This window comes from Rhizobium sp. CB3090 (genome assembly GCF_029714285.1).
Taxonomy (GTDB): Bacteria; Pseudomonadota; Alphaproteobacteria; order Rhizobiales; family Rhizobiaceae; genus Rhizobium.
On the sequence record NZ_CP121662.1, the window covers coordinates 2,499,324 to 2,613,556 of the forward strand.

Here is a 114,233-nt window from a genome sequence, read left to right on the forward strand (position 1 = left end):
ACGGCATTTCGGACGAGTTCGGCATCGCCCGCCATCTCGTCAACCTCGAAGTCGTCAACACCTACGAAGGCACCCACGATATTCACGCCCTCATCCTCGGCCGCGCCATCACCGGCATCGCCGCTTTTGCGAACTGAGGCCGGCCTTGGCGTTCAAAACCACCAGACCCCTGCGCTTCGGAGACTGCGATCCCTCGGGGATCGCCTATTTTCCGTCGTATCTGAACATCCTCGTCGGGGTGCTGGAGGATTATTTCGCCCATCTCGGCTTCCCCTGGAAGACACTGATCGACGACCGCCGCATTGGTGCGCCGACCGTGCGCCTCGACGTGACATTCGTTCGACCCGGCTTTCAGGGCAATGAACTTGATTTCGTGGTGGCGGTGCGCGGCATCGGCCGCTCCTCGCTGGATCTGGAATATCAGGTCTCGGCGAACGGCCAGGTCCTGTGGACTGCTTGGCAGCGCGTCGTTTGCACCTTTCTCGACACCCATCAATCGCTTGCGTGGCCGGACGATATCCGCGCCGCACTGACCCCTCATCTGGAGATGACCGATGCACACCATCCTGCAACCTGAAGGCTGGGCCAAGCCGATCGGATATGCCAACGGCATGGCGGCGACCGGTCGCATGGTGTTCGTCGGCGGTCAGGTCGGCTGGAACGCCGCCTGCCAATTCGAAAGCGACGATTTCGTCGAGCAGGTGCGCCAGACGCTGAGGAATGTCGTCGACATCCTCGCCGAAGGCGGCGCCGAACCAAAGCATATCACTTCGATGACCTGGTATTTCACCAACAAGAGCGAATATCTCGCCAATCTCAAAGGCATAGGCCAGGTTTACCGCGAGATCATCGGCCGGCATTTCCCGGCCATGGCCGCCGTACAGGTCGTCGCCCTCGTCGAGGACCGCGCCAAGATCGAGATCCAGGCGACCGCGGTCATTCCGGAATAGGACGGCCCAGAATAGGATAGGCCAACCATGTCGGCATTGCGCTTTTCGGACACTATTTCGGCGACGCTGACCGGTGGCGTTCTTGTTGTCACCATCGACAATCCACCCGTCAATGCGCTCTCGGCCAATGTCCGTGCCGGTCTGATGGCGGCGCTAGATTACGCGGAAAAGGACAGCGCGGTCGTTGCCGTCATATTGATGGGGGCTGGCAACACCTTCATCGGCGGCGCCGACATCAAGGAATTCGGCAAGCCGCCTGTCGGACCGCTGCTGCCGCAAGTTATTGCCCACATCGAAGATTTCTCCAAACCCGTCCTTGCTGCCATGAACGGTGCCGCGCTCGGCGGCGGCCTAGAAGTGGCGCTTGCCTGCCATAAGCGCTATGCCGCTCCCTCCGCGAAAATCGGCCTGCCGGAGGTCAAACTCGGCATCGTTCCCGGCGCCGGCGGCACACAACGCCTGCCGCGCCTGATCGGTACGGCCGCCGCCATCGAACTTATCGCCAATGGACGCGTTGTCTCGGCCAGTGAAGCACACAAACTCGGTATCATTGATACACTGTTCGAACGCTCGCTGATCGATGCAGCCGTTACCGCCGCCAAGAGCGCAGTCGATCTTCCCTTGCGACGCACCGGCAAATTGCCGATCCCGATAGAGTCTGAGGAAACCATCGACAAAGCAGCCGCGGAAGCTCTTCGCAAGGCCCGTGATCAGCACGCGCCCGCCGAAGCCGTCCGACTTGTTCGCCTTGCTGCAACGACATCGCTAGACGAAGGACTTACCGAGGAACGCCGCACCTTCATCGAGCTCCGCGACAGCCAAGAGGCCGCAGCCATGCGCCACGTCTTCTTCGCGGAGCGCTCCGCCGGCAAGGTCGATGGCCTGGAAAAAGTCGCCCCGCGCAAGATCGAAACCGTCGGAATCGTCGGCACCGGCCTGATGGGCTCCGGCATTGCAGTGGCTGCATTGAACGCCGGCTATCGCGTCACCGGCATCGAGCAGACCCAGGAAGCGGGCGACAAGGGCCGAGAGCGCATTACCGGCATCCTCGACAAAGCCGTGCAATCAGGTCGCATCGATGCAGCAGGACGGGAGGATCGCCTGAACCGGCTGAGGGTCGCCGCCGATGCTCAGGAGCTTGCGCAAGCCGATCTCGTCATCGAAGCCGTCTTCGATGATCTGACCGTCAAGACCGAACTGTTCCAACACCTCGACAGTATCGTCCGCACTGAGGCCATCCTTGCGACCAACACCAGCTACCTCGATCCAAATGCCATCGCCGCCGCAACCGCTCATCCCGAGCGAGTCGTCGGTCTGCACTTTTTCTCGCCTGCCAATATCATGCGGCTGCTGGAAGTCGTGAATTGCGAAAAGACCGCGCCGGATGTGCTGGCGAGCGTCCTCGCCTTGGCCAAGCGCCTCGGAAAACTACCTATCGTCTGCGGCGTCACCGAGGGCTTCATCGGCAATCGCATTTTTTCCGCCTATCGCCGTGAGGCCGAATTCATGGTCGAGGACGGCGCCCTACCGCATGAGATCGATGCCGCGCTGGAGGCCTATGGTTTTCCGATGGGGCTCTTCGCCGTCTACGACATGGCGGGCCTCGAGATCGCCTGGGCGCGGCGCAAACGCCAGGCGGCAACGCGCTATCCCGCCGCCCGCTACGTCGCCATCGCCGATCGCCTCTGCGAAGCCGGCCGCTTCGGTCAGAAGGCCGGGCGCGGCTGGTATGCCTATCCGGATGGCAAGCGCACGGTGGACCCAGAAGTCACGGCGCTGATCGAAGCCGCACGCGCCGAAAAAGGCATTGTGCCGAAGAGCTTTACCGCAGACGAGATCGTCATTCGGCTGCTGAAGGCCATGGCCGATGAGGGCGATGCGCTCTTGGCCGAGGGCATCGCCGCTCGCGCCGGCGATATCGATCTGGTGATGATCAACGGCTATGGTTTTCCGCCGCACAAGGGCGGTCCGATGTTCGCGGCTGGGCGCCGGTGAAAACCGTCACGCCGCCGAAGACAGCAGCGTGAACAGCTCCTGCGGCCGGTTGACGCCGCGCAGCGCGTAGCGACCGACCGAGACGAGATCGTTGCTCTGGCTGGACGCCAGCGCAGAGACGAAATTCGACGACATCAGGATATTGCGGTCGGCCGAACGGCACATGGAGGCAATGCGGCTGACCTCGTTGACGGCCGGGCCGATGACGGTGAAATCCAGCCTGTCCATGCTGCCGATATTGCCGTAGAAGACATCACCGATATGCAGGCCGAGATAGACGTCCGTCACCGGCCTGCCCTCGATCTGCCGTTGGGAATTGAGATCGCGCAACCGCTGGCGCAGCAGCGATTCCGCCATCAGCGCCGCAGCACAGGCATCACCCGCATCGCGCGCCTTGAAGATCGCCAACGTGCCGTCGCCGATCAGCTTCAACACATTGCCGCCGGCCTCGTGGATCGAGGAAATCACCGCGTCGGCGTAAGCATTCAGCATCGGAATGATTTCATCAGGCTCTGCCGTGTCCGAAATGCGGGTATAGTTGGCGAGGTCGGAGAACCACAGCGCCGCCGAGATGCGCTCTGCCTTGCCGCGCGTGATCTTGCCTTCGAGAACATGCCGGGCGGCATCCTCCCCCAGATACACCTCCGCGATGGTGCGGGCGATGCGCCCCATGGCGGTGCATTTGATCGCCAGTGCTAAGGCCGGCGTGAGCTTGCGCAGCACGCGCAGTTCCTCGTCGATGAAACCCGCTCCGGCGGTGGTGGCGAAATGAGAATAGAAACAATCCATCTCGCCGATGGTGCCGCCTTCCTCGAACCGGTGCACCATGGCGAGGTAATCGGTGTGACCGTCGGTCTTCAGCGTATCGAGCCCGAAGAAATCGATCGGATCGCCGAAGCCGATGCGGCGACGCACCTCGTTCCCGCCGGTCGTCAGCAAATGATAGAAGGAGGAACGCAGCCAGTTCTCGGCGGCGATTCCCTGCTGCGTCGGACCATATTCGAACTCGCGTTCGACCACCTGGTTGCCGTCCCAGCGGAAGGCGCGGCCCTCATAGACGGGATGCAGCGTATCCATCAGCGCCATGGCGCGATCGACGTTCAGCCCGCGTTCTCGGCATGCCTCGCAGAACCCTGCCAACAGATCGGCCTCTCCCATGCCCTTGAGGCCGCTCTGCATGAGCCAGGAGGCGATTTCGCCAATGTCCTTGTCGTTCATGGATATCTCCCGACCCTGAAAGGATTCGCTTTAATACCAAATAGGCAGGCTTGGAATGTTGCACAACGCAAAATAGTCCACCCAAAAACAAATGATCGACCGGCTCGTGAAAGCGGCGCTGGATGAATATTCCATCGGACCGATCAAATAAATGAAATCGGCTCTTTGAATGCGCCGACAAGGCTCCTACGTCGAGAGAGACATTTTCGCTAGCGCCTACCCGCGCGTGTCGCCATGAACCAGCGATGTTCGAGAGGGATAGACCCATGACTGAACAGAAGCAACTGAAGCTTGGGGCGTTCATGCGCCCTGTCAGCCTGCACACCGGCGCATGGCGCTATCCCGGCGCCTATCCGGACGCGAATTTCAATTTCAAGCACATCAAAAGTTTTGCGCAGGCGCTGGAACAGGCGAAATTCGATACCCTCTTCATGGCCGATCATCTCGCGGTGCTGAACATGCCCGTCGGAGCGCTAAAGCGCAGCCATACCGAAACGTCCTTCGAGCCCTTCACGCTGCTCTCGGCAAACCGCTTCTTCACACGGGCCTCCGAAGCCGCGCAATGAGAGACGACAGCCGATGAGCCATATCACGCCAATCGATTACGACACCGCTTCCGAAGCCGTCCGCACGGAACACGACCGCGAAGTACAGCTACGCGGCCGCATGACCAATATGAAGCGAACACTGCTGCATTCACCGGTGGCACACCGCATCTACGCCGAATGGTTCACACTGCGCGAAGAACTGCGCCCGGCGCTCGACGACCGCGCGGTCTGGCTTTTCTGTCATGCCATCTCACTGGAAAGCCGCTCGATCATCCCGATCGGTTTCTTCAGACGTGCACTGATCAATGCAGGACTGACGCCGGAAACGCTCGTACCCACTGAAGACGAGGCATTGTTGATCGATTTCGGCAAGGCCATCGTCAGGGATTCCAACGCCGTGCCGGAAGAGTTGTGGGACCGGTTGAAGGCACGCTATGACGAACCGACGCTCGCCAATCTCGTCGCTTTCGCCGGTATCATGATTGCAACGGCGGTCTACAACAATGTGGTCAAGGTGGATATCGATCCGGAGCTTGGGCCATATCTGGAGGGATTTGAATTGCCGGCCACTCCTTCTCCCCAGCGGGGAGAAGGTGTCCGCCCTTCGACAGGCCAGGAGGGCGGATGAGGGGCGCCCTGAGCGGCAAGCGAAGGGCAGCCTTACGGTGCAACGCCCCCTCAACCCGCGCGTTCCGCGCGACCTTCTCCCCGAGGGGAGAAGGTGTTATCGCCTCACCCCGAAATCAGCGTCGCAAACCTCGGATTCCCCCGGATCGTGTTGCTGACCGTGCAGATCTCATCCTCGGCTGCATGCGCGATGGCATTGCGGATCTCGTCGCTGAAATCGCCTTTGATGGTGAAAGCGATGTTGAATTTTTCCACGCGCGACAGCCCTTCCGCCGCCTTTTCGCCGGTCACGACGGCAGTCACTTCCGTCAGTTTGTCCAACACGCCAAGGCTGCTTGCAGCCATGCGGGCGCTGAGCACGAGACAGGCAGCCAGTGAGGAATAAAGCAGGTCGAGCGGATTGAAGCCCGGCTGTGACGGCGAGGTGACGATATCGATCTCGCCACCCATCACCGACGTCACATGCGGAAGGCCGGTGCGGCCGACCGTCGCTGTCGCGCCCGTCTGTCTCGTCTTCACCTTCAATTCGGCCATCTCGAAATCCCTCGGATAAAATCGTTGAAACTGCTCCCTGAAACATAGGGATTCCGCTTACCCGACACAATCGGGCGTGACCTGCTCTTGCGTGTTCGCGCCAGTTGAGCCACCAAATGCTTATGAGCTCATCGCAGACAGGTAGATTTCGACATGACCGTTTCCGATCCCCGCGCCTTTCTTACCTCCCTTTTCGACGCAGCCGTCCGCGCCGCCGATCCCATGACCGGCATCCGCGCCCATCTGCCGGCAAAGCCGAAAGGGCGCACGATCGTCATCGGCGCCGGCAAGGGATCGGCACAGATGGCAGCCGCCCTGGAGCAATGCTGGGATGGTCCGCTGGAAGGGCTGGTGGTGACACGCTACGGCTTCGCCGCCCCCTGCCAGCACATCGAAATCATCGAAGCCGCCCATCCTGTCCCGGATGAGGCAGGCCTCGTCGCCTCCGGGCGGCTGTTGAAGCTGGTCGAGGGATTGACCGAGGATGACCTGGTGATCGCGCTGATCTCCGGCGGCGGTTCGGCGCTGCTGCCCTCCCCGGCGGGTCGCCTTACCCTTGCCGACGAGATCGCCGTCAACAAGGCGCTGCTTGCCTCCGGCGCGCCGATCTCGGCGATGAACGTCATTCGCAAACATCTGTCGACCATCAAGGGCGGCCGTCTCGCCGCAGCCGCCTATCCGGCAAAGGTCGTCTCGCTGGTCGTTTCCGACATTCCGGGCGACGATCCGGCTCTTGTCGCCTCCGGACCGACCGTTCCCGGTGCGGGCACGCGTACCGAAGCGCTCGACCTCATCCGTCTCTACCGTATCGAGCTGCCCGCCTCCGTCCTTGCACATATAGAAAGACCGGAAGCCGATGCGCCGCGTCCTGGGGATCCGCGCCTTGCCGGCAACGAGGTGCATGTCATCGCATCGGCGGGCGTCTCGCTGGAAGCCGCGGCCGAGGTGGCGCGCGAAGCCGGCGTCGAGGCAGCGATCCTGTCCGATGCGATCGAAGGCGAAGCGCGCGAGGCAGCGCACATGCATGCCGCCCTCGCCCGCGAGATCCTTCATCGCAACCGGCCCTTCGCCAAGCCGATCGTGTTGCTGTCGGGTGGTGAGACGACGGTGACGCTGACAGGCAAGGGCAAGGGCGGCCGAAACTCCGAATTCCTGCTGTCGCTGGCAATCGACATCGACGGTCATGCCAGCATTCATGCAATGGCTGCAGACACCGACGGCATCGACGGCAGCGAAGACAATGCCGGCGCTTTTGCGGATGCAAGCACGGTGGCGCGGCTGCGCAAGGCCGGGCTTGTCCCTGCCGAGATGCTGAGAAACAATGACGCCTGGTCGGCCTTCAACGCGATCGGTGACCTCTTCGTCCCCGGTCCGACCGGCACCAACGTCAATGATATCAGGGCAATCCTGATCCTTTGATCGTCAGGACCGCAACGCCTCACTGATTGACGGAACAGTCCTCGCAGCGCCAATAGGCCGGCGCTGTCGACGACCACCGGAAGAAGTGGCGATGGCAATGCATGCACTCAATTTCGACAACATGCGTCTTTTGGGCAATGACGAACGCCTTGGGTTTGCTGTTGCGCTCGTTCTTCCACTGCTCAAGCTTCGTGACGGCCATCAATACCCCCATGCGATACTCCCCGCCTCGACAAGTCCCTTACCTAAAGTAGACTGCTCTTATGAAAGAAATATTGCGAGTGCGCGCAGGCATTTATCCCCGACATTTTAAGGGATGCTAATACGAAAGATCGGTTGCGTGATTTCCGCTAATACCTGGGAATTAATCCCCAATCGACGGGATGACTGTCTCGTCGATCTTGGAGAGGCGGTGTCTTCTTCTATCCGATCCGGATTCCGGTCATATGGCTGCCGCGGTCGCCAGCGGAATTCGGCAGCAGAAATTATTCTTCAGCCCTAGACACAACGCTAGGCTGCCTTACCTGAAACTTGACTTAGGGAGGGACCATCATGCGCCATTTCCGCCAGCGTGCGATATCGTTAGCGACTATCTGTGCCTTCGGGCTCTTTTCCATCACCATCGTCCAAGCCGCAGCGCCACAGCCGGTCGAAGCCGAGCATGGAATGGTGGTGACTGCCCAGCATCTGGCGACCAATGTCGGCGTCGACGTGCTGAAGAGCGGTGGCAATGCCGTGGATGCCGCGGTTGCGGTCGGTTATGCCTTGGCCGTGGTCTATCCGACCGCGGGCAATATTGGCGGCGGCGGCTTCATGACCATCCGAACGAAGGACGGCAAGACCGCCTTCCTCGATTTCCGCGAGCGCGCGCCGCTTGCCTCGACCAAGACCATGTATCTCGACGACAAAGGCAATGTCGTCAAAGGCGCGAGCACGGATGGCTATCTCGCCGTTGGCGTGCCCGGCTCCGTCATGGGCTTCGAGACTGCCCGCGAGAAATACGGTACCAAAACCCGACAGGAGCTGATGGCGCCGGCAATCCGCTACGCCAAGGAGGGCTTCACGCTGAACCAGGCCGACGCCGCCGAGCTGAACGAAGGCAAGAAATGGCTGTCGCGCGATCCGGCGACGGCGGCGATCTTCACGAAGCCGAACGGCGCCCCCTTCTCCAGCGGCGATCGCCTGGTCCAGCCCGATCTCGCCGCGGTCCTGTCGCGCATTTCGGAACAAGGCCCGGATGGTTTCTACAAGGGGCCGGCCGCCGATGCGATCGTCAAGGCCAGCCACGACAAGAGCGGCATCCTAGCGAGGGAGGATTTCGAACAATATAAGGTCCGCGAACTCGATCCGGTGAAATGCAATTACCGCGGCTATGAGATCATCTCCTCGCCGCCACCCTCTTCCGGCGGTGTAATCATCTGCGAGATCCTCAATGTACTGGAGGGCTATCCCCTTTCCTATACCGGCTACGGCTCGGCTGAGACCGTGCATCTCATGGTCGAGGCCATGCGCCACGCCTATGTCGACCGCAATTCCGCGCTGGGCGATCCCGATTTCGTCAACAATCCCGTCAGCAAGCTGCTGGACAAGAACTACGCGAAGAAGATCCGCGACAGCATCGATCCCTATCGCGCAGGCGTCTCCAAGGATCTGATGCCGAAAGGCCTCGGCGAGAGCACGGAGACCACGCATTATTCGATCATCGACAATGACGGCAATGCGGTTGCCGTCACCTACACGCTGAACGGCTCCTTCGGTGCCGGCGTGGTCGCGCCCGGCACCGGCATCCTGCTCAACAATGAGATGGACGACTTCACCTCCAAGCCTGGCGTACCCAATCTTTACGGTCTGGTGCAGGGCGAGGCCAACGCCATCCAGCCGAAGAAGACGCCGCTCTCCTCGATGAGCCCGACGATCGTCGCCAAGGACGGCAAACCCTTCATGGTGATCGGCAGCCCCGGCGGGGCGCGCATCATCACCATCACCCTCGAAGCGATCGTCAACGTCATCGATTTCGGCATGGATATTCAGCAGGCAATCGACGCGCCGCGTGTCCATCATCAATGGCTGCCGGATAAGGTCTATACCGAGCCTTACACGCTGTCTCCCGATACGATCAAGCTGCTGAGCGGCATGGGCTACAATGTCCAGGTCGGCGGCGATTGGCCGGTCTGGGGTCAGGCCGCCGGCATTCTCGTCGGCGGCAAGAGCCTCGGTCAAATCGCCGAGGGTGGCGGAGCCCGCTACAACGGCGCGATGGACAGCCGTGCCGGTTCCGGTCTTGCCGAGGGATATTGAGCTTCAGGCGATCTTCGTAAGCTCGCCAGCTCGGCCTCATAAGGTGTGGTGGCAATGACGTGCTCATTGACACCAGCCGGTTCGACGTCGATCCAGCCGGAACTGACGCTTTTCGATCACCTCGGTGCGCGGTTCCGGTCTCTGTTCATCGGGCATTCATCGGCTGTGACATTCCTGCCCGCCTGCGTCGTTTTTTCCATTTCGATCAATAAGATTTGCAAATTCGGATATAGTCATCTCGCCCGAGCGGGCGTATATCAGCCTTCGTTCCAATCGGCCTTTGCGTCGTCACCAGACTCGCGGTTCTGTCCTTGGACCCCACCGCGCCATCGAGAGCGATCCCCGACAATGTCGGACCAGATTTTCCAGGCCGCACCAACCCGGCGGACCGCCCCTAATTTTCGTGTAATCGCGCTGATCGTAGCAAGCGCCATGTTCATGGAGCAGCTTGATGCGACCGTGCTCGCCACAGCGCTGCCGACCATGGCAAGAGACTTCGGCGTCAGCGCGCCGGCGATGAGTATCTCGCTGACGTCATACCTTCTCAGCCTCGCGATCTTCATTCCAGCAAGCGGCGCCATCGCAGACCGCTTTGGATCGCGCACTGTCTTCCGATCCGCCATCGCAGTTTTCGTTGTCGGCTCGCTTCTGTGCGCACAGGCACCGAACCTGTTCTTCCTCGTGATCGCGCGGCTGCTGCAGGGCCTCGGCGGTGCGATGATGCTGCCCGTCGGCCGTCTTGTGCTGATGCGCAGCGTCGCCCGCAAGGACATGGTCAACGCCATGTCCTGGCTGCTGATCCCGGCGCTCGTCGGCCCCATCCTCGGCCCGCCCGTCGGCGGCATGTTCGTCACCTATCTCGACTGGCGCTGGATCTTCTATATCAACGTGCCGATCGGCATTATCGGCTTCGTGCTGGTGTCGATGTTCATCGAAGAGGTGAAAGGGCCACGCAATGGCCGCTTCGACCTTTCCGGCTTCGTCCTATCCGGCGTCTCGCTCGGCTCGCTGCTCTTCGGTTTCGAAATGTCGAGCCGCGAAGGCGAAGGCTATCTGGCCGTCTTCCTGATTTCCATCGGCCTGCTGTTCGGCATCGCCTATCTGCGACATGCCCGCAAGCATCCCTCGCCGATCATGGATTTCTCGCTGATGAAGGTGCCGACCTTCCGCACCTCGGTCATCGCCGGCTCGCTGACGCGCATCAGCCAGGGCGCCCATCCCTTCCTTATCCCGCTGATGCTGCAGCTCGGCTTCGGCCTTTCGGCCGCTACGGCCGGCCAGATCGCCATTGCGACCGCACTCGGCTCCATGGCCATGAAGCCCCTGCAGGTACACATTCTTCGGACGCTCGGCTTCCGCACCGCGCTCATTATCTTCGGGCTTATTGGCACGCTCGGCTACGGAATGTGCGCCATCTTCCAGCCGAATTGGCCGTTGCCGGTCATCTTCGTGATCCTGTTCTTCTGCGGCTTCTTCATGTCGTTCCAGTTCACGGCCTATAACACGATCGCTTATGACGAGATCGAACGTGACCGCATGAGCATCGCGACCAGCTTTTATTCGACCTTCCAGCAACTGATGCTCTCGCTCGGCATCTGCGTCGCCGCTCTCGCCCTGCACGGCTCGATGCAGCTCCGCGACCATGCGAAAGCCGAGATGATCGACTTCTCCGTCGCCTTCATCGTCGTCACGGCCATTGCGCTGCTCGCGGTGATCTGGAACGCCAGCTTTTCGCGCACCGCCGGCTCGGAGATCAGCGGCCACCGCAAGAAGTTGCCCGAGGATGCCCTCGGGGAGCACTGAATTCTTCAAGCAAAATGCAAAAAAGGCCGGGCTAACCCGACCTCTTCCTTCATTGCCTCAACGATCGATGCCAGTACATCCGTGGTCAAAGACCGGAAACAAATGCCTTACAGGGATTCAAGCTGGTCAGCCGACATCTTGCCCGAACGCTTGTCCTTGACAAGCTCGTAGGAAATCTTCTGGCCGTCGCGCAGCGTGCTCATTCCAGCCCGTTCAACCGCCGAAATGTGCACGAAGACATCCGTCGCGCCGTCATCAGGCTGAATGAAACCAAAGCCCTTGGTAGCATTGAACCACTTTACAGTACCTGTGCTCATAACATGACCTTTCAATCACTCGTACAAGGATCGCATCCAGGCAAGCGCCTAGTGCAGTAGACCGATTTTGAGAGGGAAGTTCGTCAATGTCGCGCAGAGTGCGGCGATGCAAAGTTCATTCACCAATATCGATGCACAGCTTATAGTGGATGGCTGGATGTGTCACAAGGAGAAACATGAGAAATATCGAAAATGACTGGATATTTCGCATAATGCGGCTCGTGTGACATAAAATTATCGATCAATGAGGATCGAATTCGGATAGTCCTTTTTTTAGCTGTTCCGAGTTTTTTGCGCGATCTTATATAGATAGAAATAACCGGCGCTTCTCTTTTATATCCCGTTTCGGTGAGGCAGTTCCGCCGTATTTCCGGGGAGCGCCGGAATTAACGCTAGCAATACGGATGCCATCCGATGCAGGATGGGACTTCCCTCCCAGTGGGAGCGGATGATTACCCGCTCGAATCCCACAGGAAACGCCAACGCCGACACAAACCATGGAGTCCAAGATGGCGCCCAATAAAGACAATCTGTTCGGATCCAAGAAAGAGGCATCGCTGGCGAAGTCCAGCCAGCTCGACTCTACCGTCAAGGAAATTCTCGCCAGCGAACAGATGAACCGCGAACGCAAAACGGCGCGCCTGCGCGAACTGCGTCTTGAGAAGGAGGCACTGCAGCCCCCACCGGAGCCGAAGACGAAGACCAAGCGAAAGACAGCCAAGGCACCGGAATAGGGCAGGCTTGGTCATCAGTGCCGTGTTTCAGCGGCTGACGTTGCGTTTTCTGTGAACACAGCCTTCACGGACAGCGCATTGAACTGGCGGAAGCTTCCGCCCTAAATAGCGGCCAATTGCGCAATCCATCCTGGAGCATCATCATGGTCGCCGGCATCCACCACATCACGCTCATCACCCGTAAGGTGCAGGCGAATGTCGATTTTTATGCCGGTTTTCTCGGCCTGCGGCTGGTCAAACGCACCGGCGGCTTCGAGGACGTAACGCAGTTGCATCTGCTCTATGGCGATGCAGTCGGCTCGCCCGGATCGCTGGTGACCTTCCTTGTTTGGGAGGACGGCTCTCCCGGTCGCGCCGGCGTCGGTCAGGTGGGCGAAATCTCGCTCGCCATCGCCCCCATGAGCATCGGTTTCTGGCTGACACGCGCCTTGAGCGCCGGGCTGAAACCGGAAGGCCCCTCGGAGGAATTCGGCGAACCGGTCCTGAGGTTGAAAGATCCGGATGGCGTCATCGTCAAATTGGTCGGAACCAATGTTCTGCAGACAACGGCTCCGTGGACGAGCGATTCCATTCCGCAGGAGCACGCCATCAACCGAATCCGCGGCGCGACGTTGTTCAGCGAAACGCCTGAGGAAACGCAGGCGATGCTGGTCGACCACTTCGACTACCGGCCGCAAGCAACCAGCGGAGCGATCAGCCGGCTGGTATCGGCGCCTGGCGATATCCTTGACATCCGTGACGCGCGCGGCTTCTGGGCAAGCGCGCCGGGGACCGGCACCGTCGATCATGTCGCCTTTCGCGCCAATGATGATGCCGAATTGCAGTCGGTTCGTACCGCCCTGCAGGCGATCAACTCATGGCCGACGGCGATGCATGATCGTAAATATTTCCGCTCGCTCTACGTTCGCGAGCCCGGCCGCATCCTGTTCGAACTCGCAACGGATGCGCCTGGTATGTTGATCGATGAGGACGAGGCAACCCTTGGTACGCGCCTCTTCGCCCCGGACGACAGCCCGAAGCTTTTGGCCGAGCTGAATGTGATCCTGCCGCAGTTCTCCATGCCCGGCGAGCCGCGCGTCATCTATCGCGATCTGCCCTTTATCCATCGCTTCTTCACGCCCGAGCAGCCGAATGGCAATATCTTCATTCTGCTACACGGCTCCGGCGCCAACGAAACGACGATGTTGCCGATCGCCCACAAGATCGACGCCGATGCGACATTGCTCAGCGTGCGCGGCCGCGCGCTCGAGGAGGGCGCGCCACGCTGGTTCCGCCGGACCGGACCCATGTCCTTCGATCAAGCCGATATCGTCAGCGAAGCGGAAGCCTTTGCGGCCTTCATCGATGGCGCGATCCATGCCTATGGCCTCGATCCGGACCGCATCGTCTATATCGGCTATTCGAACGGCGCCAATCTGCTGAACGCCATGCTGTCGCTACACCCGCATCTTATCCGCCGCGCCGTGCTGCTGCGCTCCATGGCCGTGCTCGCCGATCCGCCGCCGGCGGACATGTCGGACGCCGATGTGCTTGTTATCGCAGGCGAGAAAGATATGTACGGCCCATATGCGCAGCCCCTCGCCGGCCGGCTGCGGGACGGCGGCGCAAAGGTCGAGGTTGCGACAGTCTCCGCTGGTCATGAGCTTGACGATGAGGACGTGCGGGTTATTCAGGCGTGGTTGAAGTAAAACACCCTCTCCCCGTTGGGGCGAAGGTGTTGTTGCAACAGGCTTTCGCCATCATCCCAGCACGCCCTTGAACGTATATTGCGCGATCGACTCCGGTTTCATCTCGATCGAGAAGCCTGGCAGGTTTGGCGGCATATAGGCGGCGTCGCGGATCACGCAGGGGTCGACGAAATGTTCGTGCAGATGGTCGACATATTCGATCACGCGGCCGTCCTTGGTGCCGGAGACGGCGATATAGTCGATCATCGACAAGTGCTGCACATATTCGCAAAGCCCGACGCCGCCGGCATGAGGCCAGACGGGCAAACCATATTTTGCGGCAACGAGCAGCACCGACAAGACTTCGTTCAGCCCGCCCATGCGGCAGGAATCGATCTGCACAATGTCGATCGCACCTTCGGCGATGAACTGCTTGAACATGATGCGGTTGTGGCACATCTCGCCGGTCGCGACCTTGATCGGGCCGATTGCCTGGCGAATCTTGCGATGGCCGGCAATATCATCGGGGTTGGTCGGCTCCTCGATGAAGAATGGTTTCGCGAAGGCAAGCTTCTGTACCCAATCGATGGCCTGACCGACTTCCCAAACCTGATTGGCATCGATCATCAGATAGCGATCGGGACCAATTACTTCGCGGGCAATGGTGAGACGGCGGATATCGTCTTCCAGATCGCGGCCGACCTTCATCTTCACATGATCGAAGCCGGCATCGATCGCCTCCTGGCATAGACGGCGCAGCTTGGCATCGTCATAGCCGAGCCAGCCGGCAGACGTCGTGTAGCAGGCATAGCCTTCGCGCTCGAGGGTGGCAATGCGCTCCGCTTTGCCGACTTCCGCCTTCTTGAGGATGGCGAGCGCCTCATCGCGGGTCAAAACGTCAGTCAGATAGCGGTAGTCGGCGATATCGGCAATGCGCTCCGCATCCATCTCCGCCACCAGCCGCCAGACCGGCTTGCCGGCTTCCTTGGCGAGCAGGTCCCAGACGGCGTTGACGACGGCGCCGGTGGCGAGATGCATCGCGCCCTTCTCCGGGCCGATCCAGCGAAGCTGACTGTCGCTGGTAAGATGCCGCCAATATGTGCCCGGATTTTCCAGCACGGTCTCAAGCTCGGTACCCACGACGAGATGCCGCATCGCCTCGATCGCCATGCAGCAGATGTCATTGCCGCGACCGATGGTAAAGGTCAGGCCATGGCCTTCGAGACCCGGTTTATCTGTATCCATAATAACGTAGGCAGCGGAATAATCCGGATCGGGATTCATCGCATCTGAGCCGTCAAGGCTCAGCGAGGTCGGAAAGCGCAGGTCGAATACGCGAAGGTTGGTAATGCGCGTCATGGGAAAACTCCTTCTAATTCTGTCGGGCTAATTCTGTCGGGCGATCTCTCCGACACTCACCCGAGGTCGAACTCTTCCCAGATCGCCGCATTATGCTCGCCGACATGCGGGGCTGCACGTTCGAATTTTGGCCGCTGCCCATCGATACGAACCGGCGAGCGCGTGGTACGCACGGAAATGCCGTCGTCGCGGCCGACCGTCTGCAGCATATCGAGCATACCAAATCCCTCGCTCTGCAACAGTTCCGGCCAGTTCAGCACCTTGGCACACCAGATATCAGCCGGCTCCAATATTGCCAGCCATTCATCCACGGTACGGGTGGCAATCCGCGCCGAGATCAGCGCCTTGATGTCATCGCGCGCCGTAAACCAGCTTTTCGGATCGTCGCGGTAGGGTGCGAGTTCCTCCATGCCAAGCAGGTCGGCAAGCTTCGAAATCGGCGCCATTGCAATGGCGAGATAACCGTCGGTGGCCGGATAAACGCCGTAGGGCGCGGAGAGATAGGCATGGGCACTGCGGAAGCCGGAGCGCTGCGGCAGCTTGTTGCCGTTGTTCATGTGGACGGTCAGCACCTCCACCTGCAGATCGACCAGTGCCTCCAGCAGGCTCGTTTCGACCAGACTGCCTTTGCCGGTGACGCCGCGGCGCACCAGCGCCGCCAGTATGCCCTGGGCCGCCGCCGCACCTGCCAGCATATCGCCGATCGCCAGGCCGAACGGCACCGGCCCCTGCCCCTCGTCGCCATTCAGCCACATCACGCCGGAGCGCGATTGCGCCAACAGATCCTGCCCGGGGCGCGACACCCAGGGGCCCTCGTCGCCATAGCCGCTGATTGAGCAATAGACGAGGCGTGGATTGATCATCTGCGCCGCTTCATAAGCCAACCCAAGCCGCTCGATCACCCCAGGCCGGAAATTCTGCACCAGAACATCGGCGTTGGAGATCAGCTTGCGCAGGGCTTGCATGTCGCGCTCGCTCTTGAGGTCGATCGCCAGGCTTTCCTTCGAACGATTGATCGCGTGAAAAATGGTCGAATCGCCGCTCTCGCTATCGCTGAGATAAAGCCGCCGCGAGAGATCGCCGCTCTCCGGCCGCTCGATCTTGATGACCCGGGCGCCGAGATCCATCAGCCTTAAAGTGCAATAGGGGCCGGACAGGAACTGGCTCATATCCACGACCACCAGGCCGGCCAGCGGCAATTCCTTCTCCACCACCATGACTATTTCTGCTTCCCTTGCATCGATCCGGCAGGCGACGCATCTCCGCTTCGGCAGATTTTCCGCCTGCCGAATCCCATGCGTCCCGGGCTCACTTTTCTTATGTGAATAGTATTTTCACATATGCATGAATTTTGCAAATGAAAAGAGGGGCTCTGGTCATGCGATCCTTCAGCGAAGACCGCGCGAAAATGCGCTATAGCTTTCGCACCAAATCGGATTGTTGGAAGGAGATTTTGAGATGACGACAGTCAAATTGCTCGGTGATGCGGAGGTCGAGGCCATCCCGGCGGTGAAGGCCATTTTCGATGATATCCGCGCCGTCAGAAAATCCGATTTCGTCAATAATTTCTGGCGCGGCCTCGCTAATGATCCGGCACTTTTGAAACGAACATGGGAAGGTCTTAAGGCAGTGATGATGGCGGATGGCGCGCTCGATCCGCTGGTGCGCGAGATGATCTATATCGCCGTATCCACCGCCAATGGCTGTACCTATTGCGTTCACTCCCACACCGCCGCCGCCAGGGCAAAAGGGATGACGGATGCGCAGCATGGCGAATTGCTGGCTGTCATCGGCCTGGCCGGACAGACGAACCATTTGGCGACGGCGATGCAGATCCCCGTCGATCCGGAATTCGACGTCAACAATCGTTGATACCGAACGAAAGAACCCGCCAGCGTGAGCCGACGGGTTCCTTGATCAATCATCCGCTGTTTCTTACCGGTCTGATTTTTCCGCTGCCTGGGTCTCGGCAACGACGGCGGCGACATCGACACCGTTGTTGAGAACCAGGAGACGTTTGCGGACGAGAACGCCCATCACCCGGGCTGCGGTCGAAAAGGTCATCGTGTCGAGAGGGCCTTCACCCTCCCAGGGCTTGGTCAATCGTTCCGTCACCGCCGAAACGATGTTGTTAGGCACGATGTCGGTGCATTCGCGCATGGCTTCGAAAACGACGCTGACGGGAACGACCTTCCCTTCGAACATAACGATCGGTTCAGTGACTTCTGCGTCCCATTCCTCGAAAGCATAAAGCGCTTCCCGGAAGAGCTGTTGCAAAGTAATGGGGGCATGACCCTCATGAAGGGGCGGCAAGGCATTGCTCATGTCTGTCTCCTTTCAAGTGGAAGTCCGGCGCATAATTGAAAAAACTATCCGGTCTCTCGCAGAGAGGCCTACGCGCTGCTTCTGAATCTGGCGCGCCCCGAACGCATTTGATCGGACAATCGGCGCGGCAAACCATTTTCGGACCGGCGCAACGCAGGACAACACGAGATGTTCCCACCGGTCATTTAACTTGATCGAGTCTATAGATTAATCCCGGCTTGAAAAGCCTCTTTCGAAACTTTCTGCGATTCCCTATATTTTTGAATGGTTTCGCCGTAGTCTGATGGGACATCGATCTCTGGAAGAAACGCGAATCCCTTCCCCGGCAGCGAAAGGACAGCCATGAGCAACGATCATGAACACGATTATGGCGAGCACCACGAGCCAGTCGATTGGCGCGAGCATGGTGTCAAAATCATCCCCGGCAATGCGCTCGATCCGAACACAGCGCAGACGCCGGGCATGAACCGGGCAACCGCCATCAATCATGCCCGCGCGGGCGCCGAGAAGATCTGGGCCGGAACGGTGACGATCCACGCGAACGCCAAGACGGGCGCGCATCATCATGGCGATCTCGAGAGCATCATCTATGTCGTCAAGGGCAAGGCGCGGATGCGCTGGGGCGAGAACCTGGAATTCGTCGCCGAAGCAGGCCCCGGCGACTTCATCTACGTGCCGCCTTTCGTGCCGCATCAGGAGATCAATGCCAGCCGCGATGAAACGCTGGAATGCGTCCTCGTGCGCTCCGGTCAGGAACCCGTCGTCGTTAATCTCGATATCGAACCGGTGGAAAAGCCCGAAGAAGTGCTCTGGAAAGACCCGATCCACCGCTGATGTGCACAATTTCGATGCACATGGAATCTGCATTGCACAAAAATCGACTATCTCTATAGAAAATTAGTTCCCGATCAGTCGTGCGTCAAAAAGAGTTTTTCAGAAGTGCGGCGCACAACAAATGATCCTGCTTCGCGTGAACCACAACCGTCTGAGATGATCCATGCGGTCAATGAGACAATAGCGTCTCAATCACATGGACAGGATTTCCCATGACGAAAAAGTCTTCTGAAGGTCTCGCTGCGCAGCAATTCTCGCGCCGGACCGGCCTTGCAGCCCTCATCGCCTCCGCTGTCGCCGTCTTCGGCTTGACGGCAGCCGCCCCCTCTTTTGCCGCCGACAAGACAATCAAGGTCGGCATTATGAGTGGCGAAGACGAAGACGTCTGGCGGGTGGTCACCGCGGAAGCCGCCAAGAAGGGCCTGAAGATCGAAACCGTGGCCTTCAACGACTACACCCAGCCGAACGAAGCGTTGGAGCGCGGTGAAGTCGACGCCAATGCCTTCCAGCACCAGCCTTATCTCGACAACCAGATCAGGCAGCACGGCTACCATATCGTCCGCGTCGGCTATACCGGCGTCTGGCCGATCGGCCTCTACACCACAAAATACAAGACCGTTGCCGATCTGCCGAAGGGCGCGGTCATTGGTGTGCCGAACGACCCGTCCAACGAAGGCCGCGCTCTGCGCGTGCTGCAGAACCAAGGCGTCATAAAGCTCAAGGATGGTACAGGCATTCTCGCCACCACCGCCGACATCGTCGAGAACCCGAAGAATGTCGAGATCAAGGAACTCGATGCCGGCATCGTCGGCCGCTCGATCGACGATCTCGACGCTGCTGTCGTCAACACCGACTGGGCGCTGAAAGGCGGTCTTTCGCCGAAGGACCGCATTGCGCAGGAGCCGATCGACGGCAATCCCTACCGTAATTTCATCGCCGTCAAGCAGGGCAGCGAGAACGAAGCCTGGGTGAAGACGCTAGTCGCTTCCTATCAGAACGATACGGTCAAGGCCGAGTTCGACAAGGTCTATAAGGGCACGGGCCTGAGCGCCTACTAACACCAATTCAGCGCCGGGGGCAGCGCTGAACCCTTCCCCCCTCGGGGAGAAGGTGCCCGCCAGGGCGTATGAGGGGCGCTCGGAACAACGTTCCGAGCGCCTTGAGCGTGAGCGAAAGCAGCTTTCCCGCGTGGAGACACCCCCTCATCCGACCCTTCGGGCCACCTTCTCCCCGCTGGGGAGAAGGGGTTACCCACCGTCAAGAAAGAACCACCATGAATTCCTTCATTCCGGCCACCGCCATCAAAGGACATGCGCCGCCCGGTGTGCCGGACGAGATCGTCCGCCTGGTCGATGTCCACCGCCGTTTCGGCACGAACCCCGCGCTCGACGGCATTTCGTTGACCGCCCGCCGCGGCGAGATCGTCGGCATCATCGGCCGCAGCGGCGCAGGCAAATCGACGCTGATCCGCTGCCTGAATGGGCTGGAACGTGCCGATAGCGGCGAAATCCATATCGAAGGACGTGATATCACCCGCCTGTCGGAAAACGAGTTGCAGCCGCTGCGCCGCCGCATCGGCATGATCTTCCAGCATTTCAATCTGCTTTCGGCAAAGACGGTCGAAGACAATGTCGCCCTGCCGCTGAAGATCGAAGGTGTTGCCAAGGCGGAGCGGCTTGCGCGTGCCCGCGAGCTGCTCGAACTCGTTGGTCTCGCCGACAAGGCGAAGGCCTATCCATCTGCCTTGTCAGGCGGCCAGAAGCAGCGTGTCGGCATCGCCCGGGCGCTGGCCGCCCGCCCCGCTCTTCTCCTCTCGGACGAAGCGACCTCGGCGCTCGATCCCGAGACGACACGATCGATCCTTACGCTGCTGAAGGATATCAACCGCAAGCTCGGCCTGACGATCCTGCTCATCACCCATGAGATGGAAGTGGTGCGCTCGATTGCCGATCGTATCGCCGTCATCGATGCCGGCAAGATCGTCGAAGAAGGCCCAGTCTGGCAGATCTTCGCCAATCCGCAGGCCGAGATCACCGCAAGCCTGCTCAGCACCATCCGCCCGCAACTTCCCGAGCATATTGCCGAGCGCCTGTCGCAGACCTCGGGTGTCGAAGCGATACTGAGCGTCGATCTCGCAGGCCCGGCCGCGCAAGGCGCGCTTTTCGCCGAGCTTTCGGCGGCGCTGCCGCATTCCTTCCGCCTGGTGCATGGCGGCATCGATCACATCCAGAACGAGCCGATCGCCCGCTTCTTCATCGCTGTACCGACACGCGATGCAGCACTTCCGGCACAGGTGACCGATTTTCTGACGGCCCGGTCTGCCCGGGTGGAGGTTTTAGGCTATGACAACTGACATCATCCTCGGCCTGCTCTGGCGTTCCTTCTGGGAAACGATCTGGATGACCTGCGCATCCGGCCTGATCTCGCTCGTCATAGGCCTGCCGCTTGGCCTCGCCCTGGTCATCACTAGCCGCGACGGCATTGCCGAGCAGCTCACCATCAACCGCATTCTCGCGGCGCTGGTGAACGGCTTTCGCGCCGTGCCCTTCATCATCCTATTGATCGCCTTGATCCCACTGACACGGCTGATCGTCGGCACCGCGCTGGGCACCACCGCCGCGATCGTGCCGCTCACCATCGCGGCGATCCCCTATTATGCCCGCATCGCCGAAGTCTCGCTGCGCGAGGTCGACCGCGGCCTGATCGACGCCGTGCGGGCCATGGGCGGCAATCGCTGGACCATCATTCGCGAGGTGCTGGTGCCGGAGGCGCTGCCCGGCATCGTTGCGGGCTTTACCGTGACGCTGGTGACCCTGATCGGCGCATCAGCGATGGCCGGCACCATTGGCGGCGGCGGCCTCGGCGACCTCGCGATCCGTTATGGCTACCAGCGCTTTGAAACCGACGTAATGATCGCGGTCGTCATCGTCTTGATCATCCTGGTCTGCGGTATGCAATGGCTCGGCGATCGCCTCGTCGCCAGGCTCGATCATCGCTAAACTCATCGGTCGATTCGATGGCGTCGCAAGCCGCGAAATCAGTTCCTGGTGACCGGCTTCGAGCGCATCCGCGACACTGTTTCGCGCTCCGCCCGCTTGCAGCGCATCGGCGGCAGGCCGCGGTCCATCAGGTCCATGTCTTCCAGCACCATGTCACCCATTTTCTTGAAGGCGCTGTCGAGCGCACCGGCGCGATGCGCCGAGCGGATGAAGCCTTTGAGGCCGCGCACCGGATGATCCTTGCCAAGCGGTTCCTCTGGATAGACGTCGCTCGCCGCAACGATACGGCCGGAGGCGACCGCAGCCATCAGCGCTTCGAAATCCACGACATCGGCGCGGCTGAGCAGGATGAAGGCTGCCCCTTTGCGCATGCGCGCAAAAGCCTCGGCGTCAAGGAAGCCCTTGTTCTCACTGGTGACGGAGGCGACGACGAAAACGAAATCGCTGCCCGACAGCACCTCATCAAGACCGGCCGGCTGGACGCCATGCTCCCTGAGGATCGAAGGCGGCATCCAGGGGTCGAACACCCGGATCGTCGCGCGAAAGCCCGACAGCACCCGGTTCAGCGCCTTACCGAGATCGCCGAAGCCGATGATGCCGATATCGCTGCCGGAGATCAGCCGAGCCTTCGCATTGCCGTCTCCGCCCCAAAGCTCCCTTCCCTCGCGAAAATCAAGGTCGGCATCGACGATTCCGCGTGCCAGGCTCAGCGCAAACCCCAGCCCGATCTCCGCCACCGGCTCGGCGAAGACCTGTCCGGTGGTGACGACATGAATGCCTCGTTCGAACAGGATGTCATAGGGCATGTTGTTGATGAGATTGCTTTCGACATTCAGGACACAGCGCAGGCGTGGCATGCGGTCGAGCGTATCCTTCGATAGCGGCGGCTGGCCAATGATATAGCGCGCCTCGCCGAGCACATCGTCTCCAAGCCCGGCAATATTCTCCGGATCAGCTTCGACGATCCGGTATTTCGAATGGAGGAGTGCCAGCGCATCCTTGCTGAAGATAAGCTCGAGCGAGCGCGGCTCAGGCGCGCTGATGGCCAAAGGCCTGTTGTCGGTCGACATGAAAGTCTCTCCCTATTCTGATAGACGATCCAATATCATTCGACCGGTCAAATCAATCAGAGCTCTTCTTCCTCTCCCGGCACGCCCACAGAGAAGGCACAAATGCGCGAGAGATAGGTTTGCGGCAGGCCCGTCTCAGTGCCCCAGGCATTGAACTGATCCTGGATCAGACGGAGATCTTTTTTGGTCGGCTTCGTCTCGGAAATCGGCAGGCCAGAAAGGCGCAGGCAGACGAGCACGTCATGGCTCATGACGAAACTGTCGCGGCCGATGGCGCGCAGGAAATATTGGCCGCTCATGCCGCCGAGCCGGTTGGCGCGCTTGTCGAGAACGGCGAGCAGGCCGATATGATCCTCCACCGGCCAATCGGCGAAGAACCGTCCGGCGCTGCCATGCTCCTCGGCAAGCTGGCGAATGAAATGCGCATTGGCCCGCACGGACATGATCTTGGCGCCATTGCGCACGACACGCGTATCCGAGGTCAGATCATGCCAGTAGTCATCGGGTGCGAGATTGAGGAAAACCGGGTCGAAACCGGAGAAGGCCGCTTCGAACCCCGGCCATTTGGAATCGATGACATTGCGCACGAAGCCGGCATAGAAGACATAGCGCGTCATTTCCGATAGCAACCTGTCGTCCGGCATGGCGCGCAACGCATCGTGATCGGGCGCTTTCGGCATGAGCGCCTTCAGCGCCTCAGCGCCGCCCTTGCGTTTTTCCGCCCTTTCCAGAATTTTCGCGAAGCTGCCCACCATTGCCTCCCTTTGAATGACGGCTCAAAGTCTTTTATGATCTTGTGCCCCAGCGCAAGGTAACGTGAGCCCTTTTCAGCAATGATCGCGCTCCGGACACATTGGCTAAATTTACTTGTACCTTTGCCCTCTGCGGCGTTAACGTGAATGGGTGGCGTCGGAGCTTGGAACCATGAGCAATAGACATTGGAACTTCCCGGTGATGGTCATCTGCAAGCGAACGGGGAAAATCTACACCGTTGGCACCACGAAAGAAGCATTGGACATGCTGCTGAACGCATGGCCCGTTGCCGAAGGCAAGGCGTTCATGATGGCCCTGCAGATATGTGCGGATGTCGAAAGCGGAATCAGGCAACCGCTGGAAGCGCGCGGCAGCTTTGTCGCCGCCGCCAGGGAAGCCGGCGTACCGATCGAAACCACAATGGCCGAATAAGCCGGCTGCATCATCTGATCCTCTCTCGCGCCGCGGCTTCCTGCCATTGTCCGGAACACCACTTGGAACGAAACCGCCGCTGTCTCGTTTTGAAATGCCGAAACGAGGAGCGCGATGTTTCAAACCGCTTGGCGAAAGCCTGTCGTCGTACGCCTGCCGAAAAATATCCGCATCATCCGGACAGCGGCCGAGGCCACAGACTGCTTGACCGCGGATTGGCCGATACGCCACGGAAACGCCTATGAGGCCGCCTTGCGCGCCTGCATCGATTGCTTTGAAGGCTATACCACCGCAAACGAAACCCGCGTGGCTTTCGTCGCCGCCTGTCGCGAGGCAAATGCCCTGATAAGCGCATGATTCCGATAAACACGTTTTCGCAGCGCATAAGTGTTGCGCCGGATCTGTTGCCAAGAAAAAGTGGAGTCGGTCGGTCGTTAATTCAAAATTAAAAGCAAACGAATAAAAGCGTTCTTGGGTCGCAAGAGTTCTCCTTCAGAACGCGATTCGCCCATGAGTAGATGACACATCTGGGCGAACGGGAGTTGCAGGCGAGACGTTGGCGTCCAATGGCGTAGGGATCAGGGCCATTGCATGGCTCTGGAAGCATGATGCCCTTCCAACGCGCCGGCTCGTCCGAGCCATGTTCCGTGTAACTTCATTCTCTTCCGACAGGACGCCCGAATTGTCGACGCCTGTATTGGTGTCCGTTTGAGCGGGTAACGCTGCCAGCAAACGCGCGTCTGAAGACGCCGTAAGGTGACTTTGCTGGGTTTCTCGCGCGACCGACGGCAGAGGAGTGATATTCGCATTCAGCTAACACTAGGGGCGCGTCCATGACTTCAGTTATTTCTTCTCTGAGCATCACTCAGATTAAAGCTCTTTCCACCACAACGATTAAGCAACTGACCACGGACGACGTGGCCGCACTGAGCACCACCCAGATCAAGGCGCTGAGCTCAACGCAGATTTCCGCCTTTGAAACGCAGGATATCTCCACCTTCACCACCGATCAGATTGGCGCGGTATCGACGAGCGCCATTCTCGGGTTGAACCTGGACCAATTGGCGGTTCTCTCCACGACCCAGCTCGGGGGCCTTTCGACCGAACAGGTCGCCGCACTCACGACAGCCGACGTTGCTGGCCTCTCCACCGATCAGGTCACCGCATTGACGACGACGCAGGTCAGCGCGCTGACCTCGAAGCAGGTTGCAGCTATCTCCACCGACGACGTCGCCGTCCTCTCCACCGACCAGATCGCTGTCCTGAAGACCAGCCAGGTCGCAGCCCTGAAGTCGGCGCAGATCGCGGCACTCTCCACCGACCAGGCTGCCGCTCTGACCTCGACCCAGATCGGCGCCCTGACGGCAACCGAAGTCGGCGCCCTCTCCACCGACGACATCGCAACCTTCTCCACCGACGAGATTGCGGCGCTCTCCACCTCGGCCCTGGCCGGCCTGTCTGCCGATAAGGTTGCGGCCCTGTCCACCGACCAGGTCGCAGCCCTGAAGACCAGCCAGATCGCCAAGCTCAACACCAGCCAGATCGGCGCGCTCTCCACCGACCAGGCCAAGGTCCTGACCACCGACCAGGTGGCCGCCCTGACCTCGACCCAGATCGGCGCGCTCTCCACCGACGACGTCGCCGTCCTCTCCACCGACCAGATCGCTGTCCTGAAGACCAGCCAGGTCGCAGCCCTGAAGTCGGCGCAGATCGCAGCACTCTCCACCGACCAGGCTGCCGCTCTGACCTCGACCCAGATCGGCGCCCTGACGGCAACCGAAGTCGGCGCTCTGTCCACCGACGACATCGCAACCTTCTCCACCGACGAGATTGCGGCGCTCTCCACCTCGGCCCTGGCCGGCCTGTCTGCCGATAAGGTTGCAGCCCTGTCCACCGATCAGGTCGCAGCCCTGAAGACCAGCCAGATCGCCAAGCTCAACACCAGCCAGATCGGCGCGCTCTCCACCGACCAGGCCAAGGTCCTGACCACCGACCAGGTGGCCGCCCTGACCTCGACCCAGATCGGCGCGCTCTCCACCGACGACGTCGCCGTCCTCTCCACCGACCAGATCGCTGTCCTGAAGACCAGCCAGGTCGCAGCCCTGAAGTCGGCGCAGATCGCGGCACTCTCCACCGACCAGGCTGCCGCTCTGACCTCGACCCAGATCGGCGCCCTGACGGCAACCGAAGTCGGCGCTCTGTCCACCGACGACATCGCAACCTTCTCCACCGACGAGATTGCGGCGCTCTCCACCTCGGCCCTGGCCGGACTGTCTTCCGATAAGGTTGCGGCCCTGTCCACCGACCAGGTCGCAGCCCTGAAGACCAGCCAGATCGCCAAGCTCAACACCAGCCAGATCGGCGCGCTCTCCACCGACCAGGCCAAGGTCCTGACCACCGACCAGGTGGCCGCCCTGACCTCGACCCAGATCGGCGCGCTCTCCACCGACGACGTCGCCGTCCTCTCCACCGACCAGATCGCCGTCCTGAAGACCAGCCAGGTCGCAGCCCTGAAGTCGGCGCAGATCGCAGCACTCTCCACCGACCAGGCTGCCGCTCTGACCTCGACCCAGATCGGCGCCCTGACGGCAACCGAAGTCGGCGCTCTGTCCACCGCTGACATCGCAACCTTCTCCACCGACGAGATTGCGGCGCTCTCCACCTCGGCCCTGGCCGGACTGTCTTCCGATAAGGTTGCAGCCCTGTCCACCGACCAGGTCGCAGCCCTGAAGACCAGCCAGATCGCCAAGCTCAACACCAGCCAGATCGGCGCCCTCTCCACCGACCAGGCCAAGGTCCTGACCACCGACCAGGTGGCCGCCCTGACCTCGACCCAGATCGGCGCGCTCTCCACCGACGACGTCGCCGTCCTCTCCACCGACCAGATCGCCGTCCTGAAGACCAGCCAGGTCGCAGCCCTGAAGTCGGCGCAGATCGCAGCACTCTCCACCGACCAGGCTGCCGCTCTGACCTCGACCCAGATCGGCGCCCTGACGGCAACCGAAGTCGGCGCGCTGTCCACCGCTGACATCGCAACCTTCTCCACCGACGAGATTGCGGCGCTCTCCACCTCGGCCCTGGCCGGCCTGTCTGCCGATAAGGTTGCAGCCCTGTCCACCGACCAGGTCGCAGCCCTGAAGACCAGCCAGATCGCCAAGCTCAACACCAGCCAGATCGGCGCTCTCTCCACCGACCAGGCCAAGGTCCTGACCACCGACCAGGTGGCCGCCCTGACCTCGACCCAGATCGGCGCGCTCTCCACCGACGACGTCGCCGTCCTCTCCACCGACCAGATCGCTGTCCTGAAGACCAGCCAGGTCGCAGCCCTGAAGTCGGCGCAGATCGCAGCACTCTCCACCGACCAGGCTGCCGCTCTGACCTCGACCCAGATCGGCGCCCTGACGGCAACCGAAGTCGGCGCTCTGTCCACCGCTGACATCGCAACCTTCTCCACCGACGAGATTGCGGCGCTCTCCACCTCGGCCCTGGCCGGACTGTCTTCCGATAAGGTTGCAGCCCTGTCCACCGATCAGGTCGCAGCCCTGAAGACCAGCCAGATCGCCAAGCTCAACACCAGCCAGATCGGCGCTCTCTCCACCGACCAGGCCAAGGTCCTGACCACCGACCAGGTGGCCGCCCTGACCTCGACCCAGATCGGCGCGCTCTCCACCGACGACGTCGCCGTCCTCTCCACCGACCAGATCGCTGTCCTGAAGACCAGCCAGGTCGCAGCCCTGAAGTCGGCGCAGATCGCAGCACTCTCCACCGACCAGGCTGCCGCTCTGACCTCGACCCAGATCGGCGCCCTGACGGCAACCGAAGTCGGCGCCCTCTCCACCGACGACATCGCAACCTTCTCCACCGACGAGATTGCGGCGCTCTCCACCTCGGCCCTGGCCGGCCTGTCTGCCGATAAGGTTGCAGCCCTGTCCACCGACCAGGTCGCAGCCCTGAAGACCAGCCAGATCGCCAAGCTCAACACCAGCCAGATCGGCGCTCTCTCCACCGACCAGGCCAAGGTCCTGACCACCGACCAGGTGGCCGCCCTGACCTCGACCCAGATCGGCGCGCTCTCCACCGACGACGTCGCCGTCCTCTCCACCGACCAGATCGCTGTCCTGAAGACCAGCCAGGTCGCAGCCCTGAAGTCGGCGCAGATCGCAGCACTCTCCACCGACCAGGCTGCCGCTCTGACCTCGACCCAGATCGGCGCCCTGACGGCAACCGAAGTCGGCGCTCTGTCCACCGCTGACATCGCAACCTTCTCCACCGACGAGATTGCGGCGCTCTCCACCTCGGCCCTGGCCGGACTGTCTTCCGATAAGGTTGCAGCCCTGTCCACCGATCAGGTCGCAGCCCTGAAGACCAGCCAGATCGCCAAGCTCAACACCAGCCAGATCGGCGCTCTCTCCACCGACCAGGCCAAGGTCCTGACCACCGACCAGGTGGCCGCCCTGACCTCGACCCAGATCGGCGCGCTCTCCACCGACGACGTCGCCGTCCTCTCCACCGACCAGATCGCTGTCCTGAAGACCAGCCAGGTCGCAGCCCTGAAGTCGGCGCAGATCGCAGCACTCTCCACCGACCAGGCTGCCGCTCTGACCTCGACCCAGATCGGCGCCCTGACGGCAACCGAAGTCGGCGCCCTCTCCACCGACGACATCGCAACCTTCTCCACCGACGAGATTGCGGCGCTCTCCACCTCGGCCCTGGCCGGCCTGTCTGCCGATAAGGTTGCGGCCCTGTCCACCGACCAGGTCGCAGCCCTGAAGACCAGCCAGATCGCCAAGCTCAACACCAGCCAGATCGGCGCGCTCTCCACCGACCAGGCCAAGGTCCTGACCACCGACCAGGTGGCCGCCCTGACCTCGACCCAGATCGGCGCGCTCTCCACCGACGACGTCGCCGTCCTCTCCACCGACCAGATCGCCGTCCTGAAGACCAGCCAGGTCGCAGCCCTGAAGTCGGCGCAGATCGCGGCACTCTCCACCGACCAGGCTGCCGCTCTGACCTCGACCCAGATCGGCGCCCTGACGGCAACCGAAGTCGGCGCCCTCTCCACCGACGACATCGCAACCTTCTCCACCGACGAGATTGCGGCGCTCTCCACCTCGGCCCTGGCCGGACTGTCTTCCGATAAGGTTGCGGCCCTGTCCACCGACCAGGTCGCAGCCCTGAAGACCAGCCAGATCGCCAAGCTCAACACCAGCCAGATCGGCGCTCTCTCCACCGACCAGGCCAAGGTCCTGACCACCGACCAGGTGGCCGCCCTGACCTCGACCCAGATCGGCGCCCTGTCCACCGACGACGTCGCCATCCTCTCCACCGACCAGATCGCCGTCCTGAAGACCAGCCAGGTCGCAGCCCTGAAGTCGGCGCAGATCGCGGCACTCTCCACCGACCAGGCTGCCGCTCTGACCTCGACCCAGATCGGCGCCCTGACGGCAACCGAAGTCGGCGCTCTGTCCACCGCTGACATCGCAACCTTCTCTACCGACGAGATTGCGGCGATCAGCACGGCGGGTCTGGCCGGACTGTCCACGGATGATATCGCCTCACTGTCCAGCGACCAGCTTTACGCTTTCACCACGACACAGGTGCAGGCACTGGATCAAGGACAAGTTGCCGCGGTCATCTCGGCTTATGCGGCCTACAACTAAAATCTGACGGATTGCGGCGCGGTTTCACCCGCGCCGCAGAAGACTTCGGCGTCGCGCGAGAAATTGCGCGGCGTTTTTTGTCAATCGCGCCGAGAATCCGACTGAAATCGCCCCGAACTCTCGCCGACGGCAGAAGACCCGCTACCTGCGCGCTCTTGACCGGCCGCCCTGTGTCACTGCCGGAAGGAGCTACGCCCCACCGAGCGCCTTCCACTGAAAACCAACCAGTCCGACGCAAGCTAGCTGCGCTAGAAGGCATGACGTTTCGCTCGTCAGCTCACACCTTCGGCCGCGAGGCCGTCTTGTCGCAGGATGCCCATGACCGTCAATATTGCATCTGTCTCGCCCCAAGCCTCGCCGCTCGTCAGCGCCTCGGAGAGGGCGCGGAATCAGCAACTGCCGCTCGGTGAGTTGTTCCAGATCGCTGAAATTTTGAATGGCATAGGAAAACAGCCGCAAGCGATCGAGCTTTACAAGACCTGGATTGCGTTCAACGACACCAGTCCCCTGCTGCATCTTGCCTATTTCAACTATGCGGTCACAGCAAACCATGCTGGTGATGCTGCCGGTGCGATCCACGCGCTGCGAGCCTGTTTGAAGCTCTCTCCGCAATTCGGGCCGGCGCACATCAACCTCGGCCGTCTGCTGGAAGACAGCGGCCTGCACGGCCGGGCCGTCGAACAATGGCGAGACTTCGCAAAGGCGACTGCCGAGATCACCGCCGACAAGATTGGCTATCGCCTGATGGCGCTCCAGCACATCGGCCGCGTTCTCGAAAGCGTCGGCTCGCTGGAAGAGGCGGAAGCGGCTTTATGGCAAGCGATCGAGCTGCAGCCCAGCAAAACCGAAGCAGGCCAGCACTGGACGTCGTTGCGGCAGCACCAGTGCAAGTGGCCGACCTTGGTCACGTCCGAACACGTCTCGGCCCGGAACCTATTGGACGCGATGTCGCCCTTGATCCTCGGCTGCTATACCGACGACCCTCTATTCCAGCTCGCTAAAGCCTATCGCTATCACAAATCCCTGATCGGGCGGCCCGATCTCCGTGAGTTTCCGCGCCAGCCGCCAAAGCGGAAAACGGGGACTGGAGAGCGTTTGCGCGTCGGCTACGTCTCATCTGATCTGCGCGATCACGCGGTCGGTTTTGCGCTTCGGGAGGTTCTGGAGTTGCATGACAAGAGCAGCGTCGAGGTCTTCGCTTATTATTGCGGCGAGCCCCGATCCAACGACGCGACGCAAACGCGCATCAAAAACGCTGTGGATTGCTGGCGGGAAATCTCCACGCTCAGCGATATCGACGCCGCCAAGCAAATCCGCGCCGACGAGATCGACATCCTCATCGACGTCAACGGATACACCAAACATGCGCGGGCGAAGATCTTCGCCTACCGGCCGGCGCCGGTCATCGTCAATTTCTGCGGCTATCCCGGCACGACGGCCAGTCCGTTTCATCAATACATCATCGCGGACGAGCACATCATCCCGCCGGAGAACGAGATCTACTATACAGAAAAGGTGCTGCGGATTGCCTGCAACCAGCCCATCGACCGCAAGCGGCTGATCGCCGCGCGGCCGACCCGCGCGGAAGCCGGCCTGCCGGAGGACGCCTTTGTCTACGCCTGCCTCAACGGCATGCAGAAGATCACCGCCAACTGCTTTGCCCGCTGGATGCAGATCCTTTCCGCGACACCTGGCAGCGTGCTGTGGCTGCTTGCGGAGGCGCCGGACGTCAACCAGCGCCTGCGCCAGATGGCCGAGCAAAACGGCGTGGAACCTGAGCGCCTTATTTTCGCGTCCAAGGCCGCCAATCCGAACCATCTCGCGCGAATGGCGCTGGCCGATCTCTTCCTGGACACCTTCCCCTATGGGGCGCATTCCACCGCGGCCGATGCCATCACCGTCGGGCTGCCGGTCTTGACCATGCCCGGAAAAAGCTTCGCCTCGCGCTTCTGCAGCAGCATCGTCGCGGCCGCCGGCGTTCCCGAGCTGATCTGCAGCGGACCGGAGGACTATGTCAGCCGCGCCATCGCCTTCGCGCATGACCGCGACAGCCTCACGGCGATCAGGGACTCCTTGCAGCGCCAGCGCGAGACCAGCGGCTTGCGGGATATCCCGGGCCTCGCGCGGCGTCTCGAGCACCTGTTCTGGCAGATGCAAGGTGAAATCGAGCGCGGGGAAACGCCGGCGCCCGACCTGAGCAATCTAGATGTCTACTATGAGATCGGCGCCGAAATCGTTCTGGAGAATATCGAATTCGAGGACGATCAAGCCTACCGGCAGCGCTATCTCCAGAAACTGGCCCAATGGAACGATTACGCGCCGCTTTCGCGCGACAGCCGTTTGTTGAAAGAGCCGGCGTCACTTTGAAGTTGAATTGCGGCAACGGCTGCGAGCGAAGAGGATACTATGACTCCTGTTATACTTGTGACATTCGCAGGGCGGCAAAAGCGAATGGAGATTTTGACCAAATACATCCGCAAGGCCATCGATGATGGCATCATTGATGAATGGCACATATGGGATTTCACGCGCTCCTCTGAAGATAACGAGTGGGTTACGCGCGAATTCGGCCCGGCGCGATATATGGGGTCCGAAGCGCCCTATCAGTTAAAGGGAGCGGTTACCTCGCGTTCCTCATTCCGCGCGAATGCGAAAATAGACCACGATCTTCACATCGCCGTTCTTCCGAACGATGAGGCCGATACTTGTTACGAAATTGTGGTCGGTGGCTGGGTCAACACGCATTCCGTTCTTCGCAGCGTGAAATGCAGCGACCTCAATAATTTCGCAAGCAGGGGTGAAGCGGCGACCATTTGGAGCAAATCGACTCCCGGCGTTCTTTCCCCAAGCCTGCCGAACCAGGTCGTCCTCAGCATCGACTCGGCCGGCGCTCCCACACTTCAGGTCAATGGCGTGACGATCGGCAAATGGCCCGAACTGAATCTGGGTCCCGGCGCATCGGTCATGGTGCGCGGCGGATGGGGTGCCGATTTGGAACTTTGCGATGTAAACGCCCCCGTACGGCGTTATGTCGGAAATCCAAATGAAAAACTGCCCTATTGGCAAGCATATGACTACTATGCGAAGCGACTGGAGCGTTTTTCTAGCGCGGTATTCCTGAAGTGCGACGACGACATCGTCTATGTGGACCTGGAAAAGCTCAATGAATTCATTGAGTTTAGAAGGGCCAACCCGAACTATTTCGTCGTCTCCGCAAATGTCGTGAACAATGGCGTATGCGCCTATTTCCAACAACTAGGCGGAGCACTTCCCGACGAATTGGGCCATTTCGAGCGGCCCCCGGGAGGGTTCGGAGGAAGTTTGTGGCTAAGCGCTGAGCGCGCAACCCAGCTTCACGACTTCTTCCTGGAAAAGAACGACAAGTATCTGCCTTTGCCGAACAAGGTCATCGAATGGACGGAGCGCCAATCGATCAACTTCATATCCTGGCTCGGAAAGGACCTGCTGCATATGGCTCTTCCGAAGGGCGATGACGAATACGCCCTGACGGTCGACCTGCCGACCTTCCTCGATCGGCCCACCGCGATCTATGCGGACTTTACCGTCAGCCACTTGAGCTTCGGGCCGCAAGAGCATGGATTGGACGTCGACCGTTTGATCAATGCCTATGACGCATTGAGTTCTTCCCGACTTTAACCTGTCCGCCCGACGTTGCAGGCTCGGGCATCTCTCGACCGATACAGGTGCGCGTTTCGCTTTGACTCGCGCCTGTATTATCTCAGCTTGCGCCCGCCGCGCTGATCCTAGCGAATATTCATAACCGCAAAGACGAACGACCCGGCGGTAACGCATACTGCTATTGTGACGTAGTAATCCATGCTGCATCCCCTTCCGCACCAACGTGGTGGTAGGGAGTCATAATGGTCACAAAAAGGACACAACAATGAACGGATTGCGCACTTTTTCTGTCGCCCGGACTCATGGCGTTATCGTGAAACGTTAAGCAGTTAGCGGAGCCTGAAGCCGTTCCAATGCGAAGCTCTTGCCTTGGCAAGGATAAGTCGGCACTCGCGGACGACGGCAAATAGAGCAAAAATTGCGGCGACTGTTATTAGATCCCAATGCATTGCTGGCCTCGTAATTCCTGATAAGAGCGGCCGTGCATCGGCAACCTCGCGGCGGGGCGTCTCACAGCATCAAGGCGACATTACGTTCGCGAACCGCACTATCGCGGCAATGCAGCATAGAAATTTATGGGGCAAACAGGAGGTCCATTGCCTGCCGCAAATGCCAGAGTGCCGCGCACCACGCGCTCCTTGCCCAAAAGCGAACCGACAGGCGTATGCCCCTCTCGGACAGCTTGTCTTTCCGCGCCAATCATTGTTGACTTCTGCACAGTCATTACGCGCAGGATGGAGGAGAAGATGGGTACATCGCTTGTCGAACGTTTGGCAGACTGCGTTGGGCAGATCGAAGAGTTCTCGCAGCGCATCTCCCGCATTCAGGCCGGGGAGATCCAGCATCAAGCCAAATTCGGTGACGGTCCCTGGGAGGACATTACGGCAATCGTCCTCACGCACTATGAGGACATGCTGGAGAACTACAAATATTTCGCCGAGGATTTGAGACGCCGCGTTGATAGTGGCGAAAGCTGAGGTGGCCTGATTTTTGTCGGCATCAAAGATCTGAGTAGGCGCGGTCCGCTTGCGCTGTTGCCGTCGGGCAAGTCTTTTGGGGCTTTTGCAGAAACAAAAAGTTACCTAAACGGGGCGAATAGAGGTTTTTGAATCCGCTTTCATGTTTGATCCAGCATTTGAATATTCTAAAATAAGTATTCTGCCATATTTCCTCCCCCCGCCGAAACGCAAGTAGGCGGGGGCTTTTTCGTTTGTCATCCCGCACATCAAGCAGTCGAGGAAACATCCTTCTCCAGGGGATCAGGATGGTTGCCAGTAGGCGAACTCAAGCCACGTCACGCGATCTGTCACGCGACATCCCGCTCTCGCTTTTGTAATCAGTTCCGAAAATTCGGTTTGAGGAGCGAGATGATGTCGACTTCGATCTTGACTGCCATGACGGTATGCGCGGGCATAACCACGGTAGCGCTCATGGTGCTACAGCTTCTTCATTAACTGCCGAGGCGTTGGAGCCGCTCGCGACCTATTGGCGAAATCTCACACTCGATTTTCGCATAAAATTATCATAATTTTCGGCGAAGTGGCCTCTTGCACGCGGCTCACTCGACTTTCGACTCTCATTGCAGCGATCGGATAGTTCTCACACATAGGGGACTTGATGCGAGCATGGATTGCAATTTGCGGAGCGATTTTGATCTTGGTGCCGGCTTATTGCGGGGCGGCCAATACACCATGCAGCGGGCGCAAAGGCGGCATTGATCACTGCCAGGGATCGACCTTCATCTGCAATGACGGATCTGTCAGCGCCAGCAAGCAATCGTGCGAGGCCTATATGGGCGGCGCATCCGTTCTCGGATCAGCACCTGCGGACATGGAACCCACGACTTCAACAGATTGCTCCTGCCGAGGGGGATCATATTGTGTCGGGCCTCGCGGCGGCCATTACTGCCTTACCGATGACGGCCGAAAGAGCTATCTTCGTAAATGATTGGCGATTGAATGGAGGAAGCCATGGATTTGCATGAACGTCGGAAGAGCTACGAGCAGAAGATTGCCGAGCATCAAGAACAACTTCAGTCGATGGAAGAAAAGGACATCCGTCATTTTCGCCAGGAGGGCAATGGGCCTCTTGCCGAGGTCACAGAGGAGATCAAGGCCGAATACCGCCGACACATCGAAACCTATGCTGCCCTGATTGCCCAGATCGATGCGATGTTGGGGGTTTGAAGGCAGGGGCCGGGAACTGAATTGACGTGGAGGCCGAACTTATCAGCTATTTTTCAACGCTGATCGGCAAGCTTGCTGATTTGGAAGGAAGCGACTGATTATGTTGCTCGTTCTACGAGGCATCGTCTGGAAATCAAGCCTATGGAGAGCCCATGAACAATCTGCCTCCGAAAGAACCGCGTTTTAAGAAAGCAAAAGCTGGATCGGGCAAACAGCAACAACTCGTCCAGAAGAAGCTATCGGATACAGATCGCTTATCCAATGTTGTGCCGGACGCTATCAAACTCGCTGTTGCAACGGCCATTATGCAGTTTTCAGAAATGGAAATGCACGCTGAGGAGTTCATTTGGGCGGTGCTTGGCCTTTCGTACGATGATGGAAAGCTGGTCACTCAGATTGAAACTAAAGAAAAAATTGAGCTGGCGAAGAAGCTATCGGAACGGTACGGCATGCCGCTGCATCCCAATGCTCAAACAACTGCCGACGCATGGACTGGTATCCGTAGAGCCGTAGAGGCGCGGAACAAAATGGCTCATGGTGTTTGGCGCATGATTGACGGTGCGATCCCGATTGTCATTTCACATCGCATCCCAACTGAACCAGGTAGCATAAACAGCGAGCACTTTCCCTTAGACCGCGTTCAAGCGGTCGGCTCAATCTGCACCAAGGCCGGTAGATTGTTCGTAGCGCTAAACCGCAAAATTGCTACCAATGGGAGACCATCGCCCTTGCCTGCTCATACTCCCAACGACTCGGAACTTTCGCCCAAACGCCCTAATCGAAAATCTCTCCCGGCTACCACGAGACTAACTCCGTAGAAGAAGATGACTAAACTCGACCCCTTTACGTTAGCGACCGTTCCGCTGGAGCTGTATTTTAACGACACATCGCTCGACTCCCAGGCGACTGGATTTATGTGGAAGGTTGGACCTCAGTATTATCTTGTGACCAACTGGCACGTCCTTTCAGCACGAGATTTTTTCACCGGCAAATATATGAGATCGGATGCGGGCCGCCCAAACGTCCTTCGAACCCTGTTCAACTTGCAGGTCGGTTCATTCGAAAAGCAGCGATGGGATATCATAATTAGAGATGGTGACGATAAGCCGCTTTGGTTGGTGCATCCTGACAAGCGCGTGGACATCGCAGTTCTACCGCTTCCCTTTGCCGAAAATCACCTGACTATAGCCATTTACCCCTTCAACGAGGTTGCAACCGCGCCGCTCCGCATTGAGGTTGGAATGGAGGTCTTTATTCTGGGCTATCCCTTCAAGATCGCGCCTCCGGCTTACCCCATCTGGAAGAGGGGAAGTATCGCCTCAGAACCGGCACTTGCTAGGCTGACGACAAATTACATTCTTGTAGACACGGCCTCCAGGCCAGGGATGTCTGGCTCGCCGGTCATTCGTCGCAGCAATTGGACGAGCGACCTGATCCAACCCGGCGTTGTTGCCCACTCCGATGCGCCAATGAACAGATTCATCGGGGTCTATTCAGGGCGGCTTCCAACTGACCACCCAAACGAGGCGCAAATTGGGTTGGTATGGGATGGCTCTTTGATACAGGAGATTATCGCAGGCAACACCCTCGACGCTCCATAGGCCCCTACTGAAACCGGCAAACTAAAACGCAGGAATGGCGCGTCTCGCTACACCCTCACAAATTTGTGTACACAGCACGGCATACTCTGGATTTCTATCAATTGTGGTATGGCCAGGGTATGAAACGAAAAATGTTGCCGAACGTGACATGTATCGGAAACCAAAATTTCAGCTAAATCTTTGAATTCATTTGAATATTTTGGTAGCGGAGGAGGGATTTGAACCCCCGACACAAGGATTATGATTCCTCTGCTCTGACCTACTGAGCTACTCCGCCACATCCGTGCACAATCTCTCAGATTACGCACAAGGGCCAAACGAAACCGCCGCTCGAGGAGCGTTGGCTCGTCGGTGAGCGGCTTATAAGGTGCGGTTCGGCTTTGTGTCAAGCGGATGATTTGGAAAAATCAATGCTTTCCCCTGCCCCGCACTGTGCGCCCTCAGGCGGCGACGGGGCTCGCCAGCAATGCTTTCAGCGAGGCTTCTGCCATCGGCTCTCGCTCGGAGCGTTCGATGAAGCCGCCGCCATAGACGCGGGCATCGTCGCCGGGGGCGGAATAGAGCGCGCAGGCCTGGCCAGGGGCGACGCCGGCTTCGCCGATCGTCAGGTCGACATAGATGCCGGTCGGATCGGCATGCAGCACGGCAGGGGCCGGCGCGCGGGTCGAGCGGACCTTGGCGTAGCAGGCAAAGCCGTCACCGGCAGCCGCATTCGCTAGCGGCTCGTCGCCGAGCCAATTGACATCACGGAGATAGACGCGGCGCGTCTCAAGCGCTTCTTTCGGGCCGACAATAACGCGGCGCGAGCGGGCGTCGAGATAGACGACATACAGCGGCTCGCCCGTCGCAATGCCGATGCCGCGGCGCTGCCCGATCGTATAGTGCAGGATGCCCTCGTGCTGGCCGAGCACGCGGCCGTCGAGATGGACAATCTCGCCGGCAAGCGCCGCATTCGGCTTCAGCTTGGCGATCACGTCGGAATATTTGCCCTGGGGCACGAAACAGATATCCTGGCTGTCGGCCTTCTTGGCAACGACAAGGCCCATCTCCTCGGCAAGCGCACGCGTCTCCGACTTCGGCATGCCGCCGAGCGGAAAGCGCAGATAGTCGATCTGCTCCTGCGTGGTGGCAAAGAGGAAATAGCTCTGGTCGCGATCGGCATCGGCCGGGCGATAGAGCGCGCGGCGGCCGGGATGGTCGGCGGATGGGTTCGGGCGCGAGCGGATATAATGGCCGGTCGCCAGCGCATCGGCGCCCAGCTCCTTGGCGGTCGCCAGGAGATCGGCGAACTTGACGGTCTGATTGCAGGCAACGCAGGGGATCGGCGTCTCGCCGGCAACATAGCTTTCGGCGAAGGGATTGATCACCGTCTCGCGGAAACGCTTTTCGTAGTCGAGCACGTAATGCGGAATGCCAAGCGTCTCGCAAACGCGGCGGGCATCGTCGATATCCTGACCGGCGCAACAGGAGCCGGCGCGGTGCACGGCAGCACCGTGATCGTAGAGCTGCAGCGTGATCCCGAGCACATCATAGCCCTGGCGCTTCAGAATGCCGGCGACGACGGAACTATCGACGCCGCCAGACATGGCGACGACGACCCGCGTATCTTCCGGCCTCTTGTCAAAATCCAGTGTATTCACGGTCTTGCCGCCAATCTCAGTCGATCTTCGGTGCTGTCTTCGGTCCACCGGTTGCCATGCAAAAGCGGCGGATTTTTATCGTCTGCGGGCACGCGGCGGCTTGGCCGCCCGGCTTCGATGGATCAGGGATATAGAAAGGATTGCTGCCCGGCGCAAGGGGCGGCGAATCACCGGCATGCGACGGCGGCTTATCGCTGAGCGAAATCGCCGGATCAACCTCTGGCTTTTAGCTGCCGGATAAGGTTGAGACCGCGGCGAAGGGCCGTCACCGCTGCGCCGACGGCGACGATCCAGAGCGCGATGGTCAGCACCCAGGAGCTGCCGCTCCATAGCACTTCGATGACAGACAGCAGGGCAGCAGCCGTCACCGTTGCCATGCGGTGCTGCTTGGCCATCGGCCCGCCGAAATCGCTGGGATTGCCGGTGGCGCGGCCGAGTTCGCGGACGTAGGCAGTAAGCACGGCAAAGGCGGCGGCAGCCCAGCCGAGCCCGGGCTCGGCAATGCCATAGCCGACGCCGGCAAAGATCAGGATATCGGCGACGCGATCCGGAAATTCATTCCAGAACGGCCCGTCCGCCTCGCCCTTGCTGCCCTCGACCGCGACCATGCCGTCGAGTAGGTTGCAGAGCAGACGAAGCTGGCAGAAGAGTGCCGCAAGAATCAGCCATAGGGCGCGCAGCCCGCCACTGCCCAGCCCAGATAGCCAGAACGAAGCGCCGGCAAGCGCGGCCATGACCATGCTTGCCTGCGATATCTGGTTCGGTGTCACCGACAGGCTCGTCATGCGCCGCGCCAACGCTTGCGCCCAGCGTGTGTTGCGGCTCGCTAAGGGCCGCCTGTCGCCCGTTCCCTCGCCCATCGACCTAGCGCCTCCCGCCGGATATCGCATAATTGTAGATTGCCGCATAACTGGTCGAGACCAGCAGCGGCACCGCGATGGTCTTCAATATTTCCGGCGTACCGCTGAGCGCATGGATCGTCACCAACATGCCGGTGGAACCGAGGCAAGCGATCAGTGGCGGCGCCCAGAGCACGGTGAAGCCGCTGAACCGTTTGGACAAGGCTTCCACCACCGATTTCAGAAACAGCGTCAGGCAGGCGGACAGAACGCCTTGAACCACGCCGGCGATCACCCGCTGCGGCATCGGATGCAGGCGGTTGGCAAAGACGGCCCAGCCGCCCATGGCGAGAAAGGCGAAAAGCACGTGCACGATGCTGCTGCCGGCAAGCGCCCTCACCCGCGCCGTCATGACAGCGACCACCAGTAGCGCACGAGATGGAAAAAGATCGGCGCGGAGAAGACGACGGAATCCAGCCGGTCGATCAATCCGCCATGACCTTCGATCAGATGTCCCCAGTCCTTGACGCCGCGGTCCCTCTTGATCGCCGACATTACCAGCCCGCCGAAAAAGCCCATCAACGTGATCACGAAGGCAAGCAGACCCGCTTGCAGAGGCGTGAATGGGGTAATCCACCAGAGAGCCGCTCCGACTAGCGTCGCGCTGGCGACGCCTCCGACAAGGCCCTCGACAGTCTTAGACGGCGATAGTTTCGGCGCAATCTTATGGCGCCCGAAGAGCTTGCCCCAGACATATTGCAGAACATCGCTGAGCTGCACGACGATGACCAGGAAGGCGATCAAGAGGACGTTGCGCGCCTCATAGCCGGGTATTTGCAGGGTCAACAATGCCGGCACATGCGAGGCGCAGAAGACGCAGATCATCAGCGCCCATTGCACCTCGGCGATGCGGATCAGGAAGCGCTCTGTATCGCCGCGCAAGACCGCGATGATCGGCATGAACAGAAAGGCATAGACCGGAATGAAGATGGAAAAGATCCCGTATTGCTCGGCCCAGAGCAGGTAATATTGCACGGGCAGCGCCACGAAAAAGGCGGCGGCCAGTGCCCAATGATCGGCGCGCCTGGTGTTGGTCAGCGTGATGAATTCGCGCAGCGCCGCAAAGGAGCAGAAGGCAAAGAGCAGGATGACGCCGACGCGGCCAGCTAGAAAGGCGATGCCGATCAGGATCACCATCGCCCACCAGGCCTTGATGCGGGCATTGAGGTTTTCGATCGCTGCGTTGGAGCCATCCGGCGACAGGCGGCGCTGCAGCACGTAGCCGATGACGGTTGCGAGGATCAGCACGCCGAAGATGCCGAGGACAAGGTGGATCAGATCGGCGCTCGCCGCACTCATTCGCCATTCCCCGCTTGCCTGGGTGAAAGAGCCAGTAGTGCCGATTGCGCCCGCGCCAGAAAATCCGCTTTTTCTTCGTCTGCACCGATATGCAGCGCCTCGCCGAAAGTCACCGTGCAGATCAGCGGAATGGGCACGAATTCGCCCTTAGGCATGACACGGTTGAGATTGTTGATCCAGACGGGCACGAGGTCGAGATCGGGGCGCGTCTTTGCCAGATGAAACAGCCCGCTCTTGAAGGGCTGCAGGGGCGCGGCCGTCAGGTTCCGCGTGCCCTCTGGAAACAGGATCAGCGAGGAGCCGGCGTCGATGGCGGCCGCCATCTGCTCGATCGGGTCTTCCGTCCGGGCCTCACGGTCCCGTTCGATGAGCACGGCGTTGAAAACATCGCGGCCGATGAAGCTATTGAGCTTCGATTTCAACCAATAATCGGCGCCGGCGACCGGCCGGGTCCGCCGCCGAAGCCGCGGCGGCAGCACCGCCCAGATGAGGATAAAATCGCCATGGCTGGAGTGATTGGCGAAGTAGATGCAGCGGCCGGCGGGCACCCCGCTTTCCGGCCAGATCGCCCTTACGGCGGTGATGGCACGCGCAAACAGCACGATCGCTACCGCAGCCGGCTTTGCAAGCCAAGCCGTCGCCGCCCTACCCCTAACGTTGTCGAACCTATTCTGTTGTGCGGCCCCCATGACAAAGAGATAGGCCCGTTCCACGGGAGCCGATAGCCTCTTGCCCGAACTTATCCACAATCCCTTCGCAATCACGAAAAAGGCCCGGTGCAACTCGCGTTACGCCGGGCCTTCATGTCGCTCTTGGGAGGAGCCTGACTTAGTCGATGTTGAACACCAGCGGCTTTGCCTGGCGGATCGCCTGATGGGCGGTCAGCTTGCCCAGGACCTCATCGCTGATCGCGCCGTCGACATAAAGCAGAGCGATGGCATCGCCGCCCTGCTTGTCGCGGCCGAGCTGGAAGTTGGCGATGTTGACATTGGCCGCACCGAGCGTCGTGCCGATAAAGCCGATCATGCCGGGAACGTCGGTATTGGCAATATAGATCATGTGGTTGCCGACATCGGCGTCGAGGTTGATGCCCTTGATCTGAATAAAGCGCGGCTTGCCGTCGGAGAAGACGGTGCCTGCGACCGAGCGCGTCATGCTGTCGGTGGTGACCGTCAGCTTGATGTAGCCGTCATAGACGCCGGTCTTGTCGCGCTTGACTTCGGCCAGAACGATGCCCTTTTCCTTGATCATGATCGGCGCCGAAACCATGTTGACGTCGGCAACCTGATTGCGGATGAGGCCGGCAAGCAGCGCGCTCGTCAAAGCCTTCGTATTCATGCCGGCGGTCACGCCATCGTATAGGATCTCGATTTCCTTGATCGGATCTTCCGTCACCTGGCCGACAAAGGCGCCGAGAACATCGGCGAGCTTGATGAACGGCTTCAGGATCGGCGCTTCCTCGGCGGTAATCGAGGGCATGTTGATGGCGTTGGAAACGGCGCCCTTGACGAGGTAGTCCGACATCTGCTCAGCCACCTGCAGCGCGACATTCTCCTGCGCTTCCGTGGTCGATGCGCCGAGGTGCGGCGTGCAGACGACATTCGGCAGACCGAACAGCGGGCTTTCCTTGGCGGGCTCGACTTCGAAGACGTCGAAGGCCGCGCCGGCGACATGACCGGACTTGATAGCGGCGGCAAGCGCTGCCTCATCCACCAAACCGCCGCGGGCGCAGTTGATGATGCGCACGCCGGGCTTCGTCTTGGCGAGCGCGTCGGCGTCGATGATGTTGCGCGTCTTGTCGGTCAGCGGCACATGCAGCGTGATGAAATCGGCGCGGGCGAAGAGTTCGTCGAGTTCGACCTTGACGACGCCCATTTCCTCGGCACGCTCCTTGGACAGGAACGGATCATAGGCAACGACGTGCATCTTCAGACCGATGGCGCGGGCAATGACGATCGAGCCGATATTGCCGGCGCCGATGACGCCGAGCGTCTTGCCGGTGATTTCGACACCCATGAATTTCGATTTTTCCCACTTGCCGGCCTGGGTGGAGGCATCGGCAGACGGAAGCTGGCGAGCAACGGCGAACATCAGCGCAATGGCGTGTTCGGCGGTCGTGATCGAATTACCGAAGGGCGTGTTCATGACGATGATACCGCGGCGCGAAGCGGCAGGGATATCGACATTGTCGACGCCGATACCGGCGCGGCCGACGACCTTGAGATTCTTCGCCGCTTCGATGATTTTTTCCGTTACCTTGGTGGCGGAACGGATAGCGAGGCCGTCATAATTGCCGATGATTTCGAGCAGCTTTTCCTTGTCCTTGCCGAGCTGCGGCTGGAAATCGACTTCGACGCCGCGATCGCGAAAGATCTGGACGGCGGTTTCCGACAGTTCGTCGGATACGAGAACGCGAGGTGCCATGGAGGCCTCCTGGGAAATGGGTCAACGATGACAAGCAATTCCAAGAAAATGCGAAGCGGTTTTCCGTTGGGAATTGCGTGAAATAACGAGAAATTTCGAATGCCGGGCTCCGCCCTCTTGGCGGAGCCTTTGGACGCTATGATCTCAGGCAGCAGCCTGGGAGAGCGTCGCCTTCTGCGTTTCAAAGGCCCAGGAGAGCCAGGGCATCAGCTTCTGCATGTCGGCGGCTTCGATCGTCGCGCCGGCCCAGATACGCAGGCCCGACGGCGCGTCGCGGTAATGGCCGACGTCATAGGCAACGCCTTCCTTCTCAAGCAGCGCGACCAGACCCTTGGCGAAATTCGCCTGGCCATCGGCATCGAGAGCGACGACATCCTTGTCGACGATCTTCAGGCAGACGGAAGTGTTGGATTCCGTCTCCGCCTTGACGGCGAGATTGGCAATCCAGTCATTGGCGGCAACGAAGTCATGGATGACTTTGGCGTTGGCATCGGCGCGGCCGATCAGCGCCTTCAGGCCGCCGAGATTCTTGGCCCAGAGAAGAGCGTCGATATAATCCTCAACGCAGAGCATCGACGGCGTATTGATCGTCTCGCCGGTGAAGATGCCTTCGATCAGCTTGCCACCGCTGGTCATGCGGAAGATCTTCGGCAGCGGCCAGGCCGGCTGGTAAGTGGTCAGGCGCTCGACAGCACGTGGCGAAAGGATGATGACGCCGTGCGCGCCCTCGCCGCCTAGCACCTTCTGCCAGGAGAAGGTGACGACATCGAGCTTGGCAAAATCGAGATTTTGAGCGAAAGCGGCCGAAGTGGCGTCGCAGATCGTCAGGCCCTTACGGTTAGCCGGGATGAAATCGGCGTTCGGAACACGGACGCCGGAGGTGGTGCCGTTCCAGGTGAAGACCACATCGCGGTCGAAATCGACGGCGGAAAGGTCGGGCAGCTCGCCATAGGCGGCTTCAAGCTTGCGAACGTCCTTGAGCTTGAGCTGCTTGACGACGTCGGTAACCCAGCCCGCGCCGAAGCTTTCCCAGGCGAGCATATCGACGCCGCGCTCTCCGAGCAGCGACCACAGCGCCATTTCGACGGCGCCAGTGTCGGAAGCCGGAACGATGCCGATGCGGTAATCCGCGGGCACTTCCAGAATGTCACGGGTAAGATCGATAGCCTGCTTCAGCTTGGCCTTGCCGACCTTCGCGCGGTGCGAACGGCCAAGAGCCGCGTCGGAAAGAACATCGAGCGTCCAACCGGGGCGCTTCGAGCAGGGGCCAGAAGAGAAATGGGTATTGTTCGGACGGATGTCCGGCTTGGCGAGCTTAGTCATGATGCTATCCTCTCAGATAGAAAGCTCCTCGTTGGGGAGGAGTGTCCCGCCGCCGGATATATTGGAAGCGGCCCGCCAGCGCAATAGGTAAAATAAGCGGCTCGACAAAGCTTCACGAATTCGTGCAGCATGATGCCCGTGGATAAGCTTCGCACAGCGTAATCACGCCAGGTTAGCCACATAAAAGCTGGCTTCTTTGAGGACACCCCACCATATGTTATGGGGCGTTGAATGGATCTGCGCCGACAGATGAAGAACAAATGTCTTTGATGTATCAAGCCGCACTGTCCGAAAGCCACCGCACGCCGGCGCAGCCCCTGCCCGTTTACCTGATCAATATTGATCGAGCGACGGAGAGATTGGCGGAAATCAAGCGGCAGAGCGATCAATTCGGCATCAAGATCGAGCGCGTCGAGGGTATCGACGGCGCTCTTTTGCCGCGGGATCAATGGATCGACGTCGATCACGAGCGTTTCCGTCGTCGGCACGGCAGGGTGATCCTGCCCGGCGAATATGGCTGCTACCGCAGTCATCTGATGGCGCTGCGCCAATTTCTTGCCGATGGCAGCGAATCCGCCGTCATCATCGAAGACGACATAGCGCTGGACGGCGATTTTCTCGCTCGCGCCACGGCGGCAAAGGAAGCGGCCCCCAACGCCGATGTCATCAAGCTCGTCAACCATCGTTGGGGCGGCTTCCAGGCCGCGACCCGCAGCCGCACGGGAGATATGATCGGCCGCTGCCTGTTCGGCCCGCAAGGCTCGACCGCGTGCTACCTCGTCACACGCAGCGGTGCGGAAAAGATCGTCAAGGCACTCGCGGTCATGTCCCTGCCCTGGGATGTCGCCGTCGAACGCGGCTGGGATATGCGCACATCCATCTACACGACGCGCGCCAACATCGTCGGCTTCAGCCCGCTGCAGCGGACCACGATGATCGGCTGGCGCCGCGACTACCGCGCCGCGAAATCCGCAGCATGGCGGCGCATTCCCGCACACCTCTTCCGCACTTTGGATTTCTTCCGCCGCATCGCCTACGTACTGACGGCATCTTAGTTAGGCAGGCGATCCTACCAGGTGGTGATTCGCAAACCGATACGGATCTCGTGCCGCGACAGGGCTCCATCGCGACCCATCGTGCCGCCGGCGCCGGCCGCCGAATCCGCAGCCGAATAGCCGAACATGTCACCGCCTGCGACATGCGAGAAGCGATAGCCGAGATCCACCTTCACATTCGGCGCCACTTCATAGGCGACGCCGGCCATCAAGGCATAGGTCATGCGCCAATCGCTTTCGCCGGGATAACGCGTGCTGACCGAAGCAGCACCGCCGCAGCCGGAGGCACCGTCGACGCAGGAGCCGATGGTATTGACACTATTCCAGGAAACCCTTGTTGCGCCCAGACCGGCGCCGACATAGGGCGTGAAGCCTGCGAGCGTGCCGAGATCGACATAGCCGTTCACCATCAGGCTGCCGGCCTTGAAAGAAGAGCGCGCTTTGCTGGAGCAACCCGTACCGGCCGCGCCGCCGGCACAGGGCGACGCGCTTGAAATCCGGCCATCGAAATCGCCGCTGAAATAGTCACCGGTGAGGTCGGCACGCAACAGGTCATTGAACTGATAGCCGACGCCAAGCCCTCCCGAAAAATCGCCGCTGAAGCGATCGGAATCGAAGCGGCCGGAACTGTAGTCGCCGCTGGTCGCGTTATACGCGCGGAAGGTCGTGTCGTCATGGCTGGCATTGACGGCATAGCCGAAATCGCCACGTACGTACCAGCCCCGGGCATCCTTGACGCTGACTTCGGGCATCTTGATTTCCGGCGGCGGATCACCCGCAAAGGCAGGGCCTGCAACCGCGCTCGCCATCATCGCGGCCAGCGCCAAAGCCTCGAAACGGATCATTACCCCTCGCCTTCCAACCTCGGGCCGGCGCTTGGCTTTCAAGCCGGCCTGCCCCCTATCGCCCCCGCCGTTCCGGCTCTCCGGGAGGAGAGACCGGGGCGGAGCCGCAGCCATTGTCATTTCATTAACCATAGGGAATTCATGGTTAATGAAGGTTTAAAACGCGGCTGAATTGCCTTAACGGCGCGAGAAAAAAGAAAAAGCCGCCCGGACGAACCGGACGGCTTTTCAATGGCTTGGATGTGAAGAGGCTTACTTATATACCGGCTGCTGGATCGGGATATCGGCCGGCGGCATGTAGGCGGCAGTCTGGCAACCGCCGAAAGTATAGCGGGCGCCGATGCGGGCTTCATGCAGGTTCAGGCCCTTGTCATAGCCGGGGCCACCGTTTTCCGCATAGCCGAACATATCGCCGCCTTCCACATGGCGGAAGCGATAGCCGACATCGGCCTTGAGATTGCACGAGAGGTCGATCGACGTACCGGCCATCAGCGCGTAGGTGAAGCGCCAGCTACCGCGGCCTTTATGCGTAACGGTGCCGTCGCAGGAGCTCGAATCGGCGTCGGAGCAGGAGGTATTCTTCAGGTTGCTCCATTTAACGTAGGTGCCGCCGAGACCGCCGCCCACATAGGGGGTGAAGATGCCGTAGGTGCCGATATCGACATAGGCGTTGGCAAGCAAGCTATAGGCCGTCAGCGACGCCACATCTCGGGAGGTCGCCGGGACGGCGGTGAAACCCGGGCCGCAAGCTCCGCAATCGCCGTGCGTCGAGCCTTTGAAATCGGACTTGAAGAGATAATCCAGCGTCACGTCCGTACGCAGGTAGTTGTTGATCTGGTAACCGACACCACCGCCGAGCGTCACATTGTCATCGAGACTGGCCCTATCGAAATCGACAAGACTGGAGTTCGAGCCTTGGAAATAGTTGGCGCCGCGCAGATTGGTGAAGGCATAACCGACATCGCCGCGCAGATACCAGCCGCTCGATTGGCTGATGGCCACTTCCGGCGCCTGCTTTGCCGGCTCCGGCGTATAGAGATCAGCCGAAAAAGAGGATGTGCCGAAAAGCAGAGCGGCAGCGGCTCCTATCAAAGTTCTCATCATCATGGCTTTGGCTCCAAATTTATTGCCCTTGGCACGACAAACGCCTGCCAATCGAAAGACATGATAAGGATAATGAATGATAAGGGTTAAAACCTAATTAACTACGAATATTTACTCTGTTTACTTACGAGATATACTTTGCCTTATACATTAGCAATTCGTGAAATTAAATTCATGGAAGAGGATTGTCCTGTTATACCAACGCTCAATGATTAGAACTCATCGGCCCATTTTCTGTGGCCGATTGACATGACGCGCCAAGGCTGGCGTTGGAGCTTGTGCCAAGCATCGCAGCAGTGATCGACGATGTCCTCGTAAGATTTGAAGACGCGGTTGGAGAGCCAGTTTTCGCGCATGAACTGCCAGAGGTTTTCAACCGGGTTGAGTTCGGGCGACTTTGGCGGCAGCGGCAAGATGGTGACGTTTTCGGGCACGGTGAGATTGTTGGACATGTGCCAGCCCGCCTGATCCATGATGAGGATAGCGTGGGCGTCTTCGGCGACATGGCGGGAGATTTCCATCAGATGCTGGTTCATGGCATAGGTGTCGCACCACGGCATGACGAGTGCGGCGGCCTTGCCGAGCTTCGGGCAAATCGCACCGAAGATATAGGCCGATCTCGTGCGCTGGTCGTGCGGCGCTGAGGGCCGTGTTCCGCGCTTGGCCCAGCGACGGGTGATCTTGTTCTTCTGGCCGATGCGGGCTTCGTCCTGGAACCAGATTTCTATTCGTTTTCCTTTAGCGGCTCCGGCAGCGATTTCCGCCACTGCGGCGGGGAAGTTTTTTTAAATTCCTCGATCGCTTGCGGGTCTTGTGCATGGTGCTTGGGACGTGCGGTGAGTTTGCGATAGCCCATGGCATTCAACTCGCGCCCCAGCGTCTGGCGGCTCACCAAGACACGATGCTCCTGCCAAAGCCATTGCACCAGATCAACGAGCCTCCAGCGCACGACGCCATCGAGATAGGGAACAGGACCTTTCTCGACCGCCTCGGCAAGCGCCTTGCGCTGCTTGTCATCGAGCAAGGGCTCCCGCCCCGTCGCCTTGCCTGTCTTCAGACCATCAGGACCGTGCAGATTGAAACGCTCAACCCAATCGCGGATGATCTGCAAACCCACCCCGCCAATCGACGCCGCCTGGCTCCGCGAACCGCCCTCGTAAATGACCGACAAGGCAAGCAACCGGCGGGACCAATCTGCATCCCGGCTCTGCCTCGCCAGCCGACGCAATTCATCAGCCGTATAGTCCTCGCGGATCTTCAGTGCTGTTCCCATGGCGAAATCTCCTTCCGCCATGTTGAATCATGATTTGACCAAAAACGGAATCCGTTGAGTCAACATCATTGAGCCTCGGTATTAGTGGTCTTTTACGCCAGGGGATAGTCGGCCCCATAAGCTATTTCCGACTTTTAAACCAATTGGCAATAATCGAGCCGCTACCATGAGGGAAGCCGGGGCGCAAAATATAGAGGAAGTCATTGACTTACTTTCACAATCTATGCGCCGGTTTTGGCCTTGCTCTGATCTTTCTGACGACCGCAGCCATCGCTGCACCAATGCGGGCGCTGCCCGTTGCCGCTACGAGTTGGAACAAGGGGCGGGAGACGGGGCTGCCGATCCCTCGCTACGTGTCGCTGAAGGCCCATAAAGCGCGTATGCGCGCAGGACCGTCGACGATCTATCCCACCAAATGGATCTATACGAAACCCGGCCTGCCGCTGGAGATCATTGATGAATACGGCCATTGGCGGCAGGTGCGCGATGACACCGGCACCACCGGCTGGATGCATAGCGCGCTTCTTTCGGGGCTGCGCACGGCGGTTGTCGGGCCATGGCTGAAGACAAACGCAATGTTGCGCGGAAGCCCGGAAACGACCGCCACACTTATCGCCGAACTGCAGCCCGGCGTTCTGCTGTCGCTGCGCTCCTGCACCGGCATTTGGTGCAGCGTCTCCGTGCAGAAGCATTCCGCAAGCGGCTATATCAAGCAGAACATGCTCTGGGGTGCCTATCCCGGCGAAATGTTTCGGTGATGCTTTGCCGGAGACGATGCCGGCGGCACTCGCAACCGGTCTTTCGCCTCGTCCGTAGCCAATCTATGCCAATGACCGCCTCGGTGAGGCGGCCATGGATTCATGCCGATATCTGAATAGCCGACAGCTTACTCAGGCAGCATTGCGGACATTCGAGATCACATCGATCAGGCCGCCGACAATGCGCTCGATCTGGCCCCGGTCGTCGCCCTCCGCCATGACGCGGATCAGCGGCTCGGTGCCGGAGGGGCGGATAACCAAGCGGCCATTACGGGCGAGCTCATTTTCGGCATCGGCGATCGCCTGGCGCACCTGTATGTCTTCCAACGGCTTGCCGCCGGAAATGCGGACATTACGCAGGAGCTGCGGCACCGGTTCGAAGCGCCGGCAGACTTCGCTGACCGGCTTGCCGGTGCGCTTGACCGCAGCCAGTATCTGCAGTGCCGCCACGAGGCCGTCGCCGGTCGTGCCGTAATCGGAGAGCACGATATGGCCGGACTGCTCGCCGCCCACATTGTAATTGTGCTGGCGCATATGCTCGACAACGTAACGGTCGCCGACCGCGGTGCGGGCAAGTGCCATTCCCTTGTCTTCCAGGAAGCGTTCCAGACCGAGATTGGACATGACGGTCGCGACGATGCCGTTGCCACGCAGCAACTGGCTCTCGGCCCAGCTCTCGGCGATAACGGCCATTAGTTGGTCGCCGTCGATGATCGTGCCGGTTTCGTCCACGATGATGACACGATCGGCATCGCCATCGAGCGCAATGCCGATATCGGCACGCACTTCGTCCACCTTCTTCTGCAGCGCGACCGGGCTGGTGGAACCGCAATTGAGATTGATGTTGGTGCCGTTCGGCTCGTTGCCGATGGTCACGACGTCGGCGCCGAGTTCCCACAGCACTGCGGGCGCAACCTTATAGGCGGCGCCATTGGCGCAATCGATGGCGATGCGCAGGCCCTGAAGGGTAACATCGCGCGGCAGCGTGCGTTTGGCATGTTCGATATAGCGGTCGTGCACGCCGTCGACGCGCTTGGCGCGGCCGATGTTCTCGGACTTGGCAAGATGGGCCGTTATGTCCTTTTCCAGCAGATCCTCGATCTTCGTTTCGAGATCATCGGACAGCTTGTAGCCGTCGGGGCCGAAAAGCTTGATGCCGTTGTCTTCGTAAGGATTGTGCGAAGCGGAGATCATGACGCCGATATCGGCACGAAGCGACCGCGTCAGCATGGCGACAGCGGGTGTCGGGATAGGGCCGAGAACGAACGCATCGACACCGGCTGCGGTAAAGCCCGCCACCATGGCGTTTTCCAGCATATAACCGGAGAGACGGGTATCCTTGCCGATGACCACTCGATGTCGATGACTACCCCGATGGAAGATCGTGCCGGCGGCGATGCCCACGCGCATGGCGAGATCCGGCGTCATCGGATAAATATTGGATTGACCGCGGATTCCGTCCGTTCCGAAATAGCGACGTTTCATATGCACTCCCGTGATTGCTGCGTCCCTCTGGGGGACTGCGGCATCCCGTTCTCCTCCCCGGAATTCCATGGGCGGCGCGAACATCGATGCTTGAGGCTCATGCCATAGATTGCAAAACTCGGCACTTAAATTACCAAGAAAGCGTATTACAACGCGTTACCGTTAATAAGCACTAAAAAAGGCCAGTTTCCCCATGAAACGGAGCCGGCCTCCTAGTCTATCGGCGTAAATGCAGTGGCCGTTGGTACGGCTGCAGTTGGAAACGCGGATCATTCTCACATCCTTACTCGCGCTCGCCCCTGCCCTGAGCCTGCATCGGCGGACAAGGAACGGTTCCGTATGAGCAGAACACACAACAATCGCCGACCTTCGGCCGAAGGATGGCACCGCAGCCCTTGCATTCATAGAAATGCTGACAAGCGTCTAATGGCATCGTTTCGGTCGCCTTGAAGCGGCAGATCGGACAGGTGATCGTGGAGCTGAGGATCACGGATGCTTCGCTCATAGAGATATTCCGTTCGCTACCCTCGACCATCAAAAAAAGGCCAGCTCCCTGATCAAAGGAGAACTGGCCTCTTCGTTTACATGTTCAATCGGCTCCGTTGGTCAGCGCGGCTGCGGCTCAAAACCACCTTCGGGCTCGTCGCCCTTGGTACCTAGCTGGCCATCCTTTTTAGCGCCGGTCTTCGGCACCGCCGAGCCGCGGCTCGGGGGGGTGTCGTCGCCGAGATCGCGAGCGGGCTTTTCGCCGCGAATCAGCGCCTTGATCTCTTCGCCGGTCAGCGTTTCATATTCGAGCAGGCCTTCGGCCAATGCCACGAACTCGTCGTGCTTCTCAGTGAGGATATCCCTGGCCTGCTGATAGGCCTGGTCGATCAGGCGGCGGACTTCGTTGTCGATCTTCTGCGCGGTCGCCTCGGAGACATTCTTCGACTGCGAGACGGAGTGGCCGAGGAAGACCTCCTGCTGGTTTTCACCATAGGCAACCTGGCCGAGCTCATCGGAAAAGCCCCATTGCGTAACCATCGCGCGGGCAAGCTTGGTGGCCTGCTCGATGTCCGAGGACGCGCCGGAAGTGATGTTCTCCTTGCCGAAGGTGAGTTCTTCAGCAACGCGGCCGCCCATCATGATGCAGAGGCGCGATACCATCCACTTGTAGCTCATCGAGTAGCGGTCGCCCTCGGGAAGCTGCATGACCATGCCGAGCGCACGACCGCGCGGAATGATGGTCGCCTTATGCAGCGGATCGGCGATGGCGACGTTGAGCGCCGTGATCGCATGACCGGCTTCGTGATAGGCGGTGAGCTTCTTTTCCGCCTCGGTCATCGCCGAAGAGCGGCGCTCCGCGCCCATCATGATCTTGTCCTTGGCGTCTTCGAATTCCTGCATGGTGACCAGGCGCTTGTTGCGGCGCGCGGCCATCAGGGCGGCTTCGTTGACGAGGTTCATCAGGTCCGCGCCGGAAAAGCCGGGCGTACCGCGGGCAAGAGTCTTCAGATCGACATTCGGAGCCAGCGGCACGTTGCGGGCGTGCACCTTCAGAATGCGCTCGCGGCCGACGATGTCCGGGTTCGGCACGACGACCTGACGGTCGAAACGGCCCGGGCGCAGCAGCGCCGGGTCGAGAACGTCGGGGCGGTTGGTGGCCGCAATGAGGATGATGCCCTCATTGGCTTCGAAACCGTCCATCTCGACCAGCAACTGGTTCAGCGTCTGCTCGCGTTCATCGTTACCGCCGCCGAGACCGGCGCCGCGATGGCGACCGACGGCGTCGATTTCGTCGATGAAGATGATGCAGGGCGCGTTCTTCTTGGCCTGTTCGAACATGTCGCGGACGCGGCTGGCGCCGACCCCGACGAACATTTCGACGAAGTCGGAACCGGAAATGGTGAAGAACGGCACATTGGCCTCGCCGGCAATGGCGCGCGCCAGAAGCGTCTTACCCGTGCCCGGAGGGCCGACGAGCAGAACGCCACGCGGAATACGGCCGCCAAGACGCTGGAACTTCTGCGGGTCGCGCAGGAATTCCACGATTTCTTCCAAGTCCTGCTTGGCTTCGTCGACACCGGCGACATCATCGAAGGTGACGCGGCCATGCGCTTCCGTCAAAAGCTTGGCCTTGGACTTGCCGAAGCCCATGGCGCCTCGCGAGCCACCCTGCATCTGCCGCATGAAGAACAGCCAGACGCCAAGGATCAGGAGCATCGGCAGTAGCGTGCCGAGATAGCTCAGGAAGCTCGAGGAACCATCCGATTCCGGGCGGCCGACAATGTTGACGTTCTTGCTTTGCAGGCGTTCAAGCAGGCTGTCGTCCACGACCGGAGCATAGGTCTGGAAGGGTGTTCCGTTTTCGACATAGCTGCCGACCACGCGATTGCCGGTAACGGTAACGTCGCGGACGCGGCCTGAATCAACTTCCCGGAGGAACTGCGAATATGGAATTTCCCTGGAGCCTGTTTGTGCCGGCGCGTTCTGGAACATGCTGAACAGAGCAATCAGCAATAAAGCTATGATTGCCCACAGAGCGAAATTACGAAAATTAGGGTTCATCGAACTCCCCAGCACTGAAACTTCCGCCGTCGAACGGCGGCATTACTTGATCCCTAACATAGGGTTGCGCCAAGCCATTGCCAAGGCAAACCGCATCGCCACATGTTTTTTCCGTCAATAACCCTCAAAGTGGCGGCCGCGCATAGGGTTCACGGCCAAAGCAGGCCGACAACCGATCCGCAAATGTGAGATCGAATCGTGTCAAAAAGCGGTCGAAAGGCGCAAGATACGGCACAATCGCGGCAGACGCGGCGTTTTCGCCGTCGCCGCTGATGACCAGCGGCAGCACCGCCCGCGCACGCTGCACGGCACCTTTCGGCAAACCCTCCGGAAATTCCGCAGCACCTCTCGCGCCCGCTGCTTCGATACGGACGGCGGTCGTGCCGCGATTAATGATCTGAAAGCGGCCATCCCATATGCCAGCCGCTCCTGATGCAAGCTCAAGCGGCCGGATATCACGGTTTTCGCGCATGAGATAAAGCCCGTCGCGGCGCAGATCGAAAACAACCCCGCCCGCCGTGCGCCGCCCCGGCTTTCCCTCGCCGATGAAATCCAGGATGCGACGCATCCGTTCGCGGCCCGGCCCGTAGGGTTCACCGCCGAATACGGCCGTAAGATAAGGGAGCGCATAGGAGAGAACTGCCTCGTCAGCCGCCAGCGCATCGCGGCCGACGGCGCAAAGCACGCCCGCATAAACCATCACATATCTGTCCAGCCATGCAGCAGCTTCCGTCGAAAGTACCGCACGAGCCGCCCCGCCGTCAGATGCCAAAGGTGACGCGGCATCCTGCGCCAAGCGTTTGCGCGTGCGCACGCGCTCATAGCGAACATCCTCATTGCTGGGATCATCCAGCCAGGACATGCCCCGCCGGGCGAGATAGGTCCGAATATCCGCCCGCCAGCAGGCGAGAAACGGCCTGACGATCCAAAGACGCCGATTGAATAGCATGGCGTCGGCGATGCCGGTGCCGCCAACGCTTTCAGTCTCGTTCGAACGTGCAGCGCGCATGGCCAAGGTCTCGCGCTGGTCATCAAGCGTGTGGGCGGTAACGACAAGGGTGGCAGAGATTTCGGCGGCGATATCGGCAAGCAGCCCATAACGCGCCTCGCGCGCAGCCGCCATGATACCGCTCTTCGGCTTTTCGCCCTCCCAGCGGCGAATAATATGGGGTACGCCAAGCGAAACGCAGAGGGCGGCAACATCGCGCGCTTCATCGGCAGACTCCGGCCGCAAACCATGATCGATCGTGGCGGCGGAAAGGGCGATGTCTGAATTCGGGTAAGATTTCAGCTGCTCGGCTAAAGCAGCCAGGAGGCCGGTCGAATCGCTGCCGCCGGAAATGGCGACCAGAATATGGGCGGGCTTGAAAAGGGAATGAATAAAATCGGCCGCTGCGGCGTCTGGCATTTGGGCTGTGGCAGCACCAGTCACAGCTTCACCCGACATCTCGATCAGCAGGCAAGACGCTTTTGTTCGCTAGCTACTTTGGTGGTAACGGCCTTCGAAGCCTTCGGATAACGCTTGGTCACTTCGCGCAGCGTCGCACAAGCCGTATCCTTGTTGTCCAGCGCGGCGAGCGACATGCCAAGCTTCAGCAGCATTTCCGGCGCCTTTTCCGAGGTGCTGTATTTCTGATGCGCGTTCAGGAAAGTCTTGGCCGCATCATTGTATTTGCCCTGCGAATAAAGTGCTTCGCCAAGCCAGAAGTTGGCATCGGCTGCGCGGGAGCTGTTCGGGTAGCTGTCGATATATTGGCGGAACTCCTGTTCGGCGACGCTGTAGTCGCCGGACAGGACGTGGCCGTAGGCCGATTTGTACTGATCGCCTTCGTTGCCGAGCGAGGCCGTCTGCGTTCCGGAGCCGGCAGCAGGTGCCGCGCCCGAACCGTTGTTGGCGCGCGTTGCCGTCGAGCCAACCTGCTTGCCGTTCTGATCGAATTGGATCGAGCCAAGCTGGCTCGGCGGCTTGCCGGAACCGCCGCCCTGTTGCGCGGTATTCGGCGTGTCGCCGCCTTGCGAATCGCTGATGACGCCGGCAATGTCGTCCTGCTGCTGACCGCCGCCGCCCTGCGCCGGGACATCGGCCTCACTCTTCTTCATCGAGCCGCCGCTGCTGGTGCCGGCTGCGCCGCCAGTGCCTCCGCCGCCACGCTTTTCAAGCTGCTGGAAGCGGAATTCATTGTCTTCCTGCGTCTTGCGGATCTGTTCCTGCATCTGCAGCAACTGATAGCTCATTTCTTCGACGCGGCCGTTCAACTGGCGCATCTGGTCCTCAAGCTGCTGCAAGCGGACTTCAGCATCGCTGTTTTGAACGTTGATGACCGGTGCCTGCCCGAATTGCCTCTGGGGAGCGGCATTGTTCGGAACGGCCTGTTCCGATGCACTGCGACCGCCCAAATGAAGTCCGAACAGATTTAAGGCAGACGCGTCACGCTCGCTGCCAGCGACGGCGGCGAGACAAAGCAAGCTCGCCACGACAAGTTTTCTCATATGGATCATCCTGCCCATTGATTCTTCGCACCCCAGGGCGCGAACAGGAGATTTTTACAATTAATCTCAAAAAGCAACGGAGTTCGGCCAAAGTGTGGTCAAAAAAGTAAAGGCGGCCACGGGGACCGCCTTTGTGCATTTGGACCTGAATTTCGGCCTATCAGGAACCAGCGCCGTTGAGCACGGTGACGGCGCGGCGGTTCTGCGACCAGCAGGAAATATCGTCGCAGGTGGCGACCGGGCGTTCCTTGCCGTAGGAGATCGTCTTCATGCGCTGAGCCGGAACACCGCGCGAAGCGAGATAGTCCTTGGTAGCGGCAGCACGGCGGGCGCCGAGAGCGAGGTTGTATTCGCGCGTACCGCGCTCGTCGGCATGGCCTTCGACGGTGATTGCATAGTTCGGATAACGGGCGAGCCACTGAGCCTGACGATCGAGCGTCTGGGCGGCATCGGCGCGGATCGACGAGCTGTCGGTATCGAAGAAGATGCGATCGCCAACATTGACCGTGAAATCCTGCGGCGAGCCCGGAGCGGCATTGCCGGCGCCATTGAGGCCAAGACCGTTGGCATCGTTCGGCAAGCCCTTTTTAGAAGCGCAGCCAGCCAATGAAAGGCCGACGAAAAGTGCGATCATGATCGGGTTGCGGGCGAGGTTTTGCATGTGGCCAACGGCCGGGTTTGCGATGCGGCTCATGGCCGGTCTCTCCTTACGTCTCTATCAGGGTTGCCAGACTGTAACCGGGTTCGGTTAATCCGATGCCAACAAATATGGTTAATGATGTCCTAAACTTGTCCCGAAATGGTCCACTCACAGGACTTTGCGGCGACAAAGTGACGCTTGAGCGGATCAGCGAATTTTCGAGCCACCGCCCGCTCAAGCTGTTCTTTGCATGATCTTGTCCCAAACAGCTTCGCGCCTTTCGCGGCCCGAAGGTCGATCACGATCATGCCTGACCCGCCCTACTCGAGGAGCGGCGACCAGGCCGGGTCTGAGGCGAAGCCCGGGGTCGGGATCTTCTGTTCGTTGTAACCCGTCAGGTCGATCGAATAGAGCTGCGGTCCGCTGGAACCCTGCGGTTCGCGGAAGAACATGATGACGCGGCCATTCGGCGCCCAGGTCGGACCTTCATTATGGAAGCCCGTGGTCAGCAGACGCTCGCCCGAACCGTCCGGCTTCATGACGCCGATGGAGAACGACTGGCCGGACTGCTTGGTGAAGGCAATAAGATCGCCGCGCGGCGACCAGACCGGCGTCGAATAGGCGCCGTCGCCGAAGGAAATGCGGTGCTGGTTAGAACCATCCGCATTCATCACATAGATCTGCTGCTTGCCGCCGCGGTCGCTTTCGAAGGCGATCTGCGTGCCGTCAGGCGAATAGGACGGCGACGTATCGATGGCGGCCGTCGACGTCAGGCGGGTCGTCGTGCGCGAACGCAGATCCATCGTATAGATGTTGGCATTGCCTTCCTGCTGCAGGCTCATGATCACCCGCTGGCCATCCGGCGAGAAGCGCGGCGAAAAGGTCATGCCGGGAAAATTGCCGACCAGCTCGCGCTGGCCCGTCTGCAGTTGCAGCAGATAGACGCGGGGCTGCTGGTTGGCGAAGGACATGTAGGTCACTTCCTGCCGGTTCGGCGAGAAGCGCGGCGTCAGCACGAGGTCGCTGCCATCAGTCAGCATGCGGGCATTGAAGCCGTCTTGGTCCATGATGCCGAGCTGCGTCTTGCGGGCCGTCTTCGGGCCGCTTTCGGCGACGAACACGACGCGGGTGTCGAAATAGCCCTTCTCGCCCGTGATCTTCTCATAGATCGCGTCGGCGATGATGTGGGCGACCCGGCGCCAGTTGTCCGGCTGCGCATAGAACTGCTGGCCGACCATCTGCTGGTTGCCATAGGTGTCCCACAGGCGGAACTCGGCGCGTAGGCGGCCGCCCTCCTGCGTCACCCGGCCGGTCACCAGCGCCTGAGCGTTGATTGCGGTCCAATCCTGGAAGCGCGGTGTCGAATCGGGATTGCTGATCTTCTCGATAAAGGCCTGCTTGTTGATCGGTGCGAACAGGCCGGACCGCTGCAGGTCGGCAGCGATGACGCCGGAGACCTGGGCACCGAGGCCATCATTCGACAGAAGGTCGGTGATGGCGATTGGCATCGGCTGGACGTTGCCCTTGTTGATGTTGATCTCGACCACAGCATAGGCCGGAGTGGCGAGGGCTGCCGTCAGGCCTGCCAGCACCAGCAGGAGACGAACGAGGGATTTTCTAATCATATGTGCCAAGCCTTTCAGCATTAAAGCGCCATGTCGCCCGGTGCGAAGTTCAGTATGACTTCGACCGCGCTAGTTTCATTGTCGAATTGAGCCCGCGGCAAATTCTTGAAAGGCGCCGCCCTGAGGAGTGCGCGCACAGCGCTTGCCGCAGCAGCGATCTGCGTCTCTTTGGGACCGCCCCTTGTCGTGACGTATGGCTCGCCCGTGATCTGCCCAGTGCGATCGAGCCTGAGGCGAATTTGGACATGGACATTCTTCATGCCAGGCAGCCCCGGCGTGATATTCCAATTCTCCGCCACTTTTGCGCGAATGCCATCCGCAGCCGCGTGCTCAAGCGGACGCGCGCCGGCGGCATTCGCAGGCTGAGCTGACACCGAACCTGCCAGCATGATCCCAAGAGCCACAAGCAAGCTCAGGCCGAAACGGGGACAATAGTTCGTCATCACATCCCCAGATCCGCTGCACTGAAGTTCACGACGACTTCCTGCCAGGTGTCATATTTATCGGGCGGCAGGATCTTCAGGTAGTCCGACTGTGCCCGCTGCACGGCACGCACAGCGGCGCTCTGCATTGCCGATTGCGTCGACGCCGGCCCGCCACTCGTCGTCGCCTCCGGTTCGCCGACGATCTGCCCAGACTTGTCGAGCCTGAAATGCACCTTGATCCGGACGTCGCTTGCACCTTCGAGGCCAGGCATCAGGTTCCAGTATTTGGCAATCAGATCGCGCAAGCCGTCCTGCTCGCTCTGGCTGAGCTTGCCTCCGCCAAGCGACTTCATGCCACCGCGCGAGGTGACCTGGGTATCGGCGCCGGCGGAAGCCTGTTTGGAGGAACGCGCCGCACCGCCCTTTGACGATGTATTGTTCAGAACGTTTGCGATCTGATCAGCAAGGCCGTCGTCCAGCCCCTTGTTGGAGCCTTTGGCAGTCTCGCGCTTCTTGTCACTGTCCTTCTGGCCGTCATCGGTCGAGGTATTCTTGCTCGTGCTCTGCGTCGTCGTTTTGTCCGTGGGCTTCGCCGTCGGCTTGGCGTCCGCCACTTGTTGCGGCTTCGTAACGGGCTTCGGCTCCGGTTTTGGGTCGGGCTTCGTCTCCGCGGTCTTCGGCGGCTGCACTGGCTGCGGCTTCACATCGGGAACGGGAACTTTGTCCGCCGGTGGCTGTGCAGCCTGCTCGGTCGGATTTTCGGTTACCGGCTTCGGATCAGCCTTTTGCGGAGTGGGAGTTGGCGTGGGTGTTGGGGTCGGAGCAGGCGTGAGCTCGGCCTTCTGCGGCGTCGGTTCCGTCTTCGGCGGCGGGGGCGTTGGCGTTGGAGTGGGCGTCACGTCCGGCTTCTGCTGCGGAATGGCGGCCACTTCCTTTGGCGCCGCTTCAGTATCCTGCTGCTCGATCGTCTTGACGTCGTTCGGTCGCGGATCGTTTTGCGGGACAGGCGTATCCACCTTCTTCGGTGCTAATGCCGCTGTGTCGCTCTCTGGCCGTTGGGTCGGCACGACGGGGTTCTTGATATCGACGTTGTTCTCGCCGACGTTCTGAGCATTGGCAACCTGATCTTGCTTCGTCGTCTGCTTCCGTGCGACGTGATCCGTAACCGGCGCTTTCTTCTCGCCCTGCTGCATTTGATCGGCAGGGACGATATCGACGTCCATCGCCGTGCTTTCCGGCGTCTCCAGAGGCGCAGGCGCACTCAGCGTCAACATGGCGCCGATCAGCACCAAGATGTGAATGACCGCAGATGTGGCGATGCTACGCTTCATGGCGATCCGTCAGTGATCCGTTATCTGCTGCGTAACCAGGCCGATATTCTTGTAACCAGCCTCCTGAATGCGCGACATGACGTCGGCGATGACGCCATAAGGCGCTTTCCCGTCGCCACGTACGAAAATACGTTCATTATAGCCGGTGGTGGCGATCGCCTGTAGCTTGGCGGCAATCTCGGCCACGTCGATCTGCGTTTCCTGCAGGAAGACCTGGCCGTCCTGCTTGATGGAAATGGTGATCGGCTGGGTCTGGGCATTCAAGGCGCCGGCCTGCGTTTGCGGCAGGTCGATCGGAACACCTGATGTCATCATCGGCGCGGCCACCATGAAGATGATCAGCAGCACGAGCATGACGTCGACCAGCGGCGTCACGTTGATATCGGCGATAGGGCCGCCCCGGCTACCGCCGCGACGCCCGCCCCGGCGGCCACCGCCGCCACCTTTGCCTCCAACAGACATTGCCATGTGATTTACTCCGGTTCCGTCAGCGACTTATTGCGCTGCCTGGCGCGGCTGCAGCTTCTCATCGATCTGGCGCGACAGGATGGCGGAGAATTCGTCCGCAAAACCTTCCATGCGCGCCGACAGCTTGCCGGCATCGGCCGAGAACTTGTTGTAGGCGATAACCGCCGGGATAGCGGCGACGAGGCCGATCGCGGTCGCGAGCAAGGCTTCTGCGATACCGGGAGCAACGACCGCGAGGTTGGTCGACTTCGAACCGGCGATCGCCTGGAACGAGGTCATGATACCGACGACGGTGCCGAACAGGCCGATGAACGGACCGGCGGAGCCGATGGTCGCAAGCGATCCGAGGCGGGCGACCAGATGTTCCGATTCACGCGCCAGCGTGACGTCCATGGCGCGATCGATACGCATCTGCAGGCCGATCGGCGAACGCGCTCCGCGCTCGAAGGACTTCTTCCATTCGCGCATGGCGGCAACGAAGATGGCACTCAGCCCCGTATTGGTACGCTCCGAAAGCGTGCGATAGAGCTCCTCGAGCGACTGTCCCGACCAGAAGACCTGTTCGAAATGATCGAACTGCCGGCGTGCCCGAGCGTAGCTCAGATATTTGTCGATGACGATCGCCCAGGTCCATACAGATGCCGCGAGCAGTCCGAGCATCACGAGCTTGACCACAAAGCCCGCCTGCATGAAAAGCGACCAGAGAGTGATGTCCGGTGTGGTGGCCGCTGCCAATGCTACTTGTTCCATTGATCCAAAATCCCCGAATCCAAACGCCCGGCGCTAGACCGGGCGGCTAAAAGTGATCTCACAAGAAATGTTTGGCAGCCGCCGCTGAACGCCCTGGTCAAAGCCTTCCAAGCTTACAACTGCCTTCTTGCCGTCAAATTTGGTCAAAGGAAGGCGTGCTCCGCACAAACTCCGACAAGGGCAGTAAGACACTATTATGGTTAAAAGAATGTTAGCGTCGGAGCATGAAAGATTGGACGGTGACGAACCTTATTCTGTCTCCTGGAAGGGACGGACCGGCGAAACCGGCGGCAGGCACAAAACAAATCTTGCGCGCGGAAATTCTTTCACACAAAAGTCAAGTTTTAGCAAGGAGCCTTTTTCGGGCCGCGACATTGCCGCGCACGGCCGCCTGCCAACCGCAAACCGCCTATGTCGTAGTGACGCTAAACCGCAGGCTCTGACGCCACCAGCATCTGTGCGGCCAGCTTTTCCGGTAACCGTCGCGGTTTTCCCTTGGCGTTGATCACGGCGATAATGACCTTGGCCGCGATCAGCAACGTCTCGCCGCGGCGGATTTCCTGGGAAAGCACCATCTTGGCGCCGCCCGCCTTCTCCGTCGCCGTGCGAATCACCAGCAGGTCGTCCATGCGTGCCGGTCCCCTGAAGTCGATCTCCATGCGGTGAACGACGAAAACCAGGCCTTCCTCATCGGCATGCAGCAGCTCGCGCTGTTCCACGCCGAGGCAGCGCAAATAGTCGGTGCGGCCGCGTTCGAGGAAGTGGAGGTAGCGCGCATGATAGACGAGGCCGGAAAAATCCGTATCCTCGTAATAGACTCGCTGCACCAGCCGGTGGCCACCGGCTTCCAGTTCCCCGGCAATCAGAAAGGGGCTGTTCATCGTCGCCGCATCTCCAAAAAATCTGGGGACCCTCTTTGGCCGAAGTTCTGCCATCAAGCAAGCTTTGAACGATTGTCATAAATACTGACTATCCGGAATGGTGCCGGATAGCGGTCGACGCAGAAGGAAATGATCTCATGAAAATAGCGGTTATGGGCGGCGACGGTTTTATTGGTTGGCCAACCTCGCTGCATCTCTCCGACGCCGGTCATGAGATCCATATTCTCGACAATCTCTCCCGCCGCTGGATCGACACGGAACTCGGCGTGCAATCGCTGACACCCATGGATTCGATCCAGGAACGCACCCGCATCTGGCACGCCGAAACCGGCCGCCGCATCCATTTCAACCTCATCGATCTCGCCAAGGATTATGAGCTTTTGAAGAAGTGGCTCGCCGAGCATCGCCCGGACGCGATCGTGCACTTCGCCGAGCAGCGCGCCGCGCCCTATTCGATGAAGAGCGACCGCCACAAGAACTACACGGTCAACAACAACGTCAGCGCCACCCATAATCTCCTGAATGCGCTGGTGGAGCTCAATCTCGACGCCCATCTTGTCCATCTCGGCACCATGGGCGTCTACGGCTATTCCACGGTCGGCGCTGCCATTCCGGAAGGCTACCTGCCCGTAGGCATCGAGACTGCCGATGGCCGGACGGTCAACCAGGATATTCTCTATCCGGCCAATCCGGGCTCGATCTACCATATGACCAAGTGCCTGGATCAGCTTCTCTTCCAGTTCTACGCCAAGAACGACGGCCTCAGGATCACCGATCTGCATCAGGGCATCGTCTGGGGCACGCATACGGAACAGACGCGCCGCCACGAGCAGATCATCAACCGTTTCGATTATGACGGCGATTACGGCACGGTGCTTAACCGCTTCCTCATCCAGGCGGCGATCGGCTATCCCTTGACCGTGCACGGCACCGGCGGCCAGACCCGCGCCTTCATCCACATCCAGGATTCCGTGCGCTGCATCGAGCTGGCGCTGAAGAACCCGCCGCCGCGCAATGCCCGCGTCGAGATCTTCAACCAGATGACGGAGACGCATCGGGTCCGCGACCTCGCCGAGATGATCGCCAAGTTGAGCGGTGCGGAAATCGTCTATCTGCCCAACCCGCGCAAGGAAGCCGCCGAAAACGACCTGATCGTCAAGAACGACAAGTTCCTCGATCTCGGCCTGGCGCCGATCACCCTGCAAGCGGGTCTTTTGAGCGAAATCGTCGATGTCGCCAGGAAATACGCCTATCGCGTCGATCGCTCGCGCGTCCCGGCCGTTTCCGCCTGGACCAAGGATCTCGCGGCGACGGTCAACCACGATCCTGAAGGCAAACGATTGAAATCGGTCTCATGATGTTCGGAAGCGAAATGCTGCAAGGAGTGCGGCCACGCTCCAGCCCGCGGGCGCGGCAAGCCTTTGTCACGCTCGTCACCAATGCCGATTACGCCATGGGCGCAAAGGCGTTGATGCATTCGATTTCTTGCACCCATACCAGAGCGGATATGGTCGTACTGCACACGGCAGGCGTCGACGAACGCGATCTAGCGCCGCTGGAGGGGCTCGGCTGCCGGCTGGTGGACGTGGAGCATCTGCCGCTTTCCGATGAATTCAATGAGCGGCACGCACGCGGCAATCTCCACGCCAGTGCCCCCTTCACCAAGGGCCGCAAGCCGTCCTTCCACTCGCCGCTCGACAATTTCTGCAAGCTCAGACTCTGGCAGCTCATCGACTACGATACCTGCGTCTTCATCGATGCGGATGCGCTGGTGCTGAAGAATATCGATAAGCTCTTCGACTATCCGGAATTTTCCGCCGCACCCAATGTTTATGAAAGCCTGGCAGATTTTCACCGAATGAATTCCGGCGTCTTCGTCGCCAAGCCTTCGCTTGCGACCTTCAAGGACATGCTGAAACTGCTCGATCGTCCCGGCATTTTCTGGCGGCGCACCGACCAGACCTTTCTCGAGACATACTTTCCGGATTGGCACGGCCTGCCGGTCTTCATGAACATGCTGCAATATGTATGGTTCACCATGCCCGCGCTTTGGGACTGGAAGGGCATTTCGATCCTGCACTATCAATATGAAAAGCCTTGGGAGCAGAATCATCCGAAGGCTGATCAACTGAAGCCGCTGATCGATTTGTGGCACCATTTCCATGCCGGTCGCGAGGTGCCCGACATAGCCGCATTCGCCAATCCGAAAGCAGCGGCATGAAAGTACTGGTCTCGGGCGGAACAGGTCTCGTCGGTCGTTATATCGTCGAGGAACTGCTTGCCGCCGGATACCGAGTTGCCGTTGGCGGCCGCAACGCGCCGGAACCCGGCTTCTTTTCGCAGCCCGTCGCCTTCGTGCCACTTCACCTCGATCCTTCAGAAGACCAAAGCAACGTCTTCGACGATGCATATTTTTTCGTGCACGCGGCCTTTGCGCATGTCCCCGGCAAATATCGCGGCGGCGAAGGCGATAATCCCGAAAGCTTTTGCCGGCTCAACCAGGATGGCAGCATAAAGCTATTCGAAACGGCGAAACGCGCCGGCATCCGCCGTTGCATCTTTCTCTCCTCGCGCGCCGTCTATGGTGACCGGCTGGCTGGCGAGATGCTGACGGAGGACACGACCCCGACGCCGAACACACTCTACGGCGAAGTGAAGCGTGATGCCGAGCACGCCCTCTTCTCCCTGTCCGCTCCCGGCTTTGCTGCGGCAAGCCTAAGAGCGACAGGCGTCTACGGTGATCTCCGTCCGAACAAGTGGGATGATCTTTTTGCGGATTATCTTGCGGGAAAGCCGGTTCCCTCTCGCGCCGGAACCGAGGTCCACGGCCGCGATGTCGGCCGCGCCATCCGCCTGCTGCTGGAGACCGAGACCAGCCGCATCAACGGCGAGGCGTTCAACCTCTCGGATATTCTCACCGACACGCACCAGATCCTTGCGCATTTGCAGCGGGCAACCGGCTGTCCTCACCCTCCGCCGGCTCCCGCGCCACAAGGCGTCGTCAGCATGATGGATACGTCTAAAATCCATGCGCTCGGCTGGTGCGGCGGTGGCGCGGGATTGCTGGAAGAGACGATTGCGAGATTGGCAATGCCGCTGCGGCCTACGACCTTCAACGCATCAGCGTCGTCTCATCCCAGTTAAGCGCTGCCAATTCCTCACCTCGAAACCTGGCGTCGTCGGCAACGATGAATTCGTCCAACTGCGGCGGAGCAACGCTGCTGCCGGCAAGCATGGCATGCACTTGACCGCGATGATGGGTCTGGTGCTGGAAAAGATGGCTCAGCACATCCTCCGCACGTTCCCTCTGGATACGATTGTCGCGATGCAGATCGACCACCCGCACCAACCCCTCGGGGTTCAGGTGTTCACATAGAGCTACGAGCCGCCGATCGATTTTGCCTTGCTCAGCCGACAGTGCATCCAGCGTGTCGAACGACTCTTCGACATCGAAAGCCTTGAGACCGAGCGTGCCGCCTTCCAGCGCATCGACGTAAAACCAGTCGACGGTCAGGATGTGACTAAGCGTCGATTTGATCGACGGAAAGAAACTCACCCGCTCGGCCTCGAATTCGCCGGGCTGAAGGGCAGCACAGGCCCGATGCAATCGGATATTCGCTAACGCGTTGTTGTAAGCGAGCTTGCGAAATACGCGGATCGGATCGAAGCCGGACATGCTGCACTCCCTCCGCTACGCTTTGTCGAGATCACCATCCCGCCAAACCAGATGGCGCGCGGTCTGCGGCAGGCTTTCGATCTCGTCCGCTATGAAATAGGGCGGAATATCCAGCGCAACCAGCGCCTCCCGTGTAGCCGGTACCCATTTGAATTCGAGATGATTGTCACCATCCTTGAGGCGATGAACGATCTCCTCCGACCGGAATGGAAAACTCGGCGGAATATCCATCAGATAATAGAGCCCCAGCTCATGCCAATTGCGCCGCTCGTAGCGAAAGAAATTCTCTACCATCCAGAGCAGCCGGCCGACCACCACATCAACGCCCAGCTCTTCGATCATCTCCCGCCGTAACGTCTCCTCCGACGTCTCGCCGATTTCCGCTCGGCCGCCGGGAAAAGTCCAGAACGGTTCGTGCACAGCGCGATGAACGAGGACATGCCCCTCGCGAAAGCCGAGGCCCGCAATGCGCATCTGATATCGCTCGTGACCGGCGTTCAACCTGATGATCCTGCGTTTCAACATCGCCCTATCCCAGATCGATCACAACGATTTCCGGCGGTACGCCAACACGGACCGGCGCGACCGAACAGCCCAGACCACCGGAGACGATAATATGCCGATCCTCCTCGACGATATGGCCATGTATATACCGGTCGCCATAGCGCGAGGGCAGATAGGGCGACCAGCCGAAAACCCTAACCTGCCCGCCATGCGTATGGCCGGACAACGTCAGCGACACGCGCGACGGTACGGCCGGGAAGATATCGGGCTCGTGGGCGAGCAGGATGACAGGCGCTTCGTCATTCACCTGCGCCAGCGTGCCCTCAAGATCATCGAGCCCTTCTGTGAACTGACGCTTCCAGCGGACGCTCCGACGCAGGGCAAGCTGATCCTCAACACCCGCAAGCCAAAAGCCGTATCCATCTTTTTCCAAGCGAACTGATCGGTTGGAATAAACCGGAATTCCGGCATCGGCCAAGGCCTTGTGGCTGAATGTCGGACCATGTCCGTTTTTTTGCGCAGCCGCATCGTGCCACCAGTCATGATTGCCAACGATCGCATGTACGCCGAGTGGTGCCTTGAGGGCTGCCAACTCGCCCGCCCATACGCGATGATCGACACGGCCGGTTACGAAATCCGTTCCCGATGTATAGTCACCCAAGAGAACGATGATATCGCCACCGAGATCGTTGGCCCGGGCGCAGATAGACGCGATGCGATCGGCCGTCATCCAAGGCCTGCACGCATGGAAATCGGCAAGCGCCACGATCCTCAATTTCAGCCCCGGCGTCCAGCCTGGGGGAGTCAACTGGTAACGAGCTGTATTCAGACGCACCACGGGTTCGTATCCAAACGCATAGCCGCCAAGTGCCAGCAACCCGACGATGCTGCCGCCGAAAAGCTTCAGGAAACCTCGGCGGTCGATCACTCGCCTTCCTCCTGGAACAGCCTGAACTGCGCTGCTTCCAGGTCCTTCGGCGGCTGCATTCCAAGATGCCGCCAGGCGATCGCCGTCAGCACGCGGCCGCGCGGCGTGCGCTGAATGAAACCCTGCTGGATCATGTAGGGCTCGATGATATCCTCAATCGCGTCGCGCGGTTCGGAGAGGCCTGCGGCGATGGTTTCGATGCCGACGGGGCCACCGCCAAAATTCACGGCGATCATGTTGAGATAGCGCTTGTCGAGCTGATCGAAACCGACATTGTCGACCAAGAGCCGCGTCAACGCTTCGTCAGCGATCTCGCGGGTTACAGCTTCGGCCTTCGCCACTTCGGCAAAGTCACGCACCCGGCGCAGCAGACGGCCGGCGATGCGCGGCGTGCCACGGGCGCGCCTGGCAATCTCACGCGCGCCTTCTTCAGTCATGCCGAGCCCCATCAGCCGCGCCCCGCGCCGGACGATCAGCTCCAACTCCTCGACGGTATAGAAGCTCAGGCGTACCGGAATGCCGAAACGATCGCGCAGCGGCGTCGTCAGCAGGCCTAGTCGCGTCGTGGCGGCGACCAGCGTGAACTTGGCCAAATCGATCTTCACCGACCGCGCCGCCGGGCCTTCGCCGATGATCAAGTCAAGCTGGAAATCCTCCATCGCCGGATAGAGGATTTCTTCCACGGCCGGATTGAGGCGATGGATTTCGTCGATGAAGAGCACATCGCGCTCTTCGAGATTGGTCAGAAGTGCAGCAAGATCGCCGGCCTTGGCGATAACCGGCCCGGATGTCGAGCGGAAATTGACGCCGAGCTCCTTCGCCATGATCTGCGCCAGCGTCGTTTTACCGAGACCCGGCGGACCAACGAACAGCACGTGGTCCAACGCCTCCCCGCGTCCCTTCGCGGCCTCGATGAACACCTTGAGATTGGCGCGTGCCTCCGCCTGGCCGGTGAACTCGTCCAGCGACTGCGGCCTCAGCGTCACATCCAGGTCTTCGCCCCGCTTTTCCGGCGATATCAGGCGTGCGGCTTCGCTCATGTCAGAAGTTCCATTCCGGGTATGCGTTTCGCGGCTTTTTCATCGAAGGTCATTGTCAGATTGCAGCCGGCATTGCGATTGCGCAAGGCGATGAGCGTATCGGCGAATTCGACTTCTGAAGACGCCATAATGCCCAGCACTTCTTCAACCAAAAGCTCGTCCTCCAGCAGGATATCTTCGGCTTCTAGCAAATCCGAAATACCCTCCATAATTTTCGATCGCGGCAGTTTCGTTTTTCGGCGTAAAAACCAGGCAAACTCCATCAATGTGATGCAATTGATGTAGCCTGGGCCGATTTCAGGAAGGCGTGCAAATAGTTTCGTCACCTTCTCATTCTGCGAAGGATCATCCTGAAGGAAGAAACGGATCAGGATATTGGTGTCGACTCCGATCATTCCTTACCCAAAACATGCTCAACAATAGCATCGCCGATGACATCATCCATCTCTTCGATCGTAATCGGAGCACGCTGCGGATCATAGAATTTTCCAGCAAGATCGATGGCTCGCTTGTTTTTTGCTTTCATGATGATCTCGCCGTTGCGATGAACGTAACGGATCTTGTCGCCGGGCTTCAATTTCAGAATTTCCCTGACTTCCGCCGGCACTGTTGTCTGCCCCTTCGATGTCATCGTTCCATAAAACACGGTCATGGGTCAATCTCCTTACAATTGAAGAATAGTAAGGAGCAATGGAAAATGCAAGGAATCACCGCGCCAGCTCTTTCAATCCCAGCCGGATCAGCTTGGCGCTATCAGCTCCATCTCCGGCCGATTTCATCGCAGCCGCGACCGCGTTCGCGGCCTGGTCCCGGGAATAGCCTAGATTGGTGAGCGCAGAAACCGCATCGGCGACCGGAGCGGAAGCGACGCCCTCGCCCAATTCCTGCTTGAGGCCGATATTGATCGCCTCGCCCGCAAAAGCCGGCGCCTTGTTCTTCAGCTCGGTGACGATGCGCATTGCCACCTTCGGTCCGACGCCCGGTGCCCGCGACACGGCGCTGCGATCCTGTAGCGCGATGGCGTTGGCAAGTTCCGCCGGCGTCAGCGTCGACAAAAGCGCCAGCGCCACCTTCGCGCCAATGCCCTGCACGGTCTGCAGAAGATTGAACCACTCCCGCTCAAGCACCGTCATAAAACCGAAAAGCCGGATCTGGTCCTCGCGGACATAGGTCTCGATGAAGAGAACACAGGCTTCACCGACGGAGCCGAGCTTCGACAGCGTGCGTGCCGAGCAATAGGCGACGTAGCACACGCCATGCACATCCACGAGCGCATAGTCCTCGCCGATCTCTTCGATAGTGCCTTTCAACTTGCCGATCATGAATGATGTCCGTCAGGGATGGGTTTCGGGAGTGATGAGGTCAAGCGAAGGAAAGTAGGAACGGTAGCCCTTGGGATCTCGCGTCAGTATGGAATAACCACGCACGGCAGCATGCGCGCCGATCAAAAAATCAGGAAGAATGCGCTCTCTGCCCCCGCCCGCCTGACGATAAACCCTGAAAGCCGCGGCCGCGGCGAATGCTGCCGACCAAGGCAGGCTTTCGCGGCGAAATTCACTTTGGGGCAACAGCTCATCAACGCGGTCCATGCTGCTGTAACGCACCGAGAATTCCGCGTAGATGATGGGATTGATAACAACCGGCCCTTGCTTGAAAGCGGAAAATACCTGCCCGCTGGACCAAGCATGCCAAGCCGAGCCAGGTATGGCCAGGTCAACCAGCACATTCGTATCGATGATCGTGACCATGACTACCGGTCACGCGTCATCGACATCAGCGCTTCGGCATCGATATCCTGATCGCCAGTCCCTTCCAAGCGTTTGAGGGTGGCCATGAACCGATCGAGCCGCTGCCGATCCTCAATGTCGCGCTTACCATACTTAGGCGCAACAACCAGCCTCCCATCCTCGATGGAAAATATGACTTCGCTGTTGAGCTCTATGCCGGCCAATTCGCGCAGGTCGCGCGGGATGGTCACCTGCCCTTTGGATGTCACGCGCATTCTTGCTCTCCAGATCCTTGCAGTAAGAATTATCATTACCACCAGAACAAGTCAAGAACAGACTACCCCGCCAATGCCGCCTGACGCATCCGGCTGGCACCGCGATTGTGGGCATGGCAGATGGCGATGGCGAGTGCGTCCGCGGCGTCGTTGCCTTTGAACTCCACTTTCGGCATCAAGATCTTCAGCATCATATGGATCTGCTGCTTCTCGCCATGGCCCACGCCGATCACCGCCTTCTTGACGGCGTTCGGCGCATATTCGGCCACCTGCAGCCCGGCACGCGCCGGCACCAGCATGGCGATACCGCGCGCCTGACCGAGCTTCAGCGTCGCCACCGCATCCTTGTTGACGAAAGTCTGTTCGACAGCGGCTTCGTCCGGCTTGTAGCTGTGGACGATGTCGGCAAGCCCGTCGTGAAGCTGGCAGAGGCGCGACGCCAGATCCATCTCGCCATCCGATGTCACTGTGCCCGAGGCAACGAAACGCAGGGAATTGCCCAATGTGTCGATAACGCCCCAGCCGGTGCGGCGCAGGCCGGGATCGATGCCGATGATTCGAATCGTGTTCTGCATGCGTCAACCTATCTTTGAAGCAGCAGATGTGCCAGCAAAATGTGAACAAAACAAAAACAAACTCCCAACGCCATCGCTTTTCTGCAGCCGTGAAAGCACGCTCACGAAATTGCCGCGTGGGGTTTGGAATGGAATGTCTGCGCTCCTACATGGAGAGGATTGCTCTTCCCTTTTCACCACGCAGGTCTCTTGCCATGGTTCCCTTTTCCATTCTCGATCTTTCGCCCGTTGCCGAGGGCAGCACCGTCAGCCAATCCTTTGAAAGCTCGAAGCGCATGGCGCAGAAGGCGGAAGCCCTTGGCTACACCAGGTTCTGGCTGGCGGAGCACCACGGCATGCCCGGCATCGCCAGCGCCGCGACGGCCGTCGTGATCGGCCATGTCGGGGCAGCGACCTCGCGTATCCGTATCGGCTCGGGCGGCGTCATGCTGCCGAACCATTCGCCGCTGGTGATCGCGGAGCAATTCGGCACGCTGGAAGCCTTGTTCCCAGGTCGCGTCGATCTCGGTCTCGGCCGTGCGCCGGGCACGGACATGCGCACCGCACAGGCACTACGCCGCAATCTCGATGCCGGCGCCCAGAGCTTTCCCAATGATATTGTCGAGCTGCAGCAGCTGTTCAGCCCGGCCGACGAGAACCAATCGATCATTGCTGTGCCCGGCAACGGCGCCAAGGTGCCGATCTGGCTGCTCGGTTCGAGCCTCTACAGCGCCCATCTCGCCGCCATGCTTGGTCTGCCCTATGCCTTCGCCTCACATTTTGCGCCGGAAGCTTTGCTCGACGCGGTTGCCATCTATCGCGACCGCTTCACGCCGTCGGCAACGCTCGACAAGCCCTATGTGATGGTCGGCGTCATGGGATCGGCCGCGAATACGGACGAAGAGGCGCAATATCACTTCACTTCGGCACAACAGCAATTCGTCAACCTACGCCGCAATGTCCGCGGCCCCTTCCCTCGTCCTCGGAAGGATATGGACGATTTCTGGACGCCAATGGAAAAACTGAATGTCGAACACACGTTGCGCTACGCCGTCGTCGGCTCGCCCGCGACCGCCGAGGCGAAGCTCTCGCAGTTCATCAAGGATACGGAAGCGGACGAAGTGATCATCTCGATGCCGATTCACGACATCGAGGCGCGGCTGAGATCGGTGGAACTGTTCGCGCAACTGCCGTCGTTCAAGAAGGCGGCGTAAATACCTTCGCCCCAGTGGGGGTCCGAAGGGCGGGTTGAGACCTGTGGCTCACCCCCCGTAAAGTCGCGCGGCACGCGCGGATTGAGGGGGCGTTACCGGCAAATTACTTCATTTGCGAGCAGGATCAGAGCACCCTTACGGTGCGATGCCCCTCATCCGCCCCTTCGGGGCACCTTCTCCCCGCCGGGGGAGAAGGTAAAAACTATCAGGCCGAAAGTTTGGCCATGATCTCTTCGGAGACTTCGAAGTTCGAGTAGACGTTCTGCACGTCGTCATCGTCTTCCAGGCTGTCGATGAGCTTCATCAGCGACTGCGCCTTTTCTTCGTCGACCGGCACATTGTTCTGGGCGCGCCAGATCGCCTTGACGGTTTCCGCTTCGCCGAGCGTTGCTTCCAACGCCTTTGCGACTTCGTTCATCGCTTCGAAACCGCAGATGATGGTGTGGCCTTCTTCGTCGCTCTCGACATCGTCGGCGCCGGCTTCGATCGCGGCTTCCATCACCTTGTCGGCATCGCCGACCTCGGGCTTGTAGGTGATTTCACCGACATGGTCGAAGGAGAAAGAGACGGAACCGGTTTCGCCAAGCGCACCCCCGGCCTTGGTGAAGATCGAACGGACGTTCGAGGCGGTACGGTTGCGGTTATCGGTCAGCGCCTCGACGATGATCGCCGTGCCGCCGGGGCCGTAGCCTTCGTAGCGGACCGCATCGTAATTCTCGGTATCGGCGCCGGAAGCCTTCTTGATGGCGCGATCAATATTGTCCTTCGGCATCGACTGCGCCTTAGCGTTCTGAATCGCCAGACGCAGGCTCGCGTTCATGCTTGGGTCGGGCAGACCCATCTTGGCAGCAACGGTGATTTCGCGCGCCAGCTTGGAGAACATTTTCGACCGCACGGCATCCTGACGGCCCTTGCGGTGCATGATGTTTTTAAACTGTGAATGGCCAGCCATGGCACCCCTGTTCACGTCTTTTGTTGGGAATGGGCCGCCTTATAAGAGCGAAGTGCCTTTCGTTCAAGCAAAAAGCCCGTAAGCACGCTCGTAACGGGGCGCCCGGCAATGATATCCTCGGAAGTGTGCCCGGGCGGAGGGAGAAGGCCGCCCGGGCATCGTGCCGATCGGCTCAAAGCCCCTTCAGCACGTAAATCAGCGGCTTGCGCGGCAGAGTTTTCAACGAAACGGTGGTGCTTGCGGTCGGCGCATAGGCGATGTCGAAATCCGGACCGAACATAGCCAGGAATTGCTGTATCGGCGGGCCCCAACGGTGCATGGGCAGAATGAGCGACGAACGCAGGCGTTTCACAACCCGGCTCATGCTGTCCGCGCCCATGGTCAGACCACCATCGACCGGCACCATAACGATATCCAGCCGGCCGATTTCGGCGTATTGCTTATCGGTGAGCTCGAAATGCAGGTGGCCGAGATGGCCGATGCAAAGGCCGGCCACTTCGAAGATGAAGATCGAATTGCCGTTTGCTTCGACACCTCCCGAATAGGAGCGGATATCGGTCACGACATTGCGGATCAGCGTATCACCGACAGTCAAATTGATCTTCGCCGGCTCGCCAGGCGTATCGCTCCAGCCATGCAGCACATATTTGATCGCCGGGTCCGGCGTTAGCGTATAGTGGCTCGGATGCGCCTTGTTCATCGTCACGACATCAGGTGTATAGGGCGCTTGAAAAACGCCGCTGAAATCGGTCGCGATCGACACGCCGCCCGGCGTTTCGATGAAAAGAGTGGCATGACCAAGGAAAGTGATTTTTACATCGCCACCGACGGGATCATTGGCTGGCGTCGCGGCTGAACCGGCAAAGCTGACGAATGTCGCCTGCGGCAGCGACTGCGCGACCGCCTGACATTGGCTGAGATGCGGGCGGGAGGGCCTCTCTTGGGCGTCTGCGACACTCCACCCTGCCAAGACCAGCAGGAAGATCACAGCGAAGACGGGAAATCGCACCATCATGCCATCCCTTCAGCTCCACAGAGGTACGAAGGATGCGGTAGGACTTGAGGTACGTCCAGCGGCAATCCGATCGGATTGCTCACAATCGCGTCATCGCCGCCGGACGATCAGCGGCTGGATAATGTCTAGCGCCAGAATTCCGGAATGGTCTCCGCCAGGCGCGGTCCGATCCTGAGGGGGGCGATCTTTTCGGCAAGCCCCGTCGCATCCGATATCTCGACGCCAACACCGCAGAGGGTGGCCGGCCCGGAGGCCGCCTCGAAACGGCCCTTCGGCATCTTCGAGATGAAGCGGTTGAGCGGCTCTTCCTTATCCATCCCAAGCGACGAGTCGTAATCGCCGCACATGCCGGCATCCGACATATAGGCAGTGCCACCGTTCAGGATCTGCGCGTCCGCAGTCGGCACATGCGTATGCGTGCCAACGACGAAGCTGGCGCGGCCATCGACGAAATGGCCGAAACACTGCTTTTCGCTGGTCGCTTCCGCATGGAAATCGAACACGATGGCATCCGCCTGTTCCTTTAGCGGGCAGGCATCGAGGATCGCCTCCGCCGATTTGAACGGATCATCCAGTTCCGGGTGCATGAAGACGCGGCCCATGATATTGGCGACGAGCACGCGGGCGCCGTTACGGGCATAATAGATGCCGGAACCGCGGCCGGGCGTGCCGGCGGGATAATTGGCCGGGCGCAGGAACTGATCGTGGCGCTCGCAGAACACCACCGCTTCCTTCTGATCCCAGACGTGATTGCCCGTCGTCACCACATCGGCGCCGGCATTGATCGTTTCCAGAAAAATGTCCTCGGTGATGCCGAAGCCGCCGGCGGCGTTCTCGCCATTGACGATGACGAAGTCGAGCTTCAGATCGGAGATGAGGCCCGGCAGGCGGTCCCAAACCGCAACCCGTCCGGTCTTGCCGACCATGTCACCTAAAAATAGCAGCCGCATTTCCTATCCAATCTCTACGGAGACGAAATTGAGCCCGCTCTCGGTCAAAATCGCGTCCAGACGGACATCATGCGGCTCAGCCGGTACTGATGGCACTTCTTGGCAATCGAATGCAATGCCGATCAGCCGTGGATTCAACCCTTTTTGCTGCAGCCGATCGATGGCGCGGTCGTAATAGCCGGCGCCGTAGCCGATGCGATGGCCGGTGTTGTCGAAAGCCGAAAGCGGCACCAGCATGATCTGTGGGTCCAGCACCGCAGCCTCCGGCCCCGGCCCTGCTGTGCCAAAGCCGCTGGAAACAAGTGACGCACCCGGAACGAGCTCGCGAAAGACGATGGTTCGTTTGTCGAGAATGACCGGCACGCAAAGCCGTGCACCCCGCTCGCGCAGCCGCGCCATCAGTGGCCTTATATCCACCTCGGATCGGATCGGCAGGAAGCCGGACACGATCGTTCCAGGTTGAAGCTCGATCGCATCGCCGGCGTGGGCAAGCATCGCCAACCCCTTTTCGATGCGCTCGTCTGCGGGAATGGCGTCGCGCGCCGCCAGGCGCTCGTTGCGATATAGGGTTTTCAGCTCTTTGGGGGTCATCGGGCTTTCGTGGATCTCGACAATATCACGAAAACATAATGAGCTGGCGGCCCAATGCAATGCGTGAACGCGACATGCGGTGATTGCATGCTCGCCGGATGGCGTCAACCGTCCCGGCGCATCACCGAAATCAGACCGTCTCCATCGACATGCGCCCGAACATTCTCGTAGTTCAGCAGCGTCGGATGATTGGTATCGACCGGATGGGAATGCGTCGCCGTAATCACCATGACATCGGCGCCTGCGGCTTCGCCCGCCCTGATGCCGGCCATCACGTCTTCGAAAACCAGGCAATCGGACGGCCGCAGACCGAGGCGCTCGGCACCGAGGATGTAGCATTGTGGATCGGGCTTGCCGATCTTGACATCTTCGGCGGTGACGATGAAGCGAGGGACCGGGATGCCGGCGGCGGCAAGGCGCGCCTGGGCGAGCCGGTACGGCGAGGACGTGACGATCGCCCAGCGCTCCGGCGGCAGCGAGGCCAGGAATTCGATGGCGCCCGGAAGCGGCACCACACCTTCCACGTCGGCGATTTCCGCTTCCGTGATCAACAGCGATTCCGCCACCGGATCGACGCCCGGCAGATTGAGCCGGCCGATCGTATCGACGCCGCGCGCACCGTGCATGGTCGGCATGAATGCGGCGACATCCAGCCCCTTGCCGCGTGCCCAATCGCCCCAGACGCGTTCGGCGGCAGCGATCGAATTGATGATCGTGCCGTCCATATCGAACAGGAATCCGGAATAGCTTTTATCGAAGGCGAAAGACGGTGCGGCGGACAAGGTTTAGTCCCTTTCGGTTTGGCGGATCAGTCGGCGAGCCAGTGCTCACTCACGATATCTTTGCTCCGACTAGCGATAGCGGCGGCAAGAAGCAAATGAATGCTGGGCGGGAGGCGGGAAAACTGGCTCACCGAACTCTGGCATATCCATCATGACGGTAGGATGCGCGACCGGACAGACCGTCACGCGTATCGGTGCATCATTCGCCGAGCCGGCTCTTCAGGCCGTCGATGATATGATTGGCGAGCGCCTCGTAGTCGTCATCGAAATGGTGGCCACCGTCCATGGCGATGACTTCGGCGCCCGTACCCTTCAGCGAAGGGCAGGCGACATCCTCGTCGTCGTCCTTGCCGTAGATGCATTGAACCGTCTTCGGATTGATCGATTTTAGGTCGCTGAGGGGGTCGCCGCCCTTGCCTTCGCTCTCGGCGCCGAGCCAACCCATGACGGAGATCACATAGTCGACCTTGCGCGACAGTGACAGCAGCGACATCTGCACGATCTTGTCCTTGTCCGGCTGCTTCAGCCGGTTATAACTTGCCGGCAGCACGTCGGCGCCGAAGGAATAGCCGATCAGTACCACATGCTTCACCTTGAAGCGCTTGGTGTAGTACTCGATGATGCGGCCGAGATCGTCGGCGGTCTGCTGCGGATCGCGCTCCGACCAGAAATAGTGCAGCGAATCGACACCGACGACAGGGATGCCCTGATCCTGCAGATAGCTGCCGACCTCCTTGTCGATATCGCGCCAGCCGCCGTCGCCGGAATAGACGATCGCCAGCGTATCTTCCGTTGGCTTGGTGTTCATGACATCCAGCGGCAGACCGAGCGGCGATTTTTCGCTGTCGATCGTCTTCATCAGATCCACCAGCCCGTCGCTCAGCGCCGCATAGGCATCATCCTGGTCGGAATCGGTGACTTGGACATCGGGATGCTCTTTCTGGATCTCTTCGATATGATCGCGTCCATCCTTGGGAGCCTTCGAGGTGAAGGTCGCAAGGATCGGGTTTGGCAGCGCACCGTCCTGCAGGCCGAAGGACACTATGTCGCCGTCGGTCTTTTTTTCGGCCGGCGTACAAAGCTCCTGCTTCAGCGCGATGCCGAAGGTCGGATCGACAGCGAGCGTTCCGGCCACGGTGGCGTCAGGGGTCTGCGCGGCGATAGTCATCGCCATGGCGCCGCCGGCGCCGACACCGGCGATGACAGGCAATTCATAGGTGCTGTCCGCAAAGGAACGCTGCACTTGCTGGCTCAGCGACTCCAGATCGGAGACCATGTAGATGCAACCGTCGTTCTGGCTGACATCATATTTGTTGAGCGACGCCAGGAAGGACGGGTAATCGATGCCGATGACCAGAGTGCCATTGGCGACGAGCTTGTCGGCGACGCCTTTTTCCTTGTCGCCCCAGCCGCCAGCGTCGGAGATCAGAACGACCTCGCTCGTCACCTTGCCCTGTGGCCGCATGATATGCGGCGGCGAGATCATGCCGAGATCGTATTTGGTGTCGTCCGCCTCCGCTCTCGCCGCGCCTGATGCCAGCAGGCCTGTTGTCAACATGAATGCGAAAGCCAATGACGTTGCGTATTTCAAGATCATTTCCTCACGACCCCCTTAAGTCCGCCCCCGATGAGGAATGTGGCATCCATCAACGCGATCATTGGACTGACACCTCCCGAAACGGCCAGGTAACGTGGCTGCCATTCGGGATGAAATTTGGATTTGAAGGCACGAAGCCCTTTGAAATTGTAGTAGCGCTCGCCGTGTTCGAAGACAGTTCCGCCGACCCTGTCCCAAACCGGGGCCGATTCCCGCCTCGACATACCCGATAGCGGCGCCATGCCGAGGTTGAAGCGTTGGAAGCCCTGCTCCTTCAGATATTCGAGAATCTGCACGAACAGAAAATCCATCGATCCCTTCGGCGCATCGGGCGAAAAGCGCATCAGATCGACGGAGCCCTCCTCCTTGGTCTCCGTCATCAGGATGTTAGCGAAAGCAACGATTTTACCATCCTTCTTCAACACACCAACCGGCTGCGACGCGACATAGTCGGGATCGAAGGCGCCGAGCGAAAAGCCCTTTTCCTTGGCGTTGTGATCGGCAAGCCATGATTCCGAAACTTCAGCAAGCTGATCGATGACATCGGGCACATGCTGCGGCGCGATAACGGCAAATTCTAGTCCATCGCGCACGGCACGGCTCGCCGTCTGGCGAAGATTGGCCCATTTGCCGCCCTTCAGCTCGAAATTAGGGAGATTGACCACCGCCAGCTCGCCGAGCTTGAAAGCACGCAAACCGGCATCGGCACAATAAGACAAAAGCGTCGGTGATATCTGGTAGAAAACCGAACGACAGCCGGCAGAACGGGCAGTTTCTACGAAACGCCAGACAAGCTCCGGCAGGGCGTGCCGAGGTCCGATCGGATCGAACAGCGCGATCCAGGAACGGCCCTGCTTGCCATACATGATGAAGGCATCGCCCTTTTCGGAGAACATGATGCTTTTGTCGCCCATGCGCACGAGATTCGCGTCGGCAACGCCTTGCTTGCGAACGATTTCAACGGCCCGTTCGACGGCATGGTCGGAAACCGGCTCCAGGCGCGCGGTCGCCGGCCGCAGCAGGCTGAAGATCGCGATCGCAGACGAGACGATGGAGATGCCAAGCACGGCACGAAGTCCGCGCGGCGCTTCTTCGGTGAATTCGAACTGCCACCAGAGCTGGTTGCTGTATTCGACGTCACGATAGACGAAAAACAGGATGACGACCGCACCGATACAGATCACCGCGATTGCCGTCAGCCAACCCGCCGTGAGGGCTTGGTTGAGCAACGAAGCCGGCCGCGTGAACAAGCGACGGCTGACGACAAGGCCGAAAACGAGGAAGCCGAGCAGCGCGGCCTCGACGATCGCGATGGCCTTCAGCAGCGAGAACAGCAACGCGAAAACCGCCGAGGCGATCGAAACCCACCAGGCGCCATCGAGACGTTGGCCGAGCCCGCGGGCAGCAACGATCATCGCCAGGCCGAGAAGACTGGAAAGAAAATGCGCCCCTTCGACGAGCGGCAACGGCAGATAGTCGGAGAGGAATTCGAGATTCCTGTCCGGGGTGGGCGTCACGCTCGAAAACACCAGCATTATGCCGAGCAGAAGCGCGAAGGTCGACAGCAACTGCGGCATCAGGCGACCGCCGACACGCCGCATGCTGGAAGCGACCGGATGGTCGACGAAACGACGCAGCTCCGCCACCGAGATCGCAAGGACCGCGATCGCCAGGGGAATGACGTTATAGATCACGCGGTAGAGAACCAGCGAACCGAGAACGGCGTCGGCGTTCACGGAGCTGCCGAGCCACGCGATGATGATCGTCTCGAAAACGCCGAAACCGGCCGGAACGTGGCTAAGCACACCGAGACCGACAGCGATGGCATAGATCGCGAAGAAGCCCGGCCAGCCGATGGCCGAATCCGGCAGCAAGACGTAGAGTACGGAGGCCGAGGCGGCGATGTCGACCGCAGTCACCAGGAATTGCCGCGACCAGGTCAGCGAATCCGGGAGGCGAATGGCGATCGGCCCGATCCGCACCTCGCGGCCATTGCGGCCCACGATGATAACGAAGGCAAGTGCGGCGATAATCGCGCCGGCGATCATACGCAGCCACAGACCATCGACGTTGATCAGTGGGCCGATCTCGTCGGCGATGATCAGCAGCGCGATGGCGCCGACCGCGGCAAGTCCAAGGCCGAAGGCCAGCGTCACGAAGGCGATGACGCGGGTAATGTCGTCAGGGGACAGCCCGAGCCGGGTATAGGCGCGATAGCGGATGGCGCCGGCGCTGAGCGCGCCGAAACCGGCGGTATTGCCGACGGCATAGGCGCTGAAGGAGGTCAGCGCCACATGGGGAAACGGCAGCCGCTTGCCGATATATTCCAGCGCGTTCTGATCATAGAAGATCAGCGAAAAGAAACTGAGACCCGTGAAGAACAGGGCAAGCAGGATGGACGAGACTTTCGTCGTCGCCAGAGCGTGCACGACATCGTCATAGCGTACTTCGTTCGTCAGATCGAAGATCGCATAGGCGGCGATACAGAAGACGGCGACGGTGAGGATAGCGACGATCAGCGTGCGATTGCGGTTCAAGAACCCGCTTATGCCGCCGCGCGCTTCCAGTTCCTCATCGGCTTTTTCCAGATCGATTGGGGTCGACATGCTCTACCTGTTTGAATTGGCTTTCGCCGGTCCCGTTTGCTCGGATGCGCAGTAACGGCAATCTGCATCTCTGTGTTACCGCCTGCACTTCTTTCGACGGGCTCTTTTTCTCGAGCGCTCCCATCATTCTGAATTTGGGCAATTTTGGCGCAGGACCCGTTCCGCCAGCAATGAATCTGTTATTATTTAAAGGAATTTGTCATTCACCCGGAATTTGAGCTTATCCACACAGAAAAGTGAACAGTGTGACCTGCATTCAACGCAGCTCTCTATCAGGAAATTCCGGCCGGGTCACACCTGCAGATGCATCTTTTTGACGATCGTATCTTCCAGGTCCGGCACGCTTTGCGTTCCCGATTGCGGTTCGAGCCTGCCGACCCACTTCCACCTTTGACGATATTCATCGGTTGGCGGGAACTCATATTCTTTATTCGGCTGAAAATGGGGCCGGCCGATCCATGGCAGGCAAGCCGGCCCGAGTTCATGTTTGGCGCAGGGTAAGCGCGCCGGCACAGACTTCTCGTCGGCAACACGCTGCCGGGAAGAATTCGCGGTTGAGACGGTGAGCAGCGTATGCCGCAGCGTTACCTCACCGATCCGGCGCTTCCGCTGGCTCGCCGCGCATTTCACTCAGGAAAAATCCCTCGCGCAGATTGATGCCGTATTCGACGAAAGCCTTCATGCAGCAGAGCATCTGCGTCCAGCCCTCGCAATTCAGATAGGTGCCGCGTCGGCCGGCGGCGTCCTCACGCCAGCCGGATTCCTCGATTGTCACGAGGGTACCGCCGTCATCCAGCGGTTCGAATGTCATCTCCACCTTGGTTCTGTAGCGCGCGCCGTCTTCGCCGGTGCCGCCGTCCCAATGAAAGACGATACGCCGGTCTGGCTCCACCTCGTTGACCTCGACGGGCGCGTTCTTCCACCAGATCACGGTCGTCCCCGCCACGAGCGGCGCGCTGGCGCCGCCGACGGTGGTGAAATAGCTCGAAAGCTTCTTCGGATTGACGACTGCATCGAAGACCTCATCCACCTTGCGGCCGATGCGTCCTGAAATAGGAACATTCAACGTCATGGCTTTCCTCCGCTGCGCTGCATCTCCATTGCGATCAGAGCCATTATGTTATAAAAATATAACATGTCAAGCGAATCGGATAGCGATCTCATTTTCAAGGCCCTGGCGCACCGTCGCCGGCGGGAAATCCTCGACCTGCTCAAGGAGGCCCCGAGAACGACCGGCATGCTCTGCGAGACCTTTACGGATATGGACCGCTGCACGGTGATGCAGCATCTGAAGGTGCTGGAGGAGGCCGACCTGGTGATTGCCAAGAAGGAGGGCCGGGAGCGCTGGAACCATCTCAACAGCCTGCCGATCAAACAGATTCACGACCGCTGGATCAGCGCCTATGCCGGCCACGCTTTGTCGATCCTTGACCGGCTGAAGAGCGATCTCGAAGGCTGAAGCTAAGGTGTTCAATAACCGCGAACGCGCCATTGCCGGTCATCTCCGGCAACAGCCCCCTCATTTGCCGTCGACATCGGCTTGCAGATGCGTCAGAATGTCAATGAGTTCCGGCGCCATGTCCCGGATTTCCCGGAGGTGGATGGCCGTCAGCCGGCGCAGGATTTCTTCCGATTTTTCCGTCAGCCGCAAGGTTTGCCGGCGCTTGTCGGCCGGATCGGGATGGCGGGTGACATAGTCTGAATCGATGAGCCGCCCAACCAATTCGGTCGCCGTATGCGGTGCGATCAACAGCCGTTCCGCCAGCATGCCGATAGTCATCGTCTCGCTCCGCGGATTGCCCTTTATCGCCAGCAGCGCCTGGTGCTGCTGCGGCGGCAATCCCTCCTGATGGGCGGCGGAGGTGCTGAAATCCATAAATTTCCGGAGCGTGTAGCGCAGTGTCGCCAGAGCCTCATAATCCGCTTGCGAAAGCGTTTCATTCAATTCCCGCGCCACTTCCATCTTCCTCACAAATACATCCATTTTCAGCCGTTGATTTATATCGCATTACGATATAATTGCCATCGCAGTTCCGGCCAATTTGCCGCAGGCTTTAGCACAGAAAGCATTCCATGCAGGATATCAACGTACATCATCGGCCCGCCCATGATTTCTCGGGTGGCGCTTCGCGGAAAGACAACGGCGACTTTACAACGGACAAGCGCGTTCTGGTGCTTGCGGCCATGGCTCTGGTGGTGGGCACCGGTGGCGCCCTATCGGCCTGGCTGCTGATCAACCTCATCGCGCTTGTGACCAACGCGGTCTGGCTGTTCAAGATCAGCGTCGAACCGCTGTCGCTAGGCACCATCGCCCGCTCCCCCTGGATGGTTGCCGCACCAGTCATCGGCGGCGTCGTCATCGGCCTCATGGCACGTTACGGTTCGGAAAAGATCCGCGGCCACGGCATTCCGGAAGCGATCGAGGCGATCCTGATCGGCGGCAGCCGCATGTCGCCGAAGGTGGCGGTCCTCAAGCCGCTTTCTTCCGCCATCTCGATCGGTACCGGCGGCCCGTTCGGTGCGGAAGGCCCGATCATCATGACCGGCGGCGCCATCGGCTCGCTGTTCGCACAGTTCTTCCACCTGAGCGCCGCGGAGCGCAAGACATTGCTGGTCGCAGGCGCCGCCGCCGGCATGACCGCGATCTTCGGCTCGCCCATCGCCGCCGTCATGCTGGCCGTCGAATTGCTGCTGTTCGAATGGAAGCCGCGCAGCTTCATTCCGGTCGTGATCGCATCCTGCGTCTCCATCGCCTGGCGGCCCCTGCTGATCGGCAGCGGCCCGCTCTTCCCGGCCCATTTTGACATGCAGCTAAGCGCGTGGAGCATACTGCTCGCGGCAGGTATCGGCATCGTGGCCGGCCTGCAATCCGGACTCTTGACCACGCTGCTTTACCGCATCGAAGACGCCTTCGAGAAACTGCCTATTCATTGGATGTGGTGGCCCGCACTCGGCGGCCTCGTCGTCGGTCTCGGCGGGCTGATCGAACCGCGCGCTCTTGGCGTCGGCTATGACATCATCGCCGATCTGCTCAACGACCACGTCGCCGCCATGGCGGTGGTGGCTATTCTCTTAGTCAAGGCCGGTATCTGGCTGGTCGCATTATCGTCGGGAACGTCCGGTGGCGTGCTGGCACCGCTTCTCATCCTCGGCGGCACGCTCGGTTGGCTTGTCGGCCTCGTTCTGCCCGGAGATCCCGGCTTCTGGGCGCTGCTCGGCATGGCCGCGATGATGGGCGGCACAATGCGCGCGCCGCTGACGGGTACCTTCTTCGCCATCGAATTGACAGGTGACATGCATGCGCTCGTGCCGCTGCTTGCCGCCACCGTCGCGGCTTACGCGGTCACGGTATTGCTGTTGAAGCGCTCGATCCTGACGGAAAAGATCGCGCGCCGCGGCCAGCACATCACCCGCGAATACGGCATCGATCCGTTCGAATTGACCCGCGCTGCCGACATCATGATTGCCAAGGTGAACACGCTTCCAGCCACGATGCAGGTGGCGCAGGCGCTAACGCAGTTGGCGGACCAGCCGGATGCCCATCGCTTTTATCCCGTCGTCGCGACCGACGGGCGTCTGGTCGGCATGATCTCGCGCGCTGATGCCTTGAGATGGCAGAGCCAACCAGATCTCGCGGGCCAGACTCTGTATGATCTGATCTCGGATTCGTCCATTCCGGTCGCTCATCCTGAAGACACGGTTGGCCGCGTCGCCGATATCATGATCCAGGCCGATACCGGCCGCGTTCCCGTCGTCGACGAGCGGACCGGCGTCCTTGTCGGCCTCATCGCCCGTAAGGACCTGTTGCGCCTGCGAAGTGCGGCCAACCGCTCGGAATTCGAGCGCGGCGCCTATCTCGGCGCGAAACGTTAAGGGGAGGAGGAGCGGCGTCAGCGGGGCAACAAGAATCCCGCGATGCTGCCTTTCATTTCAAAGCCGAGAAAGAAAGAGCGATCCACGACGACCGATGGATGTTTACGATCCTGGGCGCCTACAAACGTAGGTGGGCGCCGTGTGTCCAGGCCCACGGGCCTGGTCAGGGACAGCTCCCTTTGGATCGAGTATGGCCCCAGGGATTGTGGTTCCTGTCGGGAAGCGCAGACCGCATGTCCTATATAAAGAGAATTCTCGCCTTGCACCAGAGGGTGCCGCGACGCAGTCCCGATAAATAAAAGCCCGCTAAATAAAAGAATGCCTCAGTTAGGCTCGGCACTCGGACGAACCGTCAGTTTTTCGGTAATGCCGCGAATGCGCATCGTCACTTCGTCGATGACAGTTGCAAGCGTCTCTTCACTGCGGGCATTGGCGGCCAGCACGGTATCACGGTTGCTGCGCAGGCTTTCGAGCTCGGCCTCGAGCCCCGAAACACGCCGCGTCAATTCGGCCACCTCGTCCATGATCATGATGCCGGCCATGACCGTGACGCGCAGATCGCCGATCTCGCCGAACTGGCTCTTCAGATGCATGACATATCGGTCGAAACGCGTGGCGAGATCCGTCAGATGCTCTTCCTGCCCTTCTTCGCAGGCCATGCGATAGGCCTTGCCGTCGATCGTTACCGTTACCTGCGCCATCAGACTTTCCGATCATTGCCGCTGATCGCGACGGCTGCGTCCCGAGGGATCAGCGGTCGAGCACGGCTCTTATGGTTTCCATCGCCGTTACAAGCCGGCGCGACACTTCGCGATTGACTTCTTCGAGGCGGTTCGCCCGGAACTCGGCCTGGTCGAGTTCCTGGGCGAGCCGAGAGCGATCCGCATGCACCCGGCGAACCTCGCCTTCGACATCGCTTTGCGCGCGTTCACGTTCGAACCGCCCGTCGACGGCGCTCTCCAAAGTCGAAAGCGCCTGGCGCAACTGAGCGAGCGCCACATCCACCGTTTTGCCTGAGGGTGTCATGCCTTTCGATTCCCCGCGCAAGGCCCGAATCAAAATATCCGGCCACTCGACTGATTTCCCAACAATATTCAACTCAGCAACTGAACGTCAATAAAGGCCGTCATGCGGTAGGGGGCCTAATCTGTGGATGACGGTCGCCTTTATGGCTTAGGCGGGCTTTGCCTTACCCATGTCGTCTTTTGTACAAGTCGACGGGCAAATGTCAAAAAATTGCCGCACTACCCCCTGATCAGGCCGCGGATTTATTGACTTGCTCGCCCCAACTGCTATGTCTCAGCCGCCTGAGGCAGCGATGAAAACGGAGCTCGTAAGGACTTTCCGTTTCCGCCGCCTTTCAACCGGTGGCCCTGCCTCCCAAGCGTGTGGCCATCCCCCGAACCCGGAACCCTGCGGAAAAACCATGATCTCTCGCGAACAACACGACCGGATGGCGAATGCAATCCGTTTCCTTGCCATGGATGCTGTCGAGAAGGCCAATTCCGGTCACCCCGGTCTGCCGATGGGGATGGCGGACGTCGCCACCGTTCTCTTTAGCAAATATCTCCGCTTCGACCCGAAACATCCGCACTGGCCGAACCGTGACCGCTTCGTGCTCTCGGCCGGCCATGGTTCCATGCTGCTCTATTCGCTGCTGTACTTGACCGGCTACCCGGACATGTCGGTCGAAGACCTGAAGCAGTTCCGTCAGCTCGGCTCCAAGACCGCCGGCCATCCGGAATATGGTCATGCCACCGGTATCGAAACCACCACCGGCCCGCTCGGCCAGGGCATTGCCAACTCGGTCGGCATGGCGATCGCCGAGCGCAAGCTGCGCGAAGAATTCGGCGCCGATTTGATGGATCACTATACCTATGTCATGTGCGGCGACGGCTGCTTGATGGAAGGTATCAGCCATGAAGCAATCGCGCTCGCCGGCCACCTGAAGCTGAACAAGCTCATCCTTTTCTGGGACAACAACTCGATCACCATCGACGGCGCCGTCTCGCTTTCGGATTCGACCGACCAGATCGCCCGCTTCAAGGCCGTTCACTGGAACACGATCGAAGTCGACGGTCATGATCAGGCCGCCATCGCCGCTGCCATCGAGGCCGCTCACCAGTCCGACCGCCCGACGATGATCGCCTGCAAGACGATCATCGGCTTCGGCGCTCCGAACAAGCAGGGCACTCACAAGGTTCACGGCTCGCCGCTCGGCGCCGAGGAAATTGCAGCGACCCGCGTTGCACTGAACTGGCCCTATGACGCTTTCGTCATTCCGGACGACATCCTCTCCGAATGGCGCGCCGTCGGCGAACGCTCGGTCGGAACACGCATCGAGTGGGAAGGCCGCGTCGCTGTCGCGGAGCCTGGCAAAAAGGCTGAATTCAACCGTCGCTTTGCCGGCGAGCTGCCGGCTGGCTTCGATGCCGCCATCAGCGACTACAAGAAGAAGCTCGCCGAAACCAAGCCGACGCTCGCAACCCGCAAGGCATCGGAAGACGCGCTCGAAGTCATCAATGGCTTCCTGCCGGAAACGCTCGGCGGCTCCGCCGATCTGACGCCGTCGAACAACACCAAGACCAGCCAGATGAAGTCGATCACCCCGACCGATTTCTCCGGCCGTTATGTCCACTGGGGCATTCGCGAACACGGCATGGCCGCGGCCATGAATGGCATTGCGCTACACGGTGGCTTAATCCCCTATTCCGGCGGCTTCCTGATCTTCACGGACTATTGCCGTCCGCCGCTCCGTCTCGCCGCGCTGATGGGCATTCGCGTCATCCATGTTCTGACACATGACTCGATCGGCGTCGGCGAAGATGGCCCGACCCACCAGCCTGTCGAACAGATCGCCGGCCTGCGCGCCATTCCGAACTTCCTGCTGTTCCGTCCGGCTGACGCCACCGAGACGGCAGAGTGCTGGCAGCTCGCGGTCAAGACACTGAACCGTCCGTCCGGCCTTGCGCTGACCCGCCAGAACCTGCTCGCTGCGCGTACGGAATACAGCGAGAAGAACCTCTGCGAACAGGGCGCCTATACGCTCGCCGGCAAGGCCGATGCCAAAGTTACGATCTTCGCTTCGGGTTCCGAAGTCGAAATCGCCGTCGCCGCCCGCACGGCGCTGGAAGGCAAGGGTATTTCCACCCGCGTTGTTTCCGTTCCCTGCACGGAGCTCTTCTTCGAGCAGCCGGACGCCTATCGCCATGAAGTGCTCGGCAACTCGCCGGTCAAGATCGCCGTCGAAGCCGCCGTCCGCGAAGGCTGGGACGCGTTCATCGGCCCGGAAGGCACCTTCATCGGCATGAAGAGCTTTGGTGCTTCCGCGCCTTACAAGGACGTTTATAAGCATTTCGGCATTACCGCCGAAGCGGTTGTCGCCGCCGCCGAGGCAAAGCTTTCCTGAGGGCGTCGAAAGGCGCTCTCCATTTCAATAGAAATACTCTGAGTGAACGGGAGTGAACACACAATGACTGTAAAAGTTGCCATCAACGGTTTCGGCCGCATCGGCCGTAACGTTCTGCGCGCTATCGTCGAATCCGGCCGCACCGACATCGAAGTTGTTGCCATCAACGACCTCGGCCCGGTCGAGACCAATGCCCATCTGTTGCGTTACGATTCCATCCACGGCAAGTTCCCTGCCGAAGTAAAGGTCGAAGGCGACACGATCATCGTTGGCGGCGGCAAGCCGATCAAGGTCACCGCTATCAAGGATCCGGCAACGCTGCCGCACAAGGACCTTGGCGTCGACATCGCTATGGAATGCACGGGCATCTTCACTGCCCGCGAAAAGGCTGCCGCTCACCTGACGGCCGGTGCCAAGCGTGTCATCGTTTCGGCTCCTGCTGACGGCGCCGATCTGACCGTCGTTTTCGGCGTCAACCACGACCAGCTCACCAGGGAGCACATGGTCATCTCCAACGCCTCCTGCACCACGAACTGCCTGGTGCCGGTGGTCAAGGTCCTCGACGACGCCGTCGGCATCGACCACGGCTTCATGACGACCATCCACTCCTACACCGGCGATCAGCCGACGCTCGACACCATGCACAAGGACCTGTACCGCGCTCGCGCCGCAGCCCTGTCCATGATCCCGACCTCGACGGGCGCCGCAAAGGCGGTTGGTCTCGTTCTGCCGCACCTGAAGGGCAAGCTCGACGGCACGTCGATCCGCGTTCCGACCCCGAATGTCTCGGTTGTCGACTTCAAGTTCGTGTCCAAGAAGGCAACGACGGTGGGCGAAATCAACGAAGCCATCAAGGCGGCATCAAACGGCACGCTGAAGGGCATCCTCGGCTACACCGACGAGCCGCTGGTTTCCCGCGACTTCAACCATGACAGCCACTCGTCGATCTTCGCGACCGACCAGACCAAGGTCATGGAAGGCAATTTCGTGCGCGTCCTGTCCTGGTACGACAACGAATGGGGCTTCTCCAGCCGCATGTCCGACACGGCCGTCGCGTTTGCCAAGCTGATCTGATCAAGCTGATCTGATCGTGGCCTTCCGCCCTCTCCCTCCGACGACAGTTCGCTGGCGTCCCATGGAAGGAGACGGGCTGGAGCATCTGACGATCGCTCCCATCGACACGGCCGCCGGCGCAGCCATTCGCGCCTGCGGCACCATTATCGGCGGCCGCGGCGGCTCGCCCTATGGCGTCTTCTACCGCATCGATTGCGCAGCCGACTGAGCCGTTCTCTCCTTTTCGATCGAAACCACAGATGGTCGGCGCCTTGCCTTGCTTTCTGACGGCAAGGGACATTGGCGTACCGAAGACGGCCTTGCCCTGCCGCAATTCGATGGCTGCATCGATATCGACCTCTTCGGCTCGCCCTTCACCAACAGCCTGCCGATCCGCCGACTTGAACTGACGCCGGCGGCCGGAACGGCAAAGCTCTCCATGCTCTATATTCCGTTCGACAGCTTCGTGCCCGTGCGCGATGGCCAGCGCTACACCTGCATCACGCCGGAGAAACTCTATCGCTATGCTGCGGAAGACAGGGCTTTTACCGTCGACCTACCCGTCGATGCCGATGGCCTGGTGATCGACTATCCGATCTATTTCAAGCGTGTGGATGTTTGATATGGCCGCAGACCGTGCGGACAAGAGCCAGATCCGAATTATTCCTCCGATCCGCCTGAATCTTCCCTCTCCCTGCCCTGCTATGGTCCAGATTTACAAATAAATTTTTTCCAGGAATTCTCCCAAGACGTTCCGGACCGTTTCGCTGTTCTGGTGAAACGCATTACACCATGAAGTCGCAATCGTCGGAACCGGCATCGATCCAGCCTTTTCCGAATAATATTTGCATGTACTAATTTTAAGCCGCGGCGGCATAGTGAGTGGGGAGAATTGCGAATGTTCCGGGGCTCGACCCGGGCAAGGGTGCGCGGGAAAGGGGAAGAAGGGGTGGAGGCATTTTACGTCGTCGTGCTGGTAAGCACGGTCCTGATTCTATTGGCGGCCTTTTCGAGCCTGCTTGCCTTCCGTTTCGGCGCACCCTTGCTGCTGCTTTTTCTGATGATCGGCCTGATGGCCGGCACGGACGGACTCGGCATCGAATTCAGCAACAACTACCTTGCCTATATTCTCGGCTCGCTGGCCCTCGCCATCATTCTCTTCGATTCCGGCTACGGCACGCCGATTCAGGCATTTAAATTGGCGGCCGCACCCGCCCTGACCATTGCGTCTGCAGGCGTTCTCGTGACAGCGACACTCTTCGGCCTCGCCGCTACCTGGCTCCTCGGCTTTACCTGGCTGCAAGGTCTGCTCCTTGGCTCGATCGTTGCGTCGACGGATGCAGCGGCCGTTTTCTTCCTGCTGCGCATCGGCGGCATCAACATCCGCGACAAGGTGCGTTCGACGTTGGAAGTCGAATCCGGCACCAATGATCCGATGGCGATCTTCCTGACGCTGGCATTGGTCGAACTGCTGGCGAGCGGCGAAGGCTATAACGGCCTCAATCTCGCCATGCTCGCCACCTTCCTCCAGCAGATGGGTCTCGGCGTCATTCTCGGCCTGCTCGGCGGCATGATGATCGTGCTGATCGTCAGCCATCTGGAGACCGATCGCGGCTTGACGCCGATTTTCGTACTGGCGCTTGCCCTTCTCGTCTTCTCCTTTACCGGCGCCGTCGGCGGCAGCGGTTTTCTCGCCGTCTATGTGGCCGGCATTTACGCCGGCAACCGCAAGATGCCGGCTTCGGCAAGCATCAAACGCTTCCAGGACGGCCTGACTTGGCTAGCGCAAATCATCATGTTCCTGGTCCTCGGGCTGCTCGCCACGCCATCGCAATTCCCAGCGATCGCTATCCCCGCCGTGGCGCTGGCGCTGTTCCTGATTTTCATCGCCCGGCCGGTTGCCGTCTGGCTATGCCTGCTGCCTTTCGACTACACGCAACGAGAGACGGGGTTTGTCGCCTGGGTCGGCCTTCGCGGCGCCGTCTCCATCCTGCTCGCCATCATGCCGATCCTCGGCAATCTCGAAGATAGCCATACCTATTTCAATGTCGCCTTCATCGTCGTGCTGGTGTCGCTTCTCGTTCAAGGCTGGACGATCAAGCCGATGGCCCGACGGCTCGGCCTCATCGTGCCGCCGCGCATGGGTGCCGTCGATAAGGTCGAGGTCGACCTGCCGGGCACGGTCAACCATGAGCTGCTATCCTATCGCGTCGTCAAGGATAGTCCGGTCCTGCGCGGCGAGCGCATACCGCGTTGGGCCATGCCGTCGCTCGTCGTGCGGGAGGGCAAGTCGATGCGCTATCAATATGCCGGCCGCCTGCGCGAAAACGATCTCGTCTATCTCTTCATCTCACCCAGCTATTCGCGCCTTCTCGACCGCCTGTTTGCCAGCCGCGCGCCGGTCGATCCGGATGACGCCGATTTCTTCGGCGCCTTCTCGATCTCACCGCTGCGCCCCGCCGCCGATCTCGACGCAGCCTATGGTCCAGGGCTTCTGAGCGAAGCGGAGAAGGGCCTGACCATCGCCGAGCTGATGCGTCAGCGCCTCGGCGGCAAGGCAGATTATGCCGATCGTGTCCGTCTCGGCGAGATTATCCTCATCGTCCGCGATCTCGATGAAAACGACCACATCCAGTCGGTCGGCATGTCATTGGAGGCGCTGGAACCACCGTCGATCCTGCCGATTTTCATCAATCTCCATGATATCTTGAGCGGTATTCGCGGCTTCCTGCGCAAGCGCCGCGAACACGCCGAAGAGGTGGTTTCAACCGATTCCAATACCGGCAAAAACGACGCCTGAACGCCTTGCGTCTCGCATCATCCGTAGTATGGTCGGCGCACTTCGCGGTACCAACAGCATTGGATCCTCCCCATGGCAGCCTTCAAGACCCTCGACAATCTCAGCGATATCACCGGCAAGCGCGTGCTCGTGCGCGTCGATCTCAACGTGCCGGTCAAGGACGGCAAAGTCACCGACGCGACCCGTATCGAGCGCGTGGCGCCGACCATTCTGGAATTGTCCAAGAAGGGCGCCAAGGTCATCCTGCTTGCCCATTTCGGCCGCCCGAAGGATGGCCCGTCGCCGGATCTGTCGCTTTCCCTGATCGTTCCCGCGGTCGAAGAAGTGCTCGATCACGCCGTTCTCTTCGCCTCCGATTGCATCGGCGCACCGGCAGCCGAGGCAATCGCCAAGATGAACGCTGGCGATATTCTGCTGCTCGAAAACACCCGCTTCCATAAGGAAGAAGAGAAAAACGACACCGCCTTTACTGAAAAGCTGGCTGCCAATGGCGATATCTACGTCAACGACGCCTTTTCCGCTGCCCACCGCGCCCATTCCTCGACCGAGGGCCTTGCTCATCACCTCCCCGCCTACGCCGGCCGCACCATGCAAGCCGAGCTGGAGGCACTGGAAAAAGGCCTCGGCAATCCGGCCCGCCCGGTCGTCGCCATCGTCGGCGGCGCCAAGGTCTCGACCAAGATCGACCTGCTGATGAACCTGGTGAAGAAGGTCGATGCGCTGGTGATCGGCGGCGGCATGGCCAACACCTTCCTCGCCGCCCGCGGCACCAATGTCGGCAAGTCGCTGTGCGAGCATGATCTGGCCGATACCGCCAAGCAGATCATGATCGAAGCCGCCACGGCGGGCTGCGCTATCGTGCTGCCGGAAGACGGCGTCGTCGCCCGCGAGTTCAAGGCAGGCGCGGACAATGAAGTCGTTTCGATCGATGCCATTCCGGCCGACGCCATGGTTCTCGATGTTGGCCCGAAATCGGTCGAAGCCGTCAAGGCCTGGATCGGACGCGCAACGACGCTGGTCTGGAACGGCCCGCTCGGTGCCTTCGAAATCGCGCCTTTCGACGCTGCCACGGTGGCAGCCGCCAAATATGCCGCCGAATGCACCAAGGCCGGCAAGCTGACCTCGGTTGCCGGCGGCGGCGATACCGTCTCCGCGCTGAACCATGCCGGCGTTGCCGATGATTTCACCTATGTCTCGACGGCAGGCGGCGCCTTCCTCGAATGGATGGAAGGCAAGGTCCTTCCGGGCGTCGCCGTCCTCCATACTGAAAAGTAAACAGCCGCATTTCACACGATCAGGAGAGCTGCGACCCGGACTTTCGCAGCTTTCCACAGGATGCTAAACTGATGATGCAAACTTTCAAACGGTTGAAATCATTTCAATCGTTTCAATAATTTAGCTGCCCATTTCCCTCTATATTCACTTCTGTTATCGCCGACTTATATGACCCGTCGCTGACTGAAATCGCCTTGGAGAACGAAAATGAGCGAACGACTTGAAGACATTGCCGTAAAGATGGTGGCCGGCGGCAAAGGCCTGCTGGCGGCTGACGAATCCACCGCCACGATCAAGAAACGTCTCGACACGATCGCTCTTGCTTCCACCGAAGAGAGCCGGCGCGACTATCGCGAAATGCTCTTCCGCTCTGACGACGCGATGAAGAAGTACATCTCCGGTGTCATCCTCTACGAGGAAACCCTCTTCCAGAAGGCTGCCGACGGCACGCCTTTCGTCGACATCATCCGCGCCGCCGATAGCATTCCCGGTATCAAGGTCGATACCGGCGCCAAGCCGATGGCCGGCTTCCCGGGCGAAACCATCACCGAAGGCCTTGACGGTCTCGCTGATCGGCTGGCGAAATATTACGACGCCGGCGCCCGCTTCGCCAAATGGCGCGGCGTGATCGCCGTTTCCGACGCATTGCCGACCTACGGCTCGATCAGGGCCAATGCCCATGCGCTGGCCCGCTATGCCGCTCTCTGCCAGCAGGCGAAGATCGTGCCAATCGTCGAGCCGGAAGTCCTGATGGATGGCGAACCCGGCACGCACGATCTCGCCCGCAGTGAGGAAGTCACCCGCTGGACGCTGCGGATTGTCTTTCAGGAGCTCGCCGAATCCCGCATCAACCTCGAAGGCATGATCCTGAAGCCGAGCATGGTCATCGACGGCAAGAAGGCGCGCAAGGCATCGGTCGAGCAAGTCGCCGAGGCAACCGTCAGAGTGCTGAAGGAAACCGTTCCCTCCGCCGTCCCCGGCATCGCCTTCCTCTCCGGCGGACAATCGCCGGAAGAAGCAACCGCGCATCTCTCCGCCATCAACGGCTATGATCTGCCCTGGCACGTCACCTTCTCCTACGGCCGCGCCCTGCAGGACGCTTCGCTGAAAGCCTGGGGCGGCAAGCCGGAAAACGTCGCCGCTGGCCAGCGCGCCTTCGCCCACCGCGCCGAGATGAACTATCTCGCCGCCAAGGGGAGCTGGACCAAGGACAGCGAAAAGGCCGCCTGATTTAAGGTGTCATTTCGAACGCATGAAAGCCCTGATCGCGATGCGATCGGGGCTTTTTTATCCAGAGCGTCCCACCGCTAAAATTTGCGGTCCCCGCCCGAACTCGCCCTCGCTAACTTGTCACCCGCACAAGTTTTAGCTTCCGGCGGCAAACGGCCAGCAGCTATATCCTGATCGTTTTCTCCAAATGAGCGGGAGCAGTCGATGAACGCCGTTGCCTATGTCACCGCCGATGTCTTCACCTCCGAATGTTTCGCCGGCAACCCGCTTGCCGTCATCCCCGATGCGCGCGGTTTGAGCGACGAGGCGATGCAGAAGATCGCGACGGAGTTCAATTACTCCGAAGTGACCTTCGTTCTTCCTCCGGAGAATCCGGACAATACCGCGCGCGTCCGCATCTTTACTCCAACAAAAGAAATCCCCTTTGCCGGCCATCCCAATGTCGGCACGGCTTTCGTGCTCGGCCGGCAAACGGAGATCTTCGGAAAGACGCCCGGCGACAGGCTGCTCTTCGAAGAGAAAGCCGGACTGGTGAAGGTACAATTGCTGCGCAATGGCAATGAGGTCAGCGGCGCAAAGATTCGGGCGCCAGGCGCGTTGCAAGTGGGCAGCGCCATTGCCGGCGATCTTGTCGCCCGCTGTGTTCAGCTCGATCCCGCATCCATCCGTCACACGACGCATGCTCCGACATTCGCCTCCGTCGGGTTGCTCTTCGCCTTTGCCGAAGTGGACGGTCTCGAAACCCTCGGCAAGGCCCGCCCGAACGCCGCCGCTTTCGCGGAAGCAGCCGCGCGCCATGAAGACGAGAAGACTGATTTTTCGCTGTTCCTCTATACGCGCTTGGCCGAGAACCCCCAGCACATCCGTGCCCGCATGTTCGCGCCGCTGGATAACGTTCTCGAAGATCCGGCAACCGGCAGCGCCTCCGCCGCCCTTGGCGCCTATCTCGCCTCGCTGCTACCTGAAGCCGACACAGAAATGCAGATCACCATCGAACAGGGCGTGGAAATGGGCCGGCGCAGCCTGATCAACCTCGGTGTCAGGAAATCCGCGGGCTCCGTCACCGACGTCTTTATCTCAGGCGACTGCGTCAGCGTTATGCGCGGCGAAATCACATTCTAGGCTGCGTCCAAAGCCCCGCCTCGGGCCTCATGCGCTAAAATGTCTCATTGATGACCAGAGCGATCGTCCAGATTGCGAAGGCAATCACGGCGATCTTCCAGAAATCGGCACGCCGTTTGAGGCCGGGCAGCCCGAGCGGCTTGATGATTTGCACCGCCATGGCCAGCAACAGCAGCACCGCGATCACTTTTGTCACGGTATTTTTCCCCGTTTGCGCAAGAGTGAGCATGGCTTTTTGGAAAACCACTGCGCAGTTTTCACGATCATGCTCTATTCGTCATAGGACGGACATTTTTCCGCGCCAACAGACTGTTTCTTAACGCCGATAACGGCAATCCGGGGCACAATCAATAGTGAAAACTGGCAGGGCTTTGTCCTGCCTTATCGGTTCTTTAAGCGGAGCCGCATGAAAGTGGGAACATGAAAAGAAATATTTTACCCGTTCTTGCCCTGCTTTTCGGTACGCTCTTTCTATTCACCGGCAACGGCCTGCATAGCCTGCTTCTGCCGGTGCGCGGTACAGCCGAGGGTTACGCCACGACGACACTCGGCCTGCTCGGCACGACCTGGGCGACCGGCTTCGTGCTCGGCTGCCTGACGGCGCCGAAACTGGTCCGGCGCATCGGTCATGTCCGTGCCTTTTCCGGCTTCATCGCCGTCATTGCGATCATCGCGCTACTGACCGGCATCATCGTCGACGCTACCTGGTGGGTGCTGCTGCGCGCCGTCACCGGGTTCTGCACCGCCGGTACCTCGATGATCATCGAAAGCTGGCTCAACGAGCGCGCCACCAATGAAAGCCGCGGCGCGATCTTCTCGCTTTATATCGGCATCACATTGATCGGCGCCGTTGCCGGCCAGATGATGATCCCCTTCGAGGATATTCACACGCCGATCCTCTTCATGTTCTGCGGCATCTGCTATTGCATCGCCATGCTGCCGACGACGCTCTCGACCGCCGCTTCGCCGCAGCCGCTAAAAGCCGTCAGCCTGGATCTGAAGGCGCTCTATCGCAATTCGCCGGTCGCCTCCATCGGCATCCTGCTGGTCGGTATCGCCAACGGCGCCTATGGCACGCTCGGCGCCGTCTTCGGCGCCAATGCCGGCCTCTCGGACGGCAATATCGCACTGATGATGAGCTCGACCATCTTTGCCGGCGCCGTGATGCAGTTTCCGGCCGGCCGCCTTTCCGACCGCATCGACCGCCGCTACGTGCTGGCCGGCATGGCCGCCATCGCCGCCATCGACGGGCTCCTGCTCTTCCTGTTGCAGCCGGCCGGTCCTTATTTCCTGATCGGGATGGTGGTCATCTATGGCGCCGTCGCCAACACGCTCTATCCGATCACTGTCGCCCATGCCAACGACTTCGCCGCCCCCGAGGATTTCGTCAAAGTCTCCGGCGGCCTGTTGCTGCTTTACGGCATCGGCACGATCATCGGCCCGACGGTCGGCGGTCCCGTCATGTCGGCCATCGGCCCCTACGCGCTGTTCTTCGTCACCGCTGTCGCCCATGTGCTGATCACGACCTACGCGATTTTCCGCAGCCGCATGCGCGCCGCAAAGCCCGCCAGCGACCGCGACGCCTACACCACGATGCCTTCGGCGAATGCGCAGATGATCACGCCAGAAAGCATGTCACTGGCCCGCAGCGAGACTTCGAAAAAAGAAGATATGACGGTAAACTACGGCACATGAGCCGCCGGGGGTGAGACAAACCGAAGACAAGAAGGAGGAGACAGATGAGCATTTTCGATGATGACCGCCCAAAGAAGCCGTCTGCCCACGAAATCGGCAGCGATTTGTCGCTGCTCTCCGTCGACGAACTCAAGGCGCGCGTCGCGCTGATGCAAGAGGAGATAGCGCGGCTGGAAGCGGAGATCGCCAGCAAGGAATCCGGTCGTCAAGCCGCCGAAAACCTGTTCCGCTCGTAAGCCAAACATCAGCGAATTGTGCGATTGAAGTACAGATCGAGACAGGCTCAACGGAATATTAAGCTTTACGACATATTACTATGACCATCCAGATTTGCTCTGGACTCAGACAGTTCCTCCACTTGGCGAATTGGTCTGATTTTTCTCCCTGTTTTACCTTGAGAGCCGCATTTGCGGCTCTTCTTTTTCGCCTCGGCGCAAGGCGCCCGACGAAACTGTGGAGATTAACCCTTTCTTAAGAATCGCCTTGCGAATTTCAGTTAAAACCACCATCTTGAAGCCATAAGAGCGGACCCGAGAGTTCTTCTGAACTTGAGCGGATTTTCCTGAACAAAAGTGTTGCGTGAGGCAGGGATTACTTCGATGTCGGAACTTGGTTTGAATACCATCAGCTTTGCTGGCCATGCAGCTTCATCGGCGCAGTTCAGGACGCTCTATTCGGAGGGCATGTCGCTGGTTGAGGAAACCGCGGCTTACCTCGATGGCCAGGGCCGTGCCGCTTCCAAGGTTCTGCCGCGCATGGCCTCCGTGCTCTATGCCGCTGAATCCATGCGACTGACCACCCGCCTGATGCAGATGGCCTCGTGGCTACTGCTGCAGCGCGCCGTCAACAACGGCGAAATGTCGCGCGATCAGGTGCTGACCGAAAAGAACAAGGTTCGCCTCGACGGCTTCAACGTCGACCGCAACGCACCCGGCTGGAACGACCTCCCGGAAGCCTTCCGTGACCTCGTCGAGCGCTCGTTGCGCCTTCAGAACCGCGTCGCGTTGCTCGACCGCGAAATCTATCGCCCGACGGAAACCCCGATCGTTCCGGACAACCAGAACAGCGTCAAAGCGCAGCTCACCCTGCTGCAGACAGCATTTGGAAATCACTGAATTCGATAGCTTATGGCTGACCAATAAACCGGTCGTGTTCTGCACGGCCGGTTTTATTTTATTCGGCCGGAAGATATCAGCGATGGCTTGAAGAACCGCCGCTTGACAGAAGGCATCGTATTAAGACAACGCAAAAAGCCCGGCAAAACCGGGCTTTTTCAAAATACCAGATCGCGAAGCGATTAGATGCCGAGACCGCCGAAGCGCTTGTTGAACTTCGAAACACGGCCGCCGCGGTCAACGAGCTGTTGGTTGCCGCCGGTCCAAGCCGGATGAGACTTGCTGTCGATTTCGAGGTTCATGACAGCGCCTTCCGAACCCCAGGTCGAGCGGGTTTCGTATTCGGTGCCGTCGGTCATGACCACCTTGATCGTGTGGTAGTCGGGATGGATGTTGGCCTTCATAACAATCTTCCTGTCATGCCAGGGTCCATTTGTCGCAAGCCATTGCGGCAACCGAACCGATTGAATAAATGAAGCCGCAGTCCGATTGAGGCCACGGCTTCCAATTAAGATGGCGTGCCTATACATGAAGGCAGCAAGGATAACAAGGGCGAAAGAGCGAAGTCCCTTGCTGATATGGGGATTGGAGACGACTTGTCAGAGACGGGCCAGGCAGACGACAAAAAACGCAGATCCATTCGGCCGCTCAAGCGCCTGACACCCTATCTCAGGCGCTATCGCGGCATGGTGTTGGGCGCGCTGATCGCCTTGACCGTCGCCGCCGTCACCTCCCTCGCCCTGCCGCTCGCTGTCCGCCGAATGATCGACCATGGCTTCGATCAGTCCGATCGCGGCCTCATCGACAGCTATTTCGGCGCGATCATGGTCATGGCCGTTATCCTCGCGGTCGCAAGCGCGCTGCGCTATTATTTTGTCATCACCATTGGCGAGCGCATCGTCTCGGATATGCGCCGCGAAGTCTTCGATCATGTGACGCGGCTGTCCCCCTCCTTCTTCGATATCAATCAGTCCGGCGAAATCGTCTCGAGGCTGACTGCCGACACGACGCAGATCAAGTCCGCCGTCGGCGCAACGGCTTCGGTAGCGCTACGAAATCTCATTCTCTGTCTCGGCGCCGTGGGCATGATGATCGTCACCAGCCCGAAGCTGTCGAGCATCGTGCTGATCGCCATCCCGATCATCGTGCTGCCGCTCGTCAGTTTCGGCCGCTCCGTGCGCAAGCGCTCACGCGCCGCACAGGATACGCTCGCAAATGCGTCCGCTTATGCGAACGAAACCATCGCTGCCAGCCGCACCATTCAGGCCTTTAACGGCGAGGCGGCGGCGGCGCAGCGTTACGGCGCAGCGGTCGAGGATGCCTATCAGGCGGCCCGCGCCGCAATCAAATCCCGCTCGCTGCTAACCGGCTTTGCCATCACCATGGTCTTCGGCAGCATCGTCGCCGTGCTTTGGGTCGGCGCGCAGAATGTGCTTGCCGGAACGATGTCGGCAGGAACACTTGGTCAGTTCCTCCTTTACTCCGTGATTGCCGGCTCGTCGCTCGGTTCGCTGTCGGAAGTCTGGGGCGAGCTGTCGCAAGCCGCCGGCGCGGCCGATCGCCTGGGCGAGCTTCTGGCTGAAGTCTCGCCGATCACCGTCCCCGCCGATCCTTTGCCCCTGCCCCAGCCACCGCAGGGTCGGGTGGAATTCTCCGATGTGCATTTCTCCTATCCGTCGCGGCCGGGCAAATCGGCGCTGCATGGCCTGTCGCTTTCCGTCAAGCCGGGCGAGACGGTAGCGATCGTCGGCCCCTCCGGCGCCGGAAAGAGCACGGTCTTTTCGCTGCTGCTGCGCTTCTACGATCCGCAGCAGGGTAGGGTCGCCATCGACGGTATAGACGCTCGTCGCGTCTTGCCCGATGCCCTGCGCGACCGCATCGCGATCGTGCCGCAGGACACGACCATTTTCGCCGCCTCGATCCACGACAATATCGCCTTCGGCCGCCCTGGAGCCTCACGCGACGAGGTCCGCTCCGCCGCGATCGCTGCCCAGGCGGATGAATTCATCTCGCGCCTGGACAAGAGTTACGATACCCAGGTGGGCGAACGCGGCATTACCCTTTCCGGCGGCCAGCGCCAGCGCATCGCTATTGCCCGTGCCATTCTGAAGAATGCGCCGATCCTGTTGCTCGACGAAGCGACCTCGGCACTCGACGCCGAAAGTGAGACGCTGGTGCAGAAGGCACTCGATGGGCTGATGGAAACACGCACCACCCTCGTCATTGCCCATCGCCTGGCGACGGTTCTGAAGGCCGACCGCATCCTGGTGCTCGATCAGGGACGCATCGTCGAAGAAGGCACGCATCAGAGCCTAATCCATCAGGGCGGCATCTACGCCAAGCTGGCAAGGCTGCAATTCGACGCCGGCATCGAGGATCGCATGCTTGCCGTCAAATGACGAAGGATCAGCCAAGCCGAATACAACAGGTGGAAATAGCTTTAAAGTTGCGCTAGATTTTCGCCGTCATCTCGCGCCGATGCGATTCTAGGAGACGGGAACCATGTATAAATTTGAAGTCTACAAGGATAAGGCTGGCGAATTCCGCTTCCGGTTCAAGGCCTCGAACGGCGAAACCATGTTTGCCTCCGAAGGCTACAAGGCAAAGGCTTCGGCCCTGCATGCCATTGAATCGATCAAGGCGCATGTTGGCGGTGCCACGATCGACGACCAGACCACCGCCACCGCCTAAGACTTCGCATCGAGCGCTGCTATGCAGCCTTCCGGTCGGCCGCCTTCTGCGCGCCGGCCGTTTAGAGCGTTTCCCATTCATGCTGGATCGTATCCACATGAGTTGAAGTAGTTTCGGGCCTCTTGTGGGTCGACCCGCCCAATCAGCTTGCCGATGCGATCCCATAGACCGGTTACGGTTCTCTCGGCAGCTTTTCGCAGGAGTGCCTTCAGCTTGGAGAAGGCCTTTTCTATGGGATTGAAGTCCGGGCTGTAGGGCGGAAGGAACATCATGGTCGCACCTGCCGCTTCGATCATCTCTCGCGCCGCCGGTCGTTTGTGGCTGGATAGATTATCGAGAATGACGACATCACCCGGCTTCAAGGTTGGAAGCAGGACCTGAGCGACATAGGCTTCGAACCACTCACCGTTGATCGGCCCGTCGATGACAAGCGGTGCCACTATTCCCGTGCTGCGTAGGCCTGCAACCAGTGTGGTTGTCTTGCGGTGACCATGCGGAAACCCCATTCGCAACCGCTCACCCTTGCGGCATCGTCCATGAGTGCGGGCCATATTGGTTGCCGTCCAGGTCTCGTCGATGAACACAAGCCGCTCCGGGTCGAGATCGAGTTGGTCCTCGAACCAGGCTTGCCGCTTTTCCAGGATGTCCGGACGGCTCTGCTCTACCGCATGGCCAGTCTTTTTTTGCGCGTCTGGTTGTGCCGAACGAGAAACCGGTGCAGGGCCGACTTGCTCGCGATGATGCCTTGGGCCGCAAGAGCGTCACGAAGCTCAAATAGCGTCCCATCCCGGTGCTCTGCAAGCCAAGCCATTATCAGATCGGCATGAGCTTCAATCTTATGGGAACTGCGGTCGCCACCAAGCGGACCGGGACGAACGTTTCCATGCCGAATTTGCAGGTTACGCCAACGGCTCACGCTGGCTGCGCTCACACCAAAACGCTCGGCTGCCTCCCTATGAGATGCTCCGCCATCGACGGCGGCAAGCACACGTATGCGAAGATCAACGGAAAGGGCTTTCGACATATCTGCCGACCTCCATCGGCAGATAGGTTGAATCAGAATGCAAGTGATTTGAAAAGCAATTCGATTCAATCAGTCAGGGAAGCGCTCTAGTTTGACCCATTACGAAAGCTCGAAAAATGCGCTCTCGCCTGCCGAAATCGGCATCCGTCGTGCTCACAGCATCGAACGGGCCAGAAGCCGTTTCGCCGGCGGTCGCATCGATATTCTTCTGACCGGCAGAAACTGACGATTATTTCTCCGTCAGCTTCAACTCGATGCGGCGGTTGGTGGCGCGGGCTTCCGGCGTATCGCCCGGAGCGATCGGCTGGAACTCGCCGAATCCGGCCGCAACAAGCCGATCCGCAGGGACGCCGTGGGCGATCAGGAACTTGACGACGGCGATGGCGCGAGCCGACGACAGCGCCCAGTTGTCGGGATAACGGCCGTTGCCTGAGAGCGGCACATTGTCGGTATGGCCGTCGACACGCAGCACCCAGTTGATCTCGGGGGGAATTTCCTTGGAAAGATCGATTAGCGCGGCGGCGAGTTTGACCATCTCTGCCTGGCCGTCCGGATTGAGATCAGCCGCACCCGAAGGGAAGAGCACTTCCGACTGGAAGACAAAGCGGTCGCCGACGATGCGGATATTGTCACGGTCGGAGAGGATTTCGCGCAAGCGCCCAAAGAAGTCGGAACGATAACGGTTAAGCTCCTGCACGCGCTGCGCCAACGCCACATTCAGCCGGCGTCCAAGATCAGCGATCTTCACCTGCGACGTCTGATCCTTCTGCTCCGACGATTGCAGAGCGGCCTCGACAGCGGCGATCTGGCTGCGCAGCGCGGCAATTTGCTGGTTGAGAAGATCGACTTGGCTCAACGCGCGGGCACTTGCCTGCTTCTGCTCGTCAAGCTGCTGTGTCAGCGTGCCTACTCGCTGTTGCGCGGCCTGACTGTTGCCGGAACCAGCGTCGAGCAGTGTCTGCAGCCGCGAGCGTTCACCCTCTGCCGCCGAAAGCGACGCCTGCAGATTGGCAACGGAATCCTCCAGATCCTGCTTACCGCTCTTTTCGAGCGCCAATGCCTGCGTCAATTCGTTGATCTGACTGTTGAGGCGGTTCAGCACCTCGTCGCGGCCGGAAATTTCGCGGCTCAGGATGAATTGGCCGACGACAAACACCGTCAGCAGGAACATGATCGCCATCAGCAGCGTGGAGAGCGCATCGACGAACCCCGGCCAATAGTCGACGGTTCTCTTATGGCGACTGTTTCGCGCGAGCGCCATGATTTACTTGCTCCCGGTCTTCTCGGTGTGGCTGATGCGGTCGGCGAGGCGGTCGAGCGTGCGGCGCATCGACTTCGCCTCTTCCTGCTGCGCTTCGATCCAGTCGCGCAGCATCTGCTGTTCGTTGCGCATGTTCTTGACCAGACCCTGGATGCCTTCGGCGAGGTTCGCCATCGCCGTCACCGAACGCTGGCCGCCGCCGCCCTCTTCCGCGATCTTGCGCAGATATTCCGAAAGCACCCGCACATCCTCGGAGGATGCGCCGCTGGCGCCTTCGATGACGGGAGTGATATCCGAGCCGACATCGGTGACGGAAGAAAGCCAGTTTTCCAGTTCGGTATAGAAGCGGTTCTGCGCGCGACCGGCCTGAAGGTCGAGAAAACCGAGGATCAGCGAGCCGGAAAGGCCGAGCAGCGAGGAGGAGAACGCTGTGCCCATGCCGACCAGCGGGCCGGAAAGGCCGGTCTTCAGGGCGCCGAGAATATCGCCGGTATCGCCGGAGCCGACATCGAGGTTCTGGATGACATCGTTGATCGAGCCGATCGTGCCGATCAGACCCCAGAAGGTGCCGAGCAGCCCGAGGAAAACGAGCAGGCCGATGAGATAGCGCGACGTGTCGCGCGACTCGTCGAGGCGAGTGGCAATGGAATCGAGGATCGAGCGCAGCGTCGCCGTCGACAATTGCATGGCGCGACGGTTGCCGATCAGCGCCCTCATCGGCGCCAGAAGCCGCGGATTGCGGCCGACCTTGTCGGCAGCATTGCCGACGGCACGGAAATGGTTGAACCAGCGGACTTCCGGCCTAAGCATCAGGACATGATTGAAAACCAACAGAATGCCGACGGCCAACACGCCAAGGATCAATCCATTCAGGCCGGGATTATGCAGGAAGGCAACTTGAGCCTGGCGAAACAGGATCGCTACGATAAAACCGACGATGATCAGGAAAAGGATCATCGTCCAAAAGAAGGCCATCGGGCTGGAGAGCTTGTAGGTATAATTGCCCGACACATTGTCGGTCGACCCCAGATCCCCCAGATTTACATTTTCCATCGCACGCTTCGCCTCCGCATTCTCCGCCCCGGAGACTAGAGCAACATTGTGCCGAATTGAAGAGACGGAAAACACAAAACAATCCGTTGGCAACAGCCTGTTTTGCCGCAGGCAATTGCTGGAGGACGATCCTTATTTCGTCGGGATAGGCCGCTTGACGACTTCGGCCAGCGCCTTTTGAATGTGCTCGTTGCCGCAGATGATCGAGCCGTTACCGAGCATATCGTTGCCGCCGTCGAAATCCAGGACGAAGCCGCCGGCTTCGCGTACCAGCAGGATACCGGCCGCCATATCCCAGGGCGACAACCCCATTTCCCAGAATCCATCGAAGCGACCGGCGGCGACATAAGCGAGATCGAGTGCTGCGGAACCGAGGCGGCGAATGCCGGCGACTTCGCCCATGACATGGCGCAGTTCGACCAGGAACTTGCCGTGGTTGCCGCGGCCAAGATGCGGAACGCCGCAGCCGATGACGCAATCCGACAGCACACGGCGCGATGCGACGCGCAGGCGTCGGTCGTTGAGGAAGGCGCCACCGCCACGCTCGGCGGTGTAAAGCTCGTCCGTCGCCGGATTGAAGACGACGCCGCCGACGATCTCGCCATTGCGCTCCAGCGCGATCGATATGGAGAACATCGGAATGCCGTGCAGGAAGTTGGTCGTGCCGTCGAGGGGATCGACGATCCAGCGATGCGCGCCGTCGGTGCCCTTGATCTCCTCGCTCTCTTCGCCGAGGAAGCCATAGGTCGGCCGCGCTTTCAGCAGCTCGTCATGGATGATCTTCTGCGCCTTGAGATCGGCCTGGCTGACGAAATCGCCCGGTCCCTTCACCGAAACCTGCAGGTTCTGCACCTCGCCGAAATCGCGGCTGAGCGACTTGCCTGCCTTGAGGGCAGCCTGAACCATGACATTGAGAAGAGCAGAACGGGCCATCGGGCTTCCTTGGATAATATAGAAGGCACTGACCGGACCTGAAGACAGGCCCCGGTGGGGCGGGATCGGCAGCGCAATAAAGATTGGCGGCCTCAAGACCACAAAATCGGGGAAATTTCAAGTAGAGCGAGGTGGAAGGCCTGGTTTTCTCATCGGACCGACGTCGCAAGACCGTTCGCCCCGGTCAAAAGCACATAGAGCCAACACGCGTAGGCGGATAAGATTCTCTAAAACTTCTGCTGCGCGATCAGAATCTCGCGGGCGATCTGCTCAAGCGGCACCACTCGATCGACGCCGCCGCGGGCGATCGCCTCCTTCGGCATGCCGAAAACGACGGAAGTGGCCTCGTCCTGGGCAACGGTATAGGCGCCGGCTTGTTTCATCTCGAACATGCCTCGTGCACCGTCGTCGCCCATGCCTGTCATGATGATACCCATGGCGTTCGATCCGGCCGCCCGCGCCGCCGAGCGGAAGAGCACATCGACCGAGGGCCGGTGGCGAGAGACCAAGGGCCCAGTCTTGACAGCCACATGGTAACGCGCGCCCTGTCGCTCCAGCATCATGTGGTTGTCTCCGGGGGCGATCAGCACATGGCCGCGCAGAACCGGATCGCCATCGACCGCTTCCTTGACCTCGACTTCACAGAGGCTGTTCAGCCGCTTGGCGAAGGCGGCGGTGAACTTCTCCGGCATATGCTGGACGATGACCATGCCTGGCGCATTGGCGGGCAGCGCCTCCAGCATCTCACGTAGCGCCTCGGTGCCGCCTGTCGAGGCGCCGACGCAGACCACCATCTCGGTCGTCTTCGCCATGGCTCGGCCGGTTGGCGGCGGCAGCATGGCGTCGGCGGTCAGCTTCTTGGCTGGTCCCGAAGCGGATGCCGAACGTGCTTGGGCGCGCCGGACATTCGGCATCCTGGCATGCGATGCACTTCTGACCACCTCACGGATGCGCATCGCCTCGTCGGCCAAATAATCGGCGGCGCCGATCCGCGGCTTCAGGATGATATCCACCGCGCCGGCCTCCAGCGCCTGCAGCAACGTCTCCGAACCCGCCTCCGTCAGAGACGAGCACATGACGACCGGGATCGGCCGCTGCGACATCAGCTTGCGCAGGAAGGTGATGCCGTCCATTCGCGGCATCTCGACATCCAGCGTGATGACATCGGGCACCTCCTCCTGGATCCTGCGCGCGGCCATGAATGGATCGTTCGCCACCCCCATGACCTCGAGCTCGGGGTCGTCAGCCAAAAGCGTTGCAAGCGTCTGACGAACGCTGGCGGAGTCATCGATGATCAGCACGCGGATTTTCTTCGGCATGACGACCTGCCCTAGATTCGCTGGAAGACCGTATTGGAAACCTGTTTCAGCGGCAGGTCGAAGCCGGTGATCGATTCCGAGTGGCCGATGAACATATAGCCGCCGACCACCAGACAGTCGCAGAGGCGCGACAGAACGCCAGCCTGCGTCTGCTTGTCGAAATAGATGAGAACGTTGCGGCAGAAGATGATGTGCATGGCATCGCCCACCTGATATTTCTCATCCATCAGGTTCATCCGGCCAAAGCCGATCTTCGAGCGCAGTCGGGGCGTGATGCGCACTTCCCGCCTGCCCGGCACTTTAGCGGCCATGACATATTTGCGCTTCAGTTCGGCCGGAACCGGCAAGACCATATCGTCGGTGTAGATGCCGCTTCTGGCCGATTGCAGCACGTCGGTACTGAGATCGGTCGCGAGGATCGCGTAATCGATGCCGCCTTCACTTTCGGAGAATTCCTCCAACACCATCGCCATGGAATAGGGCTCAGCCCCAGTCGAGCAGGCAGCACTCCACGCACGCAGGCGGCGATGACCGGCACGCATCAGCATTGGCAAGGCCACGGTCTGCATGAATTCGAAGTGTTTGGCTTCGCGGAAGAAATCGGTCTTGTTGGTCGTCACCGCATCGATGAGATAGACCGACTCCTGTTCGAGGCCGCCATGATTGAACAGGAAATCGCAATACTCGTCGAATGACGTAATGCTGGTGGCGCGCAAGCGCCGCCGCAACCGCCCCTCCAGCATCGTCAGTTTCGTCGACGGCATCTTGATGCCGCTGTAATCATAGATGAAACGCGCCAGCTTCTCGAAATTCCGCTTGCTGATGCGGTCACCGATGATTTGACTTTCCTGAACGACGGCCGTTCCCATCCATCCACTCCCTGACGAATTCCTATGCAGCATGACCGGCGCGATGCGGATCGAGCGCGACGGTGTCTTCCCGCGACAGCAAGCGCGCGAGATCGACGATGACGACGAAGCCATTCTCCCGCCGCACGACGCCGGCGATGTAGTCGGAACGCCAGCGCACGCCGATATCGGGCGCCGCCTCGATCTGGTCACGCCGGAAGGGCGTGACTTCGAAGACGCGATCGGCGACGAGGCCGAGCGTCAGTATCTTTGCCTCGATCGGAATATCCAGCACCAACACGCGGGTATGCGGAGTCGGCACAGTCTTGGAGAGACCGAGCTTCAGCCGGAGATCGATGGTCGGCACGCCCTGCCCGCGCACATCGCGCAAGCCGAGCAGGTAATCCGGCCCGTTCGGAATCTTGAAGGCCTCGGCATAATCGAGGATTTCGCGGACGACTTCGACAGGCACGGCGAAGACTTCCTCGCCGAGGCTGAAGGTGACGAATTGCGCTTCCAGAGCGGGTGTAGCCATGGTCATGCACTTTCCTTGAATTCGTCGTCGCCATCGTCCGGGCCGCCCATGGAGAGATCGAGAGCAAAACCCTTGAGACGTGCCTGCTGCGCCTGAACCGTGATCGGCTTCGCCGCCTTTTGCTGATGAACGGTCGCCGCAGGAGCCCGGCTAGCCGCCTTGGCGGGCGACTTCCTGGCGGTGACTTTGGTGCCCGCGGCATCGACCTTGAAGAAGGCGATGGAGGCCTGCAGCTCTTCGGCCTGAGCGGCCAGCTCTTCCGAAGTGGCCGACATTTCTTCCGAAGCGCCGGCATTTTGCTGCGTCACCTTGTCAAGCTGCTGGATCGCCTCGTTGATCTGGGCCGCACCAATATCCTGCTCGCGGCAGGCGGCGCTGATCTCGGAGACGAGTTCGGCCGTCTTGCGGATATCCGGCACCAGGCGGCCAAGCATCTCGCCGGCTTCGGCTGCGGCCTTGACGGTATCGCTCGACATCGAGCTGATCTCGGCAGCGGCCGATTGGCTGCGTTCGGCAAGCTTGCGCACTTCCGAGGCGACGACCGCAAAGCCCTTGCCATGTTCGCCGGCACGGGCCGCTTCGACAGCCGCGTTCAGCGCCAGCAAATCGGTCTGGCGGGCGATCTCCTGCACGATGCCGATCTTCTCGGCGATGGTGCGCATGGCGCTGACGGCGCGGGTGACCGCATCGCCGCTTGCTTCTGCGTCCTTGGCGGACTGCCGGGCGATCTTTTCCGTCTGGGCGGCATTGTCGGCATTCTGCTTGATATTGGCTGCCATCTGCTCCATCGAAGCCGAGGCTTCTTCAGCCGAAGCCGCCTGTTCGGTTGCGCCCTGCGACACCTGCTCCGAACTTGCCGAAAGCTCCTGGCTGCCCGAGGAGACGTTGTCGGCCGCACCCAGCGCATCGGCGACGACACCACGCAGACGTTCCACCATCTGCTCCAGCGCCAGCCCAAGGACATCCTTGTCGGAAAGCGGCTTCGGCGTGACCGTCAGGTCACCATCGGAAATCTTCGTGGCGATATCGGATGTGACGCGCAGATTGGCGACCATGCGCTGCATCGCCAGGCCGAGAACATCCTTGTCGGAGAGCGGCTTCACGGCAACGGAAAGATCGCCCATCGCGATGCGGTCCGCCACGTCGGCGGTGGCGCGCAGGTTTGAGGTCATGACGTTGACGGTATCGATCAGATCCTTGATCTCGTCATTTGTCTTGACCTCGACCTTCTGATCAAGGTCGCCGATCGCCACAGCCTTGGCGATGTCGGACACCTTGGCCAGGCCGCGATTGATTCCGAGCGTAATCCAGAAGGCGGCGCTCAATGCGATGATCAAGGCGACAGCGGAAACGCCAGCCAGGATCATCAGCGTGTCTTCATAAAGCCGGTCGCCGGCCACATCCGTGGCCGCCAATATCTTTTTCTGGATCTCGACGAGACTGTTGATCGCGCCGGTCATCTGTTTGCTGAGGTCGGTCAATTCACCGTCCGAAAGCGCCTCGGCGCCGGCGTGATCGCCTTTGGCCTCGAGGGCCTCCAGATCGGTGGAACGCTGGCGGAAGGTCTGGCCGAGCGATATCAGTTTCTCCCAGAGGGGTTTGCCTTCCGCGGTGGCGATAGCAAGCCCGTCCTGGGCTTGAGAGAACATGGTATCGAGATGAGTGCTGGATTCCTTGTAGAAGGCAGTTTCGGCATCGCCATTGGCAATCAGCGCATCTTTCTGCGCCCGAATGGCTTCCACGGCTGCGATATTGGCGTCGAGCGCAGTTTGCAACTGTTTGACAGGACCGGCCGTCATTCCGTTGCTGGCATCGTTGAGGTGACCAAGGCTGATGCTGCTATAGGCCGCGATGCCGATCAAAAGCAGCGTCATGGTGCCAAAGGCGAGACCTAATTTCAGTTTGATGGAGAAGCGCATTGTCCTATCCCCGAGATAAAGAGGCTAAATGGGTATTGCGGAACGGCGTCACCGTTTGACAGCGTCGTACCGATAAAAAGAGCCTTCGAACCGGGGAAAGCGATCCATTCACCTCCCCGTCACCGGACATCTCAAGAACCACGACGCCAACGCATACACACGTTGGGGATATCAGAACGCCGGGACCAAAAGGTCCCGACGGAAGTCATCGGAGAAGCGCTCAGGCGCTTTCGCGGAAATCCGCGTCGCCGGCATCCGGGCCGCCCATGGAAAGATCGAGGGCAAAACCCTTGGCACGAGCCTGCTGGGCAGCGACGGTCTGCGCAGGAGCAGCAGACGTGATACGGCGGTTGGCGAGCGGCGTTGCGGCCATCTTGTGAACTGCCGTGACAGGCGGCTTTCTGGCGGTGACTTTGGTGCCCGCGGCATCGACCTTGAAGAAGGCGATGGAGGCCTGCAGCTCTTCGGCCTGAGCGGCCAGCTCTTCCGAAGTGGCCGACATTTCTTCCGAAGCGCCGGCATTTTGCTGCGTCACCTTGTCAAGCTGCTGGATCGCCTCGTTGATCTGGGCCGCACCAATATCCTGCTCGCGGCAGGCGGCGCTGATCTCGGAGACGAGTTCGGCCGTCTTGCGGATATCCGGCACCAGGCGGCCAAGCATCTCGCCGGCTTCGGCTGCGGCCTTGACGGTATCGCTCGACATCGAGCTGATCTCGGCAGCGGCCGATTGGCTGCGTTCGGCAAGCTTGCGCACTTCCGAGGCGACGACCGCAAAGCCCTTGCCATGTTCGCCGGCACGGGCCGCTTCGACAGCCGCGTTCAGCGCCAGCAAATCGGTCTGGCGGGCGATCTCCTGCACGATGCCGATCTTCTCGGCGATGGTGCGCATGGCGCTGACGGCGCGGGTGACCGCATCGCCGCTTGCTTCTGCGTCCTTGGCGGACTGCCGGGCGATCTTTTCCGTCTGGGCGGCATTGTCGGCATTCTGCTTGATATTGGCTGCCATCTGCTCCATCGAAGCCGAGGCTTCTTCAGCCGAAGCCGCCTGTTCGGTTGCGCCCTGCGACACCTGCTCCGAACTTGCCGAAAGCTCCTGGCTGCCCGAGGAGACGTTGTCGGCCGCACCCAGCGCATCGGCGACGACACCACGCAGACGTTCGATCATGACGTTGACGTTGCCCAGCAATTCGCCGATTTCGTCGTGATTGGTAATCTGAGCCGTCTTCGTCAGATCGCCCTCGGAAACCTCCCGAACCACGCTGTTGGCGCGGGCAAGACCCTTGCTGATCGTATTTGCGATCCAATAAGCGGTCACGGCGGCAATCAGCAGCGCCAAACCGGCGGCAACAAGCATCGTCAGGCGGGTGCCGTTATATTGTACGTCAGCGCCGTCATCCGCTTCCTTCATTTTCTGCTTCTCTGCGGCGAGCAGATCGTCGAGAGCGTTGCCGATGTCATTGGCGGCCTTGCGGGCGTCGGTAACGGAGATGTTGTTGGCACCTTCCTTATCGCCTGCCTTCAGCAGTTGCCGAATCTGGTCGTCGGCCTGGATGAACTTCGCGGCGATGGCTTCGACGGCGTCCCAATGCGCGCGGCTCTCATCCGTCACAATCTTGCCTATGGCGGCCAGGGTGTCGGCGAGCTGCTTGCGTGCCACGTCGCCGGCAGCAAGCGCTGCCTTGGTTTCGTCGTCGCTATGGGCAGCAAGAAGGTTCTTCTGCTGGCGAATAACCTGGAGCTGGGAGATGTTGATCTGCTGTGTCAATTCCAGCCGCGCTGCAGGCCCTTCAAGCACGTTGCTGATGGTGTCGTTGAAAGCGCTGAGGCTCATGATGCCGTAGCCGGCCGTGCCTATCAGCATGAGGATGATGAAGGCGAACGCCCCCACCAGCTTGGCTTTGATCGTTAGACGCATCGTCTTCGTTCCCTCGAAAATTCGGCCACGGCGATGATCAGGCGGAAAGCGCCTTATTTTGCCGGGCGGAAAAAATCGCCTGCAGATTGGGGAGAATGATGAATTCCCCTCCGCGCTTGACCAGGCAGTTGATGTAGTCGGGACGCCAACGCATCCCCACGCTAGGCGGTGCTTCGCTGGAAGCTTTTGCAAGTGTGGTGACTTCATTCACCTTGTCGGTCCGCAGACCCACGAGCGTGGGTTCATCCTGCAGGTCAAGTTCGATAACGATGATACGGCTATCGATAGTCGCTTCCGCCGCTTCCATGCCGAAAGCGAGGCGAAGATCGGCAAGGGGGATCACCTTGCCGCGAAAGTTGATGACGCTGCCCACGAAGGGCTGGCTGCCGGGAACGGCGGTTTCCGGCAGAATGTCCAGGATTTCCTGAACCATGATCGCCTCCAGGGCGAAGGTTTCACCGTTGAGATCGAAGGTCAGAACCTCGATCTCGCCGGCATCATTCCAATGAGTGCCATTCCAGAGATTGTCGGATTTCATGGCTGTTTCGCTCATCCCGCTGCACGCAGATGCGCCTCCTGTTGCTGGCCGGCCGCGACCAGATGCACGACATCGAGAATGAGAGCGACGCTGCCGTCTCCGAGGATCGTGGCCCCGGAGAAATGCGCGACATCATTGTGCAGCTTCGACATGGATTTGATCACCGTCTGATGGTCGCCGATGATCTGGTCGACCACCAGGCCCACCCGCTCGGTGCCGGTCGAGATGACGACGACCTTCTGATGCACATCCGGCTTGGTGCCGGTGCGGAATACGTCCCGCAACCGCAGGAACGGCACCAGGCTGTCGCGCAGCGAGATGAAGCTGCGGCCTCGCGAGCGCAGGTCCTCTTCCAATGACAGTTCCAGGCATTCTTCGACCGCCGATAGCGGAATGACATAACGCCCGCTACCGATGCGCACGAGCAGACCGTCGATGATGGCGAGCGTCAGTGGAATGCGCAGCGATACATTGGACCCCTGCCCCGGCAGGCTGACGATATCGATGGCGCCCCGCAGCGCTTCCACCGTCTTCTTGACCACATCCATACCGACGCCGCGGCCGGAAAGATTGGTGATCTGCGCCGCCGTCGAAAAACCGGGGGCGAAGATGAGCTGCAGAAGCTCGGCATCGCTGAGCTGCTGGCCGGGCTGGATCAGCCCGGACGATTCCGCCTTGGCGCGAACGCGCTCGCGATTGATGCCCCGGCCGTCATCCTTGATCGAGATGATGACCTCGCCGCCCGATTGCCGGGCCGACAATATAACAGTTCCGGCTTCGGCCTTGCCGGCGGCAAGACGCTCTTCCGGCGGCTCCAGGCCATGGTCGATGGAATTGCGCACCAGATGCACCAGCGGATCGGCAAGCCGCTCGATGACGGTCTTGTCCACTTCCGTCGTCTCGCCTTCGGTGACGAGCTCGATGACCTTGCCGGTCTCGCGCGCCAGATCATGCACCAGGCGACGGAAGCGATTGAAGAGGCTCGCGACCGGAACCATGCGCAGCACCATCATCGTATCGCGCAGTTCGCCGGACAGGCGCTCGATCTCTTCCGACACCGACCTCAGCCCGATATCGGCGCTGGCACCCGCCAACTGGCTGAGGCGAGATTGTGCGATGACCAGTTCGCCGACGCGATCCATGAGTTCATCCAGACGCTCAGCCGGAACGCGAACGCTTTCCGTAGCCTTTGCCTGCCGTTGGTCGGCAACAGACACCGGCGCCTCCCGTTTGACCGGTACAACCTCGGCGGTTGCCGGCGCAACGGGTGCGACCGCTTTCGGGACTGCCGAGACGGCGGGCTCATCCGGTTTTGCAGAAACTGCATTGCCATCGATTTCCTCGACATCGAGCTGCATGTCGTCCATGACGAAGATGAAAACATCGTCGATGGCTGACCGCGGCTGCTCGGTCGTAACGGTCACATCCCAGGAAAGATGCAGTTCCGTCGGCACCAGCGCGTTCAGCGGCGGAATGGCCGAGGTGTTGGCAAGGATGCGGCATTCGCCGAGATCACGCAGCTCGTCCAGCAACCCCAGCGGATTGGTGCCATTGATCATCGCGTTCTGCGGAAGACTGAAGCGAATGCGCCAGGTCTTGCGCTTGTCGATCACAACGGGCGTAGCCGCGGCAACCGCCTGAACCGGTTTTGCAACATCGCCGCCGACCGCCGCTTGCAACTGCGCCAGAAGACGCTGGCTGGTGGCGCCGTGATCGCCATTGGGATTGTCCACGAGAGCACGCATATGGTCCTGCGCATCGAGAACGGCGGCGACGAGCTCGGCCGTTGCCGGCGCCTGGCCCTTGCGAACGCGGTCGAAGGCGGTTTCGCAATGGTGGGTGAAGGCCGCGAGAGCATCGAATCCGAACATGGAGCCCGAGCCCTTCAGCGTATGAAGACTGCGGAACACAGCGTCGATCAAAGCCTTGTCGTCGAGCTGATGCGTGAGATCCAAAAGACCTGCCTCGATCTGCTCCAGGC

General features: G+C 60.1%; 108 protein-coding genes, 1 tRNA gene, 1 other RNA gene and 2 pseudogenes (2 of these 112 cut by a window edge). 45 read left to right on the plus strand and 67 right to left on the minus strand.

What is annotated here, in order from left to right; genetic code table 11:
• The 4 genes in view from QA646_RS12100 to QA646_RS12115 are tightly spaced (at most 27 nt apart) and all read left to right on the plus strand, a layout consistent with a single transcriptional unit that may run on beyond the window.
• Window positions 1-137, plus strand: partial view of an acyl-CoA dehydrogenase gene (locus QA646_RS12100; RefSeq protein WP_283055699.1) — the end only. 1,045 nt of this gene lie to the left of the window's left edge; 137 of the gene's 1,182 nt are visible here — the last part of the coding sequence; its start codon lies beyond the left edge, outside the window; it ends in the stop codon at window positions 135-137.
• 8 nt (window positions 138-145) lie between these two features.
• Window positions 146-577 carry a thioesterase family protein gene (locus tag QA646_RS12105; RefSeq protein ID WP_283055700.1) on the plus strand — a complete coding sequence of 144 codons (432 nt, stop codon included), beginning with the start codon at window positions 146-148 and terminating at the stop codon, window positions 575-577.
• A complete protein-coding gene (locus QA646_RS12110) occupies window positions 555-950 on the plus strand; it encodes a RidA family protein (protein ID WP_283055701.1) in 396 nt (131 codons plus the stop codon). Before QA646_RS12105 ends, QA646_RS12110 begins: the two co-directional genes overlap by 23 nt.
• 27 nt (window positions 951-977) lie before the next feature.
• Window positions 978-2,945, plus strand: a complete 1,968-nt coding sequence (locus tag QA646_RS12115; protein WP_283055702.1) for a 3-hydroxyacyl-CoA dehydrogenase NAD-binding domain-containing protein — start codon at window positions 978-980, stop codon at window positions 2,943-2,945.
• 6 nt (window positions 2,946-2,951) lie between these two features.
• On the opposite strand, the gene QA646_RS12120 is transcribed toward QA646_RS12115, so the two are convergent.
• Complete coding sequence (locus QA646_RS12120) at window positions 2,952-4,163, minus strand: adenylate/guanylate cyclase domain-containing protein (protein WP_283055703.1); 1,212 nt, start codon at window positions 4,161-4,163, stop codon at window positions 2,952-2,954.
• 266 nt (window positions 4,164-4,429) lie between these two features.
• On the opposite strand from QA646_RS12120, the pseudogene QA646_RS12125 reads away from it, so the two are divergent.
• A pseudogene (locus QA646_RS12125) lies at window positions 4,430-4,690 on the plus strand (LLM class flavin-dependent oxidoreductase); the annotation flags it as partial.
• Between the two features lie 52 nt (window positions 4,691-4,742).
• Window positions 4,743-5,339 carry a hypothetical protein gene (locus QA646_RS12130; protein ID WP_283055704.1) on the plus strand — a complete coding sequence of 199 codons (597 nt, stop codon included), beginning with the start codon at window positions 4,743-4,745 and terminating at the stop codon, window positions 5,337-5,339.
• Between the two features lie 104 nt (window positions 5,340-5,443).
• On the opposite strand, the gene QA646_RS12135 is transcribed toward QA646_RS12130, so the two are convergent.
• Window positions 5,444-5,872, minus strand: a complete 429-nt coding sequence (locus tag QA646_RS12135) for an OsmC family protein (RefSeq protein ID WP_283055705.1) — start codon at window positions 5,870-5,872, stop codon at window positions 5,444-5,446.
• Window positions 5,873-6,025: 153 nt separating this feature from the next.
• Between QA646_RS12135 and QA646_RS12140 the strand changes: the two genes are divergently transcribed.
• Window positions 6,026-7,291 (plus strand): glycerate kinase, encoded by a 1,266-nt coding sequence (locus QA646_RS12140; RefSeq protein WP_283055706.1) that lies wholly within the window; start codon window positions 6,026-6,028, stop codon window positions 7,289-7,291.
• 19 nt (window positions 7,292-7,310) lie between these two features.
• Here the strand turns inward: QA646_RS12140 and QA646_RS12145 are convergent, their stop codons facing one another.
• Window positions 7,311-7,505 (minus strand): hypothetical protein, encoded by a 195-nt coding sequence (locus tag QA646_RS12145; protein WP_283055707.1) that lies wholly within the window; start codon window positions 7,503-7,505, stop codon window positions 7,311-7,313.
• 338 nt (window positions 7,506-7,843) lie between these two features.
• Here QA646_RS12145 and ggt point away from each other — a divergent pair, with 338 nt between their 5' ends.
• Window positions 7,844-9,589: a gamma-glutamyltransferase gene (ggt, locus tag QA646_RS12150; protein ID WP_283055708.1), complete on the plus strand. Its 1,746-nt coding sequence runs from the start codon at window positions 7,844-7,846 to the stop codon at window positions 9,587-9,589.
• A 348-nt stretch (window positions 9,590-9,937) separates the two neighbouring features.
• Window positions 9,938-11,392, plus strand: a complete 1,455-nt coding sequence (locus QA646_RS12155) for an MFS transporter (protein ID WP_283055709.1) — start codon at window positions 9,938-9,940, stop codon at window positions 11,390-11,392.
• Between the two features lie 107 nt (window positions 11,393-11,499).
• Here the strand turns inward: QA646_RS12155 and QA646_RS12160 are convergent, their stop codons facing one another.
• Window positions 11,500-11,709, minus strand: coding sequence for a cold-shock protein (locus QA646_RS12160; RefSeq protein WP_104824108.1), 210 nt, complete (start codon window positions 11,707-11,709; stop codon window positions 11,500-11,502).
• A 509-nt stretch (window positions 11,710-12,218) separates the two neighbouring features.
• Between QA646_RS12160 and QA646_RS12165 the strand changes: the two genes are divergently transcribed.
• Window positions 12,219-12,443: a hypothetical protein gene (locus tag QA646_RS12165; protein ID WP_283055710.1), complete on the plus strand. Its 225-nt coding sequence runs from the start codon at window positions 12,219-12,221 to the stop codon at window positions 12,441-12,443.
• Between the two features lie 143 nt (window positions 12,444-12,586).
• On the plus strand, window positions 12,587-14,131 hold the full coding sequence (locus QA646_RS12170; RefSeq protein WP_283055711.1) for an alpha/beta fold hydrolase: 1,545 nt from the start codon (window positions 12,587-12,589) through the stop codon (window positions 14,129-14,131).
• 51 nt (window positions 14,132-14,182) lie between these two features.
• Here the strand turns inward: QA646_RS12170 and QA646_RS12175 are convergent, their stop codons facing one another.
• Both QA646_RS12175 and QA646_RS12180 read right to left on the minus strand, forming a co-directional pair.
• Window positions 14,183-15,469: an L-fuconate dehydratase gene (locus tag QA646_RS12175; protein WP_283055712.1), complete on the minus strand. Its 1,287-nt coding sequence runs from the start codon at window positions 15,467-15,469 to the stop codon at window positions 14,183-14,185.
• A gap of 56 nt (window positions 15,470-15,525) precedes the next feature.
• On the minus strand, window positions 15,526-16,686 hold the full coding sequence (locus tag QA646_RS12180; RefSeq protein WP_283055713.1) for a CaiB/BaiF CoA-transferase family protein: 1,161 nt from the start codon (window positions 16,684-16,686) through the stop codon (window positions 15,526-15,528).
• 241 nt (window positions 16,687-16,927) lie between these two features.
• Between QA646_RS12180 and QA646_RS12185 the strand changes: the two genes are divergently transcribed.
• Window positions 16,928-17,341: a carboxymuconolactone decarboxylase family protein gene (locus QA646_RS12185; RefSeq protein ID WP_283055714.1), complete on the plus strand. Its 414-nt coding sequence runs from the start codon at window positions 16,928-16,930 to the stop codon at window positions 17,339-17,341.
• A 63-nt stretch (window positions 17,342-17,404) separates the two neighbouring features.
• Here QA646_RS12185 and QA646_RS12190 read toward each other — a convergent pair whose 3' ends face one another.
• Window positions 17,405-17,794: a hypothetical protein gene (locus QA646_RS12190; protein WP_283055715.1), complete on the minus strand. Its 390-nt coding sequence runs from the start codon at window positions 17,792-17,794 to the stop codon at window positions 17,405-17,407.
• A gap of 342 nt (window positions 17,795-18,136) precedes the next feature.
• Here QA646_RS12190 and QA646_RS12195 point away from each other — a divergent pair, with 342 nt between their 5' ends.
• The 4 genes from QA646_RS12195 to QA646_RS12210 all read left to right on the plus strand — a co-directional run bounded on the left by QA646_RS12195 (window position 18,137) and on the right by QA646_RS12210 (window position 21,627).
• Complete coding sequence (locus QA646_RS12195) at window positions 18,137-18,628, plus strand: cupin domain-containing protein (RefSeq protein ID WP_283055716.1); 492 nt, start codon at window positions 18,137-18,139, stop codon at window positions 18,626-18,628.
• Window positions 18,629-18,840: 212 nt separating this feature from the next.
• Window positions 18,841-19,686: a MetQ/NlpA family lipoprotein gene (locus tag QA646_RS12200; protein WP_283055717.1), complete on the plus strand. Its 846-nt coding sequence runs from the start codon at window positions 18,841-18,843 to the stop codon at window positions 19,684-19,686.
• A 215-nt stretch (window positions 19,687-19,901) separates the two neighbouring features.
• Entirely contained in the window at window positions 19,902-20,981 is a 1,080-nt protein-coding gene (locus QA646_RS12205; RefSeq protein WP_283055718.1) for a methionine ABC transporter ATP-binding protein, read from the plus strand.
• Window positions 20,971-21,627 carry a methionine ABC transporter permease gene (locus QA646_RS12210; RefSeq protein ID WP_283055719.1) on the plus strand — a complete coding sequence of 219 codons (657 nt, stop codon included), beginning with the start codon at window positions 20,971-20,973 and terminating at the stop codon, window positions 21,625-21,627. Before QA646_RS12205 ends, QA646_RS12210 begins: the two co-directional genes overlap by 11 nt.
• A 38-nt stretch (window positions 21,628-21,665) precedes the next feature.
• Here QA646_RS12210 and QA646_RS12215 read toward each other — a convergent pair whose 3' ends face one another.
• Both QA646_RS12215 and QA646_RS12220 read right to left on the minus strand, forming a co-directional pair.
• Window positions 21,666-22,697 (minus strand): hydroxyacid dehydrogenase, encoded by a 1,032-nt coding sequence (locus QA646_RS12215; protein WP_283055720.1) that lies wholly within the window; start codon window positions 22,695-22,697, stop codon window positions 21,666-21,668.
• Between the two features lie 56 nt (window positions 22,698-22,753).
• On the minus strand, window positions 22,754-23,449 hold the full coding sequence (locus QA646_RS12220; RefSeq protein ID WP_283055721.1) for a DNA-3-methyladenine glycosylase I: 696 nt from the start codon (window positions 23,447-23,449) through the stop codon (window positions 22,754-22,756).
• A gap of 172 nt (window positions 23,450-23,621) precedes the next feature.
• Here QA646_RS12220 and QA646_RS12225 point away from each other — a divergent pair, with 172 nt between their 5' ends.
• The 9 genes from QA646_RS12225 to QA646_RS12265 all read left to right on the plus strand — a co-directional run bounded on the left by QA646_RS12225 (window position 23,622) and on the right by QA646_RS12265 (window position 36,968).
• Window positions 23,622-23,882 (plus strand): DUF982 domain-containing protein, encoded by a 261-nt coding sequence (locus QA646_RS12225; protein ID WP_283055722.1) that lies wholly within the window; start codon window positions 23,622-23,624, stop codon window positions 23,880-23,882.
• A 114-nt stretch (window positions 23,883-23,996) separates the two neighbouring features.
• Window positions 23,997-24,239, plus strand: coding sequence for a DUF982 domain-containing protein (locus QA646_RS12230; protein ID WP_283055723.1), 243 nt, complete (start codon window positions 23,997-23,999; stop codon window positions 24,237-24,239).
• A 476-nt stretch (window positions 24,240-24,715) separates the two neighbouring features.
• Window positions 24,716-29,542 (plus strand): hypothetical protein, encoded by a 4,827-nt coding sequence (locus QA646_RS12235; RefSeq protein ID WP_283055724.1) that lies wholly within the window; start codon window positions 24,716-24,718, stop codon window positions 29,540-29,542.
• A 318-nt stretch (window positions 29,543-29,860) separates the two neighbouring features.
• A complete protein-coding gene (locus QA646_RS12240; protein ID WP_283055725.1) occupies window positions 29,861-31,909 on the plus strand; it encodes a glycosyl transferase in 2,049 nt (682 codons plus the stop codon).
• A 39-nt stretch (window positions 31,910-31,948) separates the two neighbouring features.
• A complete protein-coding gene (locus QA646_RS12245; protein ID WP_283055726.1) occupies window positions 31,949-33,199 on the plus strand; it encodes a hypothetical protein in 1,251 nt (416 codons plus the stop codon).
• A gap of 728 nt (window positions 33,200-33,927) precedes the next feature.
• Window positions 33,928-34,158, plus strand: a complete 231-nt coding sequence (locus QA646_RS12250) for a hypothetical protein (protein ID WP_283055727.1) — start codon at window positions 33,928-33,930, stop codon at window positions 34,156-34,158.
• 993 nt (window positions 34,159-35,151) lie between these two features.
• Window positions 35,152-35,367, plus strand: coding sequence for a hypothetical protein (locus QA646_RS12255; protein ID WP_283055728.1), 216 nt, complete (start codon window positions 35,152-35,154; stop codon window positions 35,365-35,367).
• A gap of 152 nt (window positions 35,368-35,519) precedes the next feature.
• The gene (locus QA646_RS12260) at window positions 35,520-36,185 is read left to right on the plus strand and encodes a hypothetical protein (RefSeq protein WP_283055729.1); all 666 of its coding nucleotides are present in this window, start codon (window positions 35,520-35,522) and stop codon (window positions 36,183-36,185) included.
• 6 nt (window positions 36,186-36,191) lie between these two features.
• Complete coding sequence (locus QA646_RS12265; protein WP_283055730.1) at window positions 36,192-36,968, plus strand: serine protease; 777 nt, start codon at window positions 36,192-36,194, stop codon at window positions 36,966-36,968.
• 200 nt (window positions 36,969-37,168) lie between these two features.
• Here QA646_RS12265 and QA646_RS12270 read toward each other — a convergent pair.
• The 8 genes from QA646_RS12270 to QA646_RS12305 all read right to left on the minus strand — a co-directional run bounded on the left by QA646_RS12270 (window position 37,169) and on the right by QA646_RS12305 (window position 44,553).
• Window positions 37,169-37,245 (minus strand) — tRNA-Met (locus tag QA646_RS12270).
• 163 nt (window positions 37,246-37,408) lie between these two features.
• The gene (gene mnmA / locus QA646_RS12275) at window positions 37,409-38,608 is read right to left on the minus strand and encodes a tRNA 2-thiouridine(34) synthase MnmA (protein WP_283055731.1); all 1,200 of its coding nucleotides are present in this window, start codon (window positions 38,606-38,608) and stop codon (window positions 37,409-37,411) included.
• A 212-nt stretch (window positions 38,609-38,820) separates the two neighbouring features.
• The gene (locus QA646_RS12280) at window positions 38,821-39,468 is read right to left on the minus strand and encodes a CDP-alcohol phosphatidyltransferase family protein (protein WP_283055732.1); all 648 of its coding nucleotides are present in this window, start codon (window positions 39,466-39,468) and stop codon (window positions 38,821-38,823) included.
• Between the two features lie 4 nt (window positions 39,469-39,472).
• Complete coding sequence (locus QA646_RS12285; protein WP_283055733.1) at window positions 39,473-39,859, minus strand: hypothetical protein; 387 nt, start codon at window positions 39,857-39,859, stop codon at window positions 39,473-39,475.
• Complete coding sequence (locus tag QA646_RS12290; protein ID WP_283055734.1) at window positions 39,856-40,806, minus strand: phosphatidate cytidylyltransferase; 951 nt, start codon at window positions 40,804-40,806, stop codon at window positions 39,856-39,858. Before QA646_RS12290 ends, QA646_RS12285 begins: the two co-directional genes overlap by 4 nt.
• Window positions 40,803-41,495, minus strand: coding sequence for a lysophospholipid acyltransferase family protein (locus tag QA646_RS12295; protein ID WP_283058857.1), 693 nt, complete (start codon window positions 41,493-41,495; stop codon window positions 40,803-40,805). Before QA646_RS12295 ends, QA646_RS12290 begins: the two co-directional genes overlap by 4 nt.
• Before the next feature lie 139 nt (window positions 41,496-41,634).
• Window positions 41,635-43,230 (minus strand): phosphoglycerate dehydrogenase, encoded by a 1,596-nt coding sequence (gene serA / locus QA646_RS12300; protein WP_283055735.1) that lies wholly within the window; start codon window positions 43,228-43,230, stop codon window positions 41,635-41,637.
• A 144-nt stretch (window positions 43,231-43,374) separates the two neighbouring features.
• Window positions 43,375-44,553, minus strand: a complete 1,179-nt coding sequence (locus QA646_RS12305) for a phosphoserine transaminase (protein ID WP_283055736.1) — start codon at window positions 44,551-44,553, stop codon at window positions 43,375-43,377.
• Between the two features lie 260 nt (window positions 44,554-44,813).
• Between QA646_RS12305 and QA646_RS12310 the strand changes: the two genes are divergently transcribed.
• A complete protein-coding gene (locus tag QA646_RS12310) occupies window positions 44,814-45,608 on the plus strand; it encodes a glycosyltransferase family 25 protein (RefSeq protein WP_283055737.1) in 795 nt (264 codons plus the stop codon).
• Window positions 45,609-45,622: 14 nt separating this feature from the next.
• Here QA646_RS12310 and QA646_RS12315 read toward each other — a convergent pair whose 3' ends face one another.
• The 3 genes from QA646_RS12315 to QA646_RS12325 all read right to left on the minus strand — a co-directional run bounded on the left by QA646_RS12315 (window position 45,623) and on the right by QA646_RS12325 (window position 48,830).
• A complete protein-coding gene (locus tag QA646_RS12315; protein WP_283055738.1) occupies window positions 45,623-46,453 on the minus strand; it encodes an outer membrane protein in 831 nt (276 codons plus the stop codon).
• Window positions 46,454-46,705: 252 nt separating this feature from the next.
• Window positions 46,706-47,557 carry an outer membrane protein gene (locus tag QA646_RS12320; RefSeq protein WP_283058858.1) on the minus strand — a complete coding sequence of 284 codons (852 nt, stop codon included), beginning with the start codon at window positions 47,555-47,557 and terminating at the stop codon, window positions 46,706-46,708.
• Between the two features lie 212 nt (window positions 47,558-47,769).
• Window positions 47,770-48,830 (minus strand): IS630 family transposase gene (locus QA646_RS12325; protein ID WP_283055739.1). Its coding sequence is split into 2 segments (ribosomal slippage): window positions 47,770-48,338 and window positions 48,338-48,830, totalling 1,062 coding nucleotides; the frame shifts between segments, so codons are not numbered across the junction.
• Window positions 48,831-49,033: 203 nt separating this feature from the next.
• Between QA646_RS12325 and QA646_RS12330 the strand changes: the two genes are divergently transcribed.
• Window positions 49,034-49,588, plus strand: coding sequence for an SH3 domain-containing protein (locus QA646_RS12330; RefSeq protein ID WP_283055740.1), 555 nt, complete (start codon window positions 49,034-49,036; stop codon window positions 49,586-49,588).
• Between the two features lie 132 nt (window positions 49,589-49,720).
• On the opposite strand, the gene glmM is transcribed toward QA646_RS12330, so the two are convergent.
• From glmM to ybgC, 12 genes are all read right to left on the minus strand, one after another.
• A complete protein-coding gene (gene glmM, locus QA646_RS12335) occupies window positions 49,721-51,073 on the minus strand; it encodes a phosphoglucosamine mutase (protein ID WP_283055741.1) in 1,353 nt (450 codons plus the stop codon).
• 283 nt (window positions 51,074-51,356) lie between these two features.
• The gene (locus QA646_RS12340; protein WP_283055742.1) at window positions 51,357-51,578 is read right to left on the minus strand and encodes a GDCCVxC domain-containing (seleno)protein; all 222 of its coding nucleotides are present in this window, start codon (window positions 51,576-51,578) and stop codon (window positions 51,357-51,359) included.
• A 101-nt stretch (window positions 51,579-51,679) separates the two neighbouring features.
• Window positions 51,680-53,623, minus strand: coding sequence for an ATP-dependent zinc metalloprotease FtsH (ftsH, locus tag QA646_RS12345; protein ID WP_283055743.1), 1,944 nt, complete (start codon window positions 53,621-53,623; stop codon window positions 51,680-51,682).
• A 124-nt stretch (window positions 53,624-53,747) separates the two neighbouring features.
• Window positions 53,748-55,070 (minus strand): tRNA lysidine(34) synthetase TilS, encoded by a 1,323-nt coding sequence (gene tilS, locus QA646_RS12350; protein WP_283055744.1) that lies wholly within the window; start codon window positions 55,068-55,070, stop codon window positions 53,748-53,750.
• Window positions 55,071-55,075: 5 nt separating this feature from the next.
• Window positions 55,076-56,113 carry a tol-pal system protein YbgF gene (gene ybgF / locus QA646_RS12355; RefSeq protein ID WP_283055745.1) on the minus strand — a complete coding sequence of 346 codons (1,038 nt, stop codon included), beginning with the start codon at window positions 56,111-56,113 and terminating at the stop codon, window positions 55,076-55,078.
• Between the two features lie 160 nt (window positions 56,114-56,273).
• Window positions 56,274-56,807 (minus strand): peptidoglycan-associated lipoprotein Pal, encoded by a 534-nt coding sequence (pal, locus tag QA646_RS12360; protein ID WP_283055746.1) that lies wholly within the window; start codon window positions 56,805-56,807, stop codon window positions 56,274-56,276.
• A 266-nt stretch (window positions 56,808-57,073) separates the two neighbouring features.
• Entirely contained in the window at window positions 57,074-58,378 is a 1,305-nt protein-coding gene (tolB, locus tag QA646_RS12365; RefSeq protein WP_283055747.1) for a Tol-Pal system beta propeller repeat protein TolB, read from the minus strand.
• 20 nt (window positions 58,379-58,398) lie between these two features.
• The gene (locus tag QA646_RS12370) at window positions 58,399-58,821 is read right to left on the minus strand and encodes a hypothetical protein (protein ID WP_283055748.1); all 423 of its coding nucleotides are present in this window, start codon (window positions 58,819-58,821) and stop codon (window positions 58,399-58,401) included.
• Entirely contained in the window at window positions 58,821-60,134 is a 1,314-nt protein-coding gene (locus QA646_RS12375) for a hypothetical protein (RefSeq protein ID WP_283055749.1), read from the minus strand. Before QA646_RS12375 ends, QA646_RS12370 begins: the two co-directional genes overlap by 1 nt.
• A 9-nt stretch (window positions 60,135-60,143) precedes the next feature.
• On the minus strand, window positions 60,144-60,602 hold the full coding sequence (gene tolR / locus QA646_RS12380) for a protein TolR (RefSeq protein WP_283055750.1): 459 nt from the start codon (window positions 60,600-60,602) through the stop codon (window positions 60,144-60,146).
• Window positions 60,603-60,629: 27 nt separating this feature from the next.
• The gene (tolQ, locus tag QA646_RS12385) at window positions 60,630-61,352 is read right to left on the minus strand and encodes a protein TolQ (protein ID WP_283055751.1); all 723 of its coding nucleotides are present in this window, start codon (window positions 61,350-61,352) and stop codon (window positions 60,630-60,632) included.
• Between the two features lie 425 nt (window positions 61,353-61,777).
• Complete coding sequence (gene ybgC, locus QA646_RS12390) at window positions 61,778-62,233, minus strand: tol-pal system-associated acyl-CoA thioesterase (protein ID WP_283055752.1); 456 nt, start codon at window positions 62,231-62,233, stop codon at window positions 61,778-61,780.
• Window positions 62,234-62,370: 137 nt separating this feature from the next.
• Here ybgC and QA646_RS12395 point away from each other — a divergent pair, with 137 nt between their 5' ends.
• Genes QA646_RS12395 through QA646_RS12405 form a run of 3 tightly spaced genes read left to right on the plus strand, consistent with a single transcriptional unit; the run spans window position 62,371 to window position 65,377 of the window.
• Window positions 62,371-63,591, plus strand: coding sequence for an NAD-dependent epimerase/dehydratase family protein (locus QA646_RS12395; RefSeq protein WP_283055753.1), 1,221 nt, complete (start codon window positions 62,371-62,373; stop codon window positions 63,589-63,591).
• Between the two features lie 14 nt (window positions 63,592-63,605).
• A complete protein-coding gene (locus tag QA646_RS12400; RefSeq protein ID WP_283055754.1) occupies window positions 63,606-64,454 on the plus strand; it encodes a glycosyltransferase in 849 nt (282 codons plus the stop codon).
• Window positions 64,451-65,377, plus strand: a complete 927-nt coding sequence (locus QA646_RS12405; protein ID WP_283055755.1) for an NAD(P)-dependent oxidoreductase — start codon at window positions 64,451-64,453, stop codon at window positions 65,375-65,377. Before QA646_RS12400 ends, QA646_RS12405 begins: the two co-directional genes overlap by 4 nt.
• On the opposite strand, the gene QA646_RS12410 is transcribed toward QA646_RS12405, so the two are convergent.
• From QA646_RS12410 to ruvC, 10 genes are all read right to left on the minus strand, one after another.
• Window positions 65,346-65,909: a DinB family protein gene (locus QA646_RS12410; RefSeq protein ID WP_283055756.1), complete on the minus strand. Its 564-nt coding sequence runs from the start codon at window positions 65,907-65,909 to the stop codon at window positions 65,346-65,348. The two genes, QA646_RS12405 and QA646_RS12410, sit on opposite strands and share 32 nt — an antisense overlap.
• A gap of 15 nt (window positions 65,910-65,924) precedes the next feature.
• On the minus strand, window positions 65,925-66,434 hold the full coding sequence (locus QA646_RS12415; RefSeq protein WP_283055757.1) for an NUDIX hydrolase: 510 nt from the start codon (window positions 66,432-66,434) through the stop codon (window positions 65,925-65,927).
• A 4-nt stretch (window positions 66,435-66,438) separates the two neighbouring features.
• On the minus strand, window positions 66,439-67,341 hold the full coding sequence (locus tag QA646_RS12420; protein ID WP_283055758.1) for a metallophosphoesterase: 903 nt from the start codon (window positions 67,339-67,341) through the stop codon (window positions 66,439-66,441).
• Window positions 67,338-68,381 (minus strand): Holliday junction branch migration DNA helicase RuvB, encoded by a 1,044-nt coding sequence (gene ruvB, locus QA646_RS12425; protein WP_107109103.1) that lies wholly within the window; start codon window positions 68,379-68,381, stop codon window positions 67,338-67,340. Before ruvB ends, QA646_RS12420 begins: the two co-directional genes overlap by 4 nt.
• Window positions 68,378-68,776, minus strand: a complete 399-nt coding sequence (locus QA646_RS12430) for a PIN domain-containing protein (protein ID WP_283055759.1) — start codon at window positions 68,774-68,776, stop codon at window positions 68,378-68,380. The genes ruvB and QA646_RS12430 overlap by 4 nt, the downstream gene beginning before the upstream one ends.
• Window positions 68,773-69,033 (minus strand): type II toxin-antitoxin system PrlF family antitoxin, encoded by a 261-nt coding sequence (locus tag QA646_RS12435; protein ID WP_283055760.1) that lies wholly within the window; start codon window positions 69,031-69,033, stop codon window positions 68,773-68,775. The genes QA646_RS12430 and QA646_RS12435 overlap by 4 nt, the downstream gene beginning before the upstream one ends.
• Window positions 69,034-69,088: 55 nt before the next feature.
• Window positions 69,089-69,703, minus strand: coding sequence for a Holliday junction branch migration protein RuvA (gene ruvA / locus QA646_RS12440; protein WP_283055761.1), 615 nt, complete (start codon window positions 69,701-69,703; stop codon window positions 69,089-69,091).
• A gap of 12 nt (window positions 69,704-69,715) precedes the next feature.
• Window positions 69,716-70,129, minus strand: coding sequence for a type II toxin-antitoxin system VapC family toxin (locus tag QA646_RS12445; RefSeq protein ID WP_283055762.1), 414 nt, complete (start codon window positions 70,127-70,129; stop codon window positions 69,716-69,718).
• Between the two features lie 2 nt (window positions 70,130-70,131).
• A complete protein-coding gene (locus QA646_RS12450) occupies window positions 70,132-70,383 on the minus strand; it encodes an AbrB/MazE/SpoVT family DNA-binding domain-containing protein (RefSeq protein WP_283055763.1) in 252 nt (83 codons plus the stop codon).
• Between the two features lie 62 nt (window positions 70,384-70,445).
• Window positions 70,446-70,958 carry a crossover junction endodeoxyribonuclease RuvC gene (gene ruvC / locus QA646_RS12455; RefSeq protein ID WP_283055764.1) on the minus strand — a complete coding sequence of 171 codons (513 nt, stop codon included), beginning with the start codon at window positions 70,956-70,958 and terminating at the stop codon, window positions 70,446-70,448.
• Between the two features lie 194 nt (window positions 70,959-71,152).
• Between ruvC and QA646_RS12460 the strand changes: the two genes are divergently transcribed.
• Window positions 71,153-72,151 carry an LLM class flavin-dependent oxidoreductase gene (locus QA646_RS12460; RefSeq protein WP_283055765.1) on the plus strand — a complete coding sequence of 333 codons (999 nt, stop codon included), beginning with the start codon at window positions 71,153-71,155 and terminating at the stop codon, window positions 72,149-72,151.
• Between the two features lie 205 nt (window positions 72,152-72,356).
• On the opposite strand, the gene QA646_RS12465 is transcribed toward QA646_RS12460, so the two are convergent.
• The 8 genes from QA646_RS12465 to QA646_RS12500 form a co-directional block, all read right to left on the minus strand.
• Window positions 72,357-73,103: a YebC/PmpR family DNA-binding transcriptional regulator gene (locus tag QA646_RS12465; protein ID WP_283055766.1), complete on the minus strand. Its 747-nt coding sequence runs from the start codon at window positions 73,101-73,103 to the stop codon at window positions 72,357-72,359.
• A gap of 172 nt (window positions 73,104-73,275) precedes the next feature.
• The gene (locus tag QA646_RS12470) at window positions 73,276-74,118 is read right to left on the minus strand and encodes an MBL fold metallo-hydrolase (RefSeq protein ID WP_283055767.1); all 843 of its coding nucleotides are present in this window, start codon (window positions 74,116-74,118) and stop codon (window positions 73,276-73,278) included.
• 125 nt (window positions 74,119-74,243) lie between these two features.
• Complete coding sequence (locus tag QA646_RS12475; protein ID WP_283055768.1) at window positions 74,244-75,068, minus strand: TIGR00282 family metallophosphoesterase; 825 nt, start codon at window positions 75,066-75,068, stop codon at window positions 74,244-74,246.
• A gap of 3 nt (window positions 75,069-75,071) precedes the next feature.
• Window positions 75,072-75,659 carry a 5-formyltetrahydrofolate cyclo-ligase gene (locus QA646_RS12480; RefSeq protein WP_283055769.1) on the minus strand — a complete coding sequence of 196 codons (588 nt, stop codon included), beginning with the start codon at window positions 75,657-75,659 and terminating at the stop codon, window positions 75,072-75,074.
• 104 nt (window positions 75,660-75,763) lie between these two features.
• The gene (locus QA646_RS12485; protein WP_283058859.1) at window positions 75,764-76,384 is read right to left on the minus strand and encodes an HAD-IA family hydrolase; all 621 of its coding nucleotides are present in this window, start codon (window positions 76,382-76,384) and stop codon (window positions 75,764-75,766) included.
• 256 nt (window positions 76,385-76,640) lie between these two features.
• On the minus strand, window positions 76,641-77,999 hold the full coding sequence (locus QA646_RS12490; RefSeq protein ID WP_283058860.1) for an AcvB/VirJ family lysyl-phosphatidylglycerol hydrolase: 1,359 nt from the start codon (window positions 77,997-77,999) through the stop codon (window positions 76,641-76,643).
• A 35-nt stretch (window positions 78,000-78,034) separates the two neighbouring features.
• Window positions 78,035-80,644, minus strand: a complete 2,610-nt coding sequence (mprF, locus tag QA646_RS12495) for a bifunctional lysylphosphatidylglycerol flippase/synthetase MprF (RefSeq protein WP_283055770.1) — start codon at window positions 80,642-80,644, stop codon at window positions 78,035-78,037.
• 589 nt (window positions 80,645-81,233) lie between these two features.
• Complete coding sequence (locus QA646_RS12500; protein ID WP_283055771.1) at window positions 81,234-81,716, minus strand: SRPBCC domain-containing protein; 483 nt, start codon at window positions 81,714-81,716, stop codon at window positions 81,234-81,236.
• A 63-nt stretch (window positions 81,717-81,779) separates the two neighbouring features.
• On the opposite strand from QA646_RS12500, the gene QA646_RS12505 reads away from it, so the two are divergent.
• Complete coding sequence (locus QA646_RS12505; protein WP_283055772.1) at window positions 81,780-82,103, plus strand: helix-turn-helix domain-containing protein; 324 nt, start codon at window positions 81,780-81,782, stop codon at window positions 82,101-82,103.
• A gap of 60 nt (window positions 82,104-82,163) precedes the next feature.
• On the opposite strand, the gene QA646_RS12510 is transcribed toward QA646_RS12505, so the two are convergent.
• Window positions 82,164-82,607: a helix-turn-helix domain-containing protein gene (locus tag QA646_RS12510; protein ID WP_283058861.1), complete on the minus strand. Its 444-nt coding sequence runs from the start codon at window positions 82,605-82,607 to the stop codon at window positions 82,164-82,166.
• Between the two features lie 110 nt (window positions 82,608-82,717).
• Here QA646_RS12510 and QA646_RS12515 point away from each other — a divergent pair, with 110 nt between their 5' ends.
• The gene (locus QA646_RS12515) at window positions 82,718-84,517 is read left to right on the plus strand and encodes a chloride channel protein (protein WP_283055773.1); all 1,800 of its coding nucleotides are present in this window, start codon (window positions 82,718-82,720) and stop codon (window positions 84,515-84,517) included.
• 75 nt (window positions 84,518-84,592) lie between these two features.
• Here QA646_RS12515 and ssrS read toward each other — a convergent pair.
• The 3 genes from ssrS to QA646_RS12530 all read right to left on the minus strand — a co-directional run bounded on the left by ssrS (window position 84,593) and on the right by QA646_RS12530 (window position 85,543).
• A non-coding RNA gene (gene ssrS, locus QA646_RS12520) (6S RNA) lies at window positions 84,593-84,751 on the minus strand.
• Window positions 84,752-84,840: 89 nt separating this feature from the next.
• Complete coding sequence (locus tag QA646_RS12525; protein ID WP_283055774.1) at window positions 84,841-85,218, minus strand: cell division protein ZapA; 378 nt, start codon at window positions 85,216-85,218, stop codon at window positions 84,841-84,843.
• Window positions 85,219-85,267: 49 nt separating this feature from the next.
• Window positions 85,268-85,543 (minus strand): DUF4164 domain-containing protein, encoded by a 276-nt coding sequence (locus QA646_RS12530; RefSeq protein ID WP_283055775.1) that lies wholly within the window; start codon window positions 85,541-85,543, stop codon window positions 85,268-85,270.
• A 400-nt stretch (window positions 85,544-85,943) separates the two neighbouring features.
• Between QA646_RS12530 and tkt the strand changes: the two genes are divergently transcribed.
• The 7 genes and pseudogenes from tkt (at window position 85,944) to QA646_RS12565 (ending at window position 95,406) form a co-directional block, all read left to right on the plus strand.
• On the plus strand, window positions 85,944-87,926 hold the full coding sequence (tkt, locus tag QA646_RS12535; RefSeq protein WP_283055776.1) for a transketolase: 1,983 nt from the start codon (window positions 85,944-85,946) through the stop codon (window positions 87,924-87,926).
• Between the two features lie 63 nt (window positions 87,927-87,989).
• On the plus strand, window positions 87,990-89,000 hold the full coding sequence (gap, locus tag QA646_RS12540) for a type I glyceraldehyde-3-phosphate dehydrogenase (protein ID WP_283055777.1): 1,011 nt from the start codon (window positions 87,990-87,992) through the stop codon (window positions 88,998-89,000).
• Window positions 89,001-89,061: 61 nt separating this feature from the next.
• Window positions 89,062-89,601, plus strand: a pseudogene (locus QA646_RS12545) (putative glycolipid-binding domain-containing protein).
• Between the two features lie 327 nt (window positions 89,602-89,928).
• Window positions 89,929-91,779: a potassium/proton antiporter gene (locus QA646_RS12550; RefSeq protein WP_283058862.1), complete on the plus strand. Its 1,851-nt coding sequence runs from the start codon at window positions 89,929-89,931 to the stop codon at window positions 91,777-91,779.
• A gap of 72 nt (window positions 91,780-91,851) precedes the next feature.
• Entirely contained in the window at window positions 91,852-93,054 is a 1,203-nt protein-coding gene (locus QA646_RS12555; protein WP_283055778.1) for a phosphoglycerate kinase, read from the plus strand.
• A gap of 207 nt (window positions 93,055-93,261) precedes the next feature.
• Window positions 93,262-94,284: a class I fructose-bisphosphate aldolase gene (locus QA646_RS12560; RefSeq protein WP_283055779.1), complete on the plus strand. Its 1,023-nt coding sequence runs from the start codon at window positions 93,262-93,264 to the stop codon at window positions 94,282-94,284.
• Window positions 94,285-94,488: 204 nt separating this feature from the next.
• A complete protein-coding gene (locus tag QA646_RS12565; RefSeq protein WP_283055780.1) occupies window positions 94,489-95,406 on the plus strand; it encodes a PhzF family phenazine biosynthesis protein in 918 nt (305 codons plus the stop codon).
• A gap of 34 nt (window positions 95,407-95,440) precedes the next feature.
• Here QA646_RS12565 and QA646_RS12570 read toward each other — a convergent pair whose 3' ends face one another.
• Window positions 95,441-95,602 (minus strand): hypothetical protein, encoded by a 162-nt coding sequence (locus tag QA646_RS12570; protein WP_183937679.1) that lies wholly within the window; start codon window positions 95,600-95,602, stop codon window positions 95,441-95,443.
• 224 nt (window positions 95,603-95,826) lie between these two features.
• Here QA646_RS12570 and QA646_RS12575 point away from each other — a divergent pair, with 224 nt between their 5' ends.
• From QA646_RS12575 to QA646_RS12585, 3 genes are all read left to right on the plus strand, one after another.
• Window positions 95,827-97,101, plus strand: a complete 1,275-nt coding sequence (locus tag QA646_RS12575; RefSeq protein ID WP_283055781.1) for an MFS transporter — start codon at window positions 95,827-95,829, stop codon at window positions 97,099-97,101.
• Window positions 97,102-97,145: 44 nt separating this feature from the next.
• On the plus strand, window positions 97,146-97,337 hold the full coding sequence (locus tag QA646_RS12580; RefSeq protein ID WP_283055782.1) for a DUF1192 domain-containing protein: 192 nt from the start codon (window positions 97,146-97,148) through the stop codon (window positions 97,335-97,337).
• A gap of 363 nt (window positions 97,338-97,700) precedes the next feature.
• Window positions 97,701-98,216 carry a DUF1465 family protein gene (locus QA646_RS12585; protein WP_283055783.1) on the plus strand — a complete coding sequence of 172 codons (516 nt, stop codon included), beginning with the start codon at window positions 97,701-97,703 and terminating at the stop codon, window positions 98,214-98,216.
• Between the two features lie 182 nt (window positions 98,217-98,398).
• Here QA646_RS12585 and rpmE read toward each other — a convergent pair whose 3' ends face one another.
• Window positions 98,399-98,620 carry a 50S ribosomal protein L31 gene (gene rpmE / locus QA646_RS12590; protein ID WP_120705332.1) on the minus strand — a complete coding sequence of 74 codons (222 nt, stop codon included), beginning with the start codon at window positions 98,618-98,620 and terminating at the stop codon, window positions 98,399-98,401.
• A gap of 192 nt (window positions 98,621-98,812) precedes the next feature.
• Here rpmE and QA646_RS12595 point away from each other — a divergent pair, with 192 nt between their 5' ends.
• A complete protein-coding gene (locus QA646_RS12595) occupies window positions 98,813-100,615 on the plus strand; it encodes an ABC transporter transmembrane domain-containing protein (RefSeq protein WP_283055784.1) in 1,803 nt (600 codons plus the stop codon).
• Window positions 100,616-100,718: 103 nt separating this feature from the next.
• Window positions 100,719-100,907 carry a YegP family protein gene (locus QA646_RS12600; RefSeq protein WP_283055785.1) on the plus strand — a complete coding sequence of 63 codons (189 nt, stop codon included), beginning with the start codon at window positions 100,719-100,721 and terminating at the stop codon, window positions 100,905-100,907.
• A gap of 77 nt (window positions 100,908-100,984) precedes the next feature.
• On the opposite strand, the gene QA646_RS12605 is transcribed toward QA646_RS12600, so the two are convergent.
• The 11 genes from QA646_RS12605 to QA646_RS12655 form a co-directional block, all read right to left on the minus strand.
• A protein-coding gene (locus QA646_RS12605) for an IS630 family transposase (protein WP_283055531.1) occupies window positions 100,985-101,931 on the minus strand; the annotation gives its coding sequence in 2 pieces (ribosomal slippage) (window positions 100,985-101,583 and window positions 101,583-101,931; 948 coding nt in all).
• A 229-nt stretch (window positions 101,932-102,160) separates the two neighbouring features.
• Window positions 102,161-103,192, minus strand: coding sequence for a peptidoglycan -binding protein (locus tag QA646_RS12610; RefSeq protein ID WP_283055786.1), 1,032 nt, complete (start codon window positions 103,190-103,192; stop codon window positions 102,161-102,163).
• Between the two features lie 3 nt (window positions 103,193-103,195).
• Window positions 103,196-104,245 (minus strand): MotA/TolQ/ExbB proton channel family protein, encoded by a 1,050-nt coding sequence (locus QA646_RS12615; protein WP_283055787.1) that lies wholly within the window; start codon window positions 104,243-104,245, stop codon window positions 103,196-103,198.
• A 132-nt stretch (window positions 104,246-104,377) separates the two neighbouring features.
• A complete protein-coding gene (locus QA646_RS12620) occupies window positions 104,378-105,178 on the minus strand; it encodes an inositol monophosphatase family protein (protein WP_283055788.1) in 801 nt (266 codons plus the stop codon).
• Between the two features lie 227 nt (window positions 105,179-105,405).
• Window positions 105,406-106,497, minus strand: a complete 1,092-nt coding sequence (locus tag QA646_RS12625) for a chemotaxis response regulator protein-glutamate methylesterase (RefSeq protein WP_283055789.1) — start codon at window positions 106,495-106,497, stop codon at window positions 105,406-105,408.
• An 11-nt stretch (window positions 106,498-106,508) separates the two neighbouring features.
• Window positions 106,509-107,366: a CheR family methyltransferase gene (locus QA646_RS12630; protein ID WP_283055790.1), complete on the minus strand. Its 858-nt coding sequence runs from the start codon at window positions 107,364-107,366 to the stop codon at window positions 106,509-106,511.
• A 22-nt stretch (window positions 107,367-107,388) separates the two neighbouring features.
• Entirely contained in the window at window positions 107,389-107,886 is a 498-nt protein-coding gene (locus QA646_RS12635; RefSeq protein WP_283055791.1) for a chemotaxis protein CheW, read from the minus strand.
• A complete protein-coding gene (locus tag QA646_RS12640) occupies window positions 107,883-109,799 on the minus strand; it encodes a methyl-accepting chemotaxis protein (RefSeq protein ID WP_283055792.1) in 1,917 nt (638 codons plus the stop codon). The genes QA646_RS12635 and QA646_RS12640 overlap by 4 nt, the downstream gene beginning before the upstream one ends.
• 220 nt (window positions 109,800-110,019) lie before the next feature.
• Window positions 110,020-111,714, minus strand: coding sequence for a methyl-accepting chemotaxis protein (locus QA646_RS12645; protein WP_283055793.1), 1,695 nt, complete (start codon window positions 111,712-111,714; stop codon window positions 110,020-110,022).
• Between the two features lie 37 nt (window positions 111,715-111,751).
• Window positions 111,752-112,267: a chemotaxis protein CheW gene (locus QA646_RS12650; RefSeq protein ID WP_283055794.1), complete on the minus strand. Its 516-nt coding sequence runs from the start codon at window positions 112,265-112,267 to the stop codon at window positions 111,752-111,754.
• A protein-coding gene (locus QA646_RS12655; RefSeq protein WP_283055795.1) for a chemotaxis protein CheA crosses the window boundary here: on the minus strand, window positions 112,264-114,233 show its 3' portion. Its footprint extends 49 nt past the window's final position; only the last 1,970 of its 2,019 coding nucleotides appear in the window; the start codon falls outside the window, past its right edge — the gene reads right to left on this strand; the stop codon is at window positions 112,264-112,266. The genes QA646_RS12650 and QA646_RS12655 overlap by 4 nt, the downstream gene beginning before the upstream one ends.

Excerpts from the sequence above, each read along its gene's own strand:
- QA646_RS12485 (WP_283058859.1), bottom strand. The coding sequence starts at position 76,384 with ATGGACGGCACGATCATCAATTCGATCGCTGCCGCCGAACGCGTCTGG.
- QA646_RS12295 (WP_283058857.1), bottom strand. The coding sequence starts at position 41,495 with ATGGGGGCCGCACAACAGAATAGGTTCGACAACGTTAGGGGTAGGGCG.
- mprF (WP_283055770.1), bottom strand. The coding sequence starts at position 80,644 with ATGTCGACCCCAATCGATCTGGAAAAAGCCGATGAGGAACTGGAAGCG.
- QA646_RS12575 (WP_283055781.1), top strand. The coding sequence starts at position 95,827 with ATGAAAAGAAATATTTTACCCGTTCTTGCCCTGCTTTTCGGTACGCTC.
- QA646_RS12435 (WP_283055760.1), bottom strand. The coding sequence starts at position 69,033 with ATGACCGTGTTTTATGGAACGATGACATCGAAGGGGCAGACAACAGTG.
- rpmE (WP_120705332.1), bottom strand. The coding sequence starts at position 98,620 with ATGAAGGCCAACATCCATCCCGACTACCACACGATCAAGGTGGTCATG.
- QA646_RS12645 (WP_283055793.1), bottom strand. The coding sequence starts at position 111,714 with ATGCGTCTAACGATCAAAGCCAAGCTGGTGGGGGCGTTCGCCTTCATC.
- QA646_RS12585 (WP_283055783.1), top strand. The coding sequence starts at position 97,701 with ATGTCGGAACTTGGTTTGAATACCATCAGCTTTGCTGGCCATGCAGCT.
- QA646_RS12530 (WP_283055775.1), bottom strand. The coding sequence starts at position 85,543 with ATGACACCCTCAGGCAAAACGGTGGATGTGGCGCTCGCTCAGTTGCGC.
- QA646_RS12475 (WP_283055768.1), bottom strand. The coding sequence starts at position 75,068 with ATGCGGCTGCTATTTTTAGGTGACATGGTCGGCAAGACCGGACGGGTT.
- QA646_RS12500 (WP_283055771.1), bottom strand. The coding sequence starts at position 81,716 with ATGACGTTGAATGTTCCTATTTCAGGACGCATCGGCCGCAAGGTGGAT.
- QA646_RS12195 (WP_283055716.1), top strand. The coding sequence starts at position 18,137 with ATGAGCAACGATCATGAACACGATTATGGCGAGCACCACGAGCCAGTC.
- QA646_RS12505 (WP_283055772.1), top strand. The coding sequence starts at position 81,780 with ATGTCAAGCGAATCGGATAGCGATCTCATTTTCAAGGCCCTGGCGCAC.
- QA646_RS12215 (WP_283055720.1), bottom strand. The coding sequence starts at position 22,697 with ATGTCGACCGACAACAGGCCTTTGGCCATCAGCGCGCCTGAGCCGCGC.
- QA646_RS12260 (WP_283055729.1), top strand. The coding sequence starts at position 35,520 with ATGAACAATCTGCCTCCGAAAGAACCGCGTTTTAAGAAAGCAAAAGCT.
- QA646_RS12450 (WP_283055763.1), bottom strand. The coding sequence starts at position 70,383 with ATGCGCGTGACATCCAAAGGGCAGGTGACCATCCCGCGCGACCTGCGC.
- QA646_RS12230 (WP_283055723.1), top strand. The coding sequence starts at position 23,997 with ATGTTTCAAACCGCTTGGCGAAAGCCTGTCGTCGTACGCCTGCCGAAA.
- QA646_RS12375 (WP_283055749.1), bottom strand. The coding sequence starts at position 60,134 with ATGAAGCGTAGCATCGCCACATCTGCGGTCATTCACATCTTGGTGCTG.
- QA646_RS12185 (WP_283055714.1), top strand. The coding sequence starts at position 16,928 with ATGACGACAGTCAAATTGCTCGGTGATGCGGAGGTCGAGGCCATCCCG.
- QA646_RS12370 (WP_283055748.1), bottom strand. The coding sequence starts at position 58,821 with ATGACGAACTATTGTCCCCGTTTCGGCCTGAGCTTGCTTGTGGCTCTT.
- QA646_RS12445 (WP_283055762.1), bottom strand. The coding sequence starts at position 70,129 with ATGGTCACGATCATCGATACGAATGTGCTGGTTGACCTGGCCATACCT.
- tilS (WP_283055744.1), bottom strand. The coding sequence starts at position 55,070 with ATGTCGGGTGAAGCTGTGACTGGTGCTGCCACAGCCCAAATGCCAGAC.
- QA646_RS12280 (WP_283055732.1), bottom strand. The coding sequence starts at position 39,468 with ATGGGCGAGGGAACGGGCGACAGGCGGCCCTTAGCGAGCCGCAACACA.
- QA646_RS12200 (WP_283055717.1), top strand. The coding sequence starts at position 18,841 with ATGACGAAAAAGTCTTCTGAAGGTCTCGCTGCGCAGCAATTCTCGCGC.
- QA646_RS12525 (WP_283055774.1), bottom strand. The coding sequence starts at position 85,218 with ATGGCGCAGGTAACGGTAACGATCGACGGCAAGGCCTATCGCATGGCC.
- ruvB (WP_107109103.1), bottom strand. The coding sequence starts at position 68,381 with ATGAGCGAAGCCGCACGCCTGATATCGCCGGAAAAGCGGGGCGAAGAC.
- QA646_RS12635 (WP_283055791.1), bottom strand. The coding sequence starts at position 107,886 with ATGACCATGGCTACACCCGCTCTGGAAGCGCAATTCGTCACCTTCAGC.
- QA646_RS12630 (WP_283055790.1), bottom strand. The coding sequence starts at position 107,366 with ATGGGAACGGCCGTCGTTCAGGAAAGTCAAATCATCGGTGACCGCATC.
- QA646_RS12465 (WP_283055766.1), bottom strand. The coding sequence starts at position 73,103 with ATGGCTGGCCATTCACAGTTTAAAAACATCATGCACCGCAAGGGCCGT.
- QA646_RS12140 (WP_283055706.1), top strand. The coding sequence starts at position 6,026 with ATGACCGTTTCCGATCCCCGCGCCTTTCTTACCTCCCTTTTCGACGCA.
- tolR (WP_283055750.1), bottom strand. The coding sequence starts at position 60,602 with ATGGCAATGTCTGTTGGAGGCAAAGGTGGCGGCGGTGGCCGCCGGGGC.
- ruvA (WP_283055761.1), bottom strand. The coding sequence starts at position 69,703 with ATGATCGGCAAGTTGAAAGGCACTATCGAAGAGATCGGCGAGGACTAT.
- QA646_RS12395 (WP_283055753.1), top strand. The coding sequence starts at position 62,371 with ATGAAAATAGCGGTTATGGGCGGCGACGGTTTTATTGGTTGGCCAACC.
- QA646_RS12205 (WP_283055718.1), top strand. The coding sequence starts at position 19,902 with ATGAATTCCTTCATTCCGGCCACCGCCATCAAAGGACATGCGCCGCCC.
- tolQ (WP_283055751.1), bottom strand. The coding sequence starts at position 61,352 with ATGGAACAAGTAGCATTGGCAGCGGCCACCACACCGGACATCACTCTC.
- QA646_RS12155 (WP_283055709.1), top strand. The coding sequence starts at position 9,938 with ATGTCGGACCAGATTTTCCAGGCCGCACCAACCCGGCGGACCGCCCCT.
- glmM (WP_283055741.1), bottom strand. The coding sequence starts at position 51,073 with ATGAAACGTCGCTATTTCGGAACGGACGGAATCCGCGGTCAATCCAAT.
- QA646_RS12565 (WP_283055780.1), top strand. The coding sequence starts at position 94,489 with ATGAACGCCGTTGCCTATGTCACCGCCGATGTCTTCACCTCCGAATGT.
- QA646_RS12255 (WP_283055728.1), top strand. The coding sequence starts at position 35,152 with ATGGATTTGCATGAACGTCGGAAGAGCTACGAGCAGAAGATTGCCGAG.
- QA646_RS12410 (WP_283055756.1), bottom strand. The coding sequence starts at position 65,909 with ATGTCCGGCTTCGATCCGATCCGCGTATTTCGCAAGCTCGCTTACAAC.
- QA646_RS12580 (WP_283055782.1), top strand. The coding sequence starts at position 97,146 with ATGAGCATTTTCGATGATGACCGCCCAAAGAAGCCGTCTGCCCACGAA.
- QA646_RS12145 (WP_283055707.1), bottom strand. The coding sequence starts at position 7,505 with ATGGGGGTATTGATGGCCGTCACGAAGCTTGAGCAGTGGAAGAACGAG.
- QA646_RS12640 (WP_283055792.1), bottom strand. The coding sequence starts at position 109,799 with ATGCGCTTCTCCATCAAACTGAAATTAGGTCTCGCCTTTGGCACCATG.
- QA646_RS12265 (WP_283055730.1), top strand. The coding sequence starts at position 36,192 with ATGACTAAACTCGACCCCTTTACGTTAGCGACCGTTCCGCTGGAGCTG.
- ftsH (WP_283055743.1), bottom strand. The coding sequence starts at position 53,623 with ATGAACCCTAATTTTCGTAATTTCGCTCTGTGGGCAATCATAGCTTTA.
- QA646_RS12625 (WP_283055789.1), bottom strand. The coding sequence starts at position 106,497 with ATGCCGAAGAAAATCCGCGTGCTGATCATCGATGACTCCGCCAGCGTT.
- QA646_RS12175 (WP_283055712.1), bottom strand. The coding sequence starts at position 15,469 with ATGACGCGCATTACCAACCTTCGCGTATTCGACCTGCGCTTTCCGACC.
- QA646_RS12190 (WP_283055715.1), bottom strand. The coding sequence starts at position 17,794 with ATGAGCAATGCCTTGCCGCCCCTTCATGAGGGTCATGCCCCCATTACT.
- QA646_RS12510 (WP_283058861.1), bottom strand. The coding sequence starts at position 82,607 with ATGGAAGTGGCGCGGGAATTGAATGAAACGCTTTCGCAAGCGGATTAT.
- QA646_RS12405 (WP_283055755.1), top strand. The coding sequence starts at position 64,451 with ATGAAAGTACTGGTCTCGGGCGGAACAGGTCTCGTCGGTCGTTATATC.
- QA646_RS12460 (WP_283055765.1), top strand. The coding sequence starts at position 71,153 with ATGGTTCCCTTTTCCATTCTCGATCTTTCGCCCGTTGCCGAGGGCAGC.
- QA646_RS12310 (WP_283055737.1), top strand. The coding sequence starts at position 44,814 with ATGTCTTTGATGTATCAAGCCGCACTGTCCGAAAGCCACCGCACGCCG.
- QA646_RS12170 (WP_283055711.1), top strand. The coding sequence starts at position 12,587 with ATGGTCGCCGGCATCCACCACATCACGCTCATCACCCGTAAGGTGCAG.
- pal (WP_283055746.1), bottom strand. The coding sequence starts at position 56,807 with ATGAGCCGCATCGCAAACCCGGCCGTTGGCCACATGCAAAACCTCGCC.
- ruvC (WP_283055764.1), bottom strand. The coding sequence starts at position 70,958 with ATGCAGAACACGATTCGAATCATCGGCATCGATCCCGGCCTGCGCCGC.
- QA646_RS12165 (WP_283055710.1), top strand. The coding sequence starts at position 12,219 with ATGGCGCCCAATAAAGACAATCTGTTCGGATCCAAGAAAGAGGCATCG.
- QA646_RS12615 (WP_283055787.1), bottom strand. The coding sequence starts at position 104,245 with ATGGAAAATGTAAATCTGGGGGATCTGGGGTCGACCGACAATGTGTCG.
- QA646_RS12620 (WP_283055788.1), bottom strand. The coding sequence starts at position 105,178 with ATGGCCCGTTCTGCTCTTCTCAATGTCATGGTTCAGGCTGCCCTCAAG.
- QA646_RS12250 (WP_283055727.1), top strand. The coding sequence starts at position 33,928 with ATGGGTACATCGCTTGTCGAACGTTTGGCAGACTGCGTTGGGCAGATC.
- QA646_RS12235 (WP_283055724.1), top strand. The coding sequence starts at position 24,716 with ATGACTTCAGTTATTTCTTCTCTGAGCATCACTCAGATTAAAGCTCTT.
- QA646_RS12340 (WP_283055742.1), bottom strand. The coding sequence starts at position 51,578 with ATGAGCGAAGCATCCGTGATCCTCAGCTCCACGATCACCTGTCCGATC.
- ybgF (WP_283055745.1), bottom strand. The coding sequence starts at position 56,113 with ATGAGAAAACTTGTCGTGGCGAGCTTGCTTTGTCTCGCCGCCGTCGCT.
- QA646_RS12555 (WP_283055778.1), top strand. The coding sequence starts at position 91,852 with ATGGCAGCCTTCAAGACCCTCGACAATCTCAGCGATATCACCGGCAAG.
- QA646_RS12180 (WP_283055713.1), bottom strand. The coding sequence starts at position 16,686 with ATGGTGGTGGAGAAGGAATTGCCGCTGGCCGGCCTGGTGGTCGTGGAT.
- QA646_RS12305 (WP_283055736.1), bottom strand. The coding sequence starts at position 44,553 with ATGACTAAGCTCGCCAAGCCGGACATCCGTCCGAACAATACCCATTTC.
- QA646_RS12470 (WP_283055767.1), bottom strand. The coding sequence starts at position 74,118 with ATGATGGTGCGATTTCCCGTCTTCGCTGTGATCTTCCTGCTGGTCTTG.
- serA (WP_283055735.1), bottom strand. The coding sequence starts at position 43,230 with ATGGCACCTCGCGTTCTCGTATCCGACGAACTGTCGGAAACCGCCGTC.
- QA646_RS12400 (WP_283055754.1), top strand. The coding sequence starts at position 63,606 with ATGCTGCAAGGAGTGCGGCCACGCTCCAGCCCGCGGGCGCGGCAAGCC.
- QA646_RS12110 (WP_283055701.1), top strand. The coding sequence starts at position 555 with ATGCACACCATCCTGCAACCTGAAGGCTGGGCCAAGCCGATCGGATAT.
- QA646_RS12115 (WP_283055702.1), top strand. The coding sequence starts at position 978 with ATGTCGGCATTGCGCTTTTCGGACACTATTTCGGCGACGCTGACCGGT.
- ybgC (WP_283055752.1), bottom strand. The coding sequence starts at position 62,233 with ATGAACAGCCCCTTTCTGATTGCCGGGGAACTGGAAGCCGGTGGCCAC.
- QA646_RS12130 (WP_283055704.1), top strand. The coding sequence starts at position 4,743 with ATGAGCCATATCACGCCAATCGATTACGACACCGCTTCCGAAGCCGTC.
- QA646_RS12650 (WP_283055794.1), bottom strand. The coding sequence starts at position 112,267 with ATGAGCGAAACAGCCATGAAATCCGACAATCTCTGGAATGGCACTCAT.
- QA646_RS12515 (WP_283055773.1), top strand. The coding sequence starts at position 82,718 with ATGCAGGATATCAACGTACATCATCGGCCCGCCCATGATTTCTCGGGT.
- QA646_RS12285 (WP_283055733.1), bottom strand. The coding sequence starts at position 39,859 with ATGACGGCGCGGGTGAGGGCGCTTGCCGGCAGCAGCATCGTGCACGTG.
- QA646_RS12430 (WP_283055759.1), bottom strand. The coding sequence starts at position 68,776 with ATGATCGGAGTCGACACCAATATCCTGATCCGTTTCTTCCTTCAGGAT.
- QA646_RS12290 (WP_283055734.1), bottom strand. The coding sequence starts at position 40,806 with ATGAGTGCGGCGAGCGCCGATCTGATCCACCTTGTCCTCGGCATCTTC.
- QA646_RS12120 (WP_283055703.1), bottom strand. The coding sequence starts at position 4,163 with ATGAACGACAAGGACATTGGCGAAATCGCCTCCTGGCTCATGCAGAGC.
- QA646_RS12210 (WP_283055719.1), top strand. The coding sequence starts at position 20,971 with ATGACAACTGACATCATCCTCGGCCTGCTCTGGCGTTCCTTCTGGGAA.
- QA646_RS12320 (WP_283058858.1), bottom strand. The coding sequence starts at position 47,557 with ATGATGAGAACTTTGATAGGAGCCGCTGCCGCTCTGCTTTTCGGCACA.
- QA646_RS12610 (WP_283055786.1), bottom strand. The coding sequence starts at position 103,192 with ATGGCGCTCGCGCGAAACAGTCGCCATAAGAGAACCGTCGACTATTGG.
- tolB (WP_283055747.1), bottom strand. The coding sequence starts at position 58,378 with ATGATTAGAAAATCCCTCGTTCGTCTCCTGCTGGTGCTGGCAGGCCTG.
- QA646_RS12240 (WP_283055725.1), top strand. The coding sequence starts at position 29,861 with ATGACCGTCAATATTGCATCTGTCTCGCCCCAAGCCTCGCCGCTCGTC.
- QA646_RS12160 (WP_104824108.1), bottom strand. The coding sequence starts at position 11,709 with ATGAGCACAGGTACTGTAAAGTGGTTCAATGCTACCAAGGGCTTTGGT.
- QA646_RS12415 (WP_283055757.1), bottom strand. The coding sequence starts at position 66,434 with ATGTTGAAACGCAGGATCATCAGGTTGAACGCCGGTCACGAGCGATAT.
- QA646_RS12480 (WP_283055769.1), bottom strand. The coding sequence starts at position 75,659 with ATGACCCCCAAAGAGCTGAAAACCCTATATCGCAACGAGCGCCTGGCG.
- QA646_RS12490 (WP_283058860.1), bottom strand. The coding sequence starts at position 77,999 with ATGTTGACAACAGGCCTGCTGGCATCAGGCGCGGCGAGAGCGGAGGCG.
- gap (WP_283055777.1), top strand. The coding sequence starts at position 87,990 with ATGACTGTAAAAGTTGCCATCAACGGTTTCGGCCGCATCGGCCGTAAC.
- QA646_RS12225 (WP_283055722.1), top strand. The coding sequence starts at position 23,622 with ATGAGCAATAGACATTGGAACTTCCCGGTGATGGTCATCTGCAAGCGA.
- ggt (WP_283055708.1), top strand. The coding sequence starts at position 7,844 with ATGCGCCATTTCCGCCAGCGTGCGATATCGTTAGCGACTATCTGTGCC.
- tkt (WP_283055776.1), top strand. The coding sequence starts at position 85,944 with ATGATCTCTCGCGAACAACACGACCGGATGGCGAATGCAATCCGTTTC.
- QA646_RS12560 (WP_283055779.1), top strand. The coding sequence starts at position 93,262 with ATGAGCGAACGACTTGAAGACATTGCCGTAAAGATGGTGGCCGGCGGC.
- QA646_RS12135 (WP_283055705.1), bottom strand. The coding sequence starts at position 5,872 with ATGGCCGAATTGAAGGTGAAGACGAGACAGACGGGCGCGACAGCGACG.
- QA646_RS12245 (WP_283055726.1), top strand. The coding sequence starts at position 31,949 with ATGACTCCTGTTATACTTGTGACATTCGCAGGGCGGCAAAAGCGAATG.
- QA646_RS12600 (WP_283055785.1), top strand. The coding sequence starts at position 100,719 with ATGTATAAATTTGAAGTCTACAAGGATAAGGCTGGCGAATTCCGCTTC.
- QA646_RS12315 (WP_283055738.1), bottom strand. The coding sequence starts at position 46,453 with ATGATCCGTTTCGAGGCTTTGGCGCTGGCCGCGATGATGGCGAGCGCG.